The sequence below is a fragment of the Labilibaculum manganireducens genome (genome assembly GCF_002843385.1).
GTDB classification, from domain to species: Bacteria; Bacteroidota; Bacteroidia; order Bacteroidales; family Marinifilaceae; genus Labilibaculum; species Labilibaculum manganireducens.
In genome coordinates, this window is sequence record NZ_MVDE01000011.1 from 57,672 (window position 1) to 149,546 (window position 91,875).

75 protein-coding genes are annotated in these 91,875 nt (G+C 34.6%); 42 read left to right on the forward strand and 33 right to left on the reverse strand.

Annotated elements, in window-relative coordinates:
• The first annotated feature begins 183 nt into the window (after positions 1–183).
• From BZG01_RS09085 to BZG01_RS09170, 18 genes are all read left to right on the forward strand, one after another.
• A complete protein-coding gene (locus BZG01_RS09085; protein WP_180327271.1) occupies positions 184–1,398 on the forward strand; it encodes a sulfatase-like hydrolase/transferase in 1,215 nt (404 codons plus the stop codon).
• Between the two features lie 517 nt (positions 1,399–1,915).
• The gene (locus BZG01_RS09090; RefSeq protein ID WP_245870326.1) at positions 1,916–3,142 is read left to right on the forward strand and encodes a DegT/DnrJ/EryC1/StrS family aminotransferase; all 1,227 of its coding nucleotides are present in this window, start codon (positions 1,916–1,918) and stop codon (positions 3,140–3,142) included.
• Positions 3,106–3,684 carry an acyltransferase gene (locus BZG01_RS09095; protein WP_101309519.1) on the forward strand — a complete coding sequence of 193 codons (579 nt, stop codon included), beginning with the start codon at positions 3,106–3,108 and terminating at the stop codon, positions 3,682–3,684. The genes BZG01_RS09090 and BZG01_RS09095 overlap by 37 nt, the downstream gene beginning before the upstream one ends.
• A 119-nt stretch (positions 3,685–3,803) precedes the next feature.
• A complete protein-coding gene (locus BZG01_RS09100; protein WP_245870328.1) occupies positions 3,804–4,895 on the forward strand; it encodes a Gfo/Idh/MocA family protein in 1,092 nt (363 codons plus the stop codon).
• Positions 4,896–5,141: 246 nt separating this feature from the next.
• Entirely contained in the window at positions 5,142–6,404 is a 1,263-nt protein-coding gene (locus tag BZG01_RS09105) for a nucleotide sugar dehydrogenase (RefSeq protein ID WP_101309521.1), read from the forward strand.
• Positions 6,405–6,497: 93 nt separating this feature from the next.
• Positions 6,498–7,802, forward strand: coding sequence for a lipopolysaccharide biosynthesis protein (locus BZG01_RS09110; protein ID WP_101309522.1), 1,305 nt, complete (start codon positions 6,498–6,500; stop codon positions 7,800–7,802).
• A gap of 42 nt (positions 7,803–7,844) precedes the next feature.
• The gene (locus BZG01_RS09115) at positions 7,845–8,957 is read left to right on the forward strand and encodes a glycosyltransferase (protein WP_101309523.1); all 1,113 of its coding nucleotides are present in this window, start codon (positions 7,845–7,847) and stop codon (positions 8,955–8,957) included.
• Between the two features lie 34 nt (positions 8,958–8,991).
• Entirely contained in the window at positions 8,992–10,074 is a 1,083-nt protein-coding gene (locus BZG01_RS09120) for a glycosyltransferase family protein (RefSeq protein WP_101309524.1), read from the forward strand.
• Positions 10,067–11,347 (forward strand): hypothetical protein, encoded by a 1,281-nt coding sequence (locus tag BZG01_RS09125; protein WP_101309525.1) that lies wholly within the window; start codon positions 10,067–10,069, stop codon positions 11,345–11,347. Before BZG01_RS09120 ends, BZG01_RS09125 begins: the two co-directional genes overlap by 8 nt.
• Positions 11,348–11,386: 39 nt before the next feature.
• A complete protein-coding gene (locus BZG01_RS09130; protein ID WP_101309526.1) occupies positions 11,387–12,541 on the forward strand; it encodes a glycosyltransferase family 4 protein in 1,155 nt (384 codons plus the stop codon).
• Positions 12,542–12,565: 24 nt separating this feature from the next.
• Entirely contained in the window at positions 12,566–13,657 is a 1,092-nt protein-coding gene (locus BZG01_RS09135; protein ID WP_101309527.1) for a glycosyltransferase family 4 protein, read from the forward strand.
• Entirely contained in the window at positions 13,658–14,719 is a 1,062-nt protein-coding gene (locus BZG01_RS09140; protein WP_101309528.1) for a lipid II:glycine glycyltransferase FemX, read from the forward strand.
• 102 nt (positions 14,720–14,821) lie between these two features.
• Positions 14,822–15,652, forward strand: a complete 831-nt coding sequence (locus tag BZG01_RS09145; protein WP_101309529.1) for a hypothetical protein — start codon at positions 14,822–14,824, stop codon at positions 15,650–15,652.
• Positions 15,653–15,863: 211 nt separating this feature from the next.
• The gene (locus tag BZG01_RS09150) at positions 15,864–16,985 is read left to right on the forward strand and encodes a sugar transferase (protein ID WP_101309530.1); all 1,122 of its coding nucleotides are present in this window, start codon (positions 15,864–15,866) and stop codon (positions 16,983–16,985) included.
• Positions 16,986–17,233: 248 nt separating this feature from the next.
• Positions 17,234–19,639, forward strand: coding sequence for a GumC family protein (locus BZG01_RS09155; RefSeq protein WP_101309531.1), 2,406 nt, complete (start codon positions 17,234–17,236; stop codon positions 19,637–19,639).
• A 375-nt stretch (positions 19,640–20,014) separates the two neighbouring features.
• Positions 20,015–21,853: a hypothetical protein gene (locus BZG01_RS09160; protein WP_101309532.1), complete on the forward strand. Its 1,839-nt coding sequence runs from the start codon at positions 20,015–20,017 to the stop codon at positions 21,851–21,853.
• A 180-nt stretch (positions 21,854–22,033) separates the two neighbouring features.
• Complete coding sequence (locus BZG01_RS09165; RefSeq protein WP_101309533.1) at positions 22,034–23,740, forward strand: histidinol-phosphatase HisJ family protein; 1,707 nt, start codon at positions 22,034–22,036, stop codon at positions 23,738–23,740.
• Between the two features lie 20 nt (positions 23,741–23,760).
• Positions 23,761–24,267 carry a hypothetical protein gene (locus tag BZG01_RS09170; protein ID WP_101309534.1) on the forward strand — a complete coding sequence of 169 codons (507 nt, stop codon included), beginning with the start codon at positions 23,761–23,763 and terminating at the stop codon, positions 24,265–24,267.
• A 6-nt stretch (positions 24,268–24,273) separates the two neighbouring features.
• Here the strand turns inward: BZG01_RS09170 and BZG01_RS09175 are convergent, their stop codons facing one another.
• Together BZG01_RS09175 and BZG01_RS09180 are read right to left on the reverse strand one after the other, a co-directional pair.
• A complete protein-coding gene (locus BZG01_RS09175; RefSeq protein ID WP_101309535.1) occupies positions 24,274–24,549 on the reverse strand; it encodes a hypothetical protein in 276 nt (91 codons plus the stop codon).
• 243 nt (positions 24,550–24,792) lie between these two features.
• Positions 24,793–25,626 carry a Rossmann-fold NAD(P)-binding domain-containing protein gene (locus BZG01_RS09180; protein WP_101309536.1) on the reverse strand — a complete coding sequence of 278 codons (834 nt, stop codon included), beginning with the start codon at positions 25,624–25,626 and terminating at the stop codon, positions 24,793–24,795.
• Between the two features lie 285 nt (positions 25,627–25,911).
• Between BZG01_RS09180 and hemA the strand changes: the two genes are divergently transcribed.
• The 6 genes from hemA to BZG01_RS09210 all read left to right on the forward strand — a co-directional run bounded on the left by hemA (position 25,912) and on the right by BZG01_RS09210 (position 32,705).
• A complete protein-coding gene (hemA, locus tag BZG01_RS09185; protein ID WP_101309537.1) occupies positions 25,912–27,165 on the forward strand; it encodes a glutamyl-tRNA reductase in 1,254 nt (417 codons plus the stop codon).
• A gap of 102 nt (positions 27,166–27,267) precedes the next feature.
• The gene (gene hemC / locus BZG01_RS09190; protein ID WP_101309538.1) at positions 27,268–28,194 is read left to right on the forward strand and encodes a hydroxymethylbilane synthase; all 927 of its coding nucleotides are present in this window, start codon (positions 27,268–27,270) and stop codon (positions 28,192–28,194) included.
• An 81-nt stretch (positions 28,195–28,275) separates the two neighbouring features.
• Positions 28,276–29,268 carry a porphobilinogen synthase gene (gene hemB / locus BZG01_RS09195; RefSeq protein WP_101309539.1) on the forward strand — a complete coding sequence of 331 codons (993 nt, stop codon included), beginning with the start codon at positions 28,276–28,278 and terminating at the stop codon, positions 29,266–29,268.
• Positions 29,269–29,349: 81 nt separating this feature from the next.
• Positions 29,350–30,381, forward strand: coding sequence for a uroporphyrinogen decarboxylase (gene hemE / locus BZG01_RS09200; RefSeq protein WP_101309540.1), 1,032 nt, complete (start codon positions 29,350–29,352; stop codon positions 30,379–30,381).
• Between the two features lie 216 nt (positions 30,382–30,597).
• A complete protein-coding gene (locus BZG01_RS09205; protein ID WP_101309541.1) occupies positions 30,598–31,872 on the forward strand; it encodes a double-cubane-cluster-containing anaerobic reductase in 1,275 nt (424 codons plus the stop codon).
• Positions 31,873–31,958: 86 nt separating this feature from the next.
• On the forward strand, positions 31,959–32,705 hold the full coding sequence (locus tag BZG01_RS09210) for an acyl-CoA dehydratase activase (RefSeq protein WP_101309542.1): 747 nt from the start codon (positions 31,959–31,961) through the stop codon (positions 32,703–32,705).
• Positions 32,706–32,758: 53 nt separating this feature from the next.
• On the opposite strand, the gene BZG01_RS09215 is transcribed toward BZG01_RS09210, so the two are convergent.
• The 6 genes from BZG01_RS09215 to BZG01_RS09240 all read right to left on the reverse strand — a co-directional run bounded on the left by BZG01_RS09215 (position 32,759) and on the right by BZG01_RS09240 (position 38,244).
• A complete protein-coding gene (locus BZG01_RS09215) occupies positions 32,759–33,157 on the reverse strand; it encodes a permease (RefSeq protein WP_101309543.1) in 399 nt (132 codons plus the stop codon).
• 667 nt (positions 33,158–33,824) lie between these two features.
• Positions 33,825–34,571 carry a hypothetical protein gene (locus BZG01_RS09220; protein WP_101309544.1) on the reverse strand — a complete coding sequence of 249 codons (747 nt, stop codon included), beginning with the start codon at positions 34,569–34,571 and terminating at the stop codon, positions 33,825–33,827.
• A gap of 93 nt (positions 34,572–34,664) precedes the next feature.
• Positions 34,665–35,180 (reverse strand): hypothetical protein, encoded by a 516-nt coding sequence (locus BZG01_RS09225; RefSeq protein WP_101309545.1) that lies wholly within the window; start codon positions 35,178–35,180, stop codon positions 34,665–34,667.
• 23 nt (positions 35,181–35,203) lie between these two features.
• The gene (locus BZG01_RS09230; protein WP_101309546.1) at positions 35,204–36,145 is read right to left on the reverse strand and encodes a pyridoxal-phosphate dependent enzyme; all 942 of its coding nucleotides are present in this window, start codon (positions 36,143–36,145) and stop codon (positions 35,204–35,206) included.
• Positions 36,146–36,234: 89 nt separating this feature from the next.
• Complete coding sequence (hemL, locus tag BZG01_RS09235) at positions 36,235–37,527, reverse strand: glutamate-1-semialdehyde 2,1-aminomutase (RefSeq protein ID WP_101309547.1); 1,293 nt, start codon at positions 37,525–37,527, stop codon at positions 36,235–36,237.
• A gap of 12 nt (positions 37,528–37,539) precedes the next feature.
• The gene (locus BZG01_RS09240) at positions 37,540–38,244 is read right to left on the reverse strand and encodes a uroporphyrinogen-III synthase (protein WP_101309548.1); all 705 of its coding nucleotides are present in this window, start codon (positions 38,242–38,244) and stop codon (positions 37,540–37,542) included.
• A 308-nt stretch (positions 38,245–38,552) separates the two neighbouring features.
• On the opposite strand from BZG01_RS09240, the gene BZG01_RS09245 reads away from it, so the two are divergent.
• The 7 genes from BZG01_RS09245 (at position 38,553) to lgt (ending at position 50,710) form a co-directional block, all read left to right on the forward strand.
• On the forward strand, positions 38,553–40,748 hold the full coding sequence (locus tag BZG01_RS09245; RefSeq protein WP_101309595.1) for a RelA/SpoT family protein: 2,196 nt from the start codon (positions 38,553–38,555) through the stop codon (positions 40,746–40,748).
• Positions 40,749–40,973: 225 nt separating this feature from the next.
• A complete protein-coding gene (locus BZG01_RS09250) occupies positions 40,974–42,749 on the forward strand; it encodes a DNA polymerase III subunit gamma/tau (RefSeq protein WP_101309549.1) in 1,776 nt (591 codons plus the stop codon).
• Positions 42,750–42,994: 245 nt separating this feature from the next.
• Positions 42,995–45,220 (forward strand): NADP-dependent isocitrate dehydrogenase, encoded by a 2,226-nt coding sequence (locus BZG01_RS09255; protein ID WP_101309550.1) that lies wholly within the window; start codon positions 42,995–42,997, stop codon positions 45,218–45,220.
• A 189-nt stretch (positions 45,221–45,409) separates the two neighbouring features.
• Positions 45,410–45,922, forward strand: a complete 513-nt coding sequence (locus tag BZG01_RS09260) for a ferritin (RefSeq protein WP_101309551.1) — start codon at positions 45,410–45,412, stop codon at positions 45,920–45,922.
• A 101-nt stretch (positions 45,923–46,023) separates the two neighbouring features.
• On the forward strand, positions 46,024–46,407 hold the full coding sequence (locus tag BZG01_RS09265; protein ID WP_143470871.1) for a hypothetical protein: 384 nt from the start codon (positions 46,024–46,026) through the stop codon (positions 46,405–46,407).
• Between the two features lie 105 nt (positions 46,408–46,512).
• Positions 46,513–49,809 (forward strand): preprotein translocase subunit SecA, encoded by a 3,297-nt coding sequence (gene secA, locus BZG01_RS09270; protein ID WP_101309553.1) that lies wholly within the window; start codon positions 46,513–46,515, stop codon positions 49,807–49,809.
• A 97-nt stretch (positions 49,810–49,906) separates the two neighbouring features.
• Entirely contained in the window at positions 49,907–50,710 is an 804-nt protein-coding gene (lgt, locus tag BZG01_RS09275; RefSeq protein ID WP_101309554.1) for a prolipoprotein diacylglyceryl transferase, read from the forward strand.
• 132 nt (positions 50,711–50,842) lie between these two features.
• Here lgt and BZG01_RS09280 read toward each other — a convergent pair whose 3' ends face one another.
• Positions 50,843–51,121 (reverse strand): hypothetical protein, encoded by a 279-nt coding sequence (locus tag BZG01_RS09280; protein WP_101309555.1) that lies wholly within the window; start codon positions 51,119–51,121, stop codon positions 50,843–50,845.
• Between the two features lie 16 nt (positions 51,122–51,137).
• Positions 51,138–52,946: a MutS-related protein gene (locus BZG01_RS09285; RefSeq protein ID WP_101309556.1), complete on the reverse strand. Its 1,809-nt coding sequence runs from the start codon at positions 52,944–52,946 to the stop codon at positions 51,138–51,140.
• Between the two features lie 431 nt (positions 52,947–53,377).
• On the opposite strand from BZG01_RS09285, the gene BZG01_RS09290 reads away from it, so the two are divergent.
• The gene (locus tag BZG01_RS09290) at positions 53,378–54,067 is read left to right on the forward strand and encodes a hypothetical protein (RefSeq protein WP_101309557.1); all 690 of its coding nucleotides are present in this window, start codon (positions 53,378–53,380) and stop codon (positions 54,065–54,067) included.
• A gap of 578 nt (positions 54,068–54,645) precedes the next feature.
• Here BZG01_RS09290 and BZG01_RS09295 read toward each other — a convergent pair.
• Positions 54,646–55,893: a glutamate-5-semialdehyde dehydrogenase gene (locus tag BZG01_RS09295; protein WP_101309596.1), complete on the reverse strand. Its 1,248-nt coding sequence runs from the start codon at positions 55,891–55,893 to the stop codon at positions 54,646–54,648.
• A gap of 90 nt (positions 55,894–55,983) precedes the next feature.
• Positions 55,984–57,054 carry a glutamate 5-kinase gene (proB, locus tag BZG01_RS09300; protein WP_101309558.1) on the reverse strand — a complete coding sequence of 357 codons (1,071 nt, stop codon included), beginning with the start codon at positions 57,052–57,054 and terminating at the stop codon, positions 55,984–55,986.
• 666 nt (positions 57,055–57,720) lie between these two features.
• Here proB and BZG01_RS09305 point away from each other — a divergent pair.
• The 7 genes from BZG01_RS09305 (at position 57,721) to rimO (ending at position 64,451) form a co-directional block, all read left to right on the forward strand.
• Positions 57,721–59,757, forward strand: a complete 2,037-nt coding sequence (locus BZG01_RS09305) for a M3 family metallopeptidase (protein WP_101309559.1) — start codon at positions 57,721–57,723, stop codon at positions 59,755–59,757.
• Between the two features lie 340 nt (positions 59,758–60,097).
• Positions 60,098–61,000 carry a YitT family protein gene (locus BZG01_RS09310; protein WP_101309560.1) on the forward strand — a complete coding sequence of 301 codons (903 nt, stop codon included), beginning with the start codon at positions 60,098–60,100 and terminating at the stop codon, positions 60,998–61,000.
• 291 nt (positions 61,001–61,291) lie between these two features.
• Positions 61,292–61,534, forward strand: a complete 243-nt coding sequence (gene rpmB / locus BZG01_RS09315; protein ID WP_096432400.1) for a 50S ribosomal protein L28 — start codon at positions 61,292–61,294, stop codon at positions 61,532–61,534.
• 13 nt (positions 61,535–61,547) lie between these two features.
• Complete coding sequence (gene rpmG, locus BZG01_RS09320; RefSeq protein ID WP_101309561.1) at positions 61,548–61,730, forward strand: 50S ribosomal protein L33; 183 nt, start codon at positions 61,548–61,550, stop codon at positions 61,728–61,730.
• Between the two features lie 7 nt (positions 61,731–61,737).
• Positions 61,738–61,890: a DUF4295 domain-containing protein gene (locus BZG01_RS09325; RefSeq protein ID WP_101309562.1), complete on the forward strand. Its 153-nt coding sequence runs from the start codon at positions 61,738–61,740 to the stop codon at positions 61,888–61,890.
• Positions 61,891–62,054: 164 nt separating this feature from the next.
• A complete protein-coding gene (ftsY, locus tag BZG01_RS09330) occupies positions 62,055–63,005 on the forward strand; it encodes a signal recognition particle-docking protein FtsY (RefSeq protein ID WP_101309563.1) in 951 nt (316 codons plus the stop codon).
• A 147-nt stretch (positions 63,006–63,152) separates the two neighbouring features.
• On the forward strand, positions 63,153–64,451 hold the full coding sequence (rimO, locus tag BZG01_RS09335; RefSeq protein ID WP_101309564.1) for a 30S ribosomal protein S12 methylthiotransferase RimO: 1,299 nt from the start codon (positions 63,153–63,155) through the stop codon (positions 64,449–64,451).
• A gap of 33 nt (positions 64,452–64,484) precedes the next feature.
• On the opposite strand, the gene BZG01_RS09340 is transcribed toward rimO, so the two are convergent.
• The 3 genes from BZG01_RS09340 to BZG01_RS09350 all read right to left on the reverse strand — a co-directional run bounded on the left by BZG01_RS09340 (position 64,485) and on the right by BZG01_RS09350 (position 68,265).
• On the reverse strand, positions 64,485–65,075 hold the full coding sequence (locus tag BZG01_RS09340; RefSeq protein ID WP_101309565.1) for a 3'-5' exonuclease: 591 nt from the start codon (positions 65,073–65,075) through the stop codon (positions 64,485–64,487).
• A 58-nt stretch (positions 65,076–65,133) separates the two neighbouring features.
• Positions 65,134–65,649: a thiol peroxidase gene (gene tpx / locus BZG01_RS09345; protein WP_101309566.1), complete on the reverse strand. Its 516-nt coding sequence runs from the start codon at positions 65,647–65,649 to the stop codon at positions 65,134–65,136.
• Between the two features lie 114 nt (positions 65,650–65,763).
• Entirely contained in the window at positions 65,764–68,265 is a 2,502-nt protein-coding gene (locus BZG01_RS09350) for an ATP-dependent Clp protease ATP-binding subunit (protein ID WP_101309567.1), read from the reverse strand.
• A gap of 302 nt (positions 68,266–68,567) precedes the next feature.
• Here BZG01_RS09350 and gyrA point away from each other — a divergent pair, with 302 nt between their 5' ends.
• Positions 68,568–71,060, forward strand: a complete 2,493-nt coding sequence (gene gyrA / locus BZG01_RS09355; protein WP_101309568.1) for a DNA gyrase subunit A — start codon at positions 68,568–68,570, stop codon at positions 71,058–71,060.
• A gap of 100 nt (positions 71,061–71,160) precedes the next feature.
• The gene (locus BZG01_RS09360) at positions 71,161–72,330 is read left to right on the forward strand and encodes a tetratricopeptide repeat protein (RefSeq protein WP_101309569.1); all 1,170 of its coding nucleotides are present in this window, start codon (positions 71,161–71,163) and stop codon (positions 72,328–72,330) included.
• Positions 72,331–72,449: 119 nt separating this feature from the next.
• On the opposite strand, the gene BZG01_RS09365 is transcribed toward BZG01_RS09360, so the two are convergent.
• From BZG01_RS09365 to BZG01_RS22105, 4 genes are all read right to left on the reverse strand, one after another.
• On the reverse strand, positions 72,450–74,162 hold the full coding sequence (locus BZG01_RS09365; RefSeq protein WP_101309570.1) for a response regulator: 1,713 nt from the start codon (positions 74,160–74,162) through the stop codon (positions 72,450–72,452).
• Entirely contained in the window at positions 74,152–75,267 is a 1,116-nt protein-coding gene (locus BZG01_RS09370) for an FIST signal transduction protein (RefSeq protein WP_101309571.1), read from the reverse strand. Before BZG01_RS09370 ends, BZG01_RS09365 begins: the two co-directional genes overlap by 11 nt.
• Positions 75,268–75,439: 172 nt before the next feature.
• Entirely contained in the window at positions 75,440–76,606 is a 1,167-nt protein-coding gene (locus tag BZG01_RS09375) for an adenylate kinase (RefSeq protein ID WP_101309572.1), read from the reverse strand.
• A 94-nt stretch (positions 76,607–76,700) separates the two neighbouring features.
• A complete protein-coding gene (locus BZG01_RS22105) occupies positions 76,701–77,075 on the reverse strand; it encodes a DUF7670 domain-containing protein (RefSeq protein WP_425436089.1) in 375 nt (124 codons plus the stop codon).
• Between the two features lie 222 nt (positions 77,076–77,297).
• Here BZG01_RS22105 and BZG01_RS09390 point away from each other — a divergent pair, with 222 nt between their 5' ends.
• Positions 77,298–77,699, forward strand: coding sequence for a hypothetical protein (locus tag BZG01_RS09390; RefSeq protein WP_101309575.1), 402 nt, complete (start codon positions 77,298–77,300; stop codon positions 77,697–77,699).
• A 42-nt stretch (positions 77,700–77,741) separates the two neighbouring features.
• Here BZG01_RS09390 and BZG01_RS09395 read toward each other — a convergent pair whose 3' ends face one another.
• The 14 genes from BZG01_RS09395 to BZG01_RS09460 form a co-directional block, all read right to left on the reverse strand.
• Entirely contained in the window at positions 77,742–78,347 is a 606-nt protein-coding gene (locus BZG01_RS09395; RefSeq protein WP_101309576.1) for a trimeric intracellular cation channel family protein, read from the reverse strand.
• A 105-nt stretch (positions 78,348–78,452) separates the two neighbouring features.
• A complete protein-coding gene (locus BZG01_RS09400; RefSeq protein WP_101309577.1) occupies positions 78,453–80,711 on the reverse strand; it encodes an NADP-dependent malic enzyme in 2,259 nt (752 codons plus the stop codon).
• 367 nt (positions 80,712–81,078) lie between these two features.
• Positions 81,079–81,810 carry a tetratricopeptide repeat protein gene (locus BZG01_RS09405; protein WP_101309578.1) on the reverse strand — a complete coding sequence of 244 codons (732 nt, stop codon included), beginning with the start codon at positions 81,808–81,810 and terminating at the stop codon, positions 81,079–81,081.
• A gap of 126 nt (positions 81,811–81,936) precedes the next feature.
• On the reverse strand, positions 81,937–82,782 hold the full coding sequence (locus BZG01_RS09410) for a glucosaminidase domain-containing protein (RefSeq protein WP_101309579.1): 846 nt from the start codon (positions 82,780–82,782) through the stop codon (positions 81,937–81,939).
• Between the two features lie 283 nt (positions 82,783–83,065).
• Positions 83,066–83,602, reverse strand: a complete 537-nt coding sequence (gene cobC, locus BZG01_RS09415) for an alpha-ribazole phosphatase (protein ID WP_101309580.1) — start codon at positions 83,600–83,602, stop codon at positions 83,066–83,068.
• Between the two features lies 1 nt (position 83,603).
• Positions 83,604–84,365, reverse strand: a complete 762-nt coding sequence (locus tag BZG01_RS09420) for an adenosylcobinamide-GDP ribazoletransferase (protein ID WP_101309581.1) — start codon at positions 84,363–84,365, stop codon at positions 83,604–83,606.
• Complete coding sequence (gene cobT / locus BZG01_RS09425) at positions 84,366–85,415, reverse strand: nicotinate-nucleotide--dimethylbenzimidazole phosphoribosyltransferase (RefSeq protein ID WP_101309582.1); 1,050 nt, start codon at positions 85,413–85,415, stop codon at positions 84,366–84,368.
• Positions 85,416–85,456: 41 nt separating this feature from the next.
• Positions 85,457–86,509, reverse strand: a complete 1,053-nt coding sequence (gene cobT, locus BZG01_RS09430; RefSeq protein ID WP_101309583.1) for a nicotinate-nucleotide--dimethylbenzimidazole phosphoribosyltransferase — start codon at positions 86,507–86,509, stop codon at positions 85,457–85,459.
• Positions 86,510–86,645: 136 nt separating this feature from the next.
• The gene (locus tag BZG01_RS09435; RefSeq protein WP_101309584.1) at positions 86,646–87,158 is read right to left on the reverse strand and encodes a bifunctional adenosylcobinamide kinase/adenosylcobinamide-phosphate guanylyltransferase; all 513 of its coding nucleotides are present in this window, start codon (positions 87,156–87,158) and stop codon (positions 86,646–86,648) included.
• Between the two features lie 99 nt (positions 87,159–87,257).
• Positions 87,258–88,205, reverse strand: a complete 948-nt coding sequence (gene cbiB, locus BZG01_RS09440) for an adenosylcobinamide-phosphate synthase CbiB (protein ID WP_101309585.1) — start codon at positions 88,203–88,205, stop codon at positions 87,258–87,260.
• Positions 88,184–89,212 carry a pyridoxal phosphate-dependent aminotransferase gene (locus BZG01_RS09445; protein WP_101309586.1) on the reverse strand — a complete coding sequence of 343 codons (1,029 nt, stop codon included), beginning with the start codon at positions 89,210–89,212 and terminating at the stop codon, positions 88,184–88,186. The genes cbiB and BZG01_RS09445 overlap by 22 nt, the downstream gene beginning before the upstream one ends.
• A gap of 169 nt (positions 89,213–89,381) precedes the next feature.
• Positions 89,382–90,296: a dihydroorotate dehydrogenase gene (locus tag BZG01_RS09450; RefSeq protein WP_101309587.1), complete on the reverse strand. Its 915-nt coding sequence runs from the start codon at positions 90,294–90,296 to the stop codon at positions 89,382–89,384.
• Complete coding sequence (locus tag BZG01_RS09455) at positions 90,290–91,051, reverse strand: dihydroorotate dehydrogenase electron transfer subunit (protein ID WP_101309588.1); 762 nt, start codon at positions 91,049–91,051, stop codon at positions 90,290–90,292. Before BZG01_RS09455 ends, BZG01_RS09450 begins: the two co-directional genes overlap by 7 nt.
• Before the next feature lie 62 nt (positions 91,052–91,113).
• The gene (locus BZG01_RS09460) at positions 91,114–91,542 is read right to left on the reverse strand and encodes a helix-turn-helix transcriptional regulator (RefSeq protein WP_101309589.1); all 429 of its coding nucleotides are present in this window, start codon (positions 91,540–91,542) and stop codon (positions 91,114–91,116) included.
• Positions 91,543–91,875 lie beyond the last annotated feature (333 nt).

Genomic DNA, 91,875 nt, shown 5'->3' on the forward strand with positions numbered 1-91,875 from the left:
TTTCTCCCAAAGAATCTGATTATAATTGAGTTTTAGTCTCGAGAACCCGGGACGACATTATACCTCTGTGCAAATTTGTCTGTAAAATGGTATTATTCCCGGATATTAAATCATCTGCCATAACTTATTGCAGAAACTGATAATTAAAGTGTCGCTAATTTACGAATATTAAAACGAACTGATGTGAAAGAAAAAATACTTCTGATTTCGAAAGATACGCTAAGAACAGCAGCATTAGGTTGTTATGGCAGTGAATTGTGGAAAACTAAAAATATTGATGAGTTGGCGGATAAGGGAACCATTTTTCACCGGCACTACACTGCCGCTGCAACCTCAGCAATGTCATACTCTTCAATGTTCACAGGAAAATACTGTCATGAATTGGACAGAAAGGAATTTACTGAAGTTGAAGTTTTTAAAGGAGAATCATTATTTCGAATTCTGGAGAGTAAGGGATATGCATGCCATATATTTTGGGGTGAAAGTTGGTTTCAAAATGTGGTTCCATATACCAAAATATACGGAGAGAAGACGAATTTTCATAATTTGGATATTGAGCAAAAAGTTGGCTCTGAACGAATAAAGAGAATCAATGAGGAGGCTGTTATTCAGGAGACATTGAGTAAAATTGTTGATGGAGTTCTAGAAATTATTGAGACTAAAGTGTTTATCTGGGTTCATTTTCCACATGTTTTGTATGGTAAAGCATGCTATGACTCAGATATTGAAGTTTTTGATGAGTTTGTTGGTGAAATGCGGAAACATTTTAGTGATGATTCCATTTACATTACTTCTGATCATGGTCATATGAATATGTCTAAAGGGGTTCCGGTATATGGATTTCATCTTTATGAAAGTGCGGTTAAAGTTCCTTTGATTACACCTAGGATTGATCACAACAAAACAATTGAATTCCCTACCAGCCATATTCAGTTGATGGATATAATTCTTGAAGGTAAAATAATTCATAATGATCATGTATTTGTTGATACTCAATATTTTCTGCAGGAAAATAGAAAATTAGCAGTCGTTAAGGACAATTTTAAGTATATCTTCAATAAGAGGGGTAAAAAAGAAGAACTTTATGATTTGGAAGTTGATCCTGGAGAGAATGTAAATCTTCTTCAGAGGCAAGTTGAAGAAAAGGGTAGGGGAAAACTCTATTGGTTAGATGAGATCTACTATTACAAAAAATGGGATGCGGTGCATTCTGTATACAGAGACCTAAAGGCGGAGAAGGATAAAGTTTGGAGAGAAGGCAGTTTTATTGATGAATTGCTGTATAAAATTAATTTTAAACGAAAATATCTAATTAATAAATTCAGGAATAAAAGATATTTGATAAAGCGGAAAGGAATTTTAGATTCAAATCCATTTGTAATCAATTACAAAAGATGAGAAAACGGTATAAACACTATGTTTACAGAGTATTTGTTTAATTTTTCTTATGGAATGATAAGGGTGTTTTATGGAAGGAAAACAATATTCTGTAAAAGAATTCATTTAAATCGACAGATTTAACAATTTTTTCATTGATTATTATTCAAAATGGTTTGAACTTGTATTACTTGCGAACAGAAAACAAATAAGATACATGAACTGCGAAGATCGAAATTAAGTAATTGTTTGCTTTCTAATTTTATTAAGAAATAAAATATTAGCCCAATTTTGTTTCAGTGAATTTCAGCTCACAAAGCAAAGCTTTGGAGAAAGAAACAATTCAATCCCATTCTTTATTTCGTGGGATTGAGGAAACGAAGTATGCCCAAATCTTTTCTTTATTAGGGTTTTATTGCCTTAAATAAACCTCTCTCTATTCCTTCTCCCTCCTTTAAATTTAATTTAACATATTACATCATTCTGTAATTTTGATGTTGTAGTCGTATACTTGAAACTTTGTAAAAAAAAAAATCATATGGGTAGAGAGATTGTGATGGTTGATCTGATCGGGCAATACACCAGATTAAAAGATGAAATTGATTCAGCAATAAATAGAGTTTTACTATCAGGTAAATTTATAAATGGCCCGGATGTAAGCTGTTTTTCTGAGGAATTCGCTCAATGGATGGGCGTAAAGCATGTTATTCCATGCGCGAATGGCACCGATGCTTTGCAATTGGCAATTATGGCTCTGCAATTGCAGCCAGGAGATGAAGTTATTGTTCCATCATTTACTTATGTTGCAACCGTAGAAGTAATTTCATTACTTGGATTGAAGCCTGTATTTGCGGATGTAGATCCTAACACATTTAACTTGGATGTTAATGATGTACAGAAGAAAATTACAGAAAAAACTAAATTAATTATTCCTGTACATCTCTTTGGTCAATGCGCAGATATGGAAAAAGTAACCCATATTGCAGAAAAATATAATTTAAAGATTGTTGAAGATGCAGCACAGGCTGTTGGAGCTGTTTACCATTATTCTGATGGAAGGTCAGCTAAGGCTGGAACTATAGGTGATTTTGGAACAACATCTTTTTTTCCATCAAAAAATCTGGGATGCTTTGGTGATGGAGGAGCGTTATTTACAAATAGTGACGAATTAGCAGCCAGAGCCGGAATGATGGCTAATCATGGTCAAAGAATAAAGTACCACCACGATGTTATTGGTTGCAATTCAAGATTGGATAGTATTCAAGCGGCCATTCTGCGAATTAAACTTCGTTGTCTGGACGAATTTACTGAAAAAAGAAGACATGCAGCAGCCTATTACTATAGTCAATTGAGATCTGTTCGGGGTATTTCAGCTCCTTTTTGTTCAAATTTTTCAACGCATGTTTACAATCAGTTTACTCTTAAAATTGACTTAAGTGATCGATTTCATATTAGGTATATAAGAGATAAACTGCAAAATGAACTGAAAAAAAGAGGCATTCCTTCAATGATTTATTATCCAATTCCTCTTCATCTGCAAAAAGCATATTGCAGTCCGAATTATCCAATGGGCAGTTTACCTGTGTCGGAACGATTAAGTGAAACAGTTTTGTCAATTCCAATACATACGGAAATAAAAGTGGATGAATTGAAATTTATCACTGATTCCATTAAAACAATTATGAATAATATCCTGATAAATGTTCCTGTTTCAAATAATAAATTTAAATGGAAGAAAGCTATTTTGCCCACGAATCTGCTGTAATTGATGAAGACTGTAGAATTGGGCAAGGAACAAAAATCTGGCATTTTAGCCATGTAATGAGTGGATGCACAATTGGTCCAAATTGTAATCTCGGACAAAATGTATTGGTAGCTAAGGGGGTTATTTTGGGCGAAAATGTAAAAGTGCAAAACAATGTATCCATATACACCGGAGTAATTTGTGAAGACGATGTGTTTTTGGGACCTTCTATGGTTTTTACTAATGTAATTAACCCAAGGTCGGCCGTTATCAGAAAGAAAGATTACAAAGAAACGATTATCCGAAAAGGAGCTAGTATCGGAGCCAATGCAACAATTATCTGTGGTACTGAAATTGGTAAATATGCTTTTGTAGGAGCAGGTGCGGTGGTAACAAAATCTGTTAAAGATTATGCTTTAGTTGTAGGAAACCCATCTAAACAAATTGGTTGGGTAAGTGAATATGGACATAGGTTGAATTTTGATAAAAATGGGTTCGCAACTTGCTGGGAAAGTGGTCAGGAATATTTTATTAAAGATGAAATGGTGTGGAGGAATGAGTGAGTATATTGGAATAGGATCTAAATTTATTCAATCATGAGAGAGATTAAATGATTGAATTATAGATGTTAACCAACATTATGCTTCTGTGCAGATTTGTTTGTAAAATGGTGTTATAGGTGATGATGAAAAGGAGAAAAATTCGGTTTGGAATTGTTGGGATGGGGCACATTGGGAAGCGGCATCTGGAGATGATCAGATGTAATAATGATGCTGAAATAGTTGCTTGCTGTGATCTGTTGCCATTGGAAGAATTGGAACTTTATATTCCAGGCATTCCTTTCTATAGGAATTATGATGAGATGTTGATAAATCATACAGAGATGGATGTTGTTAATGTGTGTGTGCCTAATGGTTTGCATGCCAATATGTCTATAAATGCTCTTAATATGGGATATCATGTGGTCTGCGAAAAACCAATGGCATTAAGTAAATCTGAAGCTGAGCGGATGTTGTACAAGTCTCTCGAGGTGTCGCGGCATATTTTTGTTGTAAAACAAAACCGATATTCCCCACCGGCAATATGGCTGAAAGAGATTATGAATCAGGAGTGTTTAGGTCAGATTTATATGGTTCAATTGAGCTGCTTTTGGAACCGGGATGAACAATATTATCAACCAAATTCCTGGAGAGGACGGCAAAAAGAGGATGGTGGAACATTATTTACACAATTTTCACACTTTATTGACATCGTGTATTGGCTGTTTGGAGACATTAAGAATGTGAAAGGAATATTTAAGGATTTTAAACACGCTAAGCTCACGGATTTTGAGGACTCGGGTGTTGTGAGTTTCGAATTTGTAAATGGAGGAATCGGATGCTTAAATTATTCAACTGCAGTCTATAAAAGAAATTTGGAAAGTTCTATAATCATTATAGGTGAAAAGGGGACAATTAAAGTTGCTGGTCAGTATATGAATGAGGTTGTTTATTGTGACATAGAAAATTACGTTATGCCGGAACTAAAACCATCTAATCCTCCAATAGATTATGGAGCTTATAAAGGATCTGCTCAAAATCATCATTATGTGATTGCAAATGTGGTTGATAAGATTCAAAATAATGGAGTTATAGCCACCAATGCATTGGAAGGTTTGAAAGTTGTTGATATTATTGAACGAATTTATCAGTTAAGAGATTTGACTGAAATAAAACAAAAAAAGGAATGGGTAAGGAATTATAAATTAAATGGAGTAAATCAGAAAGATATTTAGAAACTGTTTGAAATTTATCTTTTAACTTTTTTTTGATAAAAATTTCCAAAAAAATTAAGCAGCTTATTAGTAAACCGATACAAATCACCACAAGAAATGTGTGATATTCCTGATGTTTTATGTGTAAATAAAGTAATGGTTGAAACGTTCAGGAGTTAATAATTATTAACTCACACACGAGCCTGATAAGTTCTCCTGATTTATCAGGACAGGCTATCCGACAACTAAAAAACAAATTATACTCAGATGAAAAATGTGAAAATTGCCGTTATCGGACTTGGGTATGTTGGTTTGCCTTTAGCAGTGGAATTTGGTAAAATATATCCAACGCTAGGATTTGATATCAACGAAAAAAGGGTGCTTGACTTGAAATTGGGTCTGGATTGGAGAAAAGATATGGGGACTGATAATTTCAAATCATCCGTTCATTTGCAATTCACCAGCGATCCCGATCAGTTGAGAGGATATAATGTGTATATCGTTGCGGTACCAACACCAATAAATAAAAATAATCATCCGGATTTAACACCTCTTTTTGATGCTTCTAAATACATTGGGAAGGTACTTAAAAGAAACGATGTTGTAATTTATGAATCTACAGTATATCCAGGTGCAACCGAAGAAGATTGTGTTCCTGTGTTGGAGGAATACAGCGGTTTAATCTATAATAAAGATTTTTATTGCGGTTATTCTCCGGAAAGAATTAATCCAGGGGACAAAGTACACACTCTTACAACAATTTGTAAGATTACTTCCGGGTCGACACCAAAAATGGCTGATTTTGTTGATCGGCTTTACAAATCGATTATTACAGCCGGAACCTATAAGGCATCATCAATTAAAGTAGCTGAAGCGGCAAAGGTTATTGAAAATTCACAACGCGATATAAATATTGCATTTGTAAACGAGCTGGCAGTAATCTTTAACAAACTAGGGATTGATACCAATGAAGTTTTAGAAGCCGCTTCCACCAAATGGAATTTTTTACCATTTAAACCAGGTTTAGTTGGCGGGCATTGTATTGGTGTTGATCCATACTATTTAGCTCACAAGGCTTTGGAAGTTGGGTATAATCCTCAGATTTTACTGGCAGGAAGAAGATTAAATGATGATATGGGTTTGTTCATTGCATTTAATGTTATCAAGGAAATGGTTAAGAAAGGTTTCCGTATTCCCGGATCAAATGTTTTGGTGATGGGAATAACCTTTAAGGAAAATTGCCCGGATATCAGAAATTCGAAAGTGATAGGTTTAATTAAGGAACTTAAGGAGTTCGGCTGTAATGTTGAGGTTTATGATCCTTGGGCCAATCCTATTGAGGTTAGGGAAAGATATAATTTGAAAATAATACCTTACCTGAATGGGAATAAGTACGATGCTATTGTTGCAGCGGTTGCTCACGATGAAATTCGGAAGGTTGATATAAAGAACCTGAAAAATGGCCACGATTCTGTAATTTATGATGTTAAAGCGATCTATCCACGTCATCTTGTCGACGGGCGGTTATAAAAACAATCATAAGCGAAAGTGTGATGACTGTTTTATTCTTCTCAATAAAATAATTGTATTGATTTTGAACTGGAAATTTTTCAATTTGATGGGATGTATACAAGAATCTTAAAGGGAGGAGCCATACTTTTATCATCAAATATAGTAGCCTCATTTTTTGGATTTCTGGTTCTTGCAGTTGTTGCTAAAAATTTAAGTATTGATGAATTTGGAGTTATTGGTATTATTCAGTCTTACACGCTAACCGTTGCAGCATTATTAAATTTTCAAACCTGGCAAACAATAATTAAATACTATCCAAGAATAAAGGATGATAAAGATCTTATTCAATCTTTATTAAAATTTTCTTTTCGGCTCGATTTAATTACGGCAATTATAGCTTTTGTTTTTGGAATTATATTTCTGGAAATTATTTACCGCACAATTAATTTACCGGAGATGTATAAGTATTGTGCCCAAATTCATTTGCTGAGTATTTTAACAAAACTTAACGGAACAGCAACAGGTTATCTTCGTGTTCATGACAAATACAATTTGTTTTTTAAATCACAGTTCGTTGCCGGATTCGTTAAATTAATCCTTGTATTGATTGTTTTTTGGCTCGATCTTGGTTTTGTTTATATTATAATTGCCTTTGCATTTGGAGAAATTGTTTACGATTTTACATTAAATCTATTTTTTTACAAGGTTTTAAAATCCGACTCTTTAACTGGATTTTTAAGAAAAAGCACTAAGCTAATTAAAAATAAATACAAGGATATTTTCGAATTTTCATTCTATTCCAATTTAATTTCATCTTTTGATACAATTATATTTCAGGCTGATATGATGATTGTTTCAGGTTTTTTTGGTGTAAGTTATGCTGGTTGTTTTAAAATGATTAAAGTTATTACTGGATTAATCAATAGAATGGCTGGTCCGGTTTCAATTACAATTTCACCAATAATCAGCGAATTAATTGCTGAAAATAATTTCAAAGAACTTAGGTCTAAATTGCTAAAATCCTTCTTATTCCTAACTCTTTTTTTTAGTGCAGGTTATATAATTTTTATTGCTTTAGATGAATTTATGGTTCGAATAGTATTTAGTGAAGAGTACTTGAAATATATTTACTATTTGGATTTTGCCATTTTTAATCTCTTTGTGGGATTAATATTTATGGGTATTCATCCTGCAGCCAATTTTTTGGGGTATCACAGACAAATACTCTATATTATTATCGTTTTGTCCCTAATTTATTTGCTGCTGATTTTTCTGTTTTACGAAAGTGCCGGATTCGAAATTATTTTTATTGCCCAGTTGGTACAAATATCTTTAGTAGTAATATTAAAACTGTATCTCACCAATAAAAAACTTAATCTTATTGCTTTTCAAAAACCAAGTGTAATGCATTTTTAATCAATCAACTAATAAGGTTTGTTTTTAGGAGTTTTTGTTGTTATGAAAAAAATAGTTCATGTAATATTTTCGCTGAGAGTTGCCGGGGCAGAGAATGTTTGTATTACCATTTGTAACCATTTAAACAAGCAAAAATATAAGGTGTATGTTATCACAATTTTCGATGCAGTCCCGTTGGCTGAAAAGCTAAAGAACAATACAAGTGTAACGGTGATTTCTCTGGGGGTACCTTTGCAATCGAGATTCTGGCTTTTTTCCCCGAAAGTGTTTGTAAAATTTAGAAGAATACTTAAAGAGATCGCACCGGATACAATACATTCTCATTTTTGGGGAGTTGGAACATGGATTCTGTCCGTTATTAAAGACCTGCCTGTAAAAAATAGAATTGCTACTATTCACACTTCGGGAGGGCATTACAAATCATCCTATTGGTTTTCCCGTATTGACAGGAATGTAGAGATGTTAACATACAAATTATTGAATTTTAAATTGGTTTGTGTTAGTGAAGAAGTTCGAAAAACAATGGAGGAAGAATTAAAACTTTCGAATTCCTCTGTCATTTTAAATGGCATTGATATTGATTATTTTATACCTGTTAACGGCAATGCAGAAAAGAGTACAAATTATCCGGTGTTAATTCATGTTGGTCGGTTTTTACCTGCAAAAAACCACTGGGATATTATTCGTTCATTGCCTTTACTAAAAAAGAAATTTCCGAATTTTAGAATGTGTTTTCTGGGTGTTGGAGTTAAGGAGCAATTAGAGGAATATTGCAAAGAAAATCATTTGATAGATAATGTACACTTTCATGGTGTGCAGGATAATGTTTTGAAATATTTGCATCAAGCGGATATCGGAATTTTCCCATCTTCTTATGAAGGTCTTGGATTGGCTTTACTAGAAATGATGAGTTGTGAATTACCTGTTATAATTTCAGATATACCTGTTTTTAGAGAAATTACCAAAAATGGTACTTGTGCAAAAATTGTAGGTTTGCATCAAATTGAAGAGCTGTCAAATTGTATCGTCGAATTGGCTGGCGATAAAAAACAGATGAGGGATTTAGGTAAAACCGGTAGAAAGATTGTTATGGAGAAATTCTCTCATAAACAAATGATTTCGTCTTATGAAGTTATGTATGATATGATATACTAGTTCATATTTTAAGTTGTTCCTGTATAGATATTAGATGACAAAGAAGAAGTTGCTCCTTATTTCACCAAGTCAGTTTGGATATCTTACTGATTATTATTTCTACTGCAGATACTTGAAAGATGAGTACGTAATTACATTTTTGTGTTTTGATGAAGGTTTAAAGAAAATAAGCATATCAGGTGTTACGGTTAAATATTTACCTGTTGATGGCAACCGGATTTTACGATATATACGGTGGTTGAAATTTATATTCGGAGAATTTAGACAACAGCATTACGACATTATTTTCTTGTATAGTTTTAAGTTCTGCTCTCTGCTTAAAATATTTTCAGGAAGGAGATTATTGGTTTTAGATATAAGAACCGGATCAGTTAAAGAAAACTATTTAGTTAATACAATTCAGAATTGGCGGCTTCGTTTTGAAAGTTATTTCTTCAACCATATCACAATTATTTCCAAAGGTCTTATTAATCATCTGAAAATCAGTTCTTCAAAATGTCACTGGTTGCCGTTAGGAGCTGAGGTTTTGAAAGATAGCAATTGTGGATATAATAAACTTAAGTTGTTGTATGTAGGAACTTTAAATCACCGGAGATTACAGGAAACAGTGATTGGGTTTTCAATGTTTTATAAGGAATATGGGGATGAGATTGAATGCTCCTACAACATTTTTGGTTTTGGATCTGAAAAAGAAGAACGTTTGCTTAAGGATGCGATTAAAGAGTTAAACCTTTCTAAAATTGTACATTTCCATGGGAGGAAAAACTTAACTGAAATTCTTGATTATTATAGAGAATCCAATATTGGAGTCTGTTACATTCCTATTACTCCATATTTTGATTTTCAGCCTCCAACTAAAACTTTTGAGTACATTCTTGCAGGCATGGTTTGCATAGGTACTGCCACTGTCGAGAATTCCAATTTAATAAACGAGGAAAATGGGATTCTTTGCCGCGACACTTCTGAGTCATTCTATGAAGCACTTCAGGAATATCATCAAAAAAGACATCTCTTCAAATATGATTCTGTTGTAAGTTCTTTGGAGGATTACCGTTGGGACAAAATCGTAAATGGAAACTTTAAACCGTATCTAAACAGGTTGATGGACAATGCTTAAATTAGCGTTTCATAATCTTTACTGGACTTTGATTTTTATGACTGGAATCTTTCAGTTGTTGGGAATCAATTCCGGTATCTATAAAATAGGAATACCTTTTGTTAGCGGAGTCTTATTTATTTACACATTTGTGTCTAAAGGCAATCAGATAAAATACCCTTTTGTATGGTGGTTTGTTGGATTTACAGGACTAGCGGTAATCAGTTCATTTGTGAATAAAATTGATACCTTTTCCTTACTCTACTTTTTGGTATATACTAGCTTGTCCTATTTGTATTTTATTGTTTTGATCAATGAAAACAGCATTTTGGTAATTTCAAAGGTTATTTCCTTTATCAAACTGCTTATTGCAATTCAAATTCCCGCAGTAATTATAAAATTCTTTTTGATAGGGCAATCCGAACATGGAGGAATTGGAACCTTATCTATAAATGCAGGAAGTGTGTCTGCAATTTTCCCTCTATTTGTCATTACAATCTTATTTAGCCTGTATCTCTTCGAAAACAAGAGAAAATATCTGATATATATTATCTGCTTTAGCATTCTTGGAGTAATTGGAAGCAAACGGGCAATTCTCATTTTTATTCCATTAGTCCTGATAATTTGTGGGTTTCTATTTGTTAAGTTAGAGAGAAGGGTTTATTCCGGAAAATTTTTAAGTAAGGTATTGGTGGCCTGTTTAATGGGAGCCGGTATATTTTACTTTACAGCAAAAACCAATAAAACCTTAAATCCAGAACAAAGTAATTGGGGCAGTTTTGATTTGAATTACATTGCAAATTATGTGAATAATTATACCAGCTCCGGAGGTCGTGATAAATCTGAGATGAGAAGAAAAGATGGTTTGATCCATTTCATCAATTATACATTAGAGGCAGATTCACATAAAATGCTGTTTGGAGATGGAGCTGGTAAGCTGATTGAGTCGAAATACAATCCCCGGGAAGGATCAATGGAGAATGAATATGGAGTAAGGTATGGAGGAAGAATGGCATTAATATGGTTGCTTCTGCAAGTTGGTATCCTTGGCACCATAGTGTTTTTGCTATTTTATTTGCGGCTATTTTCTCTGATTTTAAGAAAATACAGAAGCAATCCTGTCGATTTGTCTTTTTTGGTTCTAACCATTGTCTTTTTTATTGATACAGTGAGTTATTCGAATGTATTTCTTCGTTATGAATATTTAAAGGGCTTATACTTTGTTTTGCTTGCTTTAATTTTACTTGATCATAAATACACCACTACTTATTTTACTGATATGGTTTCACTGTAATAAGAGGAATCATTTTCTGAAATGATAAATATGCTCTGAATGAAAGTTTTAATGATAAGTTCGCTGCCAGTAAATCTTAATTCAATTCAAGGCGGGGTTGATGCTGTGGTTGTGAATTTGCTAAAGGGTTTTGAGTCTTTCCCAGAGGTAAATCTGCTAGTTCTTTCATTGGGGAAGTCGGATTGCAAAAAAACAGTAAAATATGCCGGCAATATCACAATTGAATATTTATTCAGAAAAAATCAATTTGGAGGAAAATTATTCAATAGTTTTTTTCAAATGAGGAAGGATGTCCATAACCATATCCGGGAGTTTAATCCTGATATAGTGCACATTCAAGGGGCTTCTCCAATGCTGTTTTGTTTATTGGGTTTAAATAAGAAAAATCTGGTAATCACACAACATGGTATAATGGCGGAAGAAATTAATTACCAAAAAAATAAAACAGACAAGTTTAAATTTTGGTTTAAAATGATTGTTGAACGTTATTATTATCCAAAGTTTAAGAATTATATATTCATTTCCAGTTACAATCGAAAGTTTTTAGAGCAGTTGAAAGAAAATCAGAACTATTATGGGAAATTAATTTTTAATCCTGTAAATCCAATTTTTTTTGATTTGAAAACCCATTCAAAATTTGGAAAGCGGATCTTATATGTTGGCGTCATCAATCAACGAAAAAACCTCCTATGCTTACTAAAAGCGATTCTTAGATTAAAAAATAAGACCGGGGGATTTAAATTGGATGTGATAGGCGGGTTTAAAGATGAATTTTATAAGAACTTGATATATAGTTTTATTAAAGACCATAACCTGGAGGATGAAGTAAACTTTTTGGGGTGGAAAAGTCAAAGCGAGTTGTTGGACTTGTATAAGAAGGCTGACCTTTTTGTTTTGCCCTCGCTTCAGGAATCGTTGCCGGTTAGTATTGCCGAAGCAATGGCTGCCGGCAGACCCGTAATTGCGTCGGATGTTGGTGGTGTTGCTGAAATGATTACCGCCAATAAATCAGGTTTTGTTTTTAATGCAGATAATTCGCAGGAGTTGGAAGAATGCCTGTTAAAATTTTGTAATGAGGATGGACTCTATTCAGGGTTCTCTGAATATGCAAGAGAAGAGGCAATGAGAAAGTTTCACCCTGGTAAGGTAGTTAATCAAACAATTGAATTTTATAAAATGATTCTCGAAAGTTAGGCTTGTTTGCAGTATCTGTGTTTCATGAAAAAAGTTGATAAATTCAAAATTGGTGTTATAGGATTAAAGGGGCTTCCAGCTTATGGAGGAGCGGCAGCGGTAGGAGAGAATATTATTGCTCAGCTGGCTAATGATTTTGATTTTACAATCTATTCAGTTAGTTCCCATACTAATTTGAAATCAGGATGTTATCAAAAAAGTTTTCAAATTGTAATTCGTAAGTTGCCGTTCGGAAGCATTAATTCACTTTTATATTACGTTCGGTCTGCCTTGGATGCACTTTTGTTTCGAAAATATGATTTGATTCATTTACATCATCGCGATGCCAGTTTTGTGATTCCTCTTCTTAAATTACGCTATCCTGTAGTAGTAACAACGCATGGAATGGTTCTAACATCCAAATGGATGCGATACAAACTTTTTTTTGATTTTGAAGATCGGCACTTTCTTAAGTACGCCAATTTCATTACTACTGTTTCATTAAAAGATCAAAGAAAAGTTGAGAAACTGATACCCTCTGAAAAGGTGAAATACATTCCAAACGGGATAAATTCTGAAATTGAAATTACAGCAAAAAAGGAAGAGTATATCTCCTTTGCAGCAGGAAGAATGTTACCTGATAAAGGCTGCCACACATTTCTGGAGGCAATGGATTTACTCGAAAAAAGAGAAAGCGCTGTAATTATGGGCGATTTAAAGCAAAATTTAGATTACGAAAAAAAGTTACTGCAATTGCAGCAAAAAGTAGGCAACATTCTTTTTACTGGATTAATTAAGGAGAAAAAAAAGCTGTTTAAAATCATATACAGCAGTAAGTTTTTTGTGTTTTCTTCTGAGAATGAGTCCATGTCGATGATGTTATTGGAAGTTGCGGCTCTTAAGGTTCCAATAATTTGTTCTGATATTCCAGAGAACAGAGATGTTTTTAACGATGAGGAAGTTCTGTTTTTTAAGGTGAAAGATGCAGTGGATCTTTCAGAGAAAATTAAGTATGCATCGTATCATCCTGATGAAATGAAGATTTTTGCCCTAAAAGCGTATGATCGATTGCAAAAGAGTTATTTATGGAAGAATATTGCGGAAGAATACAAAACCATATTCAAGAAATTTATTTAAATGACATTCAACACAACGGTACAGGAGTCTTTTGGGAAGGTAGCGGAAGATCTTGAAATCATCACTGATTCTTCAATGATCGATAGAAAATCCTGGAGCGATTTTGTTCGAAATAACTTGCATGGGAATGTGTTTCAAACGCCGCAAATGTATGATGTATTTGAGCAAACAGAAGGCTTTACTCCAATTTTGATTGCTGCACGTAAGAATGGAAAAATAAGCGGGGTTCTGTTAGCAGTAATCCAAAAGGAAATAAAAGGAGTTCCGGGAATTTTAGCCAATCGTGCAATTATTAGAGGGGCTCCATTAATTGATAATGAAGATGAGGAGGTGCTGAATCAGATATTGACAAAATTCAATGAAAAGATTCAAACTAAAGCTCTGATAACTCAAATTCGGAATTGGGCAGATACATCGAATTACAAATCGGTTTTCCTGCAATGTGGTTACAGGTATCAAGATCATCTGAATATACTTTTGGATCTGGAACAATCAGAAGAAGTTATTTGGAAAAATATTAACAGGGAAAAACGAAAGAGTATAAATAAAGCTTACCGCGAGGGCGTGAGAGTTGAATTGGAAAGTCCTCATGCAGATTTAACTGCCACATATTTTATTCTGCAGGAGTTATACAAGAGAATTCAATTGCCATATCCAGACATCGACTTCTTTAAAAAATGGCAGAGAAATTTTGATGTAGAACCAAGATTTTTAGTGTTTGCTGCTAAATGGGAAAAAGAAACAATAGCTTTTCGTTATGTATTGGCCTATAAAAATGTGCTTTATATTTCTTATGCAGGAGCTCTTAACAAGTATTACCAAAAATGCGCCAACGACCTAATTAATTGGGAAGTAATGTTGTGGGGAAAAGAAAATGGCTATACTGTTTATGATTTTGCCGGAGCTGGTAGTCCTCATGTCCCTTATGGCGTGCGGGTAAATAAAATGAAATTTGGAGGACAGACCTGTAATATAGGGAGGTATGAAAAAATTAACCGTCCAATACTATTTTTCATTGCGAAGTTTGGGTTCTATTTATGGAAAAAAATATCATTCAAGTAGGTAATAGCTCCTTCATTTTAAGCCCTGTGGACTAAAACCGCTTCTTTGCAGAAAGAAGTTCAATTAAGAATCTGATTTAATGGATTGTAATATTAAAATATTTTGCAGCTAGACTTTACATTTGATACTTATAAGAAATTACTGAAAGGATTTATAGATAATAATTATCATTTTCAGACTTTCTCAGCATATCTCAGGAACCCCAAAGATAGAGTGGTTATTTTGAGGCATGATGTGGATAGATTGCCTGCTAATTCACTTGAATTTGCACGCATTCAGTCCGATATTGGGATTTCCGGGAGTTATTATTTTAGATCTCGGAAGACGGGTTGGGATGAGGAAGAAATAAAGCAAATTAATAATTTAGGACACGAAATTGGCTATCATTATGAGAATTTGTCAAGGGTTGTCAAAAAGCTTAAATCGAACCATGATACTAATCAAATACTTAATTTTGGGCTGAAAGATTTCGAAACGCAATTAACTAGTCTACGTCAATTGGTTCCAGTAGAAACAATTTGTATGCACGGCGCTCCCACTTCTAGATATGATAATAAAAATTTGTGGGGAAAGTACAAATATTCCGATTTTAAAATTATTGGAGAGCCTTATTTTGATCTTGATTTCAGTACTGTTTTTTACCTAACAGATACCGGCAGACGCTGGGATGGTTTTAATTTTAGCATAAGAGATAAAATTAACGGACAACAGAAGTATTGGCAAGAAAAAGGCATGGTATTTAAAAGCTCGTTTGATCTTATCGATGCATTAAACCAAAATGTATTACCATCTAAAATAATGATTACATTTCATCCGCAGCGTTGGAATCATTTAAATATTGATTGGTGCAAAGAGTTAATTTTCCAAAATATTAAAAATCCTATAAAGTGGGCACTAATTAATTTAAGACAGAAAAAAGTCTTAATTCCATAATTGTTTTTATTCGCAGGAGTTCGTTTATGCTTTGTAACAACCTGATTTTTAGAGTGATTTACTTAATGAGTATTTTCTTGTAAAGATTTGAAAATAAACACATTGTAAATCAATCTAATATTTAGCGATCTATTGTTTTTGTGATATAAACTTTTTTAAAAGCAGTAAAGATATTTTTGATATCTATTGTTGCGTATCAATATTTTATGTTATGAAGAAAGGATCTGATGCTATTCGTAGGTTGGAAAGTACAGGACAAAGGATCGAATCGGCGCAGAAACAGTCCGGTTTTGTCATTTCACCCAGCTATTTCATTGATCTTTCCCAGAAATTAGGTCAGAAAGGGTTTGAATTTATAAGCAGATATTTTTGTCGTTTTAATTCCAGACATGTTCTAATAAGTTCACAAGATATCAGCAAATTGGCAGGAATAAATTTTCAGTTGTTGGTGAGTATAGAACCTATCAATAATCTAATTAGCATTAATGAGTTTTTTGGAGCCGCTAATTGTAAACTTGAAAAGGGAGGCATTTTTATTTGCCGCCTTAAGCCACAGGAAAAGGTGGAAAGAAGAATACTTACCCGTTATCCATTTCCATTAAATAAGCTGGTATATGCCGCCTACTTTGTTTTCCGCAGGGTGTTTCCCAAACTCAGCATTACCCGTAATTTCTATCTGTCTCTAACAAAAGGTAAAAATCGATCATTAAGAGAACTTGAAGTAATTGGCCGGCTATATGCCAGTGGCTACGAATTAGTAAATAAATATAGTGCCGGAGAATATGTTTATTTGGTAGCTGAAAAACTAAAAGCGCCTTTTTTTGATAAATATTCTTCTTATGGTTTGCTGTTTAAAATGAAACGGATTGGTAAAGATGGAAAGGAAATTTTGGTTTACAAATTGAGAACCATGGTTCCTTTTTCAGAATATTTACAAGAGGCCTTTATAAATAAAAACCAATTGGCAAAAGGAGGGAAAATCAATAATGACAGCCGAATAACACCTGTTGGAAGAATTCTCAGAAAATATTGGATTGACGAAATTCCCAACATTTTTAACCTGCTAAAAGGTGAGATGAAATTGGTTGGAGTGCGTCCGATTAGTAAGTCATATTTTAATTTATACACACCCGAATTACAAAAGTTAAGACTAAAAGTAAAACCTGGAATTATACCACCTTTCTATGCGGATCTTCCTGAAACTCTTGAAGGAATTGAAAAGTCAGAAAAAAAATATATTGAATCCTATTTAAAAAATCCCACACAAACTGATATAAAATATTTTATAGCTTCCTTCAAAAATATTATTTTCAAAAAAATACGAAGCTATTAGATTGATATCTTTTTTCCTGATTATTTAGTTTTTGAGACTTCCTCACCATTCAACAGTTCGTCAAGGCTTTGTTATTGCTTTATTTTCCGAGTGATTTACTTAACGGGTGTTTTGATGTAAAGATTTTAAAAATAAGCACATTGTAAATCAATCTAATAGTAGAGTTTGCTATTCGGCGATCTATTGTTTATTGAAGTTCTTTTTATATTCATACTTAATGAATTTTTTACCCTAAAGAATATGATCCAATGACAAGTTCAAATGAATTTCTGAAAAATTTGGTGAACGAAGAAAAACAACAAATCAAAGCCTTTCAATACAAATTAGTATCCAAATGGTATTGGTTTCTAGTATTCGGAATTCTTGGTTTAGGAGGCGGTTTAATGTATACTTTTTATTCACCATCTAAGTATCAGGCTAAGTGCACAATATTGGTTCAGAATGAATCCAATGCTTTAAGAGGGAAGGAATTCTTTGATGATGATGGTAGTTTGAGAGGAATAAATGTTCAGGATCATATTGGTGTTTTAAAGTCTTCCTCGTTATCAAAACAGGTTTTAATTAATTTAAACTGGAATGTTTCATGGTATCAAAAAATGCCATTCTTTAATCAGGATTTGTACGGTTTGGCACCTTTTTTCGTGTACAAAACTGATAGGCGCGAAAATCCGAATGATTTCCCTCTGTTCGTTAAAATGATTTCGGAAGAAGAATATATGGTCAGGTCTGATAATACAATTTTGGAAAGTTCAGAAATATCATATTTTGAAGCAAAGGGTAAATTTGGAGTTCCTTTCGAAAACGAGCATTTCAGTTTTGTATTGGAAAAAAACAACGATGTTATTGTACCTTTAGAGGCAGAGTTCTTTTTTGTTTTTAATAACATGGAAAATCTTAGTGTACAGTATGCTGATAATCTAAATGTAACGCTGGAGGATTTAAAAGGGAATTTAATAGCATTGGAACTGAAAGGAATAGCAGCACAGAGGATCGTCGACTTTTTAAATGAACTAAGTGAAGAATATATTGAATTTTGTTTATCAGAAAAGAATAAAATATCTAAAAATACAATTCGGTTTATTGATATGCAGCTGGAAGGGGTGGTGGATTCGTTAGAACAAACCGGCCATTTATTCAGTGATTTTCAATCTAAAAATCAGAGTTCAGATCTTGAAAGAGAGGCCGATTTGGCAATGGCTGATTTAAAAAGGTTGGAAGAGGAGTACGCCCTGTCAGAAAGAAAGTTAAATTACATTAGGAATTTAAATCAATACATAAATAACAGCTTTCAATTTTCAAAAGTTGAACATCATCTTCAGCAGGATTTTGGCAATGAATTAGTAGATAATTCAATTGTGTCACCTTCAGTAGTTGATATTACGGATCCGGGTTTGAACAATTTGGTTTTGAAGTTAGGAGAACTATATGGTAAGAAAGAGATATTATCATATAGTGTAAAGCAAAATGAACCCAATATGTTGGTGCTGGAGAAGGAGATCAGACATACAAAACAAAGTTTGAAAGAAAATCTGCAAAATTTATTTGTAAACACAGAAAATGATTTAAGCAGTATAGCCCGACAGATGAGTGGTGTAAAAAGTAAATTGGTTCGATTACCCAAAATGGAGCAAAAATTCATTAATTTCAAAAGAAGATACGATCTGAATAATGATTTGTATACTTTTCTTTTAAAAAAGAGGGCTGAAGCAGAAATCACCATAGCTTCCAATGTTCCCAATTCTCAAATTTTGGATCGGGCAAGTTTAATGTCAACCAACCAAGTAGAACCGAAAACCATTTTAAATCTAATTATTGGATTCTTAATTGGAATTTCAATGCCATTTATTTTTATAAAAACAAGGGATTATTTTAACAATACCATAGGTAGCATTTACGAACTGGAAAGGGAGACTTCTCTTCCGGTTTTAGGGGTGATTTCCCACAATAGGCATCGTAAAGATTTTTTGGTTTGCAACCGTCCGCGTTCGGGAATAACAGAATCGTTTCGAAGCCTTAGAACTGATTTGGAAAATCTGCTTGCAGAAAATAAACAAAAGGTCATATCAGTGCAATCTGTTATGCCTGGAGAAGGAAAATCATTTGTAAGTTTAAATTTAGCTGCCATTTTGGCAATGAATAATGAAAAGGTTTTACTGGTTGAGGCAGATATGAGAAAACCTGGATTAAACAGGGTGTTTGGCAGTATTCGATCGAATGGAATGAGCAGTTATTTAAAGGGTGAGGATGCTTTTGATGATATTATTTTCCAGACAAAATTTGAAAATCTAAGTTTCATTCCCGCCGGGCCGGTACCTTTAAATCCGGCAGAACTTCTGGCTAACGGTAAATTTAAAGGATTTATGGAAAAAGCAAGAATTCATTATAATTATATCATATTGGATAGTGCACCGGTTTCTGTTGTTACAGATGGTTTGTTGTCAGGCAAATATGCAGATCTTAATTTGTTTGTACTTCGTCATCATTTCAGTCGGAAGGAACATGTAAATTATATCAATAAATTAGTGGATAAAGGGTCGGTGAAAAATGTTACGATTCTTTTAAATGATTTTAGAGTTAATGGTGTAGATGTAAAAGATTTTGGTTATCGAAGCGGGTATTATAAAGATAATTATCTTCCGAAGGGAAAGATCTAAATATTAACAAAAACTATTTTTTTAAGAGACCTGTGATTACAGGTCTTTTTTATGATATGATCCGATAGCGATCTGATTTTTCCAGGAATTAATCTGTCTTTTTTCTCCACTTATCATATTTTTTTGTAAAAAGGTTTTTTAAATTACGCGATATTCTGAACTGTATTTGATATTTTATTTGTCAGCCATTTTTTTCATACACTGAATAGAATTAATGCTGGTCAGAGCTTTGTATTTTGATAAATCCAGCAGTTTTTTGTAATTTATAGAGAACAATATATTTCTTGCCTCTTCGAATGTTGTTAAGTGTTTATTCATAAAAAATCCGCCTCACCCTAATCATTTAATTGGTAGTAATTCAGAAAGTAATTGGTAATGGAGGAGAGTATTAAACTTGTTATTTGGGATCTTGATGAAACTTTTTGGAAAGGAACCCTTTCTGAAGAGGATGTGAGTAGTATCCCGGAAAATATCAATTTGGTCAGATGGTTAACCAATAGAGGAATAATGAACAGCATTGTCTCCAAAAATAATTTTGCCGAAGCTAAATTAAAACTTCAGGAAATTGGGATTTGGGACTATTTTATATTCCCGGTTATCACTTGGGAAGCCAAAGGAAAACTAGTGCAGCAAGTGATAGAAAAATGTCAGTTAAGATCAGTTAATGTCTTGTTTTTGGACGATAATCACATGAATTTGGAGGAAGCGAAATTTTATAATAAAGGAATCTGCGCGAAATTACCATCTTTTATATGTGAAATGAAAAATCACCCGGCTTTTACGGGGAAAGACGATTCTTCTCATAGCAGATTGAAGCATTATAAAATTTTGGAACGTAAGGATGTTGATAAAATCGAGATTAACAACAATGAGGAGTTTCTAAAAGCATCTGGTATTCGCATCCAATATATAGATGATTTAACCGATCATACCGAAAGGCTTCTTGAGATTTTAAATAGAACCAATCAATTAAATTACACAAAAAAAAGATTGGACCACAAAGAGGTCAAAAGTTTAATCGAAAATCATAAACTTGAGAAAAAATTAATAAAAGTAATCGATAAATACGGTGATTATGGATTTGTAGGATTTTATGCTGTCGATCAGTTAAAGAATGAATTGGAGCACTTTGTGTTTTCATGCCGAATAATCAATCTGGGGATTGAGCAGTTCGTTTATTCTTCATTGAATTTTCCTAAAATTAATATTGTTCCTGATGTGGCCATTCCTCTAAATTTATCCAAACCCGATTGGATTTCTGTGATTGATAAAGCCCGAATAAGTACTCACATCTCTGAAAGTAAGAATGATACATCGAAATGCAAAATATTGTTTAAAGGCGAGTGCGACTTATTTCAGATGCTTTATTATCTTCAGGATTATGATTGCGACGTAATAAGAGAATCGAATTATAACGGAAATAATAATTTTATCATAAATAGGGAACATACTCAAATGCTGATTGACAGCAGAGAAATGTCAAAAGAACAAGTTAACTATTTGGTGAAAAAACTGCCGTTTATTGATTACAAGTCTTATCGTTCCAGTGTTTTTACCGATACATACAACGTTTTTGTTTATAGCCTGATAATGGATTTTACGCAAGAGATGTATGAACACAAAAAATTGGATTTAAAAATTCCGTTTGGAGGAAATAACATTAATATCACAAATCAGAACACTTGGGATAAATTTATTAAAAACTGCAGGGAAAGAAATCATTTAGGGATAAGTAAGGAATTCCTTCAATTCTTTTCTGAGAATTTTGTGCATAGAGGTAAAATATCAATTAACGATTTTAGAAGAAACCTTTCAAGTATTCGTGACGGAATTCCATTATATATTCCAATTATTTTCATGAATGGATCAGAAGTTGAATTTTCGGCAGAATGGGAAAGTTATGATACAGAGCGAAGCCGGGTAATGAATCTTGCTTTGGATCAATTTATAGAACAAACTCCCAATTGTTACCTTCTTGATATACGAAAGTTTGTATACTCGCCGGATCATGTAACCTATGGAATGAATCGTTATAAAAGGAGATGCTACAAAGAAATTGCCAATGATTTAATTGGAATATTGCAAAGTCTCGATACAATTCAAATTACAAAGAAATGGATTTCTCTTACGCCGGTTATTGACTTGGTAAAGCCATTATACCGTTGGCTAAGAAGACGTTTTTTAAGGGTAAAACGTTTTCTAAAATTTAAATAAGCTTGATTTGCTTTCTAATGAGTAATGAAGAAGAAACAGAAGTCATATTTATTTTGTGAACACTTCAATAAGAGAGAATATATCTGATTAAAAACTCCAAAAAGAATTTAGAATAATTCACCTTTACTTTGTGTGCAAATGATTATTTTTACTCAACTATTAACCACAAAGAGAAAGTAAATGCCACAAAATAATATTGCCACGCCCGAATATTTTATTTGGGAGACTCACGGAATTCACACCGGAACAGGTAACGATCATGTAAAACATGGAGTTGACGAATTGGATAAAATAACTGAATTAGCCATAGTAAAAGGTCATCCAAATATTGCATTTATAATTCATACACCGCGTTTAACCAGATACAGGTATGCTGCAGAGAAACGGTTGGGAGTTAAGTTTATAAGGGGCGATAATGCCTATTTTAATTATCCAAATCAGATTGAAAAGTTGAAGTTGAAATATGGGAATCAAATTAATATTCGTTTTGGTATTGAACTGGAATGGTTAGGACCTGATTTGGGAATGCAATGGAACCGTTCGAAAATTTTTCAGGCACAAGATGCTGATTTTGTGATAGGTTCATTGCATTTTTCCCGGGAAGGAATTCCATATGATGGTTCGATAGAGGAAACTGAAGAACTGATTAAACTGAGAGGTGGATTGGAAAATTATTGGGGTGGATACATCGAAGAATTGATTGAGATGGTTGATTCTACCTGGGAAATGATTCAGGTTGTTGGTCATATAGATTTACCAAAATTGTTTGCCCCGATTCCTCAGCCTCTGCTGGAGTTAGATACCTCAGATCATTTTCTGGCTCGTAGAATGCGGTTTTTACTGGAAATGATCAGCGAATATAATCTTGCATTGGATGTAAATCTGGCTGGAATAAATAAAGGTTGTGGTATCTATCCTGATATTTCAATTTTGAAAAGAGCAAAGCAACTTGATATCCCAATAGCATTAGGTACTGATACTCATACATTGCAAAATTTAGGTAATCATCACGAGACAGGTATCCATTATGCTCATGACGCCGGATACAAACATTATCTGAGTTTTTCGAAGTGCATTCCTGAGAAAAGACCTTTGCGGAATCAGGCTTTTAAGGAGGAAGAATACAAGGTGATGAATTTGGGAATTGAGATGTTAAATCTTCGGTTTGAGGATAGCAAGCAACGACGAATTCCAAAATTTTCTTTCGGAGGAACTTTTAGAACATTCTTGGAGCATCATAAAAATTCGACTTCGCTGGGCGAATTTGAAGCGATACGTATACGAAAAGGAAATAAATCCATCACTATAAGCAATACAATTCCTCAAAATCAAAAGGAGAAGGTAAAAGGATTGTTCTCACATCATAAAGATAAGCCTGGGGTATTGTCGATGATATTTAATGCTTTGGCATCGGAGGAGATCAATGTTGAAACGGCATATTTAAATTCCAATAATGATGGCACTGCAACGGCTTTTTTAACCCTTTCGGGAGATGATGATTCTGTTCATGAAGCTGTTGAGTTTGTGAAAGGAACAGGGGGAGATAGCTTTATCGAAATTAGGGTAGGAGATATCTTGGAAATGCAGCAATTGGATAAAAACAAGAATTATTTGCTGGAAGTTGACGGAGTGAATTTACCCATTGCAATCAGTAAACAAATGATTCTTTCTATCCATAACAATACTGCAGGAATCTTACTAATTTTGCTTTCGGCACTGGCTTCCCAAAATATCAATGTAATTGATTTAAAACTGGGACAAAGAGGACAAAAAGGGTATGCGATACTTAGTATTGAGGGCAATGCTCAATTGGCCGGAAATATTTTGGGTAAGCTGGGACCTCAGTTTTTTGAAACGACACTTTTATCTTTAAACGGTGTAGAATAGTAAATTTTAATCGATATAAGTTGAATAACAGTACATCCGATTCATACGAATCCATTTTGAATATTATTGAGTTTTATAGAATTCAACCAAGAATTCAAGACCTTCAAATAGAGAAAATAGAGGAGTACTTGATTCTTATGAGTGCTCATTACATAGAGTCAATAAGAGAGATTGATGATTGCATCGGTTTAAGTGTACCTGCTTGTTTAGAAGATATCATTGATGTTTTAAATTCTTACTTAAGTAAGGTGGGAGAAGAATTAGAAAAGATTTTCCCTGAAGATATAAATGTGTTTACGCCTGTTAATATACATTCTAATGCCGGAATAATTGAGATTCAGGCATTGGAATTGTACCGGAATTTTAACGGTGGTGAAAGTGATTTGTATCAAATAAAAGAGGCTCTTGATTGTTTGGAAAACAATATTTACGAAGAAGATTTTGCTGAGAAGCTAGCCTTACTGACAAAAGATTTACTGTTCAAAATTAATTCGAATCTAATCGTTAGGGTTGATGATTTATTATGAAGTTGCTTACCCAACAGCTTTTGGCGGGAGAAAGTGAATTGCCACCGGTTCTTCCTCTTCCAACTCTTTAATCATTTCAAATGATTGCGATTGAAGAAATTCAAGAGCACTTTCTTCATTTTTCCATTGAGAAAGAATAATATGCTCGTTTTGTTTTCCATTAGCTTGGTATATTTCGCATGAAAGTTCGCCTCCAATTTTACGGTATTCCTGAAATTGGTCAAATGAATTTTTCCAGCTAACGTAATTTTTTATAGACTGCTTTATTAGTAAATATATCATTATGTATGGATATGTTGTTAATTCTAAATTAATTAAAAAGAATAAACAAGCTTACAATTAATTGATTACAGGGTGAAAATACAGGGTGATTATATCTTTTTTTAATATAAATAGTAAATGCACCCCTTAAATGTTTAATTAAAATTAAACAAATTGATTTTTTAAAGAAAATTCATTCCACTTATCAACTAAATTAATTGACGAATGATTTAAATGCAGATGAAACATTTACAGTCAGACAATCTAGATTAATGCATCAATTGGATTTGAAAATCTAAATTTATAATTGGTATTTTCCAATTTAGCAGAGCTGATAATTTTATACGGGCTTTGGTTCGAGACAAATTTTGGCGATTCAAAACCTCCTTTTTTTGCGGCCTCCTCATAAAATTCCTTGCGACTAGGATGCTTGGGACAACAAGCATTGTAAATTTCTCCCCATAAATTATTTTCTATCAAATGCGATATGATGTTGATGCAATCATCCTGATGGATTAAATTAACAGGAGTGTCACCTTCAACAGCATTTTTCATTTTCGAAAAAAAACGTCCAGGTTTACGATCATAGCCAATTAAACCTCCAAATCGGATGATACTGGTTTGAAAATTTTGTTGTGAAAGCAGCATCTTCTCAACAATACGCAAGGCTTTGCCACTGTTCTTTTCCGGAATTTGGTTATCTTCTTCAGTAACAAGTCTGTTTAAATTCGCATATACCGAGGTTGAACTAATGAAAATCACCTTTTTTACAGAGGAAAGATGCAATTGCTCAATTAATGCTTTAAATTGTTTCGGGTGAAATTCTTCAATATCTTCTCTGCGCTTGGGTGGAAAATTAACAATCAATATTTCAGAATTAAAAAAATCAGCATCAAAATCAGCGTTTATTTCAGGATCAAAGCATATCAGATAAGGAGTTATTCCATCCTGAGCCAAGCTGGATATTTTCTCAGGAGTTGGAGTAGAGCCTTTTACAGAGTAGGCATTTTTCATTAAAAATTTTGCCAGTGGTAGGCCTAACCAACCGCATCCTAGAATACTTATGGTTTTTTCTTGCTTATAAAGCGTTTTATTCATGTGTTTGTATCTAAATATATCGGTGTTCAAATTTAAATTTAATTTGAACAATTAAATATTTTTGAAATATATAATTATGAATATGAAGCTAATTATTTTGGTATTTAAGATATTAAAATCCTTTTAGCGCCTATGAGCTTTCCATAATGGACAAAGTGCTAAGTAGAATAAGGGTAAAGGATTTGAAAACACAAGGATTTTTAAATAATTACTTTTATATTTGACACAGCATACACAGACTTTCATTTATGAATTTTTGGTAGGTTTCAAAATAAATTTCGTTTTATGTCGTCACAAATACGAGAAAATTTACAGAAATTATTTGTTTTAGGAATTAGTTATAAGAAAACAGCTCTTGAAGTTAGGGGAAAATTTTCATTTACTGCAGAACAGCAGGAAAATTTACTGAAAGAGGCAAAAGAAAATCAAATCGATGGATTCGTAGTTCTTTCTACTTGTAATCGTACTGAAATCTACGCTCACACAAGCCAATCGGAGTTTATTACTGATTTATTCTTAAAATACAGCGAAGGTAATCGGGAGGATTTTGATTCTCATGGTTATACTTTGTTTGGTAATGATTGTATTCACCACTTATATAGGGTTACTTCAGGATTAGATTCTCAGATTATTGGGGATTTTCAAATTGTAGGGCAAGTCAAAAATGCCGTTCAGTTAGCAGAAGAAATGGGTATGGTGAACCCATTTTTAAATCGCCTGTTTTCATTTGCCTTTCAGGCAAGTAAAAAAATAAAAACAAATACCGAAATAAGTAAAGGAGCCGCTTCTGTTTCTCATGCAGCAGTTCAGTATATTAAGGATAAGGTTTCAACTTTGGAATCATGCAATTTTTTGTTGTATGGAACCGGCGATATAGGGAAGGATACTTGTGGTAACTTATTGAAACACATGAATAACCGCTCGTTGACTTTAATAAACAGAACTGAAGCCAAGGCTGAGGCACTTGCTGATAAATTTAATGTGAAGTACCAATCTGTCAGTAAATTAATTGAAGAGGTGGAAAAGGCCGAGGTTATTATAGTAGCTACCGGAGCTCCGCAACCTACCTTGTTACCGGAACATTTTAATGGGAGTGACCAATGCAAATTGATTTTGGATCTTTCTGTTCCTAGAAATGTTCATCCTGAAATAGATAAGTTAGATCACGTTTTGGTGATTACTGTTGATGAACTATCGAAACATATCTCAGATGCCATTCAGCAAAGAAAAGATTGCATTCCGCAGGCAGAAGGTATAATTTACGGATCGATAAGTGAATTTTACAGCTGGCTTGAGGTGAAATACTTGTCTCCTGTAATTATTGCTTTAAAAGAAAATTTACAGAAAGTTCAACGGAAAGAGTTGGATTATCACAAAAATAAATTGACTGATGATGAACTGAAAAAAGTGGAGCACATCACCAGTAACATTGTGAATAAGATTGCCAGAGCATGTATCAATCACTTAAAAGATCATCACAAAAAGCAATCCAGTCCAATGGAAACAATAGATATGATTTTTAAAGATTTGGATTCGTAAAGCTTTGCAGGCTTTCGATAAAAAGCTATATAAACCTTGTTTTATATGGCTTTTTTATTTTAGCTAATATTAAATTTATAAACGTCCTGAAAATAGAAGACTATGATTTCTAAAATGAAAATAGTTGTTGCCACCCGTCCTAGTTTGCTTGCTTACACCCAAACCATGCAAACTGTGGAATTACTGAGAAATGCCAATCCTGAAATTGAATTCGAAGTGAAAAAGTTCAGCACTCAGGGCGATCGGGTGTTAAATCGTTCTTTAACAGAGTTTGGTGGTACTGGTGTGTTTGTAAAGGAGTTGGAACATGCTTTGTTGGAAAATGAAGCTGATATTGCAATTCATAGTTTAAAAGATGTTCCGAGTGCACACCCTGAGGGGTTGCAATTGGCTGCTTTTCCCGAGCGTGAAGATGCACGTGATGTTTTTTTGACCCGTAACGGAAGTTCCATCGAAGATATGCCGGAAGGATTTGTATTAGGAACCGGAAGCCCAAGAAGAAGGGTTCAATTTGCTAACCTCCGTAAGGATATCGAGTTTAAAGAAATCAGAGGAAACATTGACAGTCGTTTTCAAAAACTAATGGATGGTGAATACGATGCAATTATTTTGGCTGCAGCAGGCTTAAACCGTATGGGTAAAGAATATGACGAGAATTTGCTTCTGGATATTGATTTATGCATTCCTGCCATAGGACAAGGTGCAATTGCAATTGAGTGCCGGAGTAACGATCCTGAAACAATTGCAATACTTCAAAAGGTGAATCATCGTGATACCGAAATTGCAGTTAAAGCCGAACGGGCATTTATGGCTGAAATAGAAGGGGGATGTAAATTTCCTTTGGCTGCACATGCTGTTGTTTCAGACAATATTTTGAATATGGTTGCCATTGTAGGTGATTTAAAAACGAACCAGTTCATTGCAGAAGGAATTGAAGTTTCTGTAGAAGAATCGATTGAGAATGCGAAAGAATTAGCCATTAAGATGAAATCAATCTGTAAAGAAAAAGGAATAAATTTCTATCTTTAATTTTTGGTGATAATTTATCAAAAGGATTGATATACTTAAATTGACAACTAATTTATACACAAATACAAAAAATACAACATTATGAGTTTAAGACCTCTTTTCCCAGAGACACGATTAAGAAGATTGCGTTATAGCAAAGTAGTTCGTAACATGGTTGCAGAAACATCTCTTTCTGTTGATAATTTAATCATGCCCCTTTTTGTTTGTCCGGGAGAAAATGTTCAAAATCCGATTAAAAGCATGCCGGGAAACAATCAGTTATCGGTAGATATGTTAGTGAAAAAGTGTGGCGAATTATTGGAGTCGGGCGTAAAATCAGTATTGCTTTTTGGTATTCCTGAGTCGAAAGATGAAGATGGAACTGTTGCAGCACACGAGCATGGTATTGTACAAAAAGCTACCCGTGCCATTAAGGAAACTTACCCGGAAATGTATATCATCGCTGATATCTGTAATTGCGAATACACAACTCACGGTCATTGCGGAACTATTGTTGATGGTGATGTTGACAACGACCAGACATTGGTGACATTGGCTGCACAAGCTGTTTCTTTGGCTGAAGCTGGAGTTGATATGGTGGCGCCAAGTGATATGATGGATGGAAGAATTGGATACATGAGAAAAGCTTTGGATGAGAATTGTTTCGAGAAAATGCCGATTATGGCTTATTCTGCAAAATATGCATCCGGCTTTTACGGTCCGTTTAGAGATGCGGCCGATAGCGCACCTAAATTTGGAGATAGATCTACCTACCAAATGGATCCTAGAAACAGCGATGAAGCCATTCGTGAAGTTGAGATGGATATTGCTGAAGGAGCTGATATTGTAATGGTAAAGCCTGCTATGAGTTATCTTGATGTGATTTACAGAGTGAAAAATGAATTTAATATTCCTGTGGCGGCTTATAATGTAAGTGGTGAGTTCTCTATGGTGAAAGCTGCGGAAGCTAACGATTGGATTGATGGCAAGCGTGTAATGATGGAAATTATGACTTCAATCAGAAGAGCCGGAGCTGATATCATTATAACTTATCACGCTAAAGAGGTTGCAGATATTTTAAATGGTAAGATGTAAGCTGTTATTGAGAATTGAATTAATTCTGCCTTATTATTTTACGATACTAATTACTACTAACTATTTACTGATTACTGGAGTATGAGTCAATCAATTTTTTTAGATACAATTAACGGAATTAAGAGAGAGAGACCACCAGTGTGGTTCATGCGTCAGGCGGGCAGGGTACTTCCTTCCTACATGAAATTGCGCGAGAAATATGGTTTCAAGGAAATGATGGAGAATCCGGAATTGGCAGCTCAGGTTACTTTGTTACCAATTCATGATTTGGGGGTAGATGCTGCTATTTTGTTTTCTGATATTTTGGTGATTCCGGAAGCTTTAGGAATGGAATTGAGTTTTGAAGGAAAGGGTCCCAGTTTTGCAACAGCCTTAAAAGATGTTGCGGATCCTCTGTCATTTTTATCCGACAAGCCTGAAAAACTTGAGCATATTTATAAAGCGATTGACCGCATTTTAGAAACCAAGCCAAACGAAATTCCATTAATTGGATTTTGTGGAGGTCCTTTAACTACTTTGTGTTATATGTATCAAGGTTTCAGTCGGAATCAGAATTTCCCTGATTTTGTTCCTGCAATCTATCGTGATAAAGCACTAATGAAGAAGGTGGTTGCTAAAATTACAGAAATGAGTATTCACTATGCGCTAAAGCAAGTTGAACATGGTGTTAAGGCATTTCAGTTATTTGAAACCCACGCCGGATTAATTCCTGTGGAATTGTATAAAGAGGTTTTCTTACCATCCGTTAAGGCTATTTTAGGTGCAGTTCGTGAAACAGGAGTGAAAACCATCTACCTGCCAAAAGGTTTGGGAACAGGTATCAATATGGTGAACTACGATTTATGCGATTGTGTAAGTGTTGATTGGCAAATGCCATTGCATGAGGTGAGAGGAATTGTTGGCGAAGAAATGATTCTGCAAGGGAATTTTGATCCTCGTATATTGGAGGCTGCACCACAAGCTATCGATCAGGAATTTGAATACTTCCTGAATTATGGACGAAAAGATCACAAATGGATCTTCAATTTGGGACACGGGCTATTGCCTTCAATACCGGTTGAAAACGTGGAGTATCTTGTGAAAAAGGTGAAAGAATCTGATTGGGGAAGATAAACTCTCGAATGAAAATATAGAATGAGGTGTCAGTATTGGCACCTCTTTTTTGTTTGGATTTAGATTAAACAAATGGGAGTTTACTGATTAATTTAGTTTATATCAGTAGTTGATCTTAAAACAAATAAATTTATGTTGAAAAACTTATCAGGTAGTTAGGAATGGGGTTTTATGATTTCTACTTTTGCAGCCGAAAATCAATAAAATAGAATAACAATGGCAGATTATACAAAAATGTGGACTGATCTTGGCTTAAACCTTGATAATCATGATGCTTTACTGGAGAATTTAGGTGGCGCGTACCAATCCATTTTCATGTCGCAGGAACATCGTCCGGAAGGAATGGGATATTTCGATTTTGTGATGAGCGAAGCTCACGGGTTAAGAATTCAGGAGTTGCGTGATGAGCAGGAGGCAGGGCGAAAAATAATTGGTTCTTTTTGCGTTTTTGTACCTGAAGAGCTTGTACTTGCAGCAGGTTGCACATCTGTAGGATTGTGTGCCGGAGCTGATTTTGCTCAGGAAGAAGTTGAGAAGGTACTGCCTCGTAATACTTGTTCGTTAATCAAATCATTCTTTGGTTTCAAATTAGGTAAGGTTTGTCCATATATGGAAGTTTCAGACCTTATTGTAGGGGAAAATACCTGCGATGGAAAGAAAAAATCATTCGAGATATTTAGTCAGATGGTGCCAAATTTCTTTCAAATGGATCTTCCTCAAAACAAGGCTCCAATGGCAAGAAAATTATTAAAGCATGAATATGAGGCTTTTATTGCTAAGTTAGAGGAAATGACAGGCAAAAGAATCGGTTTGGAAGATTTAAAACAAGGAATTGCTGCTGTAAATGCAAAGCGAAATGCATTAGCCCGTCTGTCTAAACTTCGCATGGCCAATCCAAGTCCAATTTCCGGATTAGATGCTTTATTAATCAACCAAATTGCTTTTTTGGATAATCCGGTTCGTTTTACTGAGAAAGTAAACGTTTTATGTGATGAACTGGAATTGCTGGTAAAAGAAAAGAAAGGCGTAAAAGTTGAAAACGCTCCCCGTGTAGTTATTTCCGGTTGTCCTATGGCAATTCCAAATTGGAAAGTTCCTGCTGTAATCGAAGCTGCAGGTGCTGTAATTGTTGGCGAAGAATCATGTATTGGTGAGCGAGGTCAGCGAAATACAACCGACGCTTCTGCAGATACAATTGATGGCCTTATTGATGCTGTTGTTGATCGTTATTTTAAAATTGATTGTGCAGTATTTACACCAAATCAGGAGCGCGTAGAGCACATCAAAGAAATGGCTGAAAATACAAATGCCGACGGTGTGATTCATTACGGACTTCAATTCTGTCAGCCTTATATTATGGAATCTTTCTCTGTTGAAAAAACCTTGGAAAAAGATGGTGTTTCCGTATTGAGACTTGAGACAGATTACAGTCAGGAAGATATGGGACAATTGTCAACTCGTGTAGAAGCATTTGTTGAAATAATAAAATAAATAGAATTGAAATATAAAAACTGAGAGGGCTGCAGCATTCTCAGTTTTTTTTATTTGCATCAGAAATAAGATACAATATTATTGGAATGAGACATGCCGGAATAGATATTGGCTCCAGAAGCATAGAGTTGGTTGTGATTGAAGACGGAGAGGTTGTTGTGAGCAGGCAGTCCGAATCTGGTTACAATCCGGTGGAGCGTGTTCAGGAATTAATTGCTGATATTTCGTTCGATAAAGTGATGGCCACAGGTTATGGCCGCGCAAGTCTTGAGATTGCCTTCGATTATCCGACCATAACGGAAATTAAGGCATATGGAACAGGAGCGGCGACATTGCATCCAGGTGTTCGGGGAATTCTTGATATTGGAGGGCAGGATACCAAGGTTATTTCTTTGAATGAAAATGGAAAAGTGTTTAAGTTTGAGATGAATGATAAATGTGCTGCAGGTACCGGTAAATTTCTTGAATTGATGGCAGTAAGTCTTGGTTATCAGCAAAGCACCCTTGGTTTGGAAGCATTAAAAGGACAGGAGGGAATAGAAATTAACAGCATGTGTGCCGTATTTGCAGAGTCGGAGGTTACTTCTCTTTTGGCGAAAGGTTGTCTGCGGGCTGATATTGCATTGGCTGTTCATCAATCGGTGTGCCGCCGTGCTGTTGGAATGATTAAACGTCAGGATTTAAAAACTCCAATTTTATTTGCCGGTGGTGTTGCAAATAATGCATGTATGATACATCTCTTGAAACAGACTTTTGGAGATGATCTGATTGTTCCAACATCTCCTCAGTTTGTAGGTGCATACGGAGCTGCCGTTTTGGCAGGATTTTTATAAAAAACAAGAAAACCACCTGCAGGTGGTTTATGCAATTATTTGAAACAATGGAATTACCTGTATTCCTTTTTTTTGAATTGTTTTAGTTTATCAATGTCACGTTGAAATCTTTCCATTAAATCTTCCGAAAAAGAATTAATCAATTTGTGTTCCTTTGCTGTCATTCCATCAGAGGCATCAGCAACAATCTTCATGGCGGTAATGAATTCATCGTATTGCGGAGCCGGGCCATATACATGACAAAAATTAATCACCTTGTTATAGATTTCTTCAACTGAAGAGTTGTGCGACTCCTCAAACTCAAACGACCATAATATTTCAGAGCCAAGCGCATGATTCTTCAACAGCTGCGTAAGAGCTTCCTTTTCTTCTTTCTTAATCACTCCATCTGCTTTTGCCAGTGCATAAAGCAATTCTCCAAATACTTCGTATAATTTTTCTTCCTTTTTCATGGCATATCTTTTAAGGTAGATACCAAATTTCACAAATTGTCCATACCCTAAGTTACTACAATTGAGTGAGAAACTTATACAAAATGGGGAAGTCTGATTGCTGTGAATGCCATTTTAAAATCAACATCAAGCCTGTGCAGATAAAGATTGCTTTAAATACTAAGCCAAATAATCGCCAGAACTTACAAACAGGTTGGCATATAAGCCTATCGCTGCAAGTTGCTATCCTTAAGTTAAGATCATGGGAATCTGGCTAGTCAATTTGTTTTTACTGATGCTGTTTTCTATATATTAGGCTGCTTAGATTCCATTCGGGGATTATAAACTTATTGGCAGATGGCTTATATTGTTATGCGATTCATTAATATAGCTTTACAGATAATCTAAATTCATTATCGGATCATTTAAATAAGAAAGCAGATCATTAATATTACTATACCGATCAAATAAATAATATAGAAGATTGGATCTTTATGCTGTTATAGTTGATCGGATTGGCTTTAAATATGATCTGAATTGTAATTTTTATGATTTGACTCTATCTAAAGATGATCTGGCAGATGATTTAGCTGAGCGGATTGATAATGTATGTAATCTTTACACTTAAAAACAGATGAGTTTGCTGACTGTTTTAGCCATAATGCCGGAAAATCACAACAGGGCAAACTTAAAGTTGATCTGAATCTGTTTTTTTGTGATTGCGATTATTATTTTTACGACGGATGAATTCACTTGTGTATCCCTGGTATCGATTAGGATCATTCCGAAACAGATATTTTCCTGCACAACAAACTTCATCTACCAATTGCTTCAGGTAGATATAGGCTTTATCGCGAAATAGTTTCGATTCGTTGCCTTGCATTCGCAGGCAATTTAGTTTGGCAAAACGATCGGCAGCCTGTTCCGACAGGGTTTTGGCTAAATTTAATTTATTTAAATCGAAATCAATCGGAATAAGCAAATCCTGGTATTTCATCCCTAATATCGATAAGTCGTAAAGATCCTGAATTAAAACTGTGTGTTTTTTTCGTTTGTAACCGGACTTTACCAGTGGCAGCAGTTTCGGTTTATTGCGAAAAGCATAGCGGAATGAATACAGTAGTTCATCCTGCAAGACACAGGCTTGCTTCGATGTAATTTCCCATTTTTGTTGTATTTCCGAAACGGTATTTTTTTCCTCTATCCAATGGGTTTGAGCCGATCGCAATGTTTGAGCTCTAAGTCTGAGATCAGCACTTATGTCAGCAGACATTCCAATATTCATTAATTGCATTTGATCTTTGATACACCAAAGGGCCAAATTCTCGGCCTCTTGTAAATAAATATCAACAGGAATGGCAATTTTAACGATGTCCCGATTGGATATCGCCCGAATAGTATCTGAAATGTTTGTCAACTCAACTGTTTGATCCATCTTTTAATAAATTTAAATTCGTTTTAAATCAGTAGAATTTAAACTTAACAAAAAAACAATTGCGATGCAGTATATTGGCCTGGAAAAGATTAATTATTTTACAGTAGAAATAGCTTTCAGGATTTTTCGGGCACGGGAACAGTAGCCTGCACTTCCATTTTCCATTTGCTCTTCGATCACAAGAGCTAATTCATTTTGTATATCCGGTTCTTGTAAAGAAAAATTGTATAGAATTTGCATGGCATACACCTTAATTGCAATGGCTGATGTGCTGGAAATCAAAGCATCGAAGCAGTAATTGATAAAATCACCGGATACATTGCCTGGAAGAGGTTCTAAACTAATCAGTTTTAAATATTGCCTTAATTTGCTTTCGTTGGAAAGAGTAGGGACTAGCTCAATCATTTGAGGCAGATACAGGCGAACCAGATCAGGAGCAATATCATAAATCTTATCTAAAATCCATGTTGCCCGCCAGGAATGTTTCTCATTGCTGATACAAATATCCCACAGTTCGTTTATATACATGGGATTCTCTGCGATACTTTGAGCAACCAATCTGGCTTCCTCTTTTGCCGGAAAAGGGTCGAGTAGTTTTTTAAGTTCCATTGAATTTAGAATTATTGGTTTCCTTAAAACGGCAACCTGCTTAACTCCACATTTCCGCCCGAAAGAATAATTCCAACTTTTTGGCCTTTGTACCTTTTCTTTTCTTTTATTAAAGCAGCAAGAGCGACTGCACTCGATGGTTCTGCAATGTTTTTCATTCGCTCCCAAATCAGCCTCATTGCTGCAATTATTTCTTTTTCTTCCACTCTGATAATCTCTTCAACATGTTCCTTAATAATTGGAAATGTTTTATCTCCCAATGAGGTTAGCAGACCATCTGCAATGGTTTGAGGATTGGTTTGCGGAACAATTTCACCTTTTTGCAGGGATTGCCAGGCATCATCAGCGCCCATAGGTTCACCAGCTATTATTTTTGTGTTTGGCGAAAAATAATGTGCAGCTAAAGCTGTACCGGATAGTAAACCTCCGCCACCAACAGGAGCGAAAATTGCATCCAAATCATCATGATCTTCAATCAATTCCATTGCTGCAGTTGCTTGTCCTTCAATTACCTGATAATCATTGTAGGGATGCAAAAAAACTGCACCGGTTTTATTGACAACTTCGTTTAAGGTAGTTTCTCTTGCCTCAAGAGTCGGTATGCATTCAATAATTTCGCCGCCATATCCTTTTACAGCTGTTTTCTTTATTTCCGGAGCATTCGAAGGCATTACAATGTACGCTTTAATGCCTTGCACTTTAGCAGCAAGCGCTATTGCCTGGGCAAAATTACCCGATGAATGAGTGGCAACTCCAAATTCTTTCTCTGTTTCTGATAGTTGAAGAATAGCATTTGTAGCCCCCCGCATTTTGAATGCGCCCATTTTCTGAAAATTTTCACATTTAAAATAGATATCAGCTCCAACAATTTGGTTGATGAGTTGAGAGCTCATAACAGGTGTTCGATGAATGAATTCTTGAATTCTTGTGTGTGTTTCCTGTAAACTTTCTTTGGTGATAATCATTTCGCTGGAGTTTTTGGTTTGTAATTGTAACCCGACTTTAATCGGGTTACAAAGGAATTTGAACCTTAAAGTGAAATTATCTCTTACATCTATTTCATCGCTTCAAGTGAATCTTTTGCAGCTTGAATGGTCTTGTCAAGCATTTCATAAGTTAATGAATTAGATAGGAAATAACTTTCGAATGATGATGGAGGAAGGTAAATTCCTCTTTTCAACATTTCGTGAAAGAATTTAGGGAATTTGTCGTTATTAGCGGTTGCAGCAGTTTCAAAATCTATTACATCGATATCCGTAAAGAAAACACTGATCATGGAGCCACAACGGTTAATTTTGTAAGCGAACCCCGATTCCGAAAGCACCTTATCCAATCCTTTGTGAAGATATTCTGTTTTATCCGCAAGTTCAGTGAAGTAGTGAGGGTTCTCGTTAAGCTCTTTTAACAGGGTTAATCCTGCAATCATAGCAATAGGGTTACCCGATAAGGTTCCTGCCTGATAAACTGGACCAACAGGCGAAACGACCTTCATAATTTCATCGGGTCCGGCATAAGCTCCTACAGGCATTCCACCACCAATAACTTTACCGAAAGTTACCAAATCGGCTTTAACGCCAAAATATTCCTGAGCACCGCCTTTGCCCAAACGAAAACCAGACATTACCTCGTCGAAAATCAATAGAATTCCTTCTTTGTCACATAATTCGCGTAAATCTTCCAGAAAACCTTTTTTAGGAAGCACACAGCCCATGTTTCCAGCAATTGCTTCTACTATTACAGCGGCAATTTCACCTTTATTTTCTGCTGCTAATTGTTTTACGTCTTCAATGTTATTGTACTTGGCAGTTAGTGTGTCGTTTGCAGTGCCTGGAGTAACACCGGGTGAATTTGGCACCCCAAAGGTACTTGCTCCGCTGCCGGCTTTAATCAAAAATGAATCGGCATGACCGTGATAACAGCCTTCGAATTTGATAAATTTATTTCGGCCGGTATAACCTCTGGCAACACGAATGGCACTCATACATGCTTCGGTACCGGAATTAACCATTCTCACCTTATTAATATTTGGAACCATGTCCACAATTAATTTGGCAATTTCAATTTCCAGTTCAGTTGGAGCACCAAAGGATGTTGAATCTTCAACCTTTGCTTTGATGGCATCTATTACTTTTGGGTATGCATGTCCCAAAATCATGGGCCCCCACGATGAAATGTAATCGATGTACTCATTTCCGTCAACATCGGTAAGAATACTTCCTTTTGCTTTTTTGATAAAGACAGGAGTTCCGCCAACAGATTTAAATGCTCTAACCGGTGAGTTTACACCTCCTGGAATGTATTTGTTGGCCTCTGTAAATAATTCGGAACTTCTTTTGTATTGATGCATATTGTATAGGTTTTATGAATTTAAGTAATTGTGACAAATTTCGAGTAAGGAATAAACGTTTGTATTTTCAGACATGACAACATGTTCGGAAAAATCCAGCAGTTTTACTGCGGTTGTACTTCCAATAGCAAAACAGGGAATAGTTTCGTTTATTTTGTATTTGCTGAAAAAACTATAAACAGCACTCGGACTGCAAAAACAAATGGCATCAAAATCAGTAATAGTAACGTCCGGTTGATGCAAATTTGTTTGGTAGCACTCTATTTCCTCAAAATTAAATTCTTTTTCAGCCATAAAATCAGAAATGCTGTTTTGCCTTAAATTTCCTGAAAAATGAATGTAAGAGGAGGCGCTTTGTTTTTCAAGCAACTCAAGTAAAGATTGCGAGTTGTGTTGTTCCGGAAGTAAAGCGACTATTCCAATTTTGAACAGTTCTTCTGCTGTTTTTTCTCCAACAGCAAATACTTTTTTTTCTTCCAAAGCAATTAGCGAGCTTAGGTTTTCTGAAATACTCTTAACCGCATTCTGACTTGTGAAAATCCAATTTGATTCCGGTTTTGAATTAATCAGATCTGTCTTTTCTTTCGAAAGAGGCATGAGATCAATTTGAATAAATGGCTTTGCGGTAACTTCCAGACCTAGTTTTTCAGCATACATTATGTGTTCAGAACTTAGAGATCTGGTAAAAAGAATATTTTTTTTATCTGTTAAAGACATAAATAAATTTCAAAATGATTTCTGATCGCAAGCTAACAAATTTAACAAATCAGACCATTTTTTATGCTCTTGAAATGTATTATTTTATCAATTGATTGAAAATTAGATCTTCAGAAGAGTATCTTTGAATTATAAGAATTTGGAATCGTTAAAAAGTATTAACCTGCTTGCCATTCATTAATAGCTTTTATACTTTTAGTGTGCTTAAAAATGGGAGGAAATCATTGTTTCGAATACCGAAAGATCATGAAGAATCAGTTTTAATCAAAATTCAAAACAAAGCAAGACTTAAAATCAGAAAGATATTTATGACTGAATTCAACAGGGAAGAAGAGAGGAGACAGATTTTGTATCGGTACAAGCATTTGCTTGTTACGTGTAAAAATATTGTTACCCGGGCAGATATAAAATTAGTTCGAAAAGCATTTGAATTAAGCTTAAAAGATCATGATGGTGAGAGAAGAAGGAATGGAGAACCAGCCATATATAAAAGCATTTCGATAGCTCAAATTGTTGTTGAGGAACTAGGATTAGGAAGAACTTCAGTAATTTGCTCTTTGCTATATGATATCGTTCAAAAAGACCGGATTTCTTTAGATGAAATTTCAGAATTGTTTGGACCTAAAGTTACTTTAATCATACAAGGCTTGGTTAAGGTAACCAATATCTACAATCAAAATCCAAGTCTTCAATCAGAGAATTTCAGAAAGCTGTTATTAAGCTTTGCCGATGATGTGCGCGTAGTTCTTATCATTATGGCAGACCGATTGTTTAATCTCCGGAATCTGGAGAATAAATCGGTAGAGGAACAACAATCTTTATCCAAAGAAATAGAATTTCTTTACATCCCTTTTGCTCATCGTTTGGGAATGTATAATGTAAAATCTGATATGGAGGATTTGGCATTGCGTTATTTAAATCCTGATGTTTATTTCGAGATTGAAAAGAAATTGAAGGATAGTGAGGAGCAACGACAAAAATATATTAAAGATTTTGTGGATCCAATTAAAGCAGAATTGGATCAATTCGGGATGAAATACAAAGTAAAAGCGCGAACAAAATCCATCGCTTCTATTCTTCACAAAATGCAGAAGAAACAAGTTGAGTTTGAGGAAGTTTACGATATATTTGCCATTAGAATCATACTAAAAGCGACACCGAAAAAAGAGAAATCTGAATGTTGGAAAGTTTATTCTGCTGTCAGTGATTTGTACCGGCCAAATCCAAATCGATTAAGAGACTGGATCACCATTCCAAAATCAAATGGGTATGAATCTCTTCATACTACAGTTATGGGACCTGATAATCGTTGGGTGGAGGTTCAGATTCGCAGCAAGCGGATGAACCGAATTGCCGAGCAGGGTTTTGCTGCTCACTGGAAATATAAAGGTGGAAAAAGTGAAGAAGGAGGATTGGATGCATGGTTGCAGGATATTCGGGAAGTTATTGAAAGTCACGGAAGCGATTCCATCGATTTAATTGATAGTTTTAAAGCTGATTTATATCACAAGGAAATATACGTATTTACGCCTAAAGGTGATTTAAAACAATTGTCAGCAGGAGCAACCTTACTCGATTTTGCGTATTCGATTCACTCCGATGTTGGTGATAAATGCATAGGAGGTACAGTCAATCAGAAGAATGTATCCATTAAGCAGATTCTAAATAATGGAGATCAGGTTTCCGTAACGACTTCTAATTCTCAAAAACCGAAATTAGATTGGTTGAATTTTGTGGTTTCTACAAAAGCGAAAAATAAAATTCGGCAGACGATAAAAGAGGAGATGCTTAAGGAAGCTGACCTTGGAAAAGAGACTCTGAAGCGCAGAATGAAAAATTGGAAAATTGAGTTCTGTGATGAAAATATTAGAAAGTTAATGACTTTCTATAAGTACAAAATAGCGGCCGATTTGTATCAGGGAATAGCCTTGGAACAGCATGAATTATCTGAAATAAAAGATATTCTTACTGATAAAAAGGAAATTGAGAAAATTGTTCCAGAAGAACGTCCTGATTATTCTTCGAAGAAAATCACGAAAGAAGGTGAAGACGTATTAATTGTTGATGAGAACGTTTCAAATGTTGAATATTCATTGGCAAATTGTTGTAATCCAATTTTTGGTGACGAAATTTTCGGATTCATTTCAATCGGTAAAGGCATTCGAATTCACAGATTAGGTTGTCCTAATGCCAGTGAGATGCAAACGCGCTACCCGTACCGGGTAGTAAAAGCAAATTGGACTGATAAAGGCTCTGCTTCTTATCAAGCCGTACTTCACATTACAGGAGACGATGAGCTGGGAATTGTAAGTAATATATCCGATGTTATCTCTAAAGACCTTCGGGTGCAAATGAGATCCATCTCAGTAGATACAAACGCAGGATCCTTTGTAGGTAATGTTACTGTTGTAATTGCAAGTACCGAGCATCTTGATACCTTAATTGTGAAATTAAAACGTGTTAAAGGTGTGCATCGTGTAACAAGATACGATCCTGTAAATTAGCAGTATACAAATAATTATATGAAAGGGATGCCGCTGTAAAGTTGCATCCCTTTTTTTTGTGCAGATAAATATCTTCAATATGATTTCCTGATTAACAGGCTTTTAATAAGAAGCTTAGTCGTTTTTATTGAAAATCCTGCAACTCCTTTGGTGTTTTATTTAGATTGATTCAGTATATTTGAATTTCTAAAAAAATGAAACCAATTTGGTTTTTTGTCAGAGTTTATGGAGAATTATATTGTTTCAGCACGCAAATACCGCCCTTCGATTTTTTCATCGGTTGTAGGTCAGCAGTCAATTACAGTCACCCTTAAAAATGCCATTAAAAACAATCATTTGGCTCATGCCTATTTGTTTTGTGGTCCTCGTGGTGTTGGAAAAACTTCCTGTGCAAGAATATTTGCAAAAACAATTAATTGTTCAAATATAAGTTCCGATTTTGAAGCATGTAATACGTGTGAATCATGTGTTGCTTTTAATGAAAACCGCTCTTACAATATTCACGAATTAGATGCTGCATCGAACAATTCTGTTGAAGATATTCGTTCCTTGATTGACCAGGTTCGAATACCACCACAAATTGGCAATTATAGTATATATATTATTGACGAGGTTCACATGCTTTCGGCTTCGGCATTCAATGCTTTTCTGAAAACTCTGGAAGAACCTCCGGCTCACGCCATTTTTGTGCTGGCTACAACCGAGAAACACAAAATACTTCCTACAATTCTGTCGCGTTGTCAGATTTTTGATTTCAATAGAATTAAAGTTGAAGATTCAGTTAAACATCTTAAAGAAATTGCAGAAAAGGAATCAGTTGTAATCGAAGAGGAAGGTTTAAATGTTATCGCTCAAAAGGCGGATGGAGCTATGCGTGATGCTCTTTCTATTTTCGATCAGATTGTAAGTTTTTCTGGTAAAGAGATCTCTTTCGAAAGTGTTATTCAGAATTTAAATGTTTTGGATTACGACTACTATTTTAAAATGGTAGATGCTTTTCTGGATGGAAAAGTAAGTGATGTGCTTCTCATGCTCAATGAAATTCTTGAGAAAGGATTTGACGGACATCATTTTGTTGCCGGGTTGAGCGCTCACATTCGGGATGTATTGGTAGGAAAAGATCCTGCAACAGTTCAATTGCTTGAGGTTAGCGATTCGGTAAAACAAAAATATGTTGAGCAGTCAAAAAAATGCCCGCTTGATTTTCTATATGAAGCACTCAAAATCTTAAATCAATGCGATATTGGTTTTAAAGCAAGTCAAAATCAAAGACTTCTTATCGAATTAAGCTTAATTCAATTATCACAGATAATTGAATTAAAAAAAAAAGGACTTGAATTAAATCTGAACAAAAAAAAACTTCAGAAAATAATTGTTGATGGAGAGGCCATAGGTACTGTGGTTAAAGCAGTGGTTGCTCATAATTCAAATGTTCAAACAATACAAACAGTAAACGATACCGGTGGTGTTTACAACGGAAATAAGGAAAAGAGCAATGGCGTAGGTGTTGCTTCAAAATCCAACTTTGCAGGTTCGGTCTCTATCAAGCAAGCTTTAAACAGTGGAATTTCGCGTACCAATATTGCAAGCAAACCCAAAGATAAAAAGGCTGTCAGTACTATTGAAGCTATTACCGGTAGTGAACCAATTACACAGGAAAAGCTGGAAGCAAAGCTAAAAGAATATATAATTGTCAAAGGGAAAAGTGATCGTATTCGATTGGCTATTACAGTTAATAAGCCTAAAATAGTTGGGGACGATCGTGTTGTTCTGATGGTTAGTAATCCTTTACAGGAAGATGATGTTGTCTCAGTGAAAAATGAGGTGCGGAACTATTTGAGAAAAGAATTAAACAATTCAGAAATTCAGATTGAGACAGAAATTATTCAAATAAAAACAGCAAAAAGAATGTATACCGATTCGGATCGATTTAATTATTTGTGTGAGAAAAATCCCGCTTTAGGCTTACTTAAACAAAAATTCTCCCTGGATTTTGAATAAAAATTGAAGATATGATATACAGCATATATATAATGATTTAAATTAGGCTTCTGTTTTTGTGCAGAAGCCTAATTTTTAAGTAGTTGTAATTAAAGAAAAAAATCGTTAAAAAATAGATTCTTTTAAATCGGAAACTAAAAAAAATACATATGTTTACTCTGAATTTGAGATATGATTATTTCAAATTTCAATAAGTAAACAGAGACTTTTTATTAATTATTAAATCACTCAAAACAACAACCAAAATGGCACAGAAGTCAAAAATCATTTACACAAAAATTGATGAAGCTCCAGCCTTGGCGACTTATTCGTTATTGCCAATTATCAAAGCCTTTACTAAAACTTCGGGAATTGAGATCGAAACCAAGGATATTTCTCTTACAGGAAGAATTCTTGCCAACTTCCCTGAGAATTTAACTGAAGAGCAAAGAATTCCTGATTATTTGGCTGAATTAGGTGCGCTTTCATTAACCCCGGAAGCAAACATTATTAAACTGCCAAATATTAGTGCTTCAATTCCTCAATTGCAGAGCGCGATTGCTGAGTTGCAGGAAAAAGGATACGATATCCCAACTTATCCGGAAGAAGCTAAAACAGCTGATGATAAAGCACTTCAAGTAAGATTTGCAAAAGTTTTGGGTAGTGCCGTAAATCCGGTTTTACGCGAAGGTAACTCCGACCGTCGGGCAGCAGGTTCTGTTAAGCAATATGCTAAGAATAACCCGCACAGAATGGGTAAGTGGTCTGCAGATTCAAAATCTCACGTTGCTCACATGGCGGAGGGTGATTTTTATGGTTCAGAGAAATCGGTGACCATGCCTAAAGCAACTAACGTGCGCATCGAGTATGTTGACAATGCGGGCAATACAACTGTATTAAAAGAGAAGCAGGAGCTGTTGGCTAATGAAGTTATTGATTCTTCAGTAATGAATGTGAAAGCATTACGTGCTTTCTATGCTAAAGAAATTGCTGCTGCTAAAAAAGAAGGATTACTATGGTCGCTGCACCTTAAGGCAACCATGATGAAGATTTCTGATCCTGTGATGTTTAAGCATGCCGTTGAAGTTTTCTATGAAGAAGCTATCGCCAAGCACGCTGATACAATTAAAGAATTAGGAGTAAACTTCAACAATGGATTAGGTGATCTTTATAATAAAATTCAAAATCTTCCTGTAGCGAAGAGAACTGAAATCGAAGCTGATATTATGGAAGTGTACAAATCACGCCCTGATATTGCGATGGTTGATTCTGACAAAGGAATCACTAACCTGCACGTTCCAAATAACGTAATTATTGATGCTTCGATGCCGGTTGTAGTTCGTGATGGTGGAAAAATGTGGAACTCTGCCGGAGAACTACAGGATACTAAAGCATTGATTCCAGACAGATGTTATGCTACTATTTATCAGGTTTGTTTCGACGATTGCAGAAAAAATGGAGCATACGATGCAGCAACCATGGGATCTGTGTCGAATGTTGGTTTAATGGCGCAAAAAGCCGAAGAGTACGGATCACATGATAAAACTTTCATTGCTCAGGGAGATGGTGTTATTCGCGTTGCAGAATTCGATGGAACCATTGTGATGGAGCAGAAAGTTGAAAAAGGTGATATTTTCAGAATGTGTCAGGTTAAAGATGCTCCTATTCAGGATTGGGTTAAATTAGCTGTGAACAGAGCTAAAGCAACGAATACGCCGGCTATTTTCTGGTTGGATAAAAATCGTGCACATGATGCTCAGTTAATCAAAAAAGTAAACACTTACTTAGCTGATTATGATACTGCTGGTTTGGATATCCGCATTTTGACTCCGGATGATGCAATTGCATTCTCATTGGAAAGAATCCGTAAAGGGGAAGATACAATTTCGGTAACTGGTAACGTATTGCGTGATTATTTAACAGATCTTTTCCCAATCTTGGAATTGGGATCTTCTTCAAAAATGCTATCTATCGTTCCGTTGATGAATGGTGGCGGATTGTTCGAAACAGGTGCCGGAGGATCGGCTCCTAAGCACGTTCAACAATTCTTGACTGAAGGTCACCTGCGTTGGGATTCTCTTGGAGAGTATTTAGCATTAGGTGTTTCTTTAGAGCACTTGGCTAATGTTTTTAATAATGAGAAGGCTGCTTTATTTGCAGAAACTCTTGATTTAGGTGTAAGCAAGTTTTTGGAAGAAAGAAAATCGCCATCACGTAAGGTGAATGAGTTGGATAACCGTGGTTCTAATTTCTATTTGGCAATGTATTGGGCTCAAGCACTTGCAGCACAAGATAAAAATGCTGAATTGAAAACAATTTTTACTAAAGTAGCTCAGGATATGGAAGCTAATGAAGAAAAAATTGTTACTGAATTGAATGATGCTCAGGGTACACCAATGAATATTGGCGGCTATTTTATGCCAAACGAGGAATTGGCAAATAAGGCCATGCGTCCAAGTGCCACTTTAAATGCGATAATCGACGCTATTTAATAAATATTTAGATCCTTAACGGATATAATTTAAGGTCTTCCAATCTGGAAGACCTTTTTTTGTTCAACAAAATGTGGTATTTAGTTTGATTTTAAATTAGGATTAAAGCTACGGTTTGCGATGCTTAGATTACCATATTTCTCTTACATTTGATGTAGAATAAGAACTTACTTAAAATTATTATACGTTATGGCTATTAGTAAAAAAGTAGAAGAAATCTTGAACAAGCAAATCAACGCTGAATTTTGGTCTGCTTATTTTTATTTGTCAATGTCGAACTATTTCAATGCGAATGGAATGCCTGGTTTTGCAAATTGGATGAAAGTACAATTTCAGGAAGAAACTTCACATGCGATGAAAATGATGGATTACGTAAACGAACGCAGCGGAAGAGTTATTTTGGAGCCAATTGCAGAAGTTCCTTCTGATTGGAATGGTGTATTAAATATTTTCGAAGAAACTTTAAAGCACGAAGAGTATGTGACAACCTTAATTAATGGTTGTGTAAATATTGCGATTGAAGAAAAAGATCATGCTTCAGTGAATTTTATGCAGTGGTTTGTTGACGAACAGGTAGAAGAAGAAGCTACTGTTAATGAAATTATTGACCAATTAAGAATGTTTGAAGGAAAAGGTCACGGTTTGTATATGATGGACAAAGAATTTAAAGCCAGAGTTTTTGTTGATTCAACTCAAGTCTAGTTAAAAGCAAAATATATTAAAAAGCCTCACATATGTGAGGCTTTTTTTATAATGTAGAACTGTTAAGTCAATAAAAATATTTACTTTTGGGTTCAATGGATATGAATAGATACCTTATAGTAGTATTTTGTGTGCTCACAGGATGTGCAGCAGCAGTTCCTTTGGCCAATGGCCAGGATTTAACTGTTGATCATCAGCTGTTTGCCAATTGGTATGCCGATCATATCCAGAATATTGATGAATCTTATTCATCAACAATACTTGCACATACAGAGCAGGATCAATTTGCAGGGAAATACATTCCAAACATTGAAAATATTTCATTACTTGAGAATTTGCCTAAATTTCCTGTAGAAAATCAAGTTGTTCCATTGGGAAGTATTCCTATATGGTTTGATTATCACTACTATTTAGTTTTTCGGGATGTCCTTATTGGTACAATCCCAGATGGTGATTTTCATATTCGAGCCCCTGTTTTAGCTTAACTTTCCTTTCCTGTTTTTCAATAGGAAATTTCACTTGTTATATAATAATATTGTTTTCAACCTTTTGGTTGAGAATATTTTACACATCGAAATCAACAAATCAAAATGGGTTTTATAGATAGTACATTGGGTAAACTGTTTGGTAATAAATCAGATAGAGACCTTAAAGAATTGAGTCCTTATTTAGGGAAAATTAAAGCGGAATACGATAGAGTTACTACTTTAAGTAATGATGATCTTCGTGGAGAATCAGGTAAATTAAAGCAACGTATTCAGGATTTTATTCAAGCGGAAAAAGACGAAATACAGAGTCTTAAAGATAAAGTTGATACTGGTGAATTATCAATCAACGAAAGAGAGGAAATCTACGATAGGATTGACGAAATTGAAAAGAAAATTGATGAAAAAATAGAAGAAGTATTAGACGAAATTCTTCCTACTGCTTTTGCGGTTATAAAAGATACTGCCCGAAGATTTACCGAAAATTCGGAACTGGAAGTAACGGCATCTAAATTTGATCGCGATTTAGCTCCCTATTACGATAACATACAAATAGATGGCGAAACTGCCGTATATTTTAATTCATGGACTGCTGGCGGAACTGAAATTACATGGAACATGGTTCATTACGATGTTCAGCTGATTGGAGGTACAGTTCTTCATCAGGGAAAAATTGCTGAGATGGCAACAGGGGAGGGTAAAACTCTTGTGGCCACATTGCCTGTGTTTTTGAATGCCTTAACCGGCAGAGGAGTTCACTTGATTACAGTGAATGACTACCTTGCAAAACGTGACTCAGAATGGATGGGACCAATATACCAATTTCACGGACTATCTGTTGATTGTATCGATAAGCATTCTCCAAATTCAGATGCGCGTAGAAAAGCTTATGCTTCTGATATTACTTTTGGAACCAATAACGAGTTTGGTTTTGATTACCTGCGTGATAATATGGCAACTAATCCTAAGGATTTGGTTCAACGTCGTCACAATTATTCAATTGTCGATGAAGTTGACTCGGTTTTGGTTGATGATGCACGTACTCCATTGATTATTTCCGGTCCGATTCCAAGAGGTGAACATCAACAATTTGATGATCTGAAACCAAAGGTTCAAAAGTTGGTGAAAGCTCAGAATGATTTGGTAATGAAGATTTTTACCGATTCTAAAAAATTATTGAACAGCGAAGATAAAAAAGATCTGGAGGAAGGAGCAAAACTATTGCTTAGAACCTACAAGGGATTGCCAAAGATGAAGCCGCTTATTAAGTTTTTAAGTGAGCAGGGAAATAAAGCCAGTCTTTTAAAAACAGAAAATTTTTACATGCAGGAGAATAACAAAAATATGCACATCATCACCGATGAATTGTATTTTGTTATTGATGAAAAGCACAATTCAATTGAACTTACAGATAAGGGAATTGACTTGATTAGTTCTGATGTTGAAGATTCAGGTTTCTTTGTACTGCCTGATATTGGATCAGAAGTAGCAGTAATTGAAAAATCAGATCTTTCGGATGAAGAAAAAGTAGCCAAAAAAGATGAAATGATTCAGGCATACTCGGTAAGATCAGAAAGAGTTCATACGATCAATCAATTATTAAAAGCATATACTCTTTTCGAAAAAGATGTAGAATATGTAATGATGGATGGTAAGGTGAAGATTGTAGACGAGCAAACCGGTCGTATTATGGAAGGTCGTCGTTATTCAGATGGTTTGCATCAGGCAATTGAAGCCAAAGAAAATGTGAAAGTGGAGGCGGCAACTCAAACATTTGCTACTATTACTCTTCAGAATTATTTTAGAATGTATAATAAGCTTGCCGGTATGACTGGTACTGCTGAAACAGAGGCAGGTGAGCTTTGGGATATTTATAAATTAGAGGTGGTGGTAATTCCAACCAACCGTCCGATTTGTCGCGATGACCGTGAGGATTTGGTTTACAAAACAAAACGTGAAAAATATTCTGCTGTAATTGATGAAATTGTAGATCTGGTAAATGCCGGACGTCCGGTTTTAGTGGGTACAACTTCTGTTGAGATTTCAGAATTACTGGGTCGTATGCTTAAAATAAAAGGGATTAAGCACAATGTACTGAATGCAAAATTACATCAGCGTGAAGCAGATATTGTTGCGGAAGCAGGTCAATCGGGAACTGTAACCATTGCAACAAATATGGCTGGTCGTGGTACGGATATTAAGCTAAGTGATGAAGTAAAAGCTGCTGGTGGTTTAGCAATTATTGGTACAGAGCGTCATGATTCCCGTCGTGTCGATCGTCAGTTACGTGGTCGTGCCGGTCGCCAGGGAGATATTGGATCTTCTCAATTCTTTGTGTCTTTGGAAGATGATTTGATGCGTTTGTTTAGCTCAGATCGTATTGTAAAGTTAATGGATAGAATGGGACTGAAAGAAGGTGAAGTAATTCAGCACAGCATGATTACTAAATCTATAGAACGTGCCCAGAAAAAAGTGGAAGAAAACAACTTCGGTATTCGTAAAAGATTATTGGAGTACGATGATGTAATGAACTCTCAGCGCGAGGTTATTTATAAGCGTCGCCGCCATGCATTGTTTGGTGAGCGTATTCAGGTAGATATTGCCAATATGATGTATGATATATCAGAATTGATTGCAAATGAATATCATGGTGTTGACTTTGAGGAGTTTAAAATGGATTTGCTTCGTACATTTTCAACCGAATCTCCTGTAAGTGAAGAGGAATTTATGAAGGAGAAGCCTGAAGAAATTACTGAGAAAATTTACGCCGTAGTTTTGGATAACTACAAACGAAAAGTGGAAGCCATTAGTAAGCAAGCCTATCCGGTAATTAAAAATGTATACGAATCAAAAGCAGAAATATATGAGAACATTGTTGTTCCGTTTTCTGATGGATCTAAAATGTTTCAGGTAGTAACCAATTTGAAGAAAGCTTACGAAAGTAAGGCTGAAGATTTGGTTCGTTCTTTCGAAAAAGTTTCTATTCTTGCAACCATCGATGATGCCTGGAAAGAGCATTTGCGTGAGATGGATGACTTGAAACAATCAGTTCAGAATGCTTCTTACGAACAAAAAGATCCATTGTTGATCTACAAATTTGAATCGTTCAATTTGTTTAAAACAATGATTGAAACGATAAATAAGAGTGTTGTCAGCAGCTTAATGAAAGGTCATATTCCATTATCGGATCCTGAAGATGTCCGCAAGGCAGAAGAACGTAAAAGAACCGATTTAAGCAATTTGAAAACTACAAAAGAAGAAGTAGGAGGAGGCAGAGAAAGACCGGAACCTAAAAAACCGGAACCTGTTCGTGTTGCTCAAAAAGTAGGACGAAATGAACCTTGTCCTTGTGGTAGTGGTAAAAAATTCAAACAATGTCATGGAAAAGGAGTTCCGGCTTAATTTCCATAATTAAAAAAATCATACTAAATTCACATGGATTGTTTCGCAAGTCGAAACAATCCATTTAGTTTTACTTACCAAACTTAAAAAAACACATATGTTGCTTTCAATTCTTTGGGATATCGATCCGGAAATATTTAAAATCGGCCCTATCGCTGTCCGTTGGTACGGATTATTATTCGCATTAGGATTTTTGTTAGGATATTATCTGGTAGAAAAAATGTTTAAAAAAGATGGTATTAAACTGGAATGGCTTGATAAATTATTCCTGTATACCATGATTGCAACTGTTGTAGGTGCTCGTTTGGGACATGTGTTTTTCTACGGATGGGAATTTTATTCACAACACCCTGCCGAAATAATTAAAATTTGGCGGGGAGGATTGGCATCTCACGGTGCTACAATTGGAATTCTTGTTGCTTTATGGTTTTATTCTAAAAAAGTGAGCAGAAAATCAATGCTTTGGATATTGGATTACGTGGTAATTCCGGTTGCTTTGGCAGGATGTTTTATTCGTTTGGGAAATTTGATGAATTCAGAAATTATTGGAACTCAAACTCATTCTGACTGGGGATTTCAATTCATCAGAGCTTCTATTTATGAGCCAAAAGCACCACGACACCCAGCACAATTATACGAAGCAATTTGTTATTTGATTTCCTTTGGTGTTCTGTCATTTATGTATTGGAAAACCAATGCAAAACAATACAGCGGAAGATTATTCGGAGCTTTTTTTGTAATGATTTTTACAGCTCGTTTCTTTATCGAATTTATTAAGGAAAATCAGGAAGCTTTTGAGCAGGGAATGTTGTTAAATATGGGACAGTTACTAAGCATTCCGTTTGTTTTAATCGGGTTGTTCTTTCTGATTCGATCGTATAGAATTGAACCGATGAAGTAATTAACTATAGTATAACAAGAAGCCGAATCTTTTCCGATTCGGCTTTTTTATTGTTGCATAAATCTCTTTCTAAAATCAAGTTTGTCAATCCATGTCATTCAAAAAAAGCCTTCCTAATGATGGGAAAGCACTTCAAACCTTCCAAAGCCTGTTCCCAAATGTGGGAAAGTACTTAAAATCACCCAAAACCCATTTCCCAATTGCGGGAGAGTAGTTTGGAGCACTCAAAGCATGTTGCCCTATTGTGGGAGAGTAGTTCGAATCATCCAAAGCGTACTCCAAATTGTGGGAAAGTACTTTGAACCAATCCATACCTGATTCCCGATTGCGGGCGTACACTTCGAAACATTCAAGGTAAATTCCCCAATATGGGAACGCTTTTAAAACCATCCAAACAGGATTCCCTGTCATAAAAAAGTATTTAGCTTTATGCTTCCTTCAATATTTCCAAATCAATCCCCATTTTCTTCATTAAAATAGGAGCGTTAAAGGTTTTGCAAAATCCTTTTTGCACTTTGTAGTCAAAATAAAGCTGATCACCATCAATTTTAATATCGAAGAACCGGTTTTCAACCTGCCCGGGTAATTCTTCTTCCAGTATCGATAGTTCCAAATCATGTGTTGCCACCATCGCAACTGCATCGTGTTTCACCAGTTGCTTAATCAATGCTCTCGAACCTGTATGCTTGTCTTTCGAATTGGTTCCTCTCAAAATTTCATCCAATAGTAATAATGTCTTCTCTTTTCGATTTACTTTTTCTATCACCTGCTGAATTCTCTTTAGTTCTGCATAAAAAGAAGATTCATTTTCTTCTATCGAATCTTTAATTCTCATAGAAGTGTTGATTTCCACATTTGAAACCGTCATTTCCTGAGCACAAACCGGAGCTCCTGCCAATGCCATCACAACATTCACTCCAACGGTTCGCAAAAAAGTACTTTTTCCGGCCATATTCGATCCCGTTACAATATGCACCGTTCCAGGGCCATTTAGCTGATAGTCGTTATTTACTCTTGCTTTCTCATCAATCAAGGGATGACCGGCTTCCTTTACATCCAACTCAAAGTGTTTGTCTGAAATTTTAGGAAAAGCCCATTCTTCATGGTTAAAACTTAAATTAGCTAAGCTGGAAATGGCTTCAATCTCACTGATTGCATCAAACCACTTTTCAATTTCAGTACCATAATTTTGTTTCCACTTGTCGATACGAAATAAAATGTGCAATTCATAGAAAAACAGCAGATTAAGCAATATTTGAACCATTACATTTAATCGTTGATCTAATAATTCAATAAGCTTGCTTAGTTGCTGTATTTTTTTTGATGTTAACCGATCATTACTACCCAACTTGCTCTTTAGTTCATTTAATTTTTCAGAATTCCAGTTCTCTTTTTCGAACTGCTCAATAATATAGGAGTAGGTTTTGAGCATTTCCCCTCTTTTTGAAGTTTGTTCATGAGCTCTGCTCACTTTCCTGAAGTTATAGTAGTGAATTCCAATACTAGCCAATATCATTATTGTAATAGGAGCTTGTGAGCCGATAAAAGAATATACCAAGGCTCCCAACGAAAGCAAAGGCATAATTGTAACAGCGATTTGTAATACTTTCTTTCCATGAAAAGGAGAGGGCTTTTTACCCCATTCAATTACAAAACCGGGGTCATCATTTTTTAGATTGTTCGCAAAGCCATATTGAACGATATTTTGTCTCCAATCAATCTTTTTTGCCAATTCTTTAACCGCTTCCTGTCTTTTGCTGATCTCTTGATTAGGTGATGGCTTTTCGAGCCAGCTGGCAAGAGTATTATTACCTGTTTTAGTAACGCTCCGGTTGATTAATTGAAAAAGAGAATGTTGTCCAAATATGTCCAGATCTGATGCATAGGAATGATTCGGTTTCAGATACTCTTCGCCATCATAAAAAAGAGTACTATGGCGTGTTTGCAAGCAATTAATTTCATTCTCGTTAATTTCGATCAAGGCGTGCAGCCTTTTTATATTTTTACTGTTTCGATTGTATTTTCTTACAAAATAGATCAGCGAGAATACTAATGTGATAGCCACAGCATTTGCAATTAATGCAGAATAGGATAGAAAACCATAAAAAAACACGAATGCTCCAATTGCAGAAAAAAGACGCAAAAACGAGAGGTTTCGATTCTGTTTTTGAAGAACACTTGTTTGCTTTTTAAATGCATGTATTCGATCGGTGTAAAAGGATAGTTTTTGATTCATTTTTCGTTTTATTGTAGTTTTATCAGCTAATGTAAGCGAAATTTTAGCTGTTTGATATTTATATGAGTTGTGAATATATTATAAATCTAAGGCAAACTTGTGTTTTATGTCAAAAAAAATCAATATCAGATTTAATCCTCAATTCTTGATCTATATGATCGAAATTTTATATTAAACTCTATATTTTAATCATTTGTCAAAAAATTATTTTTCTTGAATTATGTTTTTTCGCTCATACATTCATGTGGTTCACTCATTTTCTTATCATCCTCACTAATAACTTTTTGATTACAGTTTTTTATGAATTAATTTCATTTGTGTAAAAAATAAGTGCACTATATCTTTTACCAGGCGTTCACCGAAAAGCCTTATTAGAGTAGGTTATGAAGAATTGAGTAAAACGATCTTCATGTAACTAAAAAAATATTGAAATGAAAGCTGATACATTGAATAAAGAAGCTATTGAAATGCGTACAAACATGATTCCTGAAATTAAGACCAGTTACGGGAATTACAGTGAATTGTGGAGAACATCCATTTCAGATATTACAGTTTTAGGAGCTGGAGAGCTAACGTGCAGAATAACCCGCCCAAACAGTGGAAGTGCAAAGGGTGGATATCTTTATATATATAAAGATAAAATAGAGGGGGCTCCTCTTGTTAGACAATATTTTGCCGGTCAGGCGAGTGGTATTGTAACAATTATGAGCAATCAGATTGATTTATTCAATGGTCATTACGTTTTGGCTTATGGACCTCACTTTACAGACCAAGTAAATATTATTGCAGCTACTGTTCAATTGGATAATGGTTATGCATACAATCAGGAATCTTCTGTTTGCACTCCAATTCAAGCTTCGATAAATCAAGTCACTTCTCATTACATCTTCGCAAGTAATTCTTTAGGGTTTAGTCACTACGATTCTACAGTTATTCTTCGGGAAGGAAATGTATTTGGAGAAGGAAATGAAGTTGCAAGAGCGTATATTTCAAAGGAATCCAATAGGATTGGAACCAATGTAATGCATGCAAATTTGAAGCACAAACAAGCTTATAATGTAAGTATTAATATATATTCGTCTGTTCGGCCTGTAGCTGGTTATACTTTTACACTGGAGTAAGATTAATTGTTTAATGGCTTGCAGTAATATCTTAATGATATTAGATTTTATAATATCCGGCAATTAAATTTTGCCGGATATTTTTTATATCAATTTCATTTAAAACACTTTCTCGTTCAAATTTGTGATCAACAGTTAGGCTAAGGATATTTAGGTTTACTTACCCACTTTATCTGATCACTTTTTTTTTGAATATTAAATACTTCTTGATGCCACTTCACTGCGAATGGTTAATACTATGTGTTTGGGAAGGCATTCTTCATTCTATATTCAGAAGGCAATCAGGTAATATAATTGATACTGTCACAATGTTTCATGGCAAGGCCTTACCATAACTTATAAGTTAATCACTCATGAAATTTCAATGTTTATGTACAAAAAATATCCATTTGTCACTTTGATTCTTAATCAATTTAATTTTTAAATGAGAAATAAAGAACAAGCTTTTTCGATTGTATAGTACGAAAAAGTTGATTGTTGCCATTTAAGCATAAATCTCTTTGGAATCGAAAGACAGAATATACAAAATAAACAAAGCTCAATATTTGGTATTTAAAAAGAATCAAAAGTGAAGAGATTTACTCTCTAATATGTCCATCTCCGGTAATTAACCACTTATAGGAGCATAATTCTTCCAAAGCCATAGGTCCACGGGCGTGTAATTTTTGCGTGCTTATCCCAATTTCAGCTCCCAATCCAAATTGTGCCCCGTCTGTAAATGCAGTTGAAGTATTGGAATAGATTGCAGCAGCATCAACTACTGAGTAAAAGTCACTTATAGTTTTTGAGTTCTCGCTTATTATGGCCTCGCTGTGCTTGGAACTGTACTTATAAATGTGATCTGTAGCCTCATGGAAATCATTCACTGTTTTAATCGACATTTTGAGACTTAAGAATTCCGTTCCAAATGATGATTCATCTGCTTTATTAAGCAGATTTTTTGGATAGGCATTTTCAATTGCATGATAAGCTTCTTCGTCAGCAAATATTTCAACATTTTTATCCTGTAGTTTACTTACTAATTCCGAGAGATCGGCAAGACGACTTTTATGAATCAAAAGACAGTCCAATGCATTGCATACGCTTACACGGCGTGTTTTTGCATTAAATACAATCTGCTTTCCTTTTTGTAAATCTCCGTCTTTATCGAAATAGGTGTGTACAATACCAGCACCGGTTTCGATTACCGGAACTTTAGAGTTTTGCCTCACTGTGTTGATGAGATTTTGAGAGCCTCTTGGTATTAAAACATCAACAAAACCTACTGCATTCATTAATTCTGAAGCAGCCTCTCTGGCTGAAGGCAGTAATTGAATGATTTCAGGATCAAGATGATTATCTGCAAGTGTTTTTTTTATTAATGCTACCAAAGCCTTATTTGAATTTTCAGCATCGCTGCCACCTTTTAAAACGCAGGCATTACCCGATTTAAAGCAGAGAGCAAATACATCCAGCGTAACATTCGGACGGGCCTCATAAATTACACCTACAGTTCCCAATGGAACACTAACTTTTTTAATTAATAATCCATTTTCAAGCGTTTTTTCAGAGAACACTTTTCCTAAAGGAGAAGGCAGTTGAATTGTATTTTCTATATCATTTGCTATTCCGTTAATTCTTTCGCAGCTCAATAGCAAACGATCATATTTTGGATCGTATTCAGACATACGTTCCAGATCTTTCTGATTGGCCTCAAGAATTTGTTCTGTGCCTTCTCTAAGAGATTTTGCAAGTTGTTCAAGAAGATTGTTTATTGTTTCAGAGCTAATCAGACACATGGTTCTGGAAGCATCTTTGACTTTATGTAATTGTTCTGTACAGATCATATTTTGTTTTTTTGTTTGAATTTGGGAGTCCATCTAAAAGTTATGCCTTATTTTTTAATTGGTGTAATTATCTGATATCAAAATGCATCATTAATAAAGAAAAAGATAATCGTAATGAACCAGAGGTTTTGTTCCGGTTTTTCCAATATAACTTTCCGCTTTGGTTTTATTATATTGAGTTTTCCCAAGCCCAATTACCTTACCCGATAAACCAACAATTTTAATAATATCTCCTTTTTCAAAATCTCCGCTAATTTTTATAACACCAATTGGCAATAAACTTGTAGCTTTTTTTGAGCACAAAGCTTCTTCAGCACCTTTGTTAATTACTAATTGGGCTTTTTCAAAGCCATCTGATCCTGCCAGCCATTGTTTTACAGTTGAAGCCTTTTTGCTTGCCGTAAAGCTTGTGTGGTTTACTTCGTCAGGCGAATTAACCAGTTCCAGCACAATATCATCAATTCCTCCATTGGCAATATGTACAGGTATGCCGGATTTGGCAACTCTTCCGGCTATACTGCACTTGGTTAACATTCCACCTCTTCCAAAATTGGATTTTTTAGTGGTGATATATTGTTTTAACCTGTTAACGTCACCATTTACAGTTTGTAATAATGTGGAATTATTATCATTTGGATTTCCAGTATAAATTCCATTGATATTACTTAGTAAATAAAGCGCTTCAACATCCATCATCGAGGCGATCAGTCCGGATAGCTCATCGTTATCCGTAAACATCAGAGCAGTAACTGATACGGCATCATTTTCATTAATAATTGGAAGAATTCCATTGTTTAGAAGAGAATTTAAACAGTTCTTCATGTTTAGATAGTGTTCCCGTGTTCTAAAATCTTGTTTTGTAACAAGAACTTGAGCACACTCAATTTCAAATTCTTTAAGAAAGACAGAATAGACATTCAGTAACTCTACCTGACCAACTGAAGACCATATCTGTCTTGCTGAAACAGTATCAATCTTTTCAGGCAGTTTTACCTTACTTCTTCCTGCTGCAACGGCTCCCGAAGAAACAAGAATACACTGTATTCCCATTTTTCTTAGCGAAGAAATTTGATAGACGATGTTTTTAATTCTGGATGTATTTAGTTCTCCATTCTCTTTGGTAAGAACATTAGAGCCGATTTTAATGCAAATTCGTTTCATATGATTATAATTTTAAACTTTTGCCATATGGAACTTACCATGCTGAAATAATCATCCCCCTGTGTGTAGAAAGCTTTATACATGGACGTTTCATACTTTAATATATGGATATGACAATTTGAAGTACGGGAATAGAATTCTGTACCTATAAATTGGAATGAGTTAAAAAATAAGTGCCTGTTCAATGAATAATGAAAGGCAAAAAGAAATGTTTATTTCAGGATGCTGTTTGAGAGATACCCAGAGGGATGAGAGGGAAGAATGTAATAAAAATTCAGACACAGTAATTCAGAAGAAAAGATGGAGCCTTTCGCTTCTGTTTGTAAACTTTTATGGATAAGAAATTTCATACCTTTCATTTTGGTAATGCTTGATAATTACAAATCCCCCTTGTTTTAGTGAATCAAATATAGGAATTTTTTCATGAGATGATTCCATTACATCTTGATATGTTGAGTGTTGAGAATAGCATGGAAAGGTTTGCGTTATAAATTCCATGTGGAATACAAATCGGATCAGTGAGCTTTTGTGTATTGTAAATCAATTGATTGTATTGATTTTGAAATGGCTGGAAATACTATTAAGATATTTTCCAAATAATTATTTTTTTCCAGTTTAATTGCCTTCTCAATTTTATATCTTTGTTACTGATATAAAAAATTAACTATGACTGTACATACAAATCCATTACTAAACGAATTTACAACACCATATGAAGCGGCTCCGTTCGAATCCATTGAATTGAATCATTTTTTGCCTGCTTTTACTGAGAGTATTGAGATTGCGAAAAAGGAAATAGATCAGATTGTTGACAATGCCGAGGAGCCAAATTTTGTGAATACGATTGAGGCTTTGGAGTATTCCGGACATCAATTGGATCGGGCAGCTTCCATTTTTTTCAATTTAAACCATGCCAATACAAATGATGAGATGCAGGCATTGGCAAGAGAAGTTTCGCCCATGCTGACGGAGTTTTCAAATGACATCATCATGAATGAGAAACTATTCGCCCGTGTGAAGGATGTTTATCATCAAAAAAGCGAATTGAAACTTACGGTTGAGCAAGAAAAGTTGCTGACTGACCGATACAAATCATTTGTAAGATCTGGAGCAAATCTGGAAAAAGAAAAAAAGGATCAGATTCGGGAAATATCTAAAGAACTTTCCAAATTGACATTGCAGTTTGGCGAAAATGTTTTAGCTGCTACCAATAATTTTGAGCTTCACATTACTGATAAAAATGAATTATCAGGTCTTCCTGATGGAATTATTGAGGCTGCCGGCATTGTTGCAAAGGAGGAAGATAAAGAAGGATGGATATTTACTCTGCAATTTCCCAGTTACGTTCCTTTTATGCAATATTCAGATATTCGTGAGTTACGCGAGAAAATGTTTAAGGTATATTCTTCACGTTGTTTTAACGATAAATTCGATAACCAAAAAATAGTAAAGCGGATCGTAGAACTGCGATTAAAGAAAGTTCAGCTGTTCGGATACACTTCTTATGCCGATTTTGTTTTAGAAGAGAGAATGGCGAAGCAATCAAGTAAGGTGACAGATTTTCTAACCGAATTATTGGATGCTTCAATGCCTAAGGCCAAAGAGGAATTTAAGGAATTGCAGGCGTATGCAAAAAGTTTAGGTGCTGATTTTAAATTAGAACGGTGGGATTGGGCTTATTACGCTGAAAAACTGAAAACAGAAAAATTTAATGTTAATGATGAAATTACCCGACCATACTTCGAGTTGGAACGAGTTAAAAAAGGCATCTTCTCTTTGGCTGCACGCCTTTACGGGATAAAATTTAATATTAATCCTAAACTTCCGAAATATCATAAGGACGTTGATGTGTATGAGGTGACTGATGATAAAGGAGAGTTTTTATCCTTATTATATACTGATTTTCATCCTCGGAGTTCAAAACAAGGAGGAGCATGGATGACGTCCTTCGTCGATCAATACCGTAAGAAAGGTACGGATCATCGTCCGCATATTTCCATTGTTTGTAACTTCACAAAACCAAGTGAAATAAAACCATCATTACTTACTTTTAATGAGGTAACTACCTTTTTGCATGAGTTTGGTCACGCTTTGCACGGAATGTTGTCAAAATGCACATACAGCAGCCTTTCCGGTACAAATGTGTATCGTGATTTTGTTGAGTTGCCCTCGCAATTCATGGAAAATTTTGCTACACAAAAAGAATGGTTGGATGATGTAGCCGAACACTACCAAACAGGAGAAAAGATTCCTGCTGAGATTGTGCAAAAGATTATCGACAGCGAAAATTTCTTAAGTGGATATTCATTTGTGCGTCAAATTAGCTTTGGACTAAATGATATGGCCTGGCATAGTGTAACTGAGCCCGTGGCCGATGAAGTTTCAGTTTTTGAGGATAAAGCGATGTCTTCAACTGAATTGTTTGATCGGGTAGAAACAAGCTGTATGAGTACAGCATTTTCTCATATTTTCGCCGGAGGTTATGGTGCAGGTTACTACGGATACAAATGGGCCGAGGTTTTAGATGCAGATGCTTTTGACGCTTTTAAAAGTGCTGGGATATTCAATAAAGAAATTGCGAATTCGTTTAAAGAAAATATCCTTGAGAAGGGAGGAAGTGATCATCCTATGAACCTTTACCTGAAATTTAGAGGTAAAGAACCTTCCATTGAACCTCTTCTTAAGAGAAGTGGTCTGAAATAGATTAATCATACAAAAATTGGGAGCTGTTCTTTTTAGAACAGCTTTTTTTTTGATCAAAAATAAAAATGAACATAAGTAGTGAAGTTGATTAAGATAATTATGAGTTTTAGTATCATATTAATCAGACGAAATGAACACACAAATATTTTCATAAGTGAAAAATTGACGTCTTTTTTCTCCAATTTGGATAAATATGTTTTTAAAAATATAGTCTGACAATATTCATCGCTGTTTTACAGGCAGTTGTGGTTTTGTGAATTTTGACAAAAATCCTTGTTATTAAAAGAGGTGCGTCTATTTTTGCCGGCGAATTTTAAACACTTAAACTAACGATTAAAAAATGGCTTTTGTAACCAAAGAAAAATTTTTGTCAAATGAATGGCTTAGTGCCTATGCGTACTTAATACTGGGAAGTATCATTTTTGCTGTTTCTGACATTTTATTTGTTGTACCTTATAAACTGGCACCAGGAGGTGTTTATGGTATTGCGACAGTTCTAAACACAATGTTTAGCTGGAAAATCAGTTATTGTACTTTTGCCATGGAAATTCCCTTGGTAATTTTAGGAACAATAATTCTAGGCCCTCGATTTGGAGTTAAAACGATTGTGAGTATTGGTGTAATTTTGTTCACAGTTTGGTTTATGGAAACCTTCATTTCTCCGGATTACGCAAAAGTTATTGCAGATCCAATGCTGAATACAATTGTAGCAGGTGTATTTTATGGAATCTCAATTGGATTCATATTTAAATCACGTGCAACTTCTGGCGGATCTGATATCATTGCAATGATTTTGGCCAAATATACTAAGCTTTCGCTGGGTAAGTTGGTGATGATTGTAGATGGTATAATTGTTCTGTTTACACTTGCTCAACCTAGCGAAACAGGAACAATTGGATGGGAGTTTGCTATTTATTCTTTAATCATTATTTACATTGAAGGTAAGATTATCGATATGGTTGTTAGTGGCGCAAATTATCACAAGACAGTTATGATAGTTTCAGATCAATTTGAGTCTATTTCTTCAAAAATAAGAGATGATTTGAAACGAGGTGCGACAATTTTTACCGGAACCGGAGTTTATTCAGGAGAAGAGAAAAAAATGGTTTATTCTGTAATGAGCCGTAGAGAATTAGAGATTCTTAAACTGCATATTAAAGAGGTGGATCCTTCTGCTTTTGTTAATGTTACCGAAGCGAATGAAATTCTGGGTGAAGGTTTTAAATCGCTGAATGAAGAATAAGATTATTTTTAAATATTTTTTAAAATCCCTCCCGAATATGGAGGGATTTTTTTATTTTTGTTGCTAAGTCTAATGCAGGTTTATTCATTGTGATAAAGAAAATGAATTTATTGTTTGTTAAAAGAGCCTCTCTGCAATTTAGACTTGTATTGTGTTTGTAATGCACGGAGCAATTTCATTCGTGTTAAAATATATCTGTAAAAAGTTGTGAAATAATTTGATTTTCAAGAAAATTATTACGTATTTTGCGACCTGTTTGAAAAGCGTTTAAGGAAAAAAATAATCTGGACTATGTCAAGAGTTTGTCAAATTACTGGAAAGAGCGTAATGGTTGGGAACAATGTTTCTCACTCAAAAAGAAGAACTAAGAGAAGATTCTATCCAAATCTTTTCGATAAGAAGTTCTATCTTCCTGAAGAGGATCGCTGGATTGAGCTAAGGATTTCTGCTGCAGGAGTACGACTAATTAATAAATTAGGAGTAAAAGGTGCACTTACTAAAGCTCAAGAAAAAGGATTTATTAAAAAATACTAAAAAGGCATAGAAAATGGCTAAAAAAGGTAATAGAGTGCAAGTAATTCTTGAGTGTACTGAGCATAAAGACAGTGGTATACCTGGAACTTCAAGATACATTACTACTAAGAATAAGAAAAACACTCCTGATCGTATGGAGATGAAGAAGTATAATGCAATTTTGAAAAAAGTAACTGTTCACAGAGAAATAAAATAATTGAGATATGGCTAAGAAAGTAGTAGCATCCCTACAAAAAGGTGAAGGCCGTGGTTTCGCTAAAGTAATCAAAATGGTGAAATCTCCTAAATCTGGTGCATATTCTTTTAAAGAGGAAATCGTACCGAACGAAAACGTTAAGGATTTCTTTGCTAAATAGTAAAGACGTTCATATAGCATTGAATATTAAAAGCTTCCTAATAAAATTAGGAAGCTTTTTTTTATCTAAAAACATAAGTTTGCTTCTTCAACTCTATTACGTTTATTGTTAATTGCTTGTAAGCTCATTTTTTTGTACTTTAGCAGGCTAAAATTTAATTAGAAATGGGATTATTTGGAAGTTTTTCGAAATCAAAAAAAGAAAATCTTAATAAAGGACTTGCTAAAACAAAGGATAGTGTTTTTAAGAAATTAACTCGCGTTGTTGTAGGTAAAGCCACCGTAGATGATGATGTCCTTGATGAATTGGAAGAGGTTTTGATATCTTCAGATGTAGGAGTCGATACAACCTTGAAAATTATTGGGCGAATAGAAAAACGTGTAGCGGAAGATAAATTTCTTGGGGTATCCGAATTGAATCGCATTCTTAAAGAGGAGATTGCGGGTTTGTTGAAGGAAAATAATAAGGGTGATTACGAAACATTTGATTTGCCAAAATCAGATCATCCTTATGTAATAATGGTTGTGGGTGTTAATGGTGTTGGTAAAACAACAACCATTGGAAAATTAGCTTATCAGTTTAAAAAGGCTGGGAAAAAAGTAACACTTGGTGCAGCAGATACATTTCGTGCGGCTGCCGTTGATCAGTTAATAATTTGGTCCGAAAGGGTTGGGGTTCCTGTAGTAAATCAGGGAATGGGCGCTGATCCGGCTTCTGTAGCATTTGAAACTCTTACTCAGGCAAAGGCAAATGATTCTGATGTAGTAATTATTGATACTGCGGGGCGTCTGCACAATAAAATCAACTTAATGAATGAGTTAAGTAAGATTAAACGTGTTATGGATCGTGTTGTTCCGGGAGCTCCGCATGAAATTTTATTGGTGTTGGATGGATCAACCGGACAGAATGCTTTTGAGCAGGCAAAACAATTTACCTTAGCAACCGAAGTAAATGCATTGGCTATTACAAAGCTGGATGGTACTGCAAAAGGAGGAGTTGTTATTGGTGTCTCTGATCAATTTAAAGTGCCTGTAAAATATATAGGTATTGGGGAAAGCATGGAAGATCTGCAGGTATTTAATCGAAACGAATTTGTTGATTCGTTATTCAGTTAATCGAATCTCTTGATAATAATTGAAAAGGCTGTCCCCAAAAGGCAGCCTTTGTTATTCTTAACTCGCTAATAATTTCAATTCAAATGGAAAAAAGAGTTTTTTCTCTTATTTTTGCCAAAAATTAAGTCGTTAAAAGGAAATCTATATATGAATCAGACGAAAATAAATATTGTTAGTTTAGGTTGTTCAAAGAATTTAGTTGACACTGAGTTGTTGATGAAACAGCTGGATGCCAATCAATTTCAGGTTGGTTGTGATGTAGAGAATAGTGATGCAAGAACTATCATTATTAATACCTGTGGATTTATTGGGGATGCTAAAGAGGAGTCGATTGATATGATTCTGCAATATGCAGAAGCAAAAAAAGCTGGAAGAATAGATAAGCTTTTTGTAATGGGTTGTTTGTCGGAGCGTTATCGTGATGATTTAGTAAAAGAGATTCCTGAAGTAGATCACTTTTTTGGTAAATTTGAATGGCAATTGATTGTAAAAGAATTAAACAAGGATTATAAACCTGACTTTAAGAATTTTAGAATGATTACTACGCCTAAGCATTTTGCCTATCTAAAAATCTCTGAAGGGTGTAATAGATCCTGTTCGTATTGTGCCATCCCTATCATTACAGGGAAGCATGTCTCCAGACCTATGGAAGATATATTGGAAGAGGCAAGGGGACTGGTAAAAGATGGGGTAAAGGAGCTGTTGGTGATTGCTCAGGACTTATCATACTATGGATATGATTTATATAACGAATCGAGACTTGCTGAATTGGTTCAGTTGCTTTCTGAAATAGACGGTTTAGAGTGGATTAAGTTACATTATGCATATCCTACTCAATTTCCATACGGAATTCTTAAGTTGATGCGTGAGAATCCTAAAGTTTGTCGTTACCTTGATATTGCCCTTCAGCATTCCAGCGATAATGTATTAAACTTAATGCGTAGAGGTATTAATCGTGAGAAAACTATTGAGTTGATTACTAAAATTAGAGCGGAGGTTCCGGGAATTACTCTTAGAACTACAATGTTGGTTGGACATCCTGGTGAAACTGAAGCCGATATGAAGGATCTTATGGCATTCGTGTCGGAGATGAAGTTTGAACGCTTGGGAGTTTTTCCATATTCAAATGAAGATGATACTTATGCAGCAATCAATTACGATGATAATATTCCTTTAGAGATAAAGGAAAGCAGGAGGGATGATATCATGGCTTTACAGCAGGAAATTTCGAGAGCAGTGAACGAAAAAAGAGTAGGGGAAGAATTAAAAGTTGTAATTGATAGAAAGGATGTTGATTTCTACTACGGACGAACAGAATTTGATTCATATGAGGTTGACCCTGAGGTTTTAATTCCAATAAATGGAGCCGATCTTAAAATTGGTGAGTTTTACACTGTTCGAATTAACGATTTTGAAGATTACGATTTGTTTGGAGAAGTAATATAAAAATAAGGCAGATCGATTGATCTGCCTTATTTTTTAAAATAAACTTCCTTGTACTTGATACATTCCGGTTTTCTTCAACTCAAAGAAACAATCGGCACATGCTTTTACATCAGCGAGAGCATCATGAGCACCGTCAAAACCTTTTTGAAACAGGAATTGATGAAGTTCAGTTAAATTAGGCCATTTGTAACCACTTCTTCCAGGAATCTTGCAGACATTGGTGGTGGTTTTCATGGTACAAATTTTAGGGATGTCAATCAATCTGCTTTTGATATCTTTCCTCAGAAATTCAGCTCCAACAATTACTTCATCAAAGCTAATGTTGTGAGCAATTAAAAAATCAGCCTCATTTAATACTTTTGAAAACTCATTCAATACTTCAGACAAGTCAATTCCTTCATCAATAGCCTTCTGTGTGGAAATGCCGTGAACATTAGATGCTTCAGGAGGAATTATAAATCCTTCGGGGATAATGATTCTGTTTGCTCTTTTAATTTCATTGTCCCGACTGTCATAAAGAAGCCAGGCTAGTTGAACGAGTCTGGGCCAGTTATCCAAATCTGTAACGGGAGCATTCCAGCGTTTTGGCAGGCCGGTTGTTTCTGTATCGAAAAATAAATACATATTCTTTCTTTAAAAAAAAGCTCCATAAAGGAGCTTTTTTAATTAATTACTGTAAATGTTAAACCAATGCTTTAGCAACTTTTAATGCTGCTTCATAGTTAGGCTCCTCAGTCATTTCTGCTACATATTCTACATATTTTACTTTGTTGTTTTTATCAACAACAACAATGCCACGAGCAAGAAGACGTAATTCTTCTACTACAAAACCATATTTTAATCCAAAGTCAAGTTCTTTGTGATCCGAAAGTGTTACTAAATTTGTAATTCCTTCAGCGCCACAGAAACGACCTAATGCAAATGGTAAATCATTTGATAGGGTAATGATTTGAATATTTTTATCAAGAGAAGCAGCTTCTTTATTGAATCGATGAGTTTGAGCTGAACAAACGCCGGTATCAATCGATGGAAAAACAGATAGAATCTTCACCTTCCCATCAAAATCAGATAGTTGAACAGGAGCAAGTTCTTGGTTAAGGGCTGTGAAATTACTTGCAGTCATTTCAGTTTTTACTTCATTCCCAAGAAGAGTCATTGGGTTTCCTGCAAACGCAACTTTTTTATTGTTTTTAGTCATAATGATATTTTATTTTGTCGTTTCAATCAAAGGTAATAATTGTTTTGAATTACTCTAAATAAAAATTGAACTGAAATATAAAAAATAAAGCCGGAAAATATTCCGGCTTTATTTCTATTCAACTACTTTATGTTGTTTCAGAATTTTGGTTGTTATTTTTTGTTTGGCTTTATCAAACCCAACAGAAATTGTATCGCCTTCTGAAATGCTCGCTCTAATAATGACTTCAGCCATTTCGTCCTCCAAATATTTTTGAATAGCACGTTTTAATGGACGAGCACCAAATTGGACATCATATCCTTTTTCAGCAATAAAGTCTTTGGCCGGAGCAGACAATTTAATGTTGTATCCCAGGTCATTAACCCTCTTGTATAATCCATCGAGTTCGATATCGATAATTTTATGGATATCTTTTTGGGTTAGAGAATTAAACATGATTAAATCATCAATTCTGTTTAGAAATTCAGGAGCAAATGCTTTTTTCAGTGCTTTTTGTATAATATTGCTGGTGTAATCATTAGAATCAGTTCCTCCGGATTGGAAGCCGATTCCTTTTCCAAAATCTTTTAATTCTCTACTTCCTATATTGGAAGTCATTATGATAATACTATTTTTAAAATCAACCTTACGGCCTAAACTATCAGTCAATTGGCCATCATCCAGTACTTGTAACAGTATATTGAATACATCCGGATGAGCTTTTTCAATCTCATCTAAAAGTACTACAGAGTAGGGTTTACGTCTAACTTTTTCGGTCAACTGCCCACCTTCTTCATATCCTACATATCCCGGAGGAGCTCCAACTAATCTTGATACGGCAAACTTCTCCATATATTCACTCATGTCAATTCGTATCAGCGAGTCGTTGCTATCAAACAAATAATTTGATAAAACTTTAGCTAGTTGCGTTTTACCAACTCCAGTTGGTCCAAGGAATATAAATGTACCAATTGGTTTGTTTGGATCTTTTAAGCCGGCTCTATTTCTTTGAATAGCTTTAACTACTTTACTAATGGCGTCTTCTTGTCCAATGACCCTCCCTTGAAGTTCACCAGCCATTTTAACGAGTCGCGAGCCTTCTGCCTGAGCGATTCTTTTTACAGGAACGCCGGTCATCATAGCTACTACTTCCGCGATATCATCTTCTGAGACCTTTTCTTTTTTAAGGCTAAGTTCTTGTTCCCATTTGTCTTTTTCCCGCTCTAAATCTTCCGAGTAGCTTTTTTCTTTATCTCTGAAGCTGGCTGCCAGTTCAAATTTCTGAGCCTTAACAGCTTTAATTTTGTTTTGGCGGGTTTCCTCAATTTTTTTCTCAAGTTCCTCGATGATCACAGGCACATGAATATTTGATATGTGAACACGCGAACCGGATTCGTCAAGAGCATCAATTGCTTTATCAGGAAGATGTCTGTCACTTATGTATCTGGATGTTAGCTTTACGCAAGCTTCAATTGCTTCTTTTGTATAGAAAACATTATGATGGTCTTCGTATCGTTCTTTGATATTATTTAGGATTTCTATTGTTTCCTCAGGAGAAGTTGGCTCAACCATAACTTTCTGAAAGCGTCTTTCTAAAGCACCATCTTTTTCGATGTTTTGACGATACTCATCAAGGGTTGTAGCACCAATGCATTGAATTTCACCTCTAGCCAAGGCAGGTTTAAGCATATTTGCAGCATCAAGCGATCCGGTAGCACCGCCAGCTCCTACAATTGTGTGGATTTCATCGATAAAAAGAATAATATCATTCGTTTTTGAGAGCTCATTTAAAATGGCTTTCATACGTTCTTCGAACTGACCCCGGTATTTTGTTCCTGCAACAATTGATGCCAAATCAAGAGAGACAACTCTTTTTCCAAATAAAACCCGCGATACCTTTTTTTGAATGATTCTTAATGCAAGTCCTTCAGCGATAGCTGATTTTCCAACGCCTGGTTCGCCGATTAAAATAGGATTGTTCTTTTTTCTACGACTTAGAATTTGTGCAAGTCTCTCAATTTCAATCTCTCTTCCAACAATTGGATCCAGTGTACCTTCTTCTGCTGATTTTGTGATGTCAATACCAAAATTATCCAGTACAGGAGTTTCAGATTTTCCTCTGGCAGTTGTTCTTTTGGATTCTCCACCAAATTGCCCACTTTTTCCTTCACTGTCTTCTGGCGTATAGTCAGCCTGAGCTTTTGGGAAAAGTGTTTTTAAATTCTCTTTCACCTTATTGTAATCAATAGTATTGTCTTCTAATACTTGAGTTACCAAACTTTTTTCATCTTTTAAAATGGCTAAAAGAAGGTGGCTTGTATCTATCGTATTGTTTTTTAATGCCTTAGCTTCAAGATATATTAATTTAAGAACACGTTCTGCTGACCTTTGCAGAGGAATATTATTTTGATCCAAGTCAGAAATAGTATCTGATTTTAGATTTTTCTCTATGTTTTTTCGAATATCGTAAAGGTCAACTCCTAACGAAATTAGAATGTCGACAGCAATACCTTCACCTTCACGAAGAATCCCTAAAAACAAATGTTCTGTTCCAATAGCATTGTTTCCAAGCCTTTCAGCTTCCTCTTTGCTATAAGAAAGTACATCTTTAATACGAGGTGAAAATTTAGAATCCATATAGTAGGTTTTTTAAATTTTTTAACAAATTAATGGTAAATCAATCGGAAAATAGATTCCGGTTTTTTAATGCAACATTAAAATAACGAAAAATAATTAGATACAAGCCTAAATGGGCTATCAATTTTTTACACTAATTATATCTTTAGAATGAATTAATCTAATAATCAAGCTGTAATGCTTAATTGATTAAATATTTATCTTAATCCATGTGTAAATAACGCTTCCTTTGTTACGCAAAATCTACATATTTTGTTACTTTTGTTATTCCGATAAATGTTTAGAATTTTAAAAGAAATATAATGACTACGGGAGAGAGAATTATACGTATTAATATAGAAGAGGAAATGAAATCTGCCTACATTGATTATTCAATGTCGGTGATTGTTTCCAGAGCTTTGCCAGATGTTAGGGATGGATTAAAACCTGTTCATCGAAGAGTGTTATTTGGAATGGGTGAGTTGGGAATGACTTCAACGAAACCTTATAAGAAATCAGCTAGAATTGTTGGAGAAGTATTAGGTAAGTATCATCCGCACGGTGATAGTTCTGTGTACATGACAATGGTTCGTATGGCTCAGCACTGGTCATTGCGTTATCCTCTCATTGATGGTCAGGGAAATTTTGGTTCTGTTGATGGAGATAGCCCGGCCGCTATGCGTTACACTGAGGCAAGAATGAAAAAAATTGCCGAAGAAATCTTAGCGGATCTTGAAAAGGATACGGTTGATATGACTCCCAATTTTGATGAATCATTGAAGGAGCCTACTGTTCTTCCGACTCGTATTCCAAATCTTTTGGTGAATGGTGCTTCGGGTATTGCTGTAGGTATGGCCACAAACATGGCGCCACACAACCTATCTGATGTTATAGATGCTATTATTGTATACATTGAGAACAACGATGTTTCGATGGACGACTTAATTAGTATTGTAAAGGCACCTGATTTTCCTACCGGTGGTACAATTTACGGTTATCAAGGGGTTCGAGATGCTTTTGAGACAGGTAGAGGGCGTGTTGTTGTTCGTTCTAAAACGACTATAGAAACGACTGATACTGGTCGCGAAAAGATAATTGTAACAGAGATTCCTTACATGGTTAATAAGGCTGAGCTGATAATGAAAGCTGCAGACCTGATTAATGATAAAAAAATCGAAGGGATTTCAAATGTAAATGATGAATCAGACCGTAACGGTATGCGTATCGTTTTCGATCTTAAGAGAGATGCAATTGCAAATGTTGTTTTAAACAAATTGTTTAAATACACTCAAATGATGACCTCGTTCAGCGTAAATAATATCGCGTTGGTTAAAGGGCGTCCAAAGATGCTGAATCTTAAGGATTTGATCATGTATTTTGTTGAACACAGACATGATGTTGTTGTTCGAAGAACCCAATTTGAATTAAAGCAGGCTGAAGCTAAAGCGCACATCTTAAAAGGTTTGATTATAGCATTAGACCATATTGATCAGGTTATTGCCTTAATAAGAGGCTCCAAAACACCAGAAGAGGCAAAATTAGGCTTAATGTCTAATTTTGAATTGGATGAACTTCAAGCTAAAGCTATTCTGGATATGCGTTTGCAGAAACTTACCGGTCTTGAGAGAGATAAGCTGCATGCAGAATATGAAGAATTGATGAAGTTAATTGATTATCTGAACTCAATTCTCAATGATGAATCCATTCGAATGGGTATCATTAAGGATGAACTTATAGATGTAAAAGCCAGGTATGGTGACGAAAGAAGAACAGATATCGTTTATTCTTCAGAAGAGTTCAATCCTGAAGATTTTTATGCCGATGAAGAAATGGTTATTACTATTTCAAGAATGGGATATATTAAACGTACTCCTCTTTCTGAGTTTAAAACGCAAAATAGAGGTGGAGTAGGTTCTAAAGGAAGCATAACAAGAGAAGAGGATTTCTTAGAACATATGATTATGGCGACAATGCATAATACTATGTTGTTTTTTACCGAAAAAGGAAAATGTTTTTGGTTGAAAGTTTATGAGATTCCTGAAGGAACTAAGCAATCCAAAGGCAGAGCAATTCAAAATTTATTAAATATAGAACAAGACGATAAAGTAAAAGCTTATATCAATGTTCTTAATTTAAATGAAGAAGAATATATAAATAGTAATAACATTGTTCTTTGTACCAAGAAAGGGGTTATTAAGAAAACTTCATTAGAAGCATATTCTCGCCCTCGAGTTAACGGAGTAAACGCAATAACCGTTCGCGAAGGAGATCAACTATTAGAGGCAAAACTGACTAATGGCGACAATGAAATTCTAATTGCCGGACGTTCCGGTAAAGCAATTAGATTTGCCGAAAGTCAAGTTCGGCCAATGGGGAGAACAGCTTCCGGAGTGCGTGGAATTACACTGAAAGATGAGACTGACGAAGTTGTTGGCATGATATGTGTTGAGAATGGAGAAGAGGATATTCTTGTTGTTTCTGAAAATGGTTTTGGAAAGCGTTCTAAGATTGATGATTACCGAATTACCAATAGAGGTGGTAAAGGGGTTAAAACCATTAGTATTACAGAAAAAACCGGTGATTTAATTGCCATTAAAAATGTTACAGATAATGAGGATTTAATGATCATTAATAAATCTGGAATAACAATTAGAATGGCTGTTTCTGATTTAAGAGTTATGGGGCGTGCTACCCAGGGTGTTCGTTTGATTAACTTGAGTAAGAAAAACGATTCTATTGCAGCGGTTGCTAAAGTAAACTCTTCAGATGAAGTTTCAGAATTAGATATTGAGGAATCAACTCAAAAAGAGGTGTAAAATAGATACTTAGACTAAATATAAAGAAAACAATCTTGTTCATGGTATAGAATAAAAATATATTTTTGTTCGAAATTGTTATTAAAACTAAACATTGATTATGAGAAAATTATCATTCATTCTAGTTATGCTTATGTGTGTTGCAAGTGTAAGTGCACAGAAAAGCAAAGTGACTGGAGCCCAGAATTATCTTACTTCTGGTAAGTTGGATAAAGCAAAAGAAGCTATTGATGAAGGGGTTCAGGACGAAAAATGTGTGGCATATGCTAAAGCATATCTTGTAAAAGGAAAAGTGTATCAAGGAATTTTTGAAAGTCCTCTTCCTGCGTACAAGAAATTGGCAGAAAAACCGCTTGATATTGCTTTCGATGCCTATATGAAGGCTCTTGAGTTAGATGAAAAAGGGAAAATGGAAAAGCCTGTTAAAGCGCAGATGACAAACATGATTCCTGATTACACAAACGAAGCTGTTAATTTATATAATGAAGGAGATTTTCCTGGCGCTTTAGCTGCTTTTGAGCGTGTATTGGAAATTGAGGGAATGGATATGTTTAAAGAAAATGCTACGATTGATACAGCTGTCATTTTTAATGCAGGTATGACTGCTCAAAAGGCAGATCAATTAGATAAAGCAGCAAAATATTACAAGCAATCTATTGAATACAACTATGGTGGAGCAAAAACCTATGCTAATTTGTCCAAAGTTTTAACTGATTCTGGAAATAAAGAAGAAGGAGTTAAATATCTTCATAAAGGATTCGAGCTATATCCTAATGATTCATGGATGTTAGTTGAGTTGATCAATCATTATATGTTAGGTGGAGAGCCTCAAAAAGCTGCTGATTATTTAGATAAAGCGATTGAGTTGGATCCAAGTAATGCTTCTTTTTACCGTGCAAAAGGTACTTTGTACGAAAAAACTGAAGAATTTGCTAAGGCAGAAGAGATGTATACTAAAGCATTAAGCATGGATCCAAATGATTTTACTTCTCAGTATAATCTTGGCTTACTAAAACTTAATGCAGCTATTCAAAAGCATAAGGCCGCCAATGAAATAATGGATGCTAAAAAGTATAACGAAGCAATTAAGACTGTTTATGCGGAATACGAAGCTGTGATTCCTTATTTCGAAAAGGTTCTTGAAATGCAGCCAGATGAGAAAAATTCAATGATTACTTTGAAAGAATTGTATTTCAAATTGAGAAATGAAAACGAAGTTTACCTTGAAAAATACAATAAGATTAAAGATAAGTTGGATGGCATGGAGTAACGTAAAATACGTTAGAAATAAAAGGAAGTTTAGGCTTCCTTTTATTAGATATATTAAATTTAACATAATATGAATTATAAGACAAATGCGGTTCTCAAAGAATTAAGAATTGTAATTGTTTAAAGAAACTTCTGTAAAACTTCCATTAGTTTATGAGGATCAATAGGTTTTGTAATAAATTCATTGGCACCAGCTTTAAAACACTCTTCCTTTTCATTATTAAATGTAAATGCTGTTTGCACTATAACCGGTATTTTATTATTGATTGCTTTAATTTGTTTTATTGCATCCAATCCACCAATCTCAGGCATCCTCATATCCATTAAGACCAAGTCAATTTGCGGATCATTTGCCTGGCATATTTCGATGGCATCTCTGCCATTACGAGCCCAGATTACATTTGCATCAGTTAATTCAATTATTGCATTTAAGTAATTGAAATTGGATTTAACATCTTCTGCAATTAAAACATTGCGATTGGTATAATCTATTGATTTTACCCCTGAATCCTCAATTCTACACTCAGACTTATCTGAAGATTCTCTTAATAGTTTAAGATTTGACTGCCCCAAATTATGTACTTTAAAATAAAAATTGGACCCGATTTCAATTTTAGAATCAAACCAAATTTCCCCTTCTAAAAGCTGTACCATTTTTTTACAAAGAGTTAAACCTATGCCTGAACCTTCAAATTTTCTGGTGGAACTACTTTCTCCTTGCCTAAATAGATCGAATATAACATGTTGATTCTCAGAAGAAATACCAGCCCCTGTATCTTTTATGTAAAATATTGGATTAGTTTCGTTTTCTATGAAATACCCTATTTCTATAATTCCTTTTGTTGTAAATTTAATTGCGTTATCAATAAGATTTTCAAGTATTTGAACTATTTTGTTTTTGTCTGAATTAATAGAAAATTGTTCACTGTTCTCTGGCAAAACAAGTCTTAATTCAAGACTTTTATCAAGTCCGTGGCTTGTTTCAAAAACTTTAAATAAGTCAGTTATGACTGGATTTAGTACGAATTTTTCTTTTTGAATTGATAATTGATTTGTATCCATTTTGGAAACATCAATCAAGTTATTGATAAGTTTTAAAAGTTTTTTGCTATTATTTGAAATGTGATTAATGAAACCATCTCGTTGATTTTTATTTAGATTGTTATCTGATAATAGATTCGAAAATCCTACCATGGCATTAATAGGTGTTCGAATTTCATGGCTTATGTTGGAAAGAAAAGCTGTTTTTAATTTTTCAGATTCTTCAGCTTCTTTTTTCGCTTTTTCAAGTTCTTTTTTTGTTTCTGTTATCGTAATTAAATCCTGCAACGATGTTGCATGGGAAATGCAAGCTTGAATAGACACTGAAAATTTGTCTAAAACATTCTTTAATTTGGTTTGGTCTATTTGGCTCCAAATTCGTTTCTCAGAAGATGAATATAGCACCATAAATCCAATCTCGCGCAATTGAAAAAAGGTTATTGCTCCTCCTTCTTTTACTTTAAAACCAATTTCATTACTAATTTTCTGAGTAAGAATACATGAAAATGAATTTTGGCTTGCAAAACAACGATCAATAAAATTAGAATTACGTATTGAGCAATTCTCAAGTTTGATAATTGGATGAGAATAAACCGCTTTTAATCCATGTTCTTGCTCTGTAAATGAAATATTACTATTCCGAATCCAAACACCTCCAAACTCTATGTTTTTGATTGACATTAGTGTATCTAAAAACCTTCTGCAATTTTCCTTCAAATCTAATGACTGACCAATAGATAAGGATAATTCGTACAGAAATGAAATGTCTTTTATAATATCGTTAGTTTGCATTCTTATCTAAATATGAAAAACCTAGAACTATTGATTTATTTAATATTTCAGGATATCCTTCCCCACTTGAATATATCTCTCCAATTGAAAGAGCTCCTTCTAAATTAACTTTATTTTGATTGGTTTTTATTTCTTCAGTTAAATTAGAGAGTTCCACATAAAAGTCATCATTTAAATGATTTGCTCTTGAGATGCAATTGAAAATTAGTGCATCTGTGATTTTCGATTTGGCATCGATACTTTGATAAACAAGATTCTTAGATACAGATTTAAAATTCTCTTTTTCCATTGTCATGAGGTCAATAACTGAATTTTCAGGAATGTTACCTACACATTGTAAATAACCTTCTTCAGAAACTCTCATTGGATCTCTAATTATATATTCACTATTCTCCTTATAGATCCCAAATGGATAATGAATTGCATTTATCTCAAAATTCTCTTTGTTAATTTTAATATTTAATGCAGTTTTTAAAAATCGTTGATAAACAATAAATGCATTTTCCCAATTAAGTTCTTTAATAAAGTTTTTATCTGTTTTTGTAACAATAAAGGGACCATAAAGCTTTGTCCAACCGTGCAATGAGCCTGTTGTAGCCTTATTTCTTGTTAGCGTAATGATTGTTCCTGTATTAAAAACGCCATCATTGCTTATTAAAACACCTTCATTATGCTCTTTAGTTCGGCCAGCACCACCACCAAGAAATTTAACATCATTTCCTAAATGAGTATATAAGGATCTTAAGTGTTCTGAACTATCAGAAGATAAACCGGAAGTTAGAACATAAACAGTTGAAAAAATCGCGTTGCTAAATTCAGAAATTTGTCGGCTAAAAGTTTGAGATGAATCAAAATAAATTGAAATGGCATTATTGGGTAACCACTTGATTACGAATCCTGTGCTGGATGTCTTGTTGTTGTGTATTATTTTGGGAAAAACACCACCAGTAAATCTTATTTTCTTGTTATTCAATGAATTAACTAATTCCTTTAAAGGGATTTTAGAATCTTCCCCGATAAGGATAAAGGCAAATGCATTGTTAGAAGACGTATTGGTTTCTAACAAATAAAGTATTTCGTTCAGACTTGGATTTTCCAGATACATTACCTCTCTCCTCTTCGATTATATTCATTACAATTTTAGCGAATTTATGACTATTAACCGATTGCTTTTGATTAAAGATCAATAATGTCATGTCAAGGCTTTCAATTGTATTATCAGGGGAGAAATTAAAAAAAAACTGACTTTTTGAATGCAAAGCCAGTTTTCTATTAGGTTATCTAATTTTTTTGAATGATTTATTGACTACATCTGTGAGTCGTTTGAAAACATCTTCTTCACTTCCCAATCCATTTACAATTTCAAATTTATCCTGTTTGGAGTAGTAGTTACTCACTTTTATACTTCTTTTCTCAAATTGCTCTAGTCTGTGAATAATGATATCAGTATCATCATAAAGTCTTTTTCCTTCCGTTTTCCCTCTGTAGGTCAAACGTTTAATCGATTCGAGCGTAGAAACATCCAAATTAATTGAAGAAGTTACAACCGAACCAAGTTTTCTTAACAGACCATCTAATATGTATGCCTGAACAATTGTTCGTGGAAATCCCTTAAAAATAAAGCCATTGGCATCCGGATGTTTCCGAATTTGTCTTTCAATTAAACGAATAGCAATTTCATCAGGAACAATATCGCCTTTTTCCATATATGTCTTTGCACTTTGTCCCATTTCTGTGTCCTTTTTGATTTCCTGACGCATCAAATGTCCTGTTGAAATGTATTCGAGATTAAATTGTTCGGCTAATTTTCTTCCTTGAGTTCCTTTTCCTGATCCGGGAGGGCCTAATAAAACAAGGTTAATCCATGATTTTTGAAGGGTTTGGTCTACTACTGAGGTCAATCGTTCAAAAATCTGGTCAATACCACCTAACCCATCAATACCATGATATATTTCTTTCTCCTTATAAAAATTTGCAACCGGAGCAGTTTTAGTATCATATTCTTTTAGTCGAACACTAATTACTTCCTCGGTATCATCTGATCGATTCTCCTTTTTTGCACGATCCAATAAACGATTGCGAAGTTGATCTGTGGGAACTTCTAAACTTAGCATACAGTCAAGTTTAGTATTCATTTTTAACAGCAAGCCTTCAAGAATATAGGCTTGTACAGTTGTTCTTGGAAATCCATCAAAAAGAAAACCATTTACCTCAGTATCGGTTTGAATACGTTCTTCCATGATTTGAACGATAATTTCATCGGGAACAAGTCCCCCCCTTTTTATAATGTCTTTAGCTTGCAAACCCAACTCGGTTCCTTCGGCAATCTCACCTCTTAGAATATCACCTGTTGATATATAAGCAAGATTGTATTTTTCGATAAGCATTTTTGATTGAGTTCCTTTACCTGCTCCAGGTGGGCCAAAAAGTGCAATATTTAACATGTACTGAAATTTAGATTTGTTATGGTTGTAATTGGTTCAAAAATAATAAAAATTTGATTTGATAAGAGAAATTATTCAAATGTTACTCTTCGAATTATTTAAGAAAAATCAGAAATGAGATTTTATGACTATTTAAATTTCTAAAAGTGCTGAGGGCCCAGCATAATAGATGTAATAATCCTAAAAAAAAGAAGGTTGGAAAAACAGGTCCGTTCCAAAAGGAATAATTGGCTATTGCAAAAAATATGTATCCCCAAATTAAAAGAAGGCTTCCTATAAATTCAAATTTCCATACTACAATTAATCCCATTAGCATTATGATATTGGCTGAAAACAACTTGATTTCTTGTTCAGACATCAAATTTAAATCGGGAGAACCAATTTGGATTGCAAACCAAATAAAAAATAGGAATAAGAAAATTCCTAAAAAACGTGCAATCCAACGAAGTATGGTAACAAATAGTTTCAAATTTTGTCCTTTTTACGATTTGGAAGATTTTTAAATATGCTTTTATCAAATATAGCCGAATTAATAGGCAATTGAAAATTACGGCACTAGAATAAATTAAAAAAGGATACCTGAGCATCAAATAGATGGTGTAGTTAGTTGAATATTAGTAGATTTAAATTGACATTCTTCTAGTAAAGTCTTATATTTTATTTAGGGAATAATTCACTTAAATATATTGTTATGAAGGCTAATTATTTATGTCCAAAGTGCAGAATTTATCTAAATGTTGGAGATCAAATTGTTATTTCGGCTAAAAATGAGAAAGGATATAAAGGGATTCTATTGTTTAGTATTCATTTAGGAGATTATGAAATTAAAAAGCATTCCAATTTTGATATAGAAGAGAATGAAAGCCTCAGCATGTTTTGCCCTTGTTGTCATAAAAGTTTAAGACATCCGAAGGTTCACAATAATATTTTTAAAATTTTAATGCAGGATGCTGAAGATCAGGAATATGAAATTCTATTCTCGGGCGTGTACGGAGAAAGATGTACCTATCAAATTAAGGAGGAAAAAGTAAGTTCTTTTGGAAAAGATGCTGGAAAATATCTCAATTTCACAAATCTAATTAACATGTCCTAGAAGAGTGACAAAATTATGAGGAAAAATAGTATCACTTGACTATTAGTATTTTAATACAGGCAGCGATATTTTAAAACGGATACAGATTATTCGTATAATTATAATACAGGCAATGGTAATGAATTGATTTAGAGCAGAGGCTATACCAAGAGAATTGAGAGCAATAAAAAGAATTCCTCCAATCAAACATGCTACGGCATATATTTCTTTTCGGAAAATTAAAGGGATATCATTACAAAGAGTATCCCTAATAACACCTCCCATTACAGCAGAAAACAAACCCATTATTATAGATAGAAAGGGATGTATTCCCAAGCTTAAGGATTTTTCGATTCCTATAATAGTAAACACACCAATACCTATTGTGTCGAACAAAAAAAGAGTTCGTTTTAAAGTCATTATGTGCTTTTTGAATAGAAAAGTCAGCGCAACACCAACAGATATAACTATTAGGTAATTAATGTCACTGATCCAACCAACCGGGAAATTTCCCAAAATTATGTCGCGAAGTGTTCCTCCGCCTATTGCAGTAATGAATCCAGTAAAGTAAGCGCCAAAAAGGTCGAGCTTTTTATTTGCCGCAGACAATGTACCGCTGATAGCAAATACAAGAGTTCCTAATAAATCAAATCCGTATAAGATTGTCATATTCTAATTTAAATACTGCACAAAAATCAATAAAATAATTGAATAGTGAAAAAAAAGGATGAGACTTTATTAAATCTCATCCTTATCTAGTAAATATTCTTGTAGTTACGATTGAGCATCAACAACAGCAATGGCTGTCATGTTAATAATTTCACGAACCGAACAACCCATTGGAATAATGTGGAATGGTTTTGCTGTTCCTAATAAAATTGGCCCAATATTTTCTGATCCATCTAAATCCTTCATTAATTTATAGGCAATATTTCCGGAACTTAGATTTGGAAATATTATGGTATTCACATCTTTCCCTTTAATTTTAGTAAAGCCAAATGTCTGATCTCTTAAATTCTTATCAAGAGCAAAGTTCAATTGCATTTCCCCATCTATCAATAAATCAGGATGGTTTGCGTGTAATTTTGAGATTGCTTTATTAACTTTTACAGGACTTCCCTTTCTCACTGATCCAAAATTAGAATAGGACACCATAGCCATTACCGGTTCGATATTAAAAGTTTTTAAGGCTCGGGCAGTACTCAATGTAGTGTCAACCAACGAATCTGATGTGGGTTCCGCATTAACAGTGGTATCTGCAAAAAACAGAGGCCCTTTTTTCGTCATGATGATATTCATGCCAACTAAAGTTTTCATACCTTCTTCGATACCAATTACTTTACTTGCTACTTTTAGAGCTTCAAAATAACGTGTAGCATATCCGGAGATAAAAGCGTCAGCATCACCATTTTCAACCATCATTGCTCCAAAATAGTTGCGGTCGAACATTTTTTCAACAGCTTCTTTAAGAGTTAAACCTTTACGACCTCGTTTTTCACACAAAACATTTGCGTAATGGTTCCTTCTTCCCGCTTCTGCTTGAGAACGGATATCGATAATTTCAGCGCCATTAAGATCCAATTCATTTTCCAACACAATTCTTTGAATATTTTCAGGGTTACCTAAAATAATAGGCTTTGCAATACCATCGTGAAGAACAATTTGTGCTGCTTTTAAAACATTGAAGTTATTTCCTTCAGCAAAAACCACACGTTTTGGGTTGCATTTTGCTTTGTCGAAGATTGTTCTTATTAATTCATTTTCAGTCCCTAAGCGTTGTTTTAATTCTTCGGAATAAGCATCCCAATCAGTAATTATTTTTCGGGCGACACCCGATTCTACTGCTGCTTTTGCAACCGCAACTGCTACACTTGAGACCAAACGTGGATCCATAGCTTTGGGGATAATATAATGACGACCAAATATGATATTTGATTCATTGTAAGCGGCATGTACAGATTCCGGCACAGGTTCTTTTGCCAGTTTTGCAATGGCATGAACCGATGCAATTTTCATTTCTTCGTTAATTGTACTTGCCCGAACATCCAGAGCACCTCTAAAAATGTATGGAAATCCCAATACATTATTAATTTGGTTTGGATAATCTGAGCGTCCCGTTGCTACAATTACTCCTTCTTTGGATTCAATAGCTTCATTGTAGTCAATTTCAGGATCAGGATTTGCCAAAGCAAATACAACAGGATTATCAGCCATGGAACTTACCATTTTTTTATTTACGATTCCTCCAATAGATAACCCTAAAAATACATCAGCACCAACCAATGCCTGTTCCAATGTGTCAATATTGCGTTCAGTTATGAATTGTTTTTTCTGACTGTTTAAATCGGTTCTTTTTTTATTTACCACCCCACGACTATCACACATAATTATGTTCTCCGGTTTAACACCAAGAGAAATATATAATTTTGTACATGAAACAGCTGCAGCACCTGCTCCATTAACAACAACAGAGATATCTTCAATTTTCTTTCCATTAATTTCCAAAGCATTTAATAAACCTGCTGCTGAAATAATAGCTGTTCCATGTTGATCATCATGCATAACAGGAATATCCAACTCATCCTTTAAGCGTTGTTCAATTTCGAAGCATTCAGGAGCTTTGATATCCTCAAGATTTATTCCGCCAAAAGTTGGAGCAATCGCTTTAACGGTTTCAACGAATTTATCCACATCAGTTGCATCTACTTCAATATCGAATACGTCGATATCTGCAAATATTTTGAATAATAAACCTTTTCCTTCCATTACAGGTTTGCCTGCCAATGCACCAATATTTCCTAATCCCAAAACAGCTGTTCCGTTAGAAATTACGGCAACTAAGTTACCTTTTGCGGTGTATTTGTAAGCATTTTCAGGATCTTTCTCGATTTCCAGACATGGCTCTGCAACCCCGGGACTGTAGGCTAAAGCTAGATCTCGTTGAGTTCTATAAGGTTTTGTAGGAATCACTTCAATTTTACCAGGGCGACCTTCTGAGTGATATTTTAAAGCATCTGTGTTATTTTTTGACATTATCCGTAGTGTTTTTAAAATATTGAATCAATAGTTTATTATTTGTTGTTAGCAACAAAGATGGGAATTATTGTATCGGATTAATGTGCGAAACGTCTCAAAATAATTATGAAATCAGTATTTGACTGGGACTCTACCAATTAGAAAAGATGACAAATAAAGGAATATTTCTAGATTTATATAGTCAGATTGTTACATATGGAATTGAAGTTAATTTACTGCTCACCTATTCTGCTTTTGATCTCTTTTTTAAGGATTTTTCCAGTGGGCTTTCCTGATGGAGCAATGAAATATTAGATTTGAAGGCAAATAAAAAGGGATACCCAAAAAAGGTATCCCAGTTTAATTATATTCTTTGGAAGAATTACTATAACAAACCTTTGATAGTTGTAATTGTAGAAGTAACATCTTCTCTGGCAGGAGCTATAGCTTTTGCTTTGTTTAATTCAACAATAGCTTTTTGAAAGTAAGTTTTAGCTTTCGCAGATTCTGCTTTATAATTTTCAGGTTCAGTATTTGCAGTAGGAGTTGCGGCCTGCATAATTTTAGCTCCTTTGTTATAGTACAAAGTTCCTAAGCTAAACAATGCATCAACTTGTAATTTAGATTTTACGTTACCGGCTTTTTTGTATAAATCTTCTGCAAGTTCAAATTTATCCGCCTTTTGAGCACTTTGTCCTTCAAGTAGATAATGCTTTGCAAGTTCAGAAACTAGTTTAGAGTTTTTTGTTGGACAAGCTGCAATGCCTTTATTTAAAGTCACAATCATATCCTCATATTTTTTCTGGCTTTTTTGAGCTTTAGCTTTGTACAGATATGCGATGGATGTTTTGTATTTATTTTCAACTGATTGACCAAAATACTGTTCCGCTTTCGCATATTTTTTCAGTTTAATTGCGCAATATCCTAAATTAAACACCAATGCAGGATCTTTTTCTGTGTCTTCAGCAGCCAAATATTTTTCATAGTTTACAAGAGCTGTTTTATAATCTTTCGATTTCAGAGCGGTATTGCCATCATTTTTAAATTGAGCTGCTGATTGAGCAAACACGCCAACTGCACTAAAACAAATCGCAAGAATCAGAATAAATTTTTTCATACTAAATTACTTTTATGATTAATTATATAATTGATTTTCTTTTAAAACAAGCCTAAAAATAACGATTTCATATAAAAATCAAATAAAAATAATGGAAAAATATTATTCAATATTTTTTTATCATTTTTATATCGCCTGAGATAGTTTAATTACCTCTTCAACAAAATAATCGTTTTTAATGACATAAGAATCATATTTAGTTAAGTCGTTACTTTCGATTAATTGCTTCAGCTTGTCTGTATAAACATCTCCAATTTCTGAATATTTATTAAGCAAAGGAATTAATTCAAATGGTTTCTCAGATATATATCTTTCTTGTCTAAATTCATCATAAGCATTTACTCTGGCAATTGTTTCAAAGTAATCGTTTACTGATTCTTCGATAGATGCATAACTTATTACATAAATTCTTGTTGAATCTCTTCCTACGAGTGCCTGTATGCGGTTTTCACCTGCATCATAAGACCATATACCAAAAACATTATTGCCTTCGTTAAAAAAGCGTGACGATCCCCAGCCTGATTCTAATGCTGCTTGTCCCAAAACGATACTTGCAGGATGTGGCTTCAGTCTTATTTTTAACTCCGGAATTTCATTACAATTGTAGGTTTCAAATAATTTGAAAAGAAAAAGACTATCGTTTTTCATCATCAGCGGGTGCGTAAGCAACCAATGTTCGATGTGTTCTACTCTTGTAATTTTCTGATATAAAGAGTGTTGAGAAACTAATATAGATGGTAATAACATTTCTACAAACTTCATCTTTTTCTCATCAACAGGTAATCCTCTTAACGATACCACTTTAGTATAAATATAAGGGGTTACGCAAGAGTCTAAAATTGTATGTACATCCTCTACATTCTCAATTTCTGCAAATTGAGGAAGAATAGATATTTGAGTGAAGGTGCTGGATTTTTTGCAACTTACAAGAATAAATACAAAGCTAAGAATGGAAAAAATTACAACGCGCATTACTTGTTATTATTTTAGGATTGCTAAAATAGCGATTTCTTTCTCAGAATTAGCTTTTAAACATTTTAAATAAGATAAATCCTATGAAATACGAGACTTCATGCACACTAAATAGACTTGTTTTGAAACAAAAAAATCAGAAACAAATTTGTCTCTGATTTTCATATGTTTATTATTTGTTTTTCAGTTGCCATATGGAACTTACCATGCTGAAATAATCATCCCTCTGTGTGTCAAAATTACTTTGGCATGGACGTTTCATATATTCTGGTGCAATGGCTCTTTATTTTGAGATTGGTATAATTGTTACTTCACCAAAATCTACTGCTGGCTCGTTAAATGAATCTTCTAATTTAATATCTTTCACTATTGCATTTATAGTGCGTATAACACCGCCATGAGTGAAAACCGCTATTTTTTTACAGTCTTTTAGTTTGATTTCGTTCCAAAATTCAAGAACCCGATCGCGAAGCATTACAAATGATTCTCCATTTGAACATTTCCTATTTACAAAATCCTCCATCCAGGCTGGGAATAAAGGATCTTTAATTTCGTCCCAGACTTTTCCTTCCCAATCTCCAAAGTTCAATTCCATTAATCTTATATCCTCTATTACTTGTTCTCCAAAAATATCATTGGCTAACTTTTTGGCTCTTGATAACGGGCTTGATACAATAAGATCAAATTCAATATCTTTCAACTGTTCTTTTACAGCTTCCAATTCGTCCTCGTAACTTTCAGCTAAATCAACATCTTTTTGCCCATAGCAAATGCCTTTCTCAACATTTACTTTTGTATGTCTGATTAAATATATCTCCATCTTATAAAACTTGATTAATAATTACCATATAGGATAAATAAAATACGATTTCACAAACCTGCTGTGTTGCCCCAATGCAATCGCCGGTAAAACCTCCTATCCATTTATTAAAATATCTGCCTAATAAAACTTTACTCAAAAAAACAGGAATAAGAATAAGGAAAAACTTTATATTTCCCAATAATGCCAAAGGCAGAATACCTGTAATAATTGTGAAAATTATATTTTTGGCAGATAGTTTTTGGGAATAATCTTTTGCTTTTGAATTTTCGGTTCGTGCATATTGGTGCGAATTTACCAAGGTAGCTGCAAACATTCTTGAAACTGAGTGGGCTGCAATTAAAATCAAGGGCAATTGAGCCGCAGATATAGAATACTGACAAAAAAACTTTGTCATCACCAGGAAAACAATACCTGTAACTCCAAATGCTCCAATTAAGGAATCCTTCATAATTTCAAGGATCCGCTCACGTGTCCAGCCTCCACCAAATCCATCACAAACATCCATAAAACCATCCTCGTGTAATGCTCCTGTAAAAAGAACGGTGAATCCCATACTTAGCATTACCGATAAATTAAAAGGGAAAACCAAATTGGCAAGATAAAAAACCAAACCTGCCAGCCCACCAATAATTGTACCTGAAATGGGGAAATATTTGATAGCTTCATGTTGATATTCCTTCTCAAACCGAGCCCATTTAGGAAATGGAATTCTTGTAAAAAAGGATAATCCAGTAAAGAATATGTCAATTTCTCTTCTCATCTATGCCTGTGAAATTTGATCGCTGTTACTTACGCCAGCATCTTCGAAACTAGCCATTTGGTTTAGGAAATTTACCGAAGATTCAATAATTGGATAAGCAACCGCAGCTCCTGTGCCCTCGCCCAAGCGCATTCCTAAATCGAGAATTGGCTCCGCTTTAAGATGCTGAAGCATGTGTTTGTGACCGTTCTCGTTCGATTTGTGTGTAAAAATACAATATTCCAGAACGTCAGAATTTATTTTTGATGCGGCTAAAAGTGCAGAACTAATAATAAAACCATCAACCAGAATCACCATTTTCAATTCAGCTGCTTTTAACATTGCTCCAGCGATCATGACAATTTCGAAACCACCGAAATGCGTTAGAATATTTTCAACATAATTATCGCCGTTATAATTAGCAACAGCATTTTTCAGTATTTCATATTTCTTTTTCAAACCTTCGTCATCCCATCCGGTACCACGGCCAACACATTCTTTTAAGTCGACTCCAGCTAAAATATGCAATAAAATAGCTGCCGACGAAGTGTTTCCAATTCCCATTTCACCAAAACCGATAATATTGGAGCCTTCCCGGTGCATTTTATCGCATAGATCTGCACCGCGCTTAATTGCTGTTTTAAATTGCTCCGCAGTCATTGCCGGTTCATTCAAATAACTTTTTGTTCCGTAATCTACTTTTGCATTAATAACTCCGGAGCTTTTGTCAAAATCGAAATTTACACCAGCATCAATTATCCGAATATCTATCCCATTCTGACGACCAAAAACATTAATTGCAGCACCGCCACTAAGAAAATTAGCGACCATCTGCCAGGTAACTTCTTGCGGGTAAGGACTAACACCATCAAGCGCAATTCCATGATCTGCGGCAAATACCATGATAGTCGGTTGTTTCAATTCCGGACTCAAAGTGTTTTGAATACATCCAATTTTTACGGCTAACTTTTCTAAAACACCTAACGATCCAATCGGTTTGGTTTTTAAATCAATTTTATTTTGAAGTTGTTCCTTTAACTCATTGTTAGGTTTACTTATATTGAAATTCATGGATTCGATTTTTTTAAAATGTAAAATTAAATATAAAACAATTAGCTGATTGTTTTTACCTCTTCTGATTCACTGACTCCAGCTTCCTGAAATGAAGCCATTTCATTAATAAATTGAACGGCACTTTTTACAATCGGATAACAAACCATGGCTCCTGTTCCTTCACCCAACCGCATACCAATATCCAAAATTGGTTCAGCCTTTAAGTAATTTAGCATTTTAATATGAGCTTGCTCATTCGATTTATGGGCAAAAAGGCAATATTCCAATACTTTAGGATTGATTTTGGATGCAGCAAGCAAAGCTGAAGTAATGATAAATCCATCAATTAACATAGTCATTTTTAATTCTGCAGCTTTCAACATGGCACCTGCAATCATAACGACTTCAAATCCTCCAAATTGAGTCAGCACATCAAGGGGATTATTCCCACCATTGTATTTATGCAAAGCTTCATTCAATAATTCAAATTTTGATTTTACGCCATTATCATCCAATCCAGTTCCTCTTCCTACACACTCTTCCAGGCTAATATCTGCTAAAAGGCTAAGTATTAACGCTGCCGATGATGTATTTCCGATTCCTTTTTCTCCAAAAGCAATAAAATTGCATCCATCTTTATGAATTCCTTCAATAATGCCGGCGCCACTCCTAAATCCTTCAAGACATTGATCTTTTGTCATTGCAGGGCCAAATCGAAAGTTCTTAGTTCCGTAAGCAATTTTTTTATTGATAATATTTAATGATGGATCAAAATCATGATCAATACCTGCATCAACAACTTTAAAATTAATATTATGCTGACGCGAAAATACATTTATTGCTGCACCTCCCTGCATATAATTGTAAAGCATTTCATAGCTAACAGATTTAGGATAAAAACTTACACCATCATCTGCTATTCCATGATCTCCGGCAAATACAACCACTGCAGGATTCTTAATTTCAGGAGATAAACTTTCTTGAATGCTCCCTATTTGAAATGCAATCTTTTCAAGCATTCCAAGCGAACCAAGGGGTTTTGTTTTCCCATTGATTTTATTTAACAGCTCCTGATCCAAGGATGTGGATAAGGAGGATATTTTAAATTCCATCACAATTATTTAAAGGTTTCGAATTTGATTATCGATTAATCATGGCTTTTAAAATACCAAGATCATAAATTATTATCTCCCTGTATTCTGAATTTGTCTTATTGTCTATTCCAAATCAAAAATAGTATCGGTTCTGTTATAAAGTATTTTTAATTTCAAGTGGTAAGCCAGATATAATTAAGGTAACACGGTCGGCTTTTTTTGCAATGTATTGATTAATGCTTCCTTGCAAATCATTGAACCTCATAGCCAATTTGTTTTCGGGATGTCCACCTAATCCCAATTCATTGGTAACGATTATCCAATCACAATTTTGGTCGAATAGTATTTCTAATTCCTGAATTGCTTCTTGCAAAGATTTTTTATCATCCTCTTCATTATCAAAAAAGAAGTTGTTAATCCACAAGGTGATGCAATCTAAAAGTACTACTTTCCCCGAAAAATCATGTCGACTCAAAAACTTCTCTTCTTCAATAGTAGTCCATTGATTTCCACGTCTGTTTTTATGTATTTCAATTCTGTCACGATGTACTTCGTCCCAAATTCGTGAGGTTGCCAGATAAACGGGCTGATTACTTAAGGATAGTGCCAGATCTTCAGCAAATAAACTTTTCCCGGAACGTTGTCCTCCTGTAATTAAATGAATCATTGCTAACTTCTTTTTGGATCAGTATCCTTAATTAATATGGAATATTTAAAGTGTGAAGTTACAAATTAAAGATTCCAGCCGGAATTAAATTTTCCTTTTTTATAACAGAATTCCATATGGAAAATAGACAGCAATAATGAAAAGAATACTGGCAAAACACACCGAATGGTTGATGTAAAAAAGTTTACAGATGTCTTCGTTTGTTATTTTCCGATTATTATCTCCAATAAATGGTTTGTAAACACTTTTACCTTCGTAATCATGAGGTCCGCCAAATTGACAATTTATGATTCCTGCAAGAGCCGATTCCGGGTAGCCGGCATTTGGACTAAGATGAGCATGTCCATATTTAAAAATGTATAAAAAGCCTTTCGCATTGAGGGTGAGTAATACCATTAGAAAAGCAGTAATACGAGCGGGAATAAAATTCGCAACATCATCTAATCGGGCAGCAACCCGTCCAAACAAAATGAACTTCTCATTTTTATATCCAATCATGGAATCCATTGTATTAATCATTTTATAACACATCATTCCCGGAACTCCGGCAATGGCATAATAAAAAAGAGGAGCAACAACACCATCCGATAAATTTTCTGATAAAGTTTCTAATACAGCCAAACGTATTTCCTGTTCCGATAGTTTGGATGTATCCCGACCAACAATCCATGATAATCTTTTCCTGCCTGCTTTCAATCCCTTTTCATTAAGGTGTTTAAATACTTCTGATCCTTCCTGCAACAAGCTTTTATTCGCCAATCCGTAAAAAACCATTATCGAGGTAAGTACAATATAAATTGTACTATTCCAGTTTAAAGTGATAATACTTAGGTACAAAAAAATAAAATATACAATTGTTGCTAATCCTAAAGTCATTACAGCTCCTTTGAATAATTGGTATTTTCCTTTATTCAGATGTTTCGTAAAAAAGGAAATCGTATTACCGAATAAAACGATTGGGTGCGGCAAGCTTCTTGGATCACCAAAAACAAGATCTAAAATGTATCCTATAACAAGAGGGAGGATTATGAGTTCAATTTGCTCCATTGAATTAATGCGTCGATTAATAATTGATTTTTTTCTTTGGTTTGTGTCGCGAGGCGGAAATAACAAGAATTTAAACCACGAAAATTAGCTGCATCACGAATCAATATTCCAAAGTTCGAAATTAAGAACTTTTTTAGTTCAAAAGCAGATGATTTTTCTAGTTCAACCAAAAAGAAAGAAGTTTTTGAAGGATGAATTTGCAGACCTGAAATTTTTTGGAGATTTTTCTGAAATTTTTTAGTTTCTGATTTATAGTAATTTACAGGGGGGAGAAAATCGGTTTTATTTGCCAAAAGGAATTTCCCAGCCTCAATTGCCAGAGAATTTACCGTCCAAGGAGCTTTGTAGAATTGAATATTCTGTACCAATACCTTGTTTGAAATCAAATATCCCAATCTCAGGCCGGGAATTGAAAAGTTTTTAGTGAGAGATTTCACCAAAATTAAATTCTTGCACTTATCGAGTAAATCTATACATGAGTTAATCTCATCAGTAAAATCAATATAAGCTTCATCAATCACAAAAATAGATTTTGAATTGATTTTTAGCATTTCCTCAAGTTCATCCGATTCTAAAATATTCCCATTTGGGTTATTAGGATTGCAAATCCAGACCAAGCCTTCTTCAAAAATGGTTTTGCTGGTTAATTCGGCCCAATTAATATAGAATAGCTTGTGTTTATTGACTTTGCAGGCATCTTCATATTCGGAAAAAGTAGGGATGATGATACTTGAATTAGATTCAGAAAAACATTGTGCAATAAGGTAAAAGGCTTCCGTAGCGCCATTGGTTGCAATGATTTGATTCTTATTAACATTTAAATGAATCGCCAATGCATCTACCAGACTCTCAGCAGATGCTTCCGGATAAGAATGTATAGTATCCCAATTATTGAATAGGTGTTGTTTTAGATTTTCGGATTTCCCACCAAACCATACATTACTGCTAAAATTAGCAACAATTGCTTGTTTATATTGGTAACCATCATCTCCATGTCCGTGTAACATCCTGTTATATAGGTTTTAATGGTGAAATATATTTATTAATTGTGTCTGAAATTTTTATAAAATATAGAACAGAACTTAAACTAAACAGCAAGAGTTTACAAATGTAATTACAGATGTAAACTCTGATATTGCTAAATAAAGAAATAATTCTTTATTGTAATGGATTGATTTATTGAGTTTTAATCGCCCCTATTAAATCAGTTACATTTTCAACCTGATGTCTGATCATATATTCTTTGATTCCTTCAACAACCTTAACTGTTATCTGAGGGTCAATAAAATTAGCAGTTCCGATTTGAATTGCAGAAGCTCCGGCCAGGATAAACTCAATGGCGTCTTTTGCATTCATAATACCACCTAAGCCAACAATGGGTATATTAACAGCGTTAAAAACCTGCCAAACCATTCGCAAGGCAACCGGTTTCACGCATGGGCCGGATAAACCTCCTGTAACTGTTGATAAAAGAGGCTTTCTTGTTTCTGAATCTATAGCCATTCCCAATAGCGTATTAATAAGAGACACAGAATCAGCACCTTCTGCTTCAACCGCTTTAGCGATCTCAGTAATATCCGTTACATTTGGCGACAATTTAACCATTAAATGCTTTTTGTACACTTTACGAACTTCACGAACAACCGATGCTGCAGAAGAACAACTAGTTCCGAAAGCCATTCCGCCTTCTTTAACGTTCGGACAAGATATATTCAGCTCTATTGCCGGTATTTTATCCAATTCATTAATCATTGCTGCCGTTTCTACGTAATCTTCAATTACAGAACCGGAAACGTTAACCAAGATATTTGTATTGTAGTGGTTAATTCTGGGGTAAATATTATCACAAAAATACTCAACTCCTTTATTCTGCAAACCAACAGCATTTAGCATTCCAGAAGGTGTTTCAGCCATTCGGGGGTAAGGATTTCCTTCCCGATGATGTCTTGTAGTGCCCTTAACTAAAATGCCGCCTAATTGGCTGATATCAATAAAATCTTCAAATTCTTCACCGTAACCAAAGGTTCCGGAAGCAGTCATTACCGGATTTTTAAGAATCAGATCTTTAAGCTTAACTTCCAAATTTACCATTTCAACTCATTTATATTGAACACCGGACCTTCAGTGCATGTACATATATTACCTCTTTTTGTGTCAGTTACACAGCATAAACAAGCTCCAAATCCACAAGCCATAGTGTTTTCCAGTGAAACCTCACATGGAATATTTTTGCTTTTTGAGTAAGCTGCTACAGCCTTCATCATTGGCTCTGGCCCACAGGTGAAAGTATAATCAAACTTCTCATTAAGAACAGAATGTTGCGTAGGATAGCCTTTTTCGCCAATTGAGCCATCTTCGGTAGTCACGAATATACGACCGTACTGTTTGTAAGGATCTAATTCAACGGCATCATAGGCAGACCGTACACCCAATATGGTTGTCACTTCATTTCCGGCGTCTTTAAGATGTTTTGCCAAGTATAATAAAGGAGCAACACCACAGCCACCACCAATTAAAAGAGTTTTAGAGTTCTTAGGGATAGAGTATTGATTTCCTAACGGAAAAACGATATTAAGCTTGTCTCCAAGGAGTAATTCGCCTAATTTGGCAGTGCCTTCTCCAATCTTTTTAATGTATAATTTGATGATATTCTTTTCGTAATCAACAAAATGGATGGACAAAGGTCTTCTGAGGAAGGTATTGGCTGTATTTTCGACAAGAACGTTAACAAATTGCCCTGGCTTAATGTCAGGTAAAGGCGCTGATGCCTTTACATCAATAACAAAAGTCCCGTCATTAAGCTCTTCCTTGTGCAGTACCTCAAAGTCCTGTACTAATTTTTTCATGGTGCCTGGTTGTATTTTAAACTGTTAAGTATAAACGCAGGCAAAGATAAGCTAAAAAATATTTAAGAGGGATTGTATTCTTTAAAAGTTTTATCTGTGTAAAACACGACTACTTTCTCTATCTGTTTTCCAGATGTAAATGCACTCATTTCCAGCATAGGTTCAGGGTTTGAGCGCGGAATATTAATTGTTTCCTTATTTAATTTAGGAGGATGATTGGGTAGAGTTTCAAGTGGTGCCCGGCTTATTTCCGGTTCTTGAAATAAAGAAGGTGAATCTTGTGACTTATACATATTGCCCATTCCTGAAATAAGCCAATTAGGGTCAATTGAAGGAAATGATGTTAGTATTTTTTGAACAAAGTCAAGACTTGGGTTGTTACGACCGGATAGAATATGAGAAATACTAGACCGCTGAACACCAATTGTGTCTGCAAATTTTGAAGAGGTTAAACCTTCACTATTAATCAGCTGAACTATTCGGTTCTTCATTCTTAAGTTGTTTATATGTGAATTTTACAGATGTTAACTTTAATAACATTACAAATTTAAAATAATAATTACAAAAGCCAAAACATTTGTAAAAATAATGTTCACATTAGTGATTTACTAATGTGAACTAGTAGAAACGAGATGTTCGAATTGTAATCGTCGAGCATTATTACTTTTGTAAACATCTCATTTGTATCACAAATAGAGTATTTATGCACAGTACCTCTCTTTAAAAGATATTTAATTAATGAACCTGTTAGATTCTATTTCTTGAACAATATTAAATTCATCAGCAATAGAATTATAAAGTGACTGAATATCACGCTATTTAAT

Bases quoted from the DNA above. Each gene is read 5' to 3' on its own strand.
- BZG01_RS09395 (WP_101309576.1), bottom strand. From the start codon at position 78,347: ATGACAATCTTATACGGATTTGATTTATTAGGAACTCTTGTATTTGCT.
- hemC (WP_101309538.1), top strand. From the start codon at position 27,268: ATGATTTCTAAAATGAAAATAGTTGTTGCCACCCGTCCTAGTTTGCTT.
- BZG01_RS09350 (WP_101309567.1), bottom strand. From the start codon at position 68,265: ATGGATTCTAAATTTTCACCTCGTATTAAAGATGTACTTTCTTATAGC.
- BZG01_RS09240 (WP_101309548.1), bottom strand. From the start codon at position 38,244: ATGTCTTTAACAGATAAAAAAAATATTCTTTTTACCAGATCTCTAAGT.
- hemB (WP_101309539.1), top strand. From the start codon at position 28,276: ATGAGTTTAAGACCTCTTTTCCCAGAGACACGATTAAGAAGATTGCGT.
- lgt (WP_101309554.1), top strand. From the start codon at position 49,907: ATGTTGCTTTCAATTCTTTGGGATATCGATCCGGAAATATTTAAAATC.
- BZG01_RS09160 (WP_101309532.1), top strand. From the start codon at position 20,015: ATGGAGGAGAGTATTAAACTTGTTATTTGGGATCTTGATGAAACTTTT.
- secA (WP_101309553.1), top strand. From the start codon at position 46,513: ATGGGTTTTATAGATAGTACATTGGGTAAACTGTTTGGTAATAAATCA.
- BZG01_RS09255 (WP_101309550.1), top strand. From the start codon at position 42,995: ATGGCACAGAAGTCAAAAATCATTTACACAAAAATTGATGAAGCTCCA.
- BZG01_RS09390 (WP_101309575.1), top strand. From the start codon at position 77,298: ATGAAGGCTAATTATTTATGTCCAAAGTGCAGAATTTATCTAAATGTT.
- hemE (WP_101309540.1), top strand. From the start codon at position 29,350: ATGAGTCAATCAATTTTTTTAGATACAATTAACGGAATTAAGAGAGAG.
- BZG01_RS09155 (WP_101309531.1), top strand. From the start codon at position 17,234: ATGACAAGTTCAAATGAATTTCTGAAAAATTTGGTGAACGAAGAAAAA.
- BZG01_RS09120 (WP_101309524.1), top strand. From the start codon at position 8,992: ATGACAAAGAAGAAGTTGCTCCTTATTTCACCAAGTCAGTTTGGATAT.
- BZG01_RS09245 (WP_101309595.1), top strand. From the start codon at position 38,553: ATGACTGAATTCAACAGGGAAGAAGAGAGGAGACAGATTTTGTATCGG.
- BZG01_RS09175 (WP_101309535.1), bottom strand. From the start codon at position 24,549: ATGATATATTTACTAATAAAGCAGTCTATAAAAAATTACGTTAGCTGG.
- BZG01_RS09265 (WP_143470871.1), top strand. From the start codon at position 46,024: ATGAATAGATACCTTATAGTAGTATTTTGTGTGCTCACAGGATGTGCA.
- cobT (WP_101309582.1), bottom strand. From the start codon at position 85,415: ATGAATTTCAATATAAGTAAACCTAACAATGAGTTAAAGGAACAACTT.
- BZG01_RS09135 (WP_101309527.1), top strand. From the start codon at position 12,566: ATGAAAAAAGTTGATAAATTCAAAATTGGTGTTATAGGATTAAAGGGG.
- cobC (WP_101309580.1), bottom strand. From the start codon at position 83,602: ATGGAGATATATTTAATCAGACATACAAAAGTAAATGTTGAGAAAGGC.
- BZG01_RS09230 (WP_101309546.1), bottom strand. From the start codon at position 36,145: ATGATTATCACCAAAGAAAGTTTACAGGAAACACACACAAGAATTCAA.
- BZG01_RS09360 (WP_101309569.1), top strand. From the start codon at position 71,161: ATGAGAAAATTATCATTCATTCTAGTTATGCTTATGTGTGTTGCAAGT.
- tpx (WP_101309566.1), bottom strand. From the start codon at position 65,649: ATGACTAAAAACAATAAAAAAGTTGCGTTTGCAGGAAACCCAATGACT.
- BZG01_RS09225 (WP_101309545.1), bottom strand. From the start codon at position 35,180: ATGGAACTTAAAAAACTACTCGACCCTTTTCCGGCAAAAGAGGAAGCC.
- BZG01_RS09125 (WP_101309525.1), top strand. From the start codon at position 10,067: ATGCTTAAATTAGCGTTTCATAATCTTTACTGGACTTTGATTTTTATG.
- BZG01_RS09375 (WP_101309572.1), bottom strand. From the start codon at position 76,606: ATGTTAAATATTGCACTTTTTGGCCCACCTGGAGCAGGTAAAGGAACT.
- rpmG (WP_101309561.1), top strand. From the start codon at position 61,548: ATGGCTAAAAAAGGTAATAGAGTGCAAGTAATTCTTGAGTGTACTGAG.
- BZG01_RS09370 (WP_101309571.1), bottom strand. From the start codon at position 75,267: ATGTATCTGGAAAATCCAAGTCTGAACGAAATACTTTATTTGTTAGAA.
- BZG01_RS09280 (WP_101309555.1), bottom strand. From the start codon at position 51,121: ATGACAGGGAATCCTGTTTGGATGGTTTTAAAAGCGTTCCCATATTGG.
- cbiB (WP_101309585.1), bottom strand. From the start codon at position 88,205: ATGGAGCAAATTGAACTCATAATCCTCCCTCTTGTTATAGGATACATT.
- BZG01_RS09115 (WP_101309523.1), top strand. From the start codon at position 7,845: ATGAAAAAAATAGTTCATGTAATATTTTCGCTGAGAGTTGCCGGGGCA.
- BZG01_RS09295 (WP_101309596.1), bottom strand. From the start codon at position 55,893: ATGATCTGTACAGAACAATTACATAAAGTCAAAGATGCTTCCAGAACC.
- BZG01_RS09100 (WP_245870328.1), top strand. From the start codon at position 3,804: ATGATGAAAAGGAGAAAAATTCGGTTTGGAATTGTTGGGATGGGGCAC.
- BZG01_RS09205 (WP_101309541.1), top strand. From the start codon at position 30,598: ATGGCAGATTATACAAAAATGTGGACTGATCTTGGCTTAAACCTTGAT.
- BZG01_RS09410 (WP_101309579.1), bottom strand. From the start codon at position 82,782: ATGCGCGTTGTAATTTTTTCCATTCTTAGCTTTGTATTTATTCTTGTA.
- BZG01_RS09420 (WP_101309581.1), bottom strand. From the start codon at position 84,365: ATGAGAAGAGAAATTGACATATTCTTTACTGGATTATCCTTTTTTACA.
- BZG01_RS09445 (WP_101309586.1), bottom strand. From the start codon at position 89,212: ATGTTACACGGACATGGAGATGATGGTTACCAATATAAACAAGCAATT.
- BZG01_RS09455 (WP_101309588.1), bottom strand. From the start codon at position 91,051: ATGAAAAAATTAGTACAGGACTTTGAGGTACTGCACAAGGAAGAGCTT.
- BZG01_RS09460 (WP_101309589.1), bottom strand. From the start codon at position 91,542: ATGAAGAACCGAATAGTTCAGCTGATTAATAGTGAAGGTTTAACCTCT.
- BZG01_RS09290 (WP_101309557.1), top strand. From the start codon at position 53,378: ATGAAAGCTGATACATTGAATAAAGAAGCTATTGAAATGCGTACAAAC.
- BZG01_RS09140 (WP_101309528.1), top strand. From the start codon at position 13,658: ATGACATTCAACACAACGGTACAGGAGTCTTTTGGGAAGGTAGCGGAA.
- BZG01_RS09435 (WP_101309584.1), bottom strand. From the start codon at position 87,158: ATGATTCATTTAATTACAGGAGGACAACGTTCCGGGAAAAGTTTATTT.
- BZG01_RS09305 (WP_101309559.1), top strand. From the start codon at position 57,721: ATGACTGTACATACAAATCCATTACTAAACGAATTTACAACACCATAT.
- cobT (WP_101309583.1), bottom strand. From the start codon at position 86,509: ATGGAATTTAAAATATCCTCCTTATCCACATCCTTGGATCAGGAGCTG.
- BZG01_RS09105 (WP_101309521.1), top strand. From the start codon at position 5,142: ATGAAAAATGTGAAAATTGCCGTTATCGGACTTGGGTATGTTGGTTTG.
- rimO (WP_101309564.1), top strand. From the start codon at position 63,153: ATGAATCAGACGAAAATAAATATTGTTAGTTTAGGTTGTTCAAAGAAT.
- BZG01_RS09365 (WP_101309570.1), bottom strand. From the start codon at position 74,162: ATGCAAACTAACGATATTATAAAAGACATTTCATTTCTGTACGAATTA.
- rpmB (WP_096432400.1), top strand. From the start codon at position 61,292: ATGTCAAGAGTTTGTCAAATTACTGGAAAGAGCGTAATGGTTGGGAAC.
- BZG01_RS09215 (WP_101309543.1), bottom strand. From the start codon at position 33,157: ATGAAAAAGGAAGAAAAATTATACGAAGTATTTGGAGAATTGCTTTAT.
- BZG01_RS09180 (WP_101309536.1), bottom strand. From the start codon at position 25,626: ATGAATAAAACGCTTTATAAGCAAGAAAAAACCATAAGTATTCTAGGA.
- proB (WP_101309558.1), bottom strand. From the start codon at position 57,054: ATGAAACGAATTTGCATTAAAATCGGCTCTAATGTTCTTACCAAAGAG.
- BZG01_RS09210 (WP_101309542.1), top strand. From the start codon at position 31,959: ATGAGACATGCCGGAATAGATATTGGCTCCAGAAGCATAGAGTTGGTT.
- BZG01_RS09220 (WP_101309544.1), bottom strand. From the start codon at position 34,571: ATGGATCAAACAGTTGAGTTGACAAACATTTCAGATACTATTCGGGCG.
- BZG01_RS09090 (WP_245870326.1), top strand. From the start codon at position 1,916: ATGGGTAGAGAGATTGTGATGGTTGATCTGATCGGGCAATACACCAGA.
- BZG01_RS09405 (WP_101309578.1), bottom strand. From the start codon at position 81,810: ATGAAAAAATTTATTCTGATTCTTGCGATTTGTTTTAGTGCAGTTGGC.
- BZG01_RS09340 (WP_101309565.1), bottom strand. From the start codon at position 65,075: ATGTATTTATTTTTCGATACAGAAACAACCGGCCTGCCAAAACGCTGG.
- BZG01_RS09095 (WP_101309519.1), top strand. From the start codon at position 3,106: ATGGAAGAAAGCTATTTTGCCCACGAATCTGCTGTAATTGATGAAGAC.
- BZG01_RS09130 (WP_101309526.1), top strand. From the start codon at position 11,387: ATGAAAGTTTTAATGATAAGTTCGCTGCCAGTAAATCTTAATTCAATT.
- gyrA (WP_101309568.1), top strand. From the start codon at position 68,568: ATGACTACGGGAGAGAGAATTATACGTATTAATATAGAAGAGGAAATG.
- hemA (WP_101309537.1), top strand. From the start codon at position 25,912: ATGTCGTCACAAATACGAGAAAATTTACAGAAATTATTTGTTTTAGGA.
- ftsY (WP_101309563.1), top strand. From the start codon at position 62,055: ATGGGATTATTTGGAAGTTTTTCGAAATCAAAAAAAGAAAATCTTAAT.
- BZG01_RS09110 (WP_101309522.1), top strand. From the start codon at position 6,498: ATGTATACAAGAATCTTAAAGGGAGGAGCCATACTTTTATCATCAAAT.
- BZG01_RS09260 (WP_101309551.1), top strand. From the start codon at position 45,410: ATGGCTATTAGTAAAAAAGTAGAAGAAATCTTGAACAAGCAAATCAAC.
- BZG01_RS09450 (WP_101309587.1), bottom strand. From the start codon at position 90,296: ATGGTAAATTTGGAAGTTAAGCTTAAAGATCTGATTCTTAAAAATCCG.
- BZG01_RS09150 (WP_101309530.1), top strand. From the start codon at position 15,864: ATGAAGAAAGGATCTGATGCTATTCGTAGGTTGGAAAGTACAGGACAA.
- BZG01_RS09400 (WP_101309577.1), bottom strand. From the start codon at position 80,711: ATGTCAAAAAATAACACAGATGCTTTAAAATATCACTCAGAAGGTCGC.
- BZG01_RS09325 (WP_101309562.1), top strand. From the start codon at position 61,738: ATGGCTAAGAAAGTAGTAGCATCCCTACAAAAAGGTGAAGGCCGTGGT.
- BZG01_RS09250 (WP_101309549.1), top strand. From the start codon at position 40,974: ATGGAGAATTATATTGTTTCAGCACGCAAATACCGCCCTTCGATTTTT.
- BZG01_RS09285 (WP_101309556.1), bottom strand. From the start codon at position 52,946: ATGAATCAAAAACTATCCTTTTACACCGATCGAATACATGCATTTAAA.
- hemL (WP_101309547.1), bottom strand. From the start codon at position 37,527: ATGCATCAATACAAAAGAAGTTCCGAATTATTTACAGAGGCCAACAAA.
- BZG01_RS09310 (WP_101309560.1), top strand. From the start codon at position 60,098: ATGGCTTTTGTAACCAAAGAAAAATTTTTGTCAAATGAATGGCTTAGT.
- BZG01_RS09165 (WP_101309533.1), top strand. From the start codon at position 22,034: ATGCCACAAAATAATATTGCCACGCCCGAATATTTTATTTGGGAGACT.